Here is an 88,355-nt window from a genome sequence, read left to right as displayed (position 1 = left end):
AACATGGAACAGATGCGTTTGCGTTCGCTCCATTATTTTAAAAGTTATGTGAATCTGCGCGACACACTTTTCTCCCAGGAAAATAAAAAACAACTCGTGCAGAAGGAAATGAATTATGAATTTGATAAAAAGCAGGAGAAACAAAAAGCGGACCAGGATAAAAAAGATGCGCTCGCAAAAGAACAACTGAAACAAAAAGAAACCGAAAGAAATTATTTCATTGCAGGATTCGCGCTTGTACTCGCGCTCGCGGGATTTATTTTCCGCAGTTACCGCCAGAAACAAAAAGCAAATGAAATTATTTCGCAGCAGAAACTGATGGTCGAAGAAAAGCAAAAGGAAATCCTGGATTCCATTCATTACGCGAAACGCATTCAGCAGAGTTTGCTGCCGAATGAAAAATATATTGCAAAAAATCTTTCTGCCGGGAAATGAGATCTCTCCTCTGCATATTCATTTTCATTTTTCTTTTTTCCTGCGGTGAAGAAGGAAAGAAAAAAAATGATGCGGGTGCGAATTCATTAGTGAAAATAAAATATCCACTGACGAAGAATGTAGATTCGCTTATTGCTCTTCTTAAAATCCTTCCCGGTGATTCCAATAAAATAAATGTTCTGAATACGCTTGCTGCTAAATTGAAAAAGAACAATCCGGATACGGCAATTATACTGGAAGATGAAGCGGTGGCTATCTGCAAAAAAATAAACTGGAAAAAAGGACTCGCAAGATCGCTTACAGGTTACGGAGTTTTTTACCGCTTAAAGGGCGATTTTCCAAAAGCGCTTGATTATAATTTAAAAGCGCTGGAATTGAATGAAGCGTTGAACGATAAAAACAAAATCTCCGGAATTCTCATCAACATCGGAAATATTTACAAGGATATGGGCGAATACGCAAAGTCCATTGATTATTACCAGCGGGGACTTGCCGCTGCAAAGGAGGCCGGGAATAGACAATGGCAGTCCAATGCGCTGGGAAATATAGGAAGCGCCTATCACGCTTTAGGTGATTACCAGAAATCACTGGAATTCTACGCACAGTCACAAAAAATTTACGCGGAGATTGGAGATCGCTCCGGGACCGCGATCAATTATTCTTCCATCGGAAATGTATGGGCGGAACAAAAAAATTACCCGGTTGCATTGGATTATTTTTTAAAAGCAAAAAATATAGAGGAAGAACTTGGGGATAAAAATGAATTAGCAGCCGTGTTGGGAAATATAGGCACCCTTTATTTGCTGTCGGGAAAATACAACGATGCTTACGAATGTCTTTACAAAGGGATCGCATTCTCCCAAAACATCGGGGCCGCAGACCGCACGAGATTTCTCTACGATGCTTTGAGCCAGCTCTATGAAAATTCAACCATTCCTCTCCCCGATTCCATTGGCGGAAAAATACTCAACATGGAACAGATGCGTTTGCGGTCTCTGCATTATTTTAAAAGTTATGTGAATCTGCGCGACACACTTTTCTCCCAGGAAAATAAAAAGCAACTCGTGCAGAAGGAAATGAATTATGAATTCGATAAAAAGCAGGAGAAACAAAAAGCCGGCCAGGATAAAAAAGATGCGCTCGCAAAAGAACAATTGAAACAGAAAGAAACCGAAAGGAATTATTTCATTGCAGGATTCGCGCTTGTACTCGCGCTCGCGGGATTTATTTTCCGCAGTTACAGACAGAAACAAAAAGCAAATGAAATTATTTCGCAGCAGAAACTGATGGTCGAAGAAAAGCAAAAGGAAATTCTGGATTCCATTCATTATGCGAAAAGAATCCAGCGGAGTTTACTGCCGAATGAAAAATACATTGCCCGGAATCTTAATTCCTGAAGTTAAAAAAGGGTATCTCTAAAAACCTAATTATCAAAAAAAACATCGCCACAAAGGCACAAGGACACTAAGAAAAATTTTATTAATCTTTGTGTCCTGGTGCCTTAGTGGCAAAAAAATTAGTTATCAGAGATCCCCAAAAGTAAAGTGTCCCCATTTTTCTATCTTTGGTAATGCCCTGCGGCATGAATTTTGCCTTTTCCCCTGTGAAAGCAACCCTATGAAACAACCCTACACGAGATTGCTCCTGTTTATTTTTCTCACGAGTCCACTCGCGCTTTTGTCGCAGGGGTTCGGCCTTCCTACCGGCTTCGATCTTAAAACTTTCGAGAAGAACCAGGATCTCGCTATCTGGTTTCTGCAATATGATTCTGCAGTAGCGAATGTGGCCAGTTTCGATCACCTCTCCGGTAAAGATTTTATTGCCTATCCCGATAAAAAAGGATGGAAAGTGGTGGCGGGAACTGTGGATTCTTCCGGTTTCAAATCCGATGCCGGCTATTATCTCATCGACCCAAAAAAAACGATTACTTCTTCAAAGAAAAAATTCGATACGCTGCAGGTTTGTGCCATGGGGCGCGCGCTTTATTATTCCAAAAAAGCAATAGCTAAACTCGCATTCAAAGCACCTTCCGGATGGGATTTCCTCACCAAACTGAACGATGACAAAAGCATAACCGTATGGGCGTTTCTTCTTCCCGATCCGAACGGCTCGCTGTGGTACGGGCCCGAATGTGCGTGGTACTACATGCAGGACGGAATAAAATTAAGCACAAGTAGAATTGTGAATCGTACACCACTCATGGCCGACAAAAACGGAACTACACTTTCGCTCAGTTGTCCCACCGATAAAATGCCGAGCATTGGCGCCATCTACATCGCGAGAAAATACATGACCGCTTTCCCTGAAGTTGACATCAGTTACAAAACAGGAACAAGCACGTTGCGTTATAACACAACCGAGAAGAATTTTTCCTGGGAACACGTGGGGAACTGATTTACAATTTGAGCATGTGTTACAATACTCCGCTTATAATATCTTCCACACTCACTCCTTCTGCTTCTGCTTTATAATTCCGCACAATGCGGTGACGAAGGATCGGCGCGGCCACTGCACGCACATCTTCAATGTCGGGAGAATATTTTCCGGAGACCACCGCGTTACATTTTGCGCCGAGTACCAGATATTGCGATGCACGCGGACCTGCGCCCCACGAGAGGAGACGATTCACATCTGAAGTTGCATTCGAAGTATTCGGCCGCGTTTTTGTTGCAAGTTTCACCGCGTACTCGAGCACGTTGTCGGGCACAGGCACGCGACGCACGAGTTCCTGCAGGAATAAGATCTCTTCGGCATCCAGTACTTTATTCAGTTGAACTGATTTATCCGACGTTGTATTCTTCACCACCATTATCTCATCTTCATATTTCGGATAGTCGAGCCACACGTTGAACATGAAACGATCGAGCTGCGCTTCGGGAAGAGGATAAGTTCCCTCCTGCTCTATCGGGTTCTGCGTTGCGAGAACGAAAAAAGGTTTTGCAAGTTCATATCTTTTTCCTGCGGCGGTCACCGTACGTTCCTGCATGGCTTCAAGCAAAGCCGATTGTGTTTTCGGCGGTGTACGATTGATCTCATCGGCAAGAATGATGTTGGCGAACAAAGGCCCTTTCACAAAACGGAATTGCCGGCTCTCATCGAGAATTTCTGTACCGATTATATCGGAAGGCATGAGATCGGGTGTGAACTGAATGCGGTTGTAAGTGAGTCCGAGCGATTGCGCGATAGTGTTCACCAATAAAGTTTTTGCAAGTCCGGGAACTCCCACAAGAAGACAATGCCCGTTGCTGAAAATAGAAACCAGCACATCTTTCACCACTTCGTCCTGCCCGACGATCACCTTATGAATTTCCTGCTGAAGGATTTTATATTTCTCGCGGAAAAAATCAACCGCTTCTACATCCGATTTGAATTGCATACTATTTTTCTGTTTGTGTTTTTCGCCGCGATTAAATTACGAATGAAAACCCAAGCGGAAACATACTTTCAAACATTTTTCAATTCGGGGCAACCCTTAAGAAGATGTTGCGACTTATGAATTTCCACAATGAAAAATGCAGAATACCGGCTTCTGTTAAATTTCCAAAAAATAACTGCGAATAGAGTAACAAAGCTGCATTTGTTGCGTCTTATTGCTGAACACGCCTCCCAAGGGTTAGGTCAGGTAAAAAAACCGGGAGGTTCTGTTTCGTGCAATTGGTGTGCAGAAGGCCGGATTTCGCAGCTCCGGCCTTCACTTTTTTAAAAGATGCACGTGCCTGCGTGTCTCAGGATAATTCGTTTGCCTATTTCTGATTTCACTTCATTATTCTTAATATTGCGAAACCATTCTAACCTGACCATCATGGGAAATCACGAAAGTAACGGCCACGCCGAAAATAATGATCACGATATGACTGAGGGAAAAGCACAGTACTATCCTAAAGGATGGTGGATTCCGCTCGCCGGGCTCGTTACAGTTGCGCTTGGATTCACACTTCTCGCCGGATTTATTTTCAGTCATTCGGGAACCGACAAATGGGGAAAGTCTGATAAGGTGTGCAATGATTCCTGTTGCAAGAATGGAAACAAATGCATGGATAATGGAAAATGCAAAGACATGAACAATTCGAAATGATCTTCCGGAATATTTTTTAAAAAGGGATCTCCGGGTCCCTTTTTTTATTTTAAACCATTCTGATTAAAAAAATTGTCAAATAATAATGGCATCTCTAAAAACACAGAAATGCAAGGCGGGCGAGTCCGAAAAACCGGAGTTTACTATTCGTAAATGAGGATTTTGAGGGCGCAGCCCAACGCAGCAGTTCTAAGTTATTAGAGATGCCCATGATTCACCGCGCACTTACTGAAATGGTCACCACCTGCGGCTGAAGTTTTTTTACCAGCGGATCTGCACTGCTGAATTCTTTATCGCCAAGAAGAGATTCCATTTCCTTCTGCGAAATATTTTTTTCATGATTCGCTTCCGTCAGCATTATTCCTATTCCCGCTTTTTCCAGTTTCCCTTCGTTCCATGAAGAGATTCCGCCACCATAATCCCAACCGAAACCTGAGAATTTAAAATCTTTTCCATTGAGTTGTTCCAATTCATCACTCGTCATTCCAAGATATATTCCGCACGTGGTCGTCCATTTATTATTGAAATCGTAACCGCCATTCTCCACATACATTGCATCAAGCGTCGCCACTTCCACTCCCGCACGATGCAACGAATCTTTCCAGAGGATCTGCACTTCATCACTGGTTTTCCTGTCAATAAAAGTTCCCATCACGAATCCTCCTTCCGCTCCCCAAATCGTGTCGTAAGAAATATGTCCGGCGCCGAATTTTTTCTTCAGTTCATTTTCGTCGGCCACTTGCAGTAATTCATCGAGAATAAAGGATGCTGCTGTTTTTACTGAATCTTTTTTCAGCGTACCGGCATTTTCTTTTTTCTTATTGCCCGCGCAGGAAAATAGCGCGCACATAAGAAAACAGGCAATCGGAAGAATAAAATATTTTTTCATCCCGCAATTTATTCAGAAAATAGATATTCAACCTTGATCTCACTGGCAATAAAGAACAGAATTTCATTAATTTTACCACTCGCGGTCGCACCTATTCGCCGCGTTCATCACACCATTCATTTTCAAAATCAGGATCATGTCAAACGTAGCGGCGAAACCAGCACTGTCGAAAGAAAAGATCGAAGAGTTCCGTAAACTGGTGCTTGAAGATTATCGTGTTGCCAATGAAAGCCGCGAAGCAAGTCTCACCGGGCGGAAAGAAGTGCTTACCGGCAAAGCCAAATTCGGAATTTTCGGTGATGGAAAAGAAGTGGCGCAGGTAGCGATGGCAAAATCTTTTCGCGAAGGAGATTTCCGCTCCGGATATTACCGCGACCAGACTTTCATGTTCTCGACCGGAAATCTTTCCCTGAAAGAATGGTTCGCACAATTGTATGCACACACCGATCTCGATGCCGAACCTTCTTCTGCCGGAAGACAGATGAACGGACATTTTGCAACAAGAAGTCTTGATGAAAATGGAAACTGGAAAGATCTTACGAAAATTAAAAATTCTTCTGCCGATGTTTCTCCTACCGGTTCGCAGATGCCGCGCTTACTCGGACTTGCACTTGCTTCGAAACATTATCGCAATAATGAAGAACTGAAACAGGAAAAATTTTCGAAGTTCTCCAATAACGGAAATGAAATTGCATTCGGAACGATCGGCGATGCTTCTACTTCCGAAGGATTATTCTGGGAAACCGTGAATGCTGCGGGAGTGATGCAGGTTCCCATGCTTCTTTCGGTTTGGGATGACGGTTATGGAATTTCTGTTCCGAAAAAATTCCAGACCACCAAAGAAAGTATTTCTGATGTGCTCTCCGGAATTCAGCGCACCGCTACTCATAACGGTTACCAGATTTTCAAAACGCGCGGATGGGATTATCCGCATCTCGTGGAAACGTATGAAAAAGCTGCTCGAATTTGCCGCGAAGAACATGTGCCTGTTCTTGTTCACGTGGAAGAAGTGAATCAGCCGCAGGGACATTCCACTTCCGGATCGCACGAACGCTATAAATCTCCTGAACGTTTGCAATGGGAATTAGATTTCGATTGCATAAAAAAATTTCGCGAATGGATATTGGTAACCGGCCTCTCTACTGCAAATGAACTCGACGAGATAGAAAAAAATGCAAAGGAGCATGTGAAGAGTGAACGCCGGGCTGCGTGGGAAGCTTATCTTGCTCCGCTGAAAGCAGAATTGAAAGAAGCCGGTTCTCTTCTTGATTCACTCGCAAAAGAAAGTACCAATGGACCTTTCATTGAAAAAATAAAAAATGATCTTGCTGCTGTTACCGATGCGCAGCGCCGCGATATTTCCGGTGCGTTGCGGAATGCTTTGAAATTTTCGAGGAAAGAAAATTCCGAAGCGAAAAAAAATATTATTTCCTGGCTTAAAAATTATTCCCAACTCAATTTCAACCGATACAGTTCTACACTTTACAGCGGAACAGCAATGAGAGTAAAACCTCAAGCGCCGGAATATTCTTCAGAAGAAAATTTTTGCGACGGAAGAGAAGTGCTGCGCGATAATTTCGATTCCATTCTTGCTTCCCATCCGGAGGTTTGCATTTTCGGAGAAGATTCCGGTTACATCGGTGGCGTGAATCAAGGACTTGAAGGACTCCAGAAAAAATACGGGATCCTCCGCGTATTCGATACAGGAATACGTGAAGCAACAATTGTCGGACAGGCAATAGGAATGGCGATGCGTGGATTGCGCCCCATTGCGGAAATTCAATATCTCGATTATTTGCTTTACGCATTGCAAATCATGAGCGACGATCTTGCTACGGTGCAATGGAGAACAGTGGGCGGACAAAAAGCGCCCGTGATCGTACGCACGCGCGGGCACCGGCTCGAAGGTGTGTGGCACTCGGGCTCGCCTATGGGAATGATCGTGCACGCACTGCGCGGAATGTATGTGTGCGTGCCGCGCAACATGACGCAGGCGGCAGGATTTTACAATACACTTCTGAGTGGCGATGAACCTGCATTGGTCATTGAACCGCTGAATGGATACCGGTTGAAAGAAAAAGTTCCGGTGAATTGGGGAAATTTCAGAATTCCATTGGGGAAACCCGAAATTATCCGTGATGGAAAAGAGGTGACGCTGGTGAGTTACGGTTCTACTTTGCGGCTTGCAATGGATGCTGCGAAAAATTTACAGGAACTTAATATTTCTGTGGAGATCATAGACGTGCAAACTTTACTTCCGTTCGATGTCGGTCATTTCATTGTGAATTCTGTAAAGAAAACAAATCGGCTGATCGTGGTGGATGAAGATGTTCCGGGTGGAGCGAGTGCATTCATTATGCAACATATTCTTGAAACGCAGAATGCGTATCAGTATCTCGACAGCGCACCGAAAACACTGACGGGAAAAGAACATCGCCCTGCTTATGGCTCCGATGGAGATTATTTCAGCAAGCCATCGGCAGATGATATTTTTGAAGCCGTGTATGAAATGATGAGTGAAAGTGATCCGCAACAATGGCCGGGGATGTATTGAGAATATTTTTTTCAATACGTCATATTCCCTCTCTTCAAAAACGCGCCGCAGGATTTGCGCACGATGAGTTCCGTTTCCAATTTTATTTTTTCCGGTTTGATTTTTTTATTCTTGTTGTTCAACTGGTGCATGAGCATTTCCACGGCTTTTGTCCCGATCTCCTCGAGCGGCTGGGCAACAGCGGTGACCGGAGGATTTGAAAACCGGAAATATTCCACATCATCGAAACTGATCACTGCAATATCCTGCGGAACGCGCAATCCGGTTTCATGAATATATTCGAAAGCAAATGCAGCGAGATTACTGTTCACCACGAATAATGCTTCAATACTTTTAGGCGGCGCTATCAAACTTCTCACTTCGCGATGCGTTGAGGAGCGCATGGTTGCAAATGGAATTTCGCGGATGAGTTGCGGATCGGGACGAATGCCGTGATCTTTCAATGCATCTTCATACCCTCGTGTTCTTTCTTTGATCGTACTCAGGAAAGAAGGAGAAATTTTCAGCAACCCGATTTTTTTATATCCGAGTGACAACAAGTGCCTCGTCGCCTCATACGCACCCTGGTAATTATCGACACCCACGTAATCCAGTTCTGCATTCGGAAGATTTCTGTCAATAAGAACAACAGGGAGTCCGTTCCTGCGGAAGGCATTCAGTTTCGCCGAAGAATTCTGCGTGCTTGCGACGATGATGCCATTCACGTTCTGTTCATTCACGAGCATTTCCACGAGCCGTTGTTCTTTGATTATATTCTCTTCTGTGCTTGAAACAATGATCTGGAATCCGAGTCGTGAAGCGCTGTCTTCGATGCTCCTTGAAATTTTAGAATAAAACGGATTTGAAATATCCGCAACGATCACTGCAATCACATTCGATTTTCCATTGCGTAGTCCGCGCGCCATGAGGTTGGGCCGGTAATTCAGTTCCGCTGCTTTCCTTATCACACGTTTCTGCGTCGCTTTACTAATTCCATAAGCATCTCCTTTTTCATTCAGCACAAGCGACACCAGTGTCTTCGAAACATTCAGTTGTTTCGCCAGTTCATTCAGCGAGATCCTTTTCATCCTCCTAAGTTACTTTCTATTCCATTTGCCCATCAAACCAGGCCGTGGAGGAGGTGGATGTATCAACAACTAAACCGATTTAAATTGTTTAAATAACTATCTATCAGTATTTTAAAAAATTTATTTATCATTTATTCTACACAACCCTTGACTTGAATGAATTGAAAAACTATATTCGCCGCATTCATTTGACTTAAATACCTGAATTCTTATAGGCAAACACAGGTATTTTTTTTGAAACAGACACCTAAATCGTTTTAGATAACCCAATGAACATGAAAAAACTGCTACTCATTTTTCTTTTCGGGCTCACACTAATGATGATCGGCCTTTCCCGCCTTCATGCGCAATGCAGCGGAGGTACTGGGGCAGGCGCACTCTCGCCCGCTCCCTCGGCAGCTTTCCAGACCATGTCGGTGACCGCCGGAAACTATTACACCTTCGTTGTTCCTGCAGGATGTATTCCATCCTACGATTTTTCATTCTGCGCCGCCGACGGCGGAAGTGCTTCTTACGATACACAACTCACCCTCCTCGACAATTCAGGCGCTTATGCAGGCGGATACAACGATGATAATTGCGGCCTGCAATCCAAAATTTCAGGATGGACACCTGCCGCTGCCGGAACTTACCGGATACTCGTCAATAATTATCCCTGCGGAGGCACCGGTGGCGCAGCTACATTGGCTTACCGTTCCATCACCCCGCCCAACATGACTTTTACAAGTTGTACTACAACACAACCTAATACAGGAACTGTAGCCAAATGCGACGTGGACCAGGAAGTGATTGCCGTACAGGTTGTGACCGCCGGAACCTGCAGCGCCCTCAGCGCAACACAATTCCAGATCAATATGACCGGTTCCTCTATTCCGGGAACGAATACCAACGATGTAACACGCATTCACATTTACTACACAGGCCTCTCCTCTCTCTTCAGCGCTTCTTCTGAATTCCTCAATGGCGGAGTGGTTCCTGCTACAGGAACGATCACTATAAACGGTTCGCAAACACTCCAGGCAGGAACAAATTATTTCTGGATCGCTTACGATATCAATTCTGTTTCTGCAACAGTTACGAATGTCATCGACGCGCAATGTACACAACTGACAGTGGCTGCAGTAACGCACGTTCCCACTGCAACGAATCCCGCAGGAACACGTTCCATTGTTGCGTGTCCTGCTTATCCCGGTGCAGGTTCACCGAATATGAAATTGTGGTTGAAATCAAATTCAGGTGTTACAACAGCGGGTCCGTCGGTCACATTATGGAATGATAATTCAGGCGCCGGTGTAACTGGAAATTTCGGGGTACAACCCGGCGCTCCTGCACAATCGAGTCCTACTTACGTTGCGAATTCCATCAATTACAATCCTTACATTTCTTTCAACGGCACAACCAATAGTTTGTCGGGCGCAAATAATTTCGCCGGCAATTCGCTGTTCAACGCAAACACGAATACGATCTTCATGGTTCAGAATTTAAAAGCAGGAACCGTTTATTTCAAATGGGAAACGATAGGAACCGGTGCCTACAGAGTTGGATTTGAAAGAAACGGAAATTCTATGCGTTTTGATTTTGTAGATGATGTCAACGGAAAAAATGATGTGAGCACAACGAATGTGATCAATAAAGATGTCCTCGTCGATGTAACATCAGACGCAACAAATTCTGTTGTGAAGCTGAATGGAAATACAGACGCTACGAAAAATATTTCCGCAGCAGGAGCTTTCAATCCCGGAGTTGGAACACACCGCATTGCGATCGGCAATAATGATCTTACAACAAATAATCTTCCTGCGCAGATCGACATGGCCGAGATCATGTCTTACAATACAAAACTTGCGACATCACAAATTAAAATGGTGGAATCTTATCTCGGGATAAAATACGGCATCACGCTCGGAAATAACCAGGGAACCGGCTCCTGCATCATTTACAAAAACAGCGCGGGCACTTCCGTCTGGAATAATCAAACCGGTTTTCATAATAACGTAACGGGAATCGGGCGCGATGACGGCAGCACACTCGATCAGCGTACATCGCGCGGCATTCTCAGTTTGAATGCATCACTCGATCTTGTGACGATCGTGAATGGAACTTTTGCAGCGCCCGTTGCATTTACTTCTAATCTTTCCACTCTTCTCGTCGGCAACAACAACACAAGCGCACAATCCATTTACGGCGATCCTACCTTCACCGATTATCCTGCGTCATTGGGCGCGAACGCTGCGCGCATACAACGCGTGTGGAAAGCGCAGGCCACCAACTTCACTCAGAATGTTTCCATTGGTTTTGAATCGACCATGCTCGTTGGCTGGAGCCCCGTGAGTAACCTGAGATTGCTCGTGGACGACGACGGAAATTTTTCGAATGGAGGAACCACTATTTATTCCGGCGCAGTACTCAACGGAAGCAGGATTGAATTCAGCGGAGTAACGAATCTTGGTAACGCGGGAAATCTTTATTTCTCGCTTGCGACGATCAACTACACGGCAACTCCTCTTCCTGTTGTGATGATGAATTTCAGCGGCAATTGCGAAAATAATTTTGTGAATCTCGCGTGGACCACCGCTTCGGAAACCAACAATCATTTTTTCACATTGGAACGTTCCATTGACGGAATCAATTTCGAAAGTGTAGTGACGATCCCCGGGCATGGCACGAGCTCGCAGGTACACGCGTACGCATGGGTAGATGAGAATTCCGTTTCATCGGTCGCTTATTATCGATTGAAACAAACGGATTACAACGGATCGACGGAAGTGCTTGGAATTATTTCTGTTGAAAGTTGTGGGAATCCTACAACAGTTCTTCTCTATCCGAACCCGACGGACGGCAACGCTTATCTTTCGTTTTCACTCGGAAACGATGCAGAAGTTTACGCCGAGGTAGATGATGCGATGGGAAGAAAAGTTTTTCTTGTTACGGAACAGAAAACTTTCGCAAAAGGAAATTACCAGTTGCCGGTTTCACTCGGCGATGAAGCGAAAGGAATGTACCTGCTGCGATTTGCGATCAATGGAAATTATACCCTCTATCGCATTGTGAAAGAATAAAATTCAAAAAAAACAAAAAACAAATCCCAAACAGAGTTCTCTTTACTTCGTTTGGGATTTGCCTGCCCGCCCCAGGCAGGGAATTTGTAATCTTGTTTTTAAAAATTTATTCCTTGCGAAATTCCGCAGTGAAATTCCCATAATTCACAAAGTAAGATCCTTTCACGAGCATTTTCACATCTACAGTTTTCGCATAGCCATTCAGCATGCAGGTTCCGTTCTCATCGAATATTTCATAAAGCGTAACAGCGCTGAATTCGAGCGGCATATTTTTTCTCACACTTATCGTATTCAATTCTACCGGTGCAATCGTCGGATCTTCCACATCAGAAGGTTTGGAATAAAGCGGCGTTTCTGCAAATGAATTCACTTCCACGCGGAATTGATTTTTCCCGCTGGTAATATATTTTTCAAGATCGAATGAATAAGCAGAAAATCCCTGCGCACCTTTTGTTTCCAGCGTTCCCACCGGCACCCATCGGTTCCACCGGAATTGCTGAATGATTAGCGTGGCGACTTTCCCATCGCAATCCAGTTCGAAATTGAATTTTTTCTGACTGTCAATTATTTGATTCCTGAATGAAGTGGTGGTTTCCGTTGCAAAATCTTTATAATTAACAAAGACCGGAGCCGTGGAAGAAATACTGAAGATCGCAACATGAAAAATACTTCCATCGGCAATATTCATTTTTGAAAGTGCGATCGTGTATTGCATCGTCTTCGGAATATTGCGTAACGTATCTCCGTTGACTGTAATGTTCCGAAATGTATTTCCGCCGGAAACATTCTGCATTTTATCCAGTTTCAGATCGAGCCCGGTGTGATAAATTCCATCGAGAACTTTAGATTGTGCAAATGAATTCACTGCATACCACAACAGAAAATTTATCGCGGCTAATTTCTTCATCCTTTAAAAGTACAACGTTGCCACACATCTTCCCTCTGAATTTTGCTCAACATCAGATCGAAAAACACTTTAAGACCTACGTCCATTTTCACTACTTTTGCATCTGGAAAAACCAAAACCCGACTCAACATGAAACATGCTTTACTTTCAGTCATCGCTTTTTCTGTTGCTTCCTTCGCAGGAGCGCAGATCACATTGACACAAAATGATGTTGCGCCTTTGTATACGCAGATACTGCAGGCGAATGACACCATGCCCACTGTGTTACCCGGTTCGCCCGGCACAAGTCAGACGTACGACGTTTCTGCAACGAATAATCATTACCTGGATACGCTGCTTTTCACTTTGCCGCAGTTCACTCCTTACGGAAGTTCATTCACTTCTTCGAATCTCGCAATGTACAACAGCCAGAATGGAACACCCGGCTACATTTATCTCACGAATAATTCTTCAGTTTACCAGGTTGATGGAACTGCTGCCGATCCGCTCGGAACAGGTACGATTGCAATTCCGCTCAGTAACCCGGAAGAATTGATGGCGTGGCCTTCTACATTCAACACTTCTTTCATTGACACTGCAAAAGGAATGTTCCAGATGTATTACGGACAGGATCCGGGAATAGGATTCACTGTCGATTCTTTCCGCGTTCACATTTGGGTGAAAAAAACAAGTGACATCGACGGATGGGGCTCGTGCATTACTCCTGCTGCTACTTACAATAATGTTCTTCGCCAGAATGTTCTTCGTGTAGAATATGACACGATCGATATTTATGCTTTCGGAAACTGGGCTCCTGATTTCTATCAGCAGCTTGATTCCAATCGCATTTATTCTTATTGGGCGAATGGTGCAGGATTTCCCGTCGCACAATTAACCGACCGCCAGGATCTCGGCACCATCACAAGTGCAAACTATATCCTGAGCACTGCGCAGGTTGGAATTGCTGAACACCACAATGGCAATGTGAATGTTTATCCGAATCCTGCAAATGACGTGATCAATTTCTCATTGAGCGGAATGCACGCAGCAGGCATCACGGTCTATGATGTGAATGGGAAACTCGTTACTTCTCTTCCTGTAAATTCCGATCATACTTCGCTTGATGTTTCAGCATTTAACGCAGGAATTTATTTTTACAATGTAACGGATGCCAATGGAAATTCAATTTCCCGCTCACGCTTCACTGTTACACATTAATTCATTTTCTAATAGAAAAGATCCTCCGTCAATCGCGGAGGATTTTTTTTGCCTCTTGTTTTTCTGAAGTCGTAACTTTACGCAGTAACGCCATCATGAAAAAAATAACGGAATCTCCCTCGCATTACGATCATCTCGAAAAGATGAGCACGACTGAATTGCTGCGCGCGATGAATACGGAAGACAAAAAAGTTCCGGATGCCGTTGAAAAAATAATTCCGCAGATCGTGCAGTTCGTGGATGTGATCAGCGGGAAGATGAAAAACGGCGGGCGATTATTTTACATTGGCGCAGGCACGAGCGGTCGACTTGGAATTGTTGATGCATCGGAATGTCCTCCCACTTTCGGAGTGCCGCACGGAATGGTAGTTGGAATAATTGCCGGTGGCGATTCCGCAATAAGAAAAGCGGCAGAGTTCGCAGAAGATAATATTGAGCAGGGATGGAACGATCTATGCGAACATGAAATAAATGAAGAAGATGTGGTGATAGGAATTGCAGCATCGGGAACAACTCCTTACGTGGCAGGGGCGCTAAAAAAATGTAATGAAAAAAATATTATTACAGGATGTATAACGTGTAATCCCGATTCTCCGGTAGCACTCACGGCGAAATTCCCATTGGTAGTTGTGGTAGGCCCGGAATTCGTAACCGGAAGCACGCGGATGAAATCGGGCACGGCGCAGAAATTAGTTCTGAACATGATCTCCACTTCGGTGATGATCAAACTCGGGAGAGTGAAAGGAAATAAAATGGTGGACATGCAACTGAGCAATACTAAACTCATTGACCGCGGAACAAAAATGGTGATGGATGCTACGGGGTTTGATTATGAAAAAGCAAATGCGCTTTTAAAAAAATTCGGTAGCGTAAGAATGGCTATTGCCAATAAGTAGTTGGTTGTTTTGCATAGTACGAAATACGAAATGGTACTGAAAGTTACTAAATGCAGATCGAAACGAAATCAATTGCCGCTATGACACTTTTCGTACACTTTCGTATTTCGTAACTTTTAGTATTCTTTTCGTATTTCATACTCCCCATGCATACCCTGGAACCTTTCTTCAACTGGAGACATCTCTATACCGCAGAAGAAGATGAACGTTCTCCTTTTTTCGGAAGAGAATACAGCGAATTTGAATTCACGAATAAAGTTTACAATTACCTCCTGCATCCGCAATGGGATGATTTCGGATCACTGACACTTTACATGAAAATTCTTTTTGTGGATTATGAAAAGAATTTTGTGGTGATGGAATTCATCGGTGAATGGAATGACGCGATCAACAACGACATTATGATCCTCAAGCGCGACATCATTGATGAATTGAAATTATGCGGAATCAATAAATTCATTCTCATTGGCGAAAATGTGCTCAACTTTCATTATTCCGACGACAGTTATTACGAAGAATGGTACGAAGAGAGTGAAGACTCCAAAGGAGCAAGTGGCTGGATCGCATTCGTGAATTTTCAACCACACGTGCTCGCAGAAATGAAACGCGCGCGCATAGACTGGTACGTGCACTGGGGCGCGGAACTCGATGCGCTTCCGTGGAGAACAATGCAACCGCTTCAATTATTCGAAAAAACAGAAGAGCTCATTCGCAAACGGCTGGGATGAATAAGTCATTTATATTTACGCTAAACCTTCTTAACATTGCAGCGCTCATACTTAGAATTCATGAATAGATCTATTTCGATAACCGCTGCTTAACTTTACACATGACCACTGAAGTCAAACGCAATTTTTTATTCGCAGGCCACCGCGGTGGTGTGTATGCACTCGCGCGCGGAAAAGATCCTTCCGTTTTTTTCAGCGGCAGCAGCGACAAATTTGTTGTGGCGTGGAATGCCGAAACCGGCGAACAGGAAAAATTCGCCGCACAATTTCCTGCTCCGGTTTACGCGCTCCGTTTTCTTGAAGAAAAAAATATTCTTCTGGTTGGCGCAGCTACGGGCTCTCTTCATTTCATCGACCTTGAAAAACGCGAAGAAATAAAAGTCCTGCAATTGCATTCCGCGCAGATCTTCGACGTCGCTTATTCTCCTAAAAATGATCTCATCATAACAGCGGGCGGCGATGGGCAGATCACATTCTTGAACGGGAAGACTTTGGAATTAATCAAAGCGATAAAATTATGTTCGCAGAAAGTGCGGAATGTAGTTATCGATCCTTCCGAAGAAAAACTTGCAGTGGCGAGCGGCGACGGAAACATCACGATATTTTCTTTACCGGGAATGGAAGAGCTATTTTCTTTTCATGCGCATAATCTTTCTGCGAATGCGCTTGCCTGGAATTCTGCGGGAACTATTTTATTAAGCGGCGGGCGCGATGCGTACCTGAAAGCGTGGAATGCAGAAAAGAATTTTTCGCTCCTCACTGCTATTCCTGCGCACAACTTCGCCATCTACTCTATTGTGTTCAGTCCGGACGGAAAATTATTTGCAACCGGCAGCCGCGACAAAACCATCAAACTCTGGGATGCAGAAAATATTCGTCTCCTGCTACGCATCAACAAAGAAACTCACGATGCACATGCTAATTCTGTGAATCGTTTATTGTGGAATGAGAAAGGATTATTTTCTGCGAGTGATGATAATGTGATCATGAAGTGGATGGTGAGTTATGGATTATGAGATCGGTGCTGTAGGAAATGTTTATTTTTTTCCTCGAATTATTCCTGCAAAAAATATCACGCGAGGCTGCCAGGCCGCATCGCAAATGAAACAAGAATACTTTTTTGAAATTGGATTAAGAAACACGGAAAACTCAAAACTCAATTTCCGAACTCACTCAGGAATTTTATCCGCACTAATCTTATTTCTTCTCTCGTAAAATCTTCTTCGCCTAATTCTGCAACCGCTTCTTCCATCGAATCACTTTCTGATTCTTTGAAATATTCCACGATCTCTTCCTGCTTATCGGAATCGATCATACCATCGATATAGTAATTGATATTCACTTTCGTTCCCGAGAGAACAATCGTTTCAATTTCCGCGATCACATCATCGAGCTTCAGTCGTTTTGCCGCAGCCACATCCATCAGATCGAGTTTGCGGTCGATGCTCTGGATGATGTGCACTTTTAAACCCGATTTGTTCACGACCGATTTCACGAGCATATCCTGCGCGCGTTCGATCTCGTTTTCTTCCACATATTTTGCAATGAGATCGATGAAAGGTTTTCCGAATTTGATCGCTTTTCCCTGTCCCACGCCCGTGATGCGCGTGAGTTCATCCATAGTCACCGGGTATTGAATGGCCATTTCTTCCAATGAAGTTTCCTGGAAAACAACATAGGGCGGAAGATTTTTCTGCTTCGCTACTTTTTTGCAGAGATCTTTCAGTAATCCATAAAGTTGTTCATCCGCTCCACCTCCCCGTTGGTTTCCTGCCAATTCAATATCATCATCATCACTTTCCGCGCCGGTATAGTTGTGATCGCGCGTAATCGTGAGCGTGTAGGGTTTATTCAGGAATGCCTTTCCTTCTTTCGTGAGTTTGAGCAACCCGTAATTCTCAATATCCTTCGAAAGCAATCCTTCCATCAATGCTGTTCTGATTACCGCATTCCAGTACGCTTCATCTTTATCATCATCAAGTCCTTTTCCGAAAATTTCGAGATTATTCTGTTTGTATGATTTGATGGTGTTCGTGAGCGTTCCCTGCAAAACCTGGATGATATGTTTCGCTTTGAATTTTTCTTTCACCTCCGAAACACAATCGACCGCCAATCCTACATCATCGGTAGCATCCACTTTTGTTTTCGGGTTATTGCAGTTGTCGCAGTTCTTACAATTTTTTTCTTTGTACGATTCGCCGAAATAATGAAGCAGAACTTTTCTCCGGCACGCCGATGATTCTGCATAAGCAACTGTTTCGAGCAATAATTGTTTTCCGATCTCCTGTTCAGCGACCGGTTTTCCCTTCATGAATTTTTCTAATTTCTGAATATCGTCGTAGCTGTAGAATGCAAGACATTGTCCTTCTCCACCGTCACGTCCTGCGCGGCCTGTTTCCTGGTAATATCCTTCAAGCGATTTGGGAACGTCATGATGAATTACAAAACGAACATCCGGTTTATCGATCCCCATTCCGAAAGCGATGGTGGCGACAATCACATCAATATCTTCCATCAGGAATTTGTCCTGCGTGCGTGCGCGCGTAGATGCGTCGAGTCCCGCGTGATAAGGAAGCGCTTTGATACCGTTCACCTGCAGCGTTTGCGCGAGCTCTTCTACTTTTTTTCTGCTCAGGCAATAAATGATTCCTGATTTTCCGGAATTCTTTTTTACGAATTTGATGATCTCTTTCACCACGTTGATCTTCGGACGCACTTCGTAATAAAGATTGGAACGATTGAAAGAAGATTTGAAAATAGCTGCGCCGGTCATCCCGAGATTTTTCAGAATGTCCTGCTGAACTTTAGGAGTAGCAGTTGCGGTAAGTGCAATGATAGGAACGGTACCTATTGCTTCGATGATAGCACGAAGTCGGCGATATTCCGGTCGGAAATCATGTCCCCATTCCGAAATGCAGTGCGCTTCATCGATCGCGAAAAAAGAAATTTTTATTTCACGAAGAAAAGTAATGTTCTCTTCTTTCGTCAATGATTCGGGCGCAACATAAAGCAATTTTGTTTTTCCACTCACAATATCTTTCCGCACTTTGATGATCTCTGCTTTGGTGAGCGATGAATTCATGAAGTGTGCGATGCCATCATCAGTTCCGAAATTACGGATCGCATCCACCTGGTTTTTCATGAGTGCAATGAGTGGAGAAACAATAATGGCTGTTCCTTCACTGATGAGCGCGGGCAATTGATAGCAAAGCGACTTTCCTCCGCCGGTGGGCATGATCACAAAAGTGTCCTTGCCTTCCAGCACGCTGTTGATTATTTCCTCTTGTTGTCCTTTGAATTTGCTGAACCCGAAATATTTCTTCAGATGCTCCGACAACGTAGCGCTCTCAGTATCGATCATTTTTAGACTCGTGTATTGGTGAAACGGGAGAATCACGCTTTGAAAGGCGCTTATAGTAAAGATATAATGAATTTTTCGTTCACTAACTATTCCCCCGACAGTTTTTTTCACTTTTCAATAAAATAACTTTTCACAGTTTTCAAAAAAAATTTTGAAGTGATCGCCGATTTTCTAAATTTGATTATCCAACAAACTTCCCATGTCAAAATTCTACCTGGCTTTCTTTATGATGTTGATACCCGTTTTTGTCGGGGCACAAACATCAAGTCCTGACGTTCTCGCAACCGGTGGAGGATTTGCAACCGGCGCAGGTTTCACCAATTCATTTACTGTAGGGCAGGGATCCATTACTCCGACTTATTCTGCCGGAACTTTTATTCTCACACAGGGATTTCAGCAACCCGTGGATTTTTCAACCGGAATTGTTCCTTTATATATGAATGATCAACTCGGAACATTTCCAAATCCTAACAACGGACAATTCTTTGTTGAATATAATCTGGAAAATAATTCCGACGTTATCATAGAAGCTTTTAATAATGTCGGACAATTGGTTTACTCAAATACAAATTCACAAACAAGCGGACACCAGGTTCAACAAATAGATCTTTCCGCTCAACCAAATGAAATTTATTTTATTCGTTGTACCATCTCTTGCGGTGCAAACATTACAATTCATACTTCCACGATCACTTTATCCCACTAGCCATGAAAAAAATAATTACTCTGACCCTTCTCCTATTTGCAACTGCTGCATTCGCACAAGCACCTCAAGCGGTCAATTACCAGGGCATCGCACGTGATGGCGCAGGAAACGCGATCACCAACCAATTACTCGGCCTCGAACTAACGATACATCAGGGTTCAACTACCGGTACGATCGTTTACCAGGAAACTTTTTCTCCAACAAGTAATCAATTCGGTTTGTATTCTGTACAAATGGGAATGGGAACTCCTGTAAGCGGAATATTTTCTTCCATCAATTGGGCGAATGGTCCTTACTTTCTCGAAGTAGGAATGGATATTTCAGGTGGAAATAGTTACGTTTCCGCAGGTACCACACAACTCATTTCTGTTCCTTACGCGTTGTATGCTCAAACATCAGGAAGTTCTACTCCGGGTCCAACGGGACCAACTGGTCCTGCTGGTGCAAATGGTGCAACAGGACCGACCGGTGCCGCTGGTGCAAATGGAGCAACAGGGCCAACTGGTGCTGCCGGAGCAACTGGAACAACTGGATTAACTGGACCAACCGGTGCTGTTGGTGCAACTGGTGTTGCTGGACCAACTGGTGCCGCTGGTGCAAATGGAGCAACAGGACCGACTGGTTCTACTGGTGCAAACGGTGCAACGGGATCAACTGGAAATACAGGTGCTGCTGGTGCAACAGGACCAACTGGGGCTAATGGTGCTGCCGGTGTAACTGGACCGACTGGTGCTGTTGGTGCAACGGGTGCTGTTGGTGCGACTGGTGCAGTTGGCGCAACGGGACCAACCGGACCTGCAGGTGCCACTGGTGCAACAGGACCGCAGAGTGATCACGGAGAACTACGATTTACTGCGAATGGAACGTTCACTGTTCCGTCCGGAGTAACTACTGTTTGGGTGAGCATGTGTGGTGGAGGTGGCGGTGGTTCGAGTGGAGATGGAACTTATACCGGTGGTGGTGGTGGTGGTGGTGCCGCAGTAATTGCTGAACAATTTACAGTTGTTCCTTTATCTACTATTGCAATTACAGTTGGTGCTGGTGGGACAGGAAGTGCTCCTGGTCCTCCGAGAATGGCGGGCAACAATGGTGGAGCAAGTTCTTTTGGAATATTTCTCACCTGTAATGGAGGTGGTGGCGCAAATGCAGCTGGTGGTCCGGGTACAAGTGGTGGAGCAGGAGGAGCACAAGGATCTTACGCATTGAATTTCGGAGGATCAGGAAGTGGCGGAGGAACTATTTTCGGCGCCGGTGGAAATTCACCGAATTTCGGAGCAAGCAATGGCGCTGGATACGGAGCCGGTGGCGCCGGTGGTTACCTCGGTGGAAACGGAGGTGGATCAGGTTCACCGGGATTTGTACTTGTGCAATGGTAGAATGATTTTTTTCTGGTTGCAGAAGTTCAACGGAAAATATTTCTGCTTGAAAGTGTGAATATTATTCATCTACTTTTGAGAGGGAATACAGCATGTGTTTCCTCTTTTTGATTTATGAAAATTGCTGCGATTGTTCCTGCATACAATGAATCACATTCGATCAGGAATGTGGTGGAAGAATTATTAGCTGCTGCCATGAAAGATCATTTTCAGTTGACAGTAGTTGTAGTGAATGATTGTTCTACTGATGAAACTGGAAATATTATTGATCATCTTCCCTGTGTAGCGTTGCACCTTCCGGTTAATCTTGGAATCGGAGGCGCAGTACAGACCGGTTTTCGTTTTGCTTTTGAGAATGATTTTGATTTTGCAGTACAGATAGACGGCGACGGGCAACATCCGGCAAGTGCATTGAATGAAATGATACACGCGTCGCACAAAAATAAATGGGATGTAACTATCGGTTCCCGTTTCATTACCGGAGAAGGGTTTCAATCTTCTTCGTTGCGCAGAGCAGGCATTGGATATTTCAGCCGGTTGAACAAACTTCTTACCGGAAAAAAAATTTTTGATACTACTTCAGGCCTTCGTCTCCTCAACCGCAGAGCGCTTTCCGTCGTATATGAATATTATCCCGATGAATATCCCGAGCCGGAAGCACTCGTTCTTTACAGCAAAAACAAACTTTCCATTGGAGAAGTTCCTGTGCACATGCGCGAGCGACAGGGCGGAGTTTCTTCCATCAATTCGGTGCGCGCGCTTTATTACATGTGGAAAGTTTCGCTTGGATGTTTTTTCACCGGTATCAGAAAATGAACCTTCTTTATTACGAACGGTGAAAATCATTGATGAAATGAGCGGCAGGGATGTTTTCCTGACGTGTTAAAACCAGGATTAGAAACGCGAACTTCAATGCGTGTCAAAACATATTTTTTAACTTTACAAAAACATTATTGACGTGAAAAAATATTTTTTATTGATCGCTTTCCTCTTGGGATTACTGGCTATGATCCCGGCATGTAAACACGATCCTATTCTTCCCTCGCAGCAAGTGAGTTTCGAAAATGATATTCGTCCCATTATTCGCGGAAGTTGCCAGCACAACGGATGTCATGATACTTTATCAACAACAGCAAAACCGATCGACTCTTACAATGATATGATGACCGGCGAGCGCATTGTTGCCGGGAAACCGCACAAGAGTGATTTGTACAACAGGGTTTCGGGAGCTTCCGATGATAAAATGCCGAAGGATTCTTATCCTGCGTTGACGGATACACAAATTCGTTTTCTATATGTCTGGATCGCGCAAGGCGCACAAAATAACTAAGCATGAAAAAATATTTTGCCATTTCTTTGATCGCTGCACTTTTCATTGCAGGATGTTATTATGATAAAAAAGATGACATCTATCCTGCAGGAAGTATTTTCACTCCGTGCGATACTACTTCACATCCTTCCTATTCGCGGAACATTGCTCCTCTGATGCAGAATTATTGTTTCAGTTGTCATTCCGGATCGCAACCTTCCAGCAATTACCGGCTCGATAACTATACCGATCTTAATGTGCAGGTGCAGAATGGAAATTTGAACGGATGTGTGAATCGTCTGCATGCTTTCAATCCCATGCCTCCCAGTTTTACTTTGGATTCCTGCAGGATGAATATGTTCAACCACTGGATTGCTGACGGCGCACCTAACAATTAAACATGCTATGAAAAAATTCCTGCTTTTTATTTTTGCGATTTCTTTCACCAGAATTTTTGCGCAGGTAGATGACCTGCAGCGACTGGCTGATAGTCTTGATGCGCTGAATAAGCCAACGAAAGAATATGTTCATTCTACCTTCAAAGGAACACGCGTCATAAATTTTCCTTCAGTGGAAACGGTGGGAAGAAATGCACTTGATTTCCGGATCCAGCATCGCTTTGGTGAATTCAACTCAGGCGCATACAACGCGTTCGGCCTCGACGGGGGCGCGTGCATTCGTCTCGCGCTCGATTACGGAATACGCGATTGGCTCAGCGTGGGAATTGGCCGTACTTCTATTGACAAACTTGCCGATGCTTCAGTGAAAGTGAAGATCCTGAAACAAACAACCGATAATAAAATGCCGGTTACACTCACGTGGATGTCGGGATTCAATTATACTTTTCTCAAAGATCCGAACAAGGATGCAACCGGCGTGGATAAATATAAATACTGGGTGGACCGCATTTCTTATTCGAGCGTGATCACACTCGGAAGAAAATTCTCCACGCGTTTTTCTCTGGAGATTCATGGATTCTGGATCCATTATAATATTGTCGATAATTTTAATGACCTGAATGACATGTTCGCCGTTGGAATTTCAGGAAGATACAAAGTCACCAAGCACATGGCGATCACTTTCGAATATGCAAAACGTTTGAATCGCTACAGTGATTTATTCGATCAGTACTATGATCCGCTCGGCATCGGCATTGACCTTGAAACCGGCGGGCACGTTTTTCAAATGCATTTTACCAATCAGTTCGGCATGAACGAAGTCCAGTATATTCCTTACACTTCGAGCAACTGGTTTAAAATGGGAATCCGCCTCGGCTTCAATATTTCGCGTGTGTTCCAGTTGGGTCACAGCGGAGGAAACGGCTGGTAGGTTTTGGGTTATGAGAAAAACTCAAAACCCACAACACATTGCTCGTTATCATTTATTTTGGAGCCAACAATTTTTCTGCTACTAATTTATCTATTGGAAAAGTAAAATTCTCCGGCGAAATATTTTTCATTTCTATCCAGCGGAATAGCTGCGCACCTTCTTCTTCCTTTTCAAAATCAAAAACTTTTTTGGCCACTTTTATTTTTTCAGGATGCGGCAGTTTCACTTTGTAATAAACGCTGATGAGCTGATCATCGGAATGAAATGCTGAGGCGATAAAAAAATCTGTTGTATAAAAATGTTCGGCTGAAAGTGGTTCCTGCTGCAATTCTTCACGACATTCTCTTCGCACCGCATCCATCAATCCTTCCCCCCACTCCAAACCTCCGCCGGGAAATTTGGTCATCTTTTTTCCGAAACGGATCTCATCGGTCAAGAGAATTTTTTTTTTATGAATAATGAGTGCGTAGGCACGGAGGTTGAATCTTTTCATTTTTCAAATGGTAAAAAAGAACTGAAGAAATTGAAAATGGAAGAATATTAAATGAACTTTTTTAGGTTCTTCCTTCTTCTATACTCGCATTCTTCCATTCCGTATTATTCTACCGGTAGCTTCATTTCAGAATTGATTCTTGTCACAGGATACCGATCGTGTGTTTTTTCTTTGTAGGGCGAATTCTGGTAAATTAAATTGAGTTGCGCCCAGTGTTCGCCGGCAAATGACGGATCCTTCATTTTATCATCAAACTTCTTTTTAAGAACCGGGTCTGTTTTCAAAAGTGAATCTGCTTTTTCTTCCCACACATAATCGCTGAACCATTCTTTCTGCTGGAGAATTCCATCGAAAAAATTCCAGCAGAAATAACTGTCGTCGCATTGCGGTTCAAGTACAGTTACAAGATATGCGTTTGAATTCTGATCCGCTCGTATCACATAATCTCCTTTGTAATATTTTACCTGCTGCGTATCGAGCGCGATCTGCACACCCGAATGAAGATAATGTGATTCATACGGATTCTTTCCAGTCTTCATATCGCCGATGTAATAACAATTCACCGTGATCGTCGTATCTTTTTTCAGCTTTTTCATTTTCACTCCATTCCATTTCAAACGATCAATGACCTCTTTCCATGCCTGCGGAATTACATAGTAAACCGGAACGTCGATCATCACTAAAGGAGAAAACGATTTGTAATACTTAATATTTTTCGCGAACGGAGACTGCTCATCATAATACATCACTTGTCCGTTTGAAAAATCCGACAGACGCATCTTCGCTTCAAATCCATGAAATTCAAGGTCGGAAAATGTGTTTGTGTCGAGAACAAGATTAAGGCCGAAACTTTTTTGTTTCGAAGTTTCAAGATCGGCCTTCTGATGAGCGGCAATTATCTTTTGCGCATCAACAGAAACTTTCTTCACAAATATTTTAAGGAGATCGTAAGTAGCAATGACACGCGAATTATAATTTTTGAGCATGTGTGTTTCGGTTACGTAACCGATACAATTGAAAAGCCCGGTGTAACCTGTAGAAAAACGCGGCGTTTCCAGGAAAGCAGAAATTCCTTTTTCATCCGGAAAATTTCCGACTTCATTCACATACGGACACATGTCATTTTTCAGCGCGTGCATCTGCGCGTAAAGAAATGGGGTCATATCATTTTCCATATAGGAACCAATCGCAGGATGAAGTTTTGCCGACGTGGCGATCAGCGTCATTGTGTATTGATAATCGGCGCCGTCGGAAACGTGTGTGTCCACAAAAACATCGGGCTTCCATTGCTGAAATATTTTTTCGAGCGATCTGGTATTCTCTGCATCGCACTTAATGAAATCGCGGTTGAGATCGAGATTCTTTGCATTGCCGCGAAATCCATATTCATCGGGGCCGTTCTGGTTCGCGCGCGACGTACTCCCGCGATCCAGGCAACCATCCACGTTGTAAACAGGGATGATGAGTAAAATAATATTGGAAGGCAGACTATCGGGATGTTGAATGAAATAATCAGTGAGTTCCATTGAAGCATCAATTCCATCGGGTTCACCGGGATGAATTCCATTGTTGATCATCAGCACCGCTTTCTTTTTTTGTTTTGCAACAACAGGATCGAACGTCTGATCTTTTGAAATGATAAAAAGATGCAATGGTTTCCCTATGTCAGTTGTTCCCGCCTCCTTCAGCAAACACATATTACTTTTCAGATCGAACGTTTTGTAACGCGCAATGACCTGATCGTACGTTGCCGTAGAAGAATAATATTTTGTGAGTTGAGCGCTTGCTGCTCCACAGAAAAAAACAAGGAGAGTACTGAGAATTGTTTTCATCCTGCTAAAGTAGTTCCTTGCCGTAAATTTCCGAAACGGGTGCGAAACAATTCTTTCGATTTAAAAAAAATCTATTTACTCAAATACAAATTCCGCTCCGAATATATCTGGTGAAAATATTCATCGTGCAAATCTTCGATAAAATAGATTGACTCTCCTGTTGATTTCATTTCAGGGCCAAGTTCTTTCTGCACATCCGGGAATTTTTCATAGGAGAAAACCGGAATTTTTATTGCGTATCCTTTCTTCTTCGGATTGTATTTGAAATCTTTCACCTTCGCCCCGAGCATGATCTTCGCTGCATAATTTACGTAAGGTTCGTCGTACGCTTTTGCAATGAAAGGAACCGTACGCGATGCGCGTGGATTCGCTTCGATGATGTACACAATATCATTTTTGATCGCAAACTGAATGTTGAGCAATCCAACAGTATTCAGCGCGAGTGCAATTTTTCTGGTGTGCTCTTCGATCTGTTTCATCACACTTTCAGAAAGATCGAACGGAGGAAGAACTGCGTAAGAATCGCCGGAGTGAATTCCGGCCGGTTCTATGTGTTCCATGATACCAATGATGTAAACCTCTTTTCCATCGCAGATCGCATCAGCTTCCGCTTCAATTGCATTTTCCAGGAAATGATCGAGCAGAACTTTATTTCCCGGAATATCATTTAGCAATTTCACAACATGTTGCTCCAACTCCTGTTCATTGATCACGATCTTCATGCTTTGTCCGCCGAGTACATACGAAGGACGAACCAGCAATGGAAATCCGAGTTGACGCGCAAGATCGATCGCCTGGTCTGCATCTTCGATCACACCGAATTTCGGATAAGGAATATTGTTGTCTTTTAAAAGTGTGGAAAAACTTCCGCGGTCTTCTGCAAGATCAAGCGATTTGAAATCGGTGCCAATAATTTTTATTCCGTAACGGTCTAATTTCTCAGCGAGCTTCAGTGCAGTTTGTCCGCCGAGTTGTACGATCACTCCTTCCGGTTGCTCATGCAAAATGATCTCGTAAATATGTTCCCAGAAAACCGGTTCGAAATAAAGTTTGTCAGCAACATTGAAATCGGTAGAAACTGTTTCGGGATTGCAATTGATCATGATCGTTTCGTAACCCAATTCTTTCGCTGCAAGCACGCCGTGCACACAGGAATAATCGAATTCAATTCCCTGCCCGATGCGATTCGGCCCTGAACCGAGCACTACCACTTTTTTCTTATCGGAACGCACCGATTCATTTTCCGTTTCGAAAGTGGAATAGTAATACGGAGTTCTCGCTTCGAATTCCGCCGCACAGGTATCCACCAATTTGTAAACTCTTTTCATTCCGAATTCATCGCGGCGTTTTTTAAACACTTCGCTCTCGAGACATTTCAGCAAATGCGCGATCTGTCGGTCGGCATAACCTTTCTGTTTCGCTTCCCACATCAGGTCTTTCGGAATATCACCGATATTATATTTTTCAATTTCACGTTCCATCGCCACCATTTCTTCGATCTGGTTTAAAAACCACGGATCGATCTTCGTGAGTTTGTGAATGGTCTTCACCGAAATTCCCAGGCGAAGCGCATCATAGATCATGAACAAACGATTCCATGACGGACGTTCGAGCGCATTGAGCAATTCCTGCTGATTGGTAATTTCTTTTCCGTCGGCGCCCAAACCATTTCTTTTTATTTCCAACGATTGTGCTGCTTTCTGCAATGCTTCCTGGAAAGATCTTCCGATCGCCATCACTTCTCCCACTGATTTCATCTGGAAACCAAGTTCGCGATTCGCTCCTTTGAATTTGTCGAAATTCCAGCGCGGAATTTTCACGATCACATAATCAAGTGTCGGTTCAAAATAAGCAGAGGTACTTTGCGTGATCTGGTTCACCAGTTCATCGAGATGGTAACCGATGGCAAGTTTCGAAGCAATTTTAGCAATAGGATATCCGGTTGCTTTCGACGCGAGCGCAGAGGAGCGTGACACGCGCGGATTAATTTCGACCGCAATAATTTCTTCTTTTTCATCGGGACTCACCGCGAACTGAACGTTGCATCCGCCTGCGAAATTTCCAATGGAACGCATCATTTTTATTGCCATCGAACGCATGCGCTGAAAAGTAGTATCAGAAAGAGTCATCGCAGGCGCAACCGTGATCGAGTCGCCTGTATGCACGCCCATGGGATCGAAATTTTCGATGGAACAGATGATGCACACATTATCATTGGCGTCGCGTAATAATTCCAATTCAAATTCTTTCCATCCGAGTACCGCTTTATCGATGAGCACTTCGTGAATGGGAGAAGTCTGCAATCCGCGATTGAGTGCTTTGTCAAAATCTTCTTTGTTATACACTACAGATCCGCCGCTGCCACCGAGTGTGAAAGACGGGCGGATCACCAATGGAAAACCGAATTGCTGTGCGATCTCTTTTCCTTCGAGAAAAGATTTTGCAATGTGTGAAGGCGCCATGGCAACACCGATACTTTCCATTCTTGCGCGGAACATATCACGATCTTCCGTCACTTTGATAGCATCGATGTCAACACCGATCATCCGTACTTTATATTTTTTCCAGATGCCGAGCTCATCACATTTCAGCGCGAGATTCAATGCAGTTTGTCCGCCCATCGTTGGAAGTACCGCATCGATCTTATGTTTCTCAAGAATTTTTACAATGGATTGCGTGGTGAGCGGCAACAAATAAATATTATCGGCCGTCACTTTATCCGTCATGATCGTAGCCGGATTACTGTTGATGAGCGTTACCTCAATTCCTTCTTCGCGCAGCGCACGCGAGGACTGTGAGCCGGAGTAATCAAATTCGCAGGCCTGCCCGATGATGATGGGGCCGCTGCCGATGATGAGGACTGATTTTATGCTGTTGTCTTTTGGCATATCGATTGGAAAAACAGGATTAAAAATTTGCAGGACGAAAGTACTTTAGCATGATCGCCTTCACAATTTTCACACGATTGTGCTTTCAACATTTTGCGAACACTCCAAAAAAAATCCCCCTTAACGGAGGATATGCGGACAAAAAAAAGGCGCCAATTTAATGACACCTTTTCTTTATGAGTTGAAAAACCGCTCATTTATTATTTGTGGGTTTTTTCTGAAGACACTGTCAGTTTTTTACGGCCGCGTTTACGGCGTGATGCTACCACGCGACGCCCATTGGCAGAAGCCATGCGCTCACGGAAACCGTGTTTGTTTTTGCGTTTTCGTTTCGAAGGTTGGAACGTACGTTTCATTGTTCTTTTCTTTAATTGGTCTGCAAAGATAATGGAATATGGTAGTACACCAAATGCTTCCACAATTTTATACTTTCATTGGAATACAACCCTTTAAGAGGCATTATTTTCATTGGCGTAAAATAATCCCCTTCATTGGAACGACTCCCCGGAAGGAGCAATTTTCTATTGACTACTTTTGCCCAATAATTTCAACGCATGGCAGGACCCGGAGGCGGGCGATTCCGCTCACAAAACGGATCAAAGGACGAGTTACCCAAAGTAAAGATCTCGGGTAAAACACTTAGGCGGTTTTTCAGATTGTTCGGTTATATGACCGGACACCGCTGGAAATTCGCATTGGGAATGTTGTTCCTCGCACTCACGAGTTCGGTAGCGCTTATTTTTCCGCGACTGACCGGAAATCTTGTGCAGGCGAGTACCATTTCCATCGAAGCGATCAACCGCAACGGATATTATCTTCTTCTTCTTTTTATATGTCAGGCATTTTTCTCTTTCATGCGGGTCATGTTGTTCACCAATGTAACAGAACACATGCTCGCTAATCTCCGCAAAACAATTTACAGTCATCTCGTGCGAATGCCCATGGCTTTTTTCTCGCAGAAACGCGTTGGAGAATTAGTGAGCAGAACTACAGGGGACATTGCGCAGATCGGTGATACGTTCACGTTTGTGCTCGCAGAATTTCTACGGCAGTTCATCATCATCATCGGCGGAACAATTTCGCTGATCGTGATCTCTCCTAAACTCGCGATGTGGATGGTGGGAACACTCGCACTGATAGCCGTGGTTGCTGTTTTTTTCGGAAGACAGGTCCGGAAATTTTCGCGTCGTGCGCAGGACCAGGTGGCGGTGAGCACAACGATTCTTGATGAAACGATGATGGCGATCGCGAGTGTGAAATCGTATGTGAATGAATTTTACGAGATAGCGCGTTACGGAAAAAGTACAGAAGCGATACGCGACATCAACATAAGAGCGGGAATTTTCAGGGCCGGATTTATTTCTTTCATCATCTTCTGCATTTTCGGATCGATAGTTTTTCTCGTGTGGAAAGCGCTGCAGTTCCAGCACGCCGGAGAAATTACACCGGGGCAATTGACCACCATTCTCATTTTCGCGGTTTTCATAGGCGCTTCTATTGGTGGAATTGCAGAACAATATTCACAAGTTCAGAAAGCGGTGGGCGCAACGGAACGTGTGCTTGACATTGTGGAAGAAGAGCCGGAAAAAATAAATCAGCGAACAGGACAGGCAAAACGCCTCGATGGAAAAGTGGAATTCAACAGTGTTCGGTTTTCTTATCCGTCGAGAAAAGATGTGGAAGTGCTGCAGAAAATTTCTTTCGAAGCAAAACCCGGCCAGACGATCGCTATTGTAGGCCCGAGTGGATCAGGAAAATCTACGATTGCACAATTGCTTTTGCGATTCTACGATCCGGAAAACGGAATTATTTCTTTCGACGGAAAAGATGCGCGTGATTTCGATCTCGCTGAATTGCGCGAGAATATGGCGATCGTTCCGCAGGATGTTCTGCTTTTCGGCGGAAGCATTCGGGAGAATATTGCTTATGGAAAACCAAATGCATCACAAAGTGAAATTGAGGAGGCGGCAAGAAAAGCCAATGCACTTGAATTCATTGATGGATTTCCGGAAAAATTCGGAACGGTGGTCGGCGATCGCGGCATTCAACTCTCGGGCGGGCAACGCCAGCGCATTGCGATAGCGCGCGCGGTGCTCAAAGATCCTTCTATTCTCATTCTTGATGAAGCAACAAGTTCGCTCGATTCGGAAAGTGAGCGCGTGGTGCAGGAAGCGCTCGATAAATTAATGGTAGGAAGAACTTCATTCGTGATCGCACATCGTCTTTCCACCATTCGTAATGCCGATAAAATTATCGTGATAGAAAAAGGGCGCGTGGTAGAAGCAGGAACGCATGATGAACTGATGCAGATCGAGAATGGACTTTACCGGAGCCTGAGCAGGTTGCAGTTTGCGAGTGTGAAGTGAGAATGGGTGAATGTGTAAATGTGCTGATGAATTTGAGGAAGTGAAATACCAGGAAAAAAGTTCAGGGGAAGTCACCGGAAAAATTTTATTGCACAGCGGGAATTACGCGTAGCCCTGACCACGCGCGTGCTCTGCTGCGCACGGGCAGGAACACAAAAATTTTGAAGCTCTGCAGTTGCGCTTCAAATCCCAACATCTCAAGAACAAGTAACCAATAACTCCTACTGCATTTATCGTATTCCAATTTTCCACACATTATTTTTTTATTTCCAGCGTTTGTAAACTGTACACCATTCCGTTTACTGAATTACCATTAGCAAATTACCCTGTATCTTTTTTACAAAACGCCATTATGAATTCAAAACCACCAGCCATGAAACGTATAGCCCTCCTCCCTGCCCTGCTTTTTGCCACAGGCATAAGCGCGCAACATTATGTACGCACGAAACACAACATCGGAATTTGCGCATCGTATAGTCCATTCGACAACACGGTTCAGCAATGGTCAACGCACGACATAAAAAACGGTTCTGCTTTCACGGCCGGAATTTGCCACGAGTGGAATGAAATTTTTTATCCGGAAATATTTTTTGTACAGCACAGCAGTTCTTTTCCGCTGAGCAACGAAGAGGGAACCGTGAATTATAAATGGAATGGTGTGGGTGCAGGAATACTCATGAAGCTCGACCTGTTTTCGATTGACAATCGCAAAAAAAACGGTTACTGCTTCGGAGGCATGATCAATTACGATCTCGGTTTTGATTACGTTCATGCGCTGCAACTTTCACCTTCGGAAAATAATTTTTCTAAACACGATGAGCTCGCGGCGAAAACGGGACTTGGCATGTACAGTGTGTGGGGAGGATCGTCGAAGAATCATGAAGCGTGGACGATTTACTGGGAAGCGTATTATCGTTACGGACTTACTCCGTTCATGAAAGAAGGCGGAGAAGATTTTTCACACGGTTCCTTCAACCTCGGTTTGCGCGTGATGCATTACAAGACGTACAAATTTTCCGATATGTGATCCACCAGGCGGCGCTGGATAAAGCGAATATTAAGCGATGAGTTATCTGTGATGTGCAATAAGATTTAGTTGGTGATTGGATGATGGCGGTTGCTAGTGTTTGATGTTTTGAGAGGAGAAATGCAGAAATTGCGACTGCACTCCGATGACTTGCATTATTTACTAAAGATTACAAGGGGCTTTATTGTGATTCAGTTTTATTGCTGGTGGTGATTGGTATATGTTTGCTGCGAACAAATTACCATTATGAAATCAAAAATCGTTTTATTCATTTTAATCACAGTGCTAGGATTAGCCTGTAATCAAGCTCAGCATATTTCAGAAGGCGAAAACAAAAGATCTTCAGTTGTTGAACCTAACATGCTTCTTCCTATCCCTATTAATTGTATTGGAGTAAAAAATATTTTGCCTACTCCGGATAACACCTATGTTTTTCACTCGACAATTATTGACAAGCCATTATCCTTCCCGCCTCGCTCTATTCAAAATGTAGTTTCAACGCTTGTTCTTCCGCAAACGATTTCTCGCGATACAGTTCCGCATCACGCAACTACAACTACACATACTGCATCTTCAGGAGATCCCGGCGAGGATGATTATGACGCCGCGAGGAAGGTCAATACTCTTGCTATAGTTGCCATCATCTTATCATTCTTTCTTTTTCCGCTCGGAATTATCCTCGCTCTAATTGCATTTATTATAGCAAAAAAAATAAAAGCGCGGCACTCGGTCTCTGAGAATTACAAAGGGAAAGAAGAAGTGGAATCAACTTTGCGAATTTGCAAGGGAATCTTCATTGGATTCTCCATTTTAATACCTCTCTCTTTTATTGCATATCTATTGACCGCGCGGGCGATTAATAACGCCTGTTACATCGCTACGATGGTTTACAAAAGTTACGACGCACCGGAAGTTTTGGTCTTGCGGAAATTCCGCGATGAGAAACTGAAACCCTATTTTCTTGGAAGACTTTTCATTGCGATCTATTACTCCACTTCACCAGTCTTCGTGCGTATGTTCAGAAATAACGTGCGTGTGAATAATGCGTGCCGGTGGATGCTGGATAAATTGGTGGAGAGATTAAGGAGGAAAGATTCTGTTCTTAAATTTTCAAATAAATAATTTCACATGAAAAGCAAAATATCTATTCTGATTCTATATATGATACTGATTCACGCGGCAACTTTCGCGCAAGTCAGCAACTCAGATGATATCCAGCTAAGCCGATTCTCAGTCGGTCTTGGAATTTCTCACGGCCGCACGACAGATCAAGGTCCGGGATGGGGTGGTTGTATTGATGCCAATTATTTTCTGGGAAACAAATTCAGTATAGGAGTGAGGTCAATACTGCTTGCAGGGCGTAGCTATTCCTCCGTAGGTGATGCAAAGGACTCGGCAGGAAATGTGGCAGGGCAAGAATTTTATTCTTATAAGGGAAGCAGTATTATGAATTTCGGCGTTGTTTCTTCTTATTATGTTCTTGGTAAAAATTGCGACAGCAAAGGCGGAGCTTTTCTTTCGTTAGGAGTTGGTTATTTCAGTTACCACGATGTTTTTGCTATTGATATTACCGGAACAAGTACTTATGGAAGCGGTACGGTTTCAACAGCACATGAAACAAAGGGACTGGGGTTACTTTTTTCCGCCGGGCTTGATCATAGACTCGGAATCGGGAGAATATTTCTTGATGTGCCTCTGGAAATCGGATTTGCCGGAAAAATTTCAGAAGTGGACACTATGACTGGCAATGTTAGAAATATCGGTATTGGGAATTCTTCTTCCGAACGTTCGATCGGCATCGCAGATTTTATTTTTTTCAATGAAACAGTGGTGACATCTTTTAATCTCGGCTATAAAATATATTTTCAATGAAAACAAAACTCACACTCTTCGCGATTTTTATTTCCCTCTCCGTTTTTTCGCAAGCGCCGAATTGGGCGTGGGCGAAAAGTGCGGGAGGAAATTCTTTCGATGGAGCCAATTCTATTTATGCTGACGGAACAGGAAATATTTACGTTGCGGGCAATTTCATCAGCTCTTCAATAGTTTTTGGCTCAACGACTTTGACAAACACATGGAATGGTCAAATGTTTCTGGTTAAATATGACGTTAATGGAAATGTTATATGGGCACAAAGTGCTTCTGGAAGTAATGCCAACGGTGCACAATCAGTCAGCGGAGATCCTTCTGGCAATATTGTCGTGGCAGGATTTTTCTCGAGCTCAACTATTTCCTTTGGGTCGACAACGTTGACTAATCCCTTTCCAAATAATGCCGACATGTTCGTTGTAAAGTATGATAGTAATGGAAATCCACAATGGGCGACAAATTCTGGGGGCGATCCATACACTTATCCAAGTTCGGTTTGTGCTGACGCTTCTGGTAATGTTTTCGTGACTGGGAATTACTCCGGGGCGTACATAATATTTGATAGCGACACTTTGTTCAACAGTTATGCGGGTTCAAATGATATTTTCATAGAAAAATATAGCACTAATGGTATCCCCTCGTGGTCTCTTACCGCAGGAGGTGGTTCAGATGATAATTCCTCCGCCATTTTTACTGATGATTCTGGATATGTATACTTGACTGGAAGTTTTACGTCTTCAATTACTTTCGGTTCAATAACACTTAATACCACAGGAAATCACGATATTTTTTTGGTCAAGTTTGACGGGGCTGGAAACGTCATTTGGGCGCGGAGTGCCGGAGGACAGAATTATGATAACGATGTTTCAACTTGTGGTCAGGCAGATCAAAAAGGTAATGTTTTTATAGCTGGGTATTTTTCATCAGATACTTTAATTCTGGGGCTCGATACTTTGATTAATTCATCCATGAATATCAATGATATGTTTATAGCAAAATATTCAGCCACTGGAAATCTTGTTTGGGCAAGAAGTGCTGGAGGTATTATGACAGAAATGGCTTACGCACTGACAACTGACTCGGTGGGAAACGCTTTCGCAGGAGGTGTCTTTTCGAGTTCAAATTTGATTTTTGGATTCGATACTCTTGTATATAGTGGAGGAGTTTCAGATATATTTCTGGCTAAATACGACACCGTTGGAAATGTTATTTGGGCGAAATCCGTCGGCGGGAGTATGGCAGATTTTGTTACGGGAGCAGCAAAGGATCAATCTGAAAATATTTATTTAGCGGGGTGGTACGATAGTCCGACTTTAGCTTTTGGATCAACAACGCTGACTAATATTGATAATACTGGATCATCTCACGATATGTTTATTTCCAAAATTGATAATCTCGGGGTAGGGATTAATCAAATCAACTTCTCAAAAGAAAATCTTAATTATGCTCCCAACCCTTCCTCCGGAATCTTCACCATCAAAGCTGAAAATAATTTCTCCGGAACTATTTCCATCACCAACATCCTGGGAGAAATAATCTATCAAACACAAATTCAAAATTCCAATTCAGAGATCGACTTGAGTTCCGAGCCGGATGGAATTTATTTTGTGAATGTGAAAAACGAAAAGGAATCATTCACGCAAAAAATAATCATTCAAAAATAAATTATCATGAAAAAATATTTTACACTCTTCGCGATTCTTACTTCACTCTCCGTTTTTTCTCAAGCCCCGAATTGGGCGTGGGCGAAAAGTGCGGGAGGGTCATGGAACGGAAGAGATGATTATGGAAAAAGCATCTGCTCAGATTTAAATGGAAACGTATTCGTTACCGGATATTTTTTCTCTGCAAAGATCTATTTAGATAACGACTCATTGACAAATGTTGATAATACAGGTAACACGTGCGATATTTTTATTGCTAAATATGATTCTTCAGGAAATATCCTGTGGGTAAAAAGTATAGGCGGTACAGATTGGGACGAAAGTTTGTGTATAGCAATTGATTTGAATGGAAATGTATTATTGACTGGTCAATTTTGGAGCCCAATTATCATTTTTGACAATGACACATTAACAAATACAAATGGACCTAACAGTTCAGATGTTTTTATTGCAAAATATGATGCTTCCGGAAATGTAATATGGGCGAAAAGTGCGGGAGGAATTAGTTCGGATTTGTCGTACAGTATTAGCACGGATTCAAACGGAAATATTTTTATTACTGGCAGTTTTTATAGCTCAACTATTGCCTTTGGCGCAATCACGTTATCGAATGCTGATATTACCGGTAATACATATGATTTTTTTGTAGCAGGATATGATGCCTTCGGAAATGTAATATGGGCTACAAGTGCTGGTGGCATTTCCTCTGATGCAGGGGCAAGCATTAGCACTGATGCAAGTGGAAATATATTTGTTACAGGTTTTTTTGGAAGTTCCACAATCACGTTTGGAAATATAACTTTAACCAATCCCGGCAACCATGATTTTTTTGTTACCAAATATTCTCCGTCAGGAACTGTGATTTGGGCGAATAATGCAGGAGGAAACACAGTTAATGGAGGTAACAGCATCAGTACCGATGCAAGTGGAAATGTCTTTGTAACTGGACTTTTTGGTAGCGGGACAATTAATTTTGGCAATACTTCTCTAACCAATAGTGCAAATTGTTTTTCAGGATGTGATGACGTTTTTATTACAAAATATGATGTTTCGGGTAATGTACTTTGGTCTAAAAGTGCGTATGGAAATTTTGAGGATATCGGTTATGGCATCAGCACCGATGCATGTGCAAATGTTTTTATCACAGGATCTTTTAGTAGCCCCGTAATTTTTTTTGGAAGTGACTCCTTAACTAAAGGGCCATTGGGTTCAGATATCTTCGTTGCAAAATATAATTCTTCAGGAAATTTAGTTTGGGCAAAAGGTGAGGGAGGATCAGGAGGATCGGGAGAAGGCATCTCAATCAATGTTGGAACTAGTGGGAGTGTATACACTACTGGAAATTTTATTGGTCAACTGATTTTTTACAATGACACCCTGAATGCTTGGAGTGGTAATGATATTTTCACATCAAAAATAAATTCTTATTTAACTGCAAATATTATTTCCGTCAATATGGACTGCGGAAACGGACCTTGCAATGGGTCTGTAAATGCAAATGTTGCTTATGGAGCTCCACCTTACACTTATTTATGGAGCGACGGACAAACAACACAAACCGCCACCGGACTTTGCGCAGGAACTTATTCTGTAATTATTGTCGATGCGGTAAATGATTCTACAACGGCTTCTATAGCAATTACAAATAATCCTTTGCCTACTGTTTCCTATAATCAAATCACAACAAACATGTGTGTGAACTGGGGCGCGCAAACATTGAGTGCAGGCATACCCGCAGGAGGAATTTATTCCGGAACTGCTGTTTCGGGAAATACATTTAATCCTTCCGTTGCAGGCCCTGGAACTTTTCAGATCATCTACACTTATACTTCTTCTAACGGCTGCACAAATTCAGACACTTCTTTCGTCATTGTAAGTCTTTGTTCAGGTATTCAAACGCAGGATGAAAATTCAGAATTTGTAATTTCTCCAAATCCTTCTTCGGGAAAATTTACGGTACAATCCGAGAACAATTTTTCACCGAAAGAAATTTCCATCACCAACGTTCTCGGAGAAATAATTTACAGCAGTGCAACTGACAACCGGCAACTCACAACTGATATTGACTTGAGTTCTCAGCCAGATGGAATTTATTTTGTGAATGTGAAAAACGAAAAGGAATCATTCACGCAAAAAATAATCATTCAAAAATAAATTGTCATGAAAAAATATTTTACCCTCTTTGCAATTTTCATTTCGCTCTCCGCTTTTTCTCAATCGCCAAATTGGGCGTGGGCGAGAAGTGCGGGAGAACAAATTGTTTTGAATTAAAAAAATAATCAATTAAAAAAAATACAATGAAAACAAAAAAATATTCATTCGCCATCCTCCTTCCTTTGTGCATTTCTTGTTTTGGATTTAAGAACGAATTGCAGTCCCAGAACACCTGGATACAAAAAGCGACTTACGGCGGCACGGGAAGATACACCGCAGTTGGTTTTTCCATCGGAACAAAAGGATACATTGGAACAGGATCGCCTGATGGAGGATTTGCTTATGTTGATTTCTGGGAGTACGACCCGGTATCAGATACATGGATGCAAAAAGCGAACTATGGAGGAGGCGGAAGATTTGATGCCGTCGGATTTTCTATCGGAACAAAAGGATATGTAGGAACCGGAACAACTAATGCAGGAAATGCATTGCAGGATTTTTGGTCATGGAACCAACTTACGAATACCTGGTCTCCTGTTGCAAGTTTGATCGGAGCAGGACGCAGACTCGGCGTTGGTTTTTCAATCGGAAACAAAGGATATGTTTCAATGGGAACAAATGCCGGCCTTAATTCATTTTACAATGATCTCTGGGAATATGATCCTACAGCAGATACCATTGGAGGGCTTCCATGGAATCAAAAGGCAAGTTTTCCAGGAGCAGGAAGAGCGGGTGCAATTTGTTTTACAATCGGAACAAAAGCTTACGTTGGAACTGGTACTACATGGAGTACAACGTTCAGTGACTTTAAAGAATATAATCAGGTCACTGATACCTGGACTGCAAAAGCAAATTATGCCGGTGGTCCTATTTACGCAGCTGTTGGATTTTCAATTAATAATAGAGGATATGTTGCAACAGGTTTCCCCGGCCCCTCGCAGGATTTGCGCGAATATGATCCTGCGACTGATGTCTGGAATCAAAGAACAAATTTCGGAGGAGTGGCGCGCGTTTACCCGGTTGCTTTTACGATCAATGGAAATGGATACGTAGGAACCGGTTTTAATCCGAGCACTGCATACCGGGACTTCTGGGAATATATACCACTCGATGTAAGCGTTGAAGAACAAAATGCAATTTCAGAAGCAAGCATTTACCCATCAGTTTCTGACGGACACATTTTTATTAAAACGAAGATCAGAAGATCTGCACTACGTATTTACAACATGAACGGAGACCTTCTTTTTGAAACAAACATTGAATCCTGTTCAGAAGATGCTGACCTTACATTTCTGAGTAACGGAATTTATCTGGCAAGATTAAATTCAATGGAAAATGAAAGTGAATTCACAACACAAAAATTAATTATTGCACATTGATCGAACACGAATAAATTTTCTGAAAAAAACAAGTCATGAAAAAAACAATTCTTCTCGTGGGTACAGTTCTTCTGTTCACATTATCCATGCGATCACAATCTCCGGTATGGCAGTGGGCAAACACATTCAACGGAATTGATTACAACGGTAGCATGGGATCTGCTGTTGTCTCAGATTCGATCGGGAACACTTATGTTACTGGAACGCTTAGCAGCGATTCGGTAATCATGAACAGTACTATTCTGCCCGATGCCGGAGTTTTCATTGCGAAATATGATTCTTCAGGTGCCATCCTCTGGGGAAAAGGAGCAAGAAAAGGTTTCGCATCAGGACAGGGAATTGCAATTGATGCATCAGGAAATAGTTTTATATCCGGGTATTTCAATTCTGACACATTAATACTTGGCGCCGATACCATGATCCGCCAGCAGGGTTCCGGCGCGGAATTATTCATCGCGAAATTCGATAATTCCGGAAATGAAATATGGGCAAAACATTTTGGAGGGGATGGAAACGATCAGGCCAATAGAATAACCTGCACACGAACCGGAAATATTTTTATTACGGGATTTTTCAGCAGCAGAAAACTCATTATTGGAGCAGACACGCTGATTAATCGCGACACTACCGGATCGTCACTCGATTGCTTAATTGCAGGGTTCAGTCAAACTGGAAATTCTTTATGGGCAAGATCCGCAGGTGGAACCAATATTGACGAAGCTATTTCTATCTGTACAGATGCGAACAACTTCATCTGGATAACCGGAGCATTTTACAGTTCATCCGTTTCTTTCGATACTATTTCTATATCTAACTATTCTTCAACATTCGGCGGAGATATTTTTGTAGCGAAATACAACACCAATGGAAATTTATTATTGGTAAAGAATTTTTCAAGCGATAATTACTCCAATGATGCAAGTATTGCCATCGCTTCAGATGCAATGGGAAATGTTTTCATTACAGGAGAATTTTCCGGCGATACGCTCCGGTTAGGAAGTTTAATCGCTCTGAATTCTGCACCCTGCTCCGGCACTTTTGACCTTTTCTTTTGTAAAATTGATTCTGCGGGAAATCCATTGTGGGTTCGAACCGGTATCGGTACTTCGGCTCCTTGCGCCGGAAGTGATGAATTCGGATCCGGAATAAGTGTTGACTTAACTGGCGCAGTTTACACAACCGGAGAATACGAAGGGTATAATATTACATTCGGTTCTACAGTTTTACCGAATACCAATCCCGGCAGCAGCGATCTTTTTGTCGTAAAGTATGACAGCTCCGGAAATTTTATTTACGGAATGAGCGCTGTTTCTTCTAATAACGAATACCCGGCTGCAATTGCGGCACGCACCGCGAACGAATGTTTCGTTACCGGTTATTTTGGCGGGGCTACCATCTCATTCGGAAATAATACTCTCATTAATTCATGCGTTTTTCCCAATAGCGCAGATTTTTTTCTTACCAAACTCCGTAGCGATACCACTACGCTCGGAATAGAAACAATACCGGAGTTTTCTTTTCATATTTCTCCAAATCCTTCTTCAGGAAAATTTTCTTTACAATTCGAAAATAATTTTTCCGGAATAATTTGCATCACCAACATCCTCGGAGAAATAATTTATCAAACTGAAATAAATAATTCGAACCAGGAAATTGACTTAAGTTCTCAACCCGATGGAATTTATTTTGTGAATGTGAAAGCGAAAGTAGAATCGTTCACACAGAAAATAATCATTCAAAAATAAATTGCAATGAGTAAATATTCCGCCTCACTTCTTTTTTTGTTTTTTATTTCCATCATACTCTCAGCTCAGGGAACATGGGTGCAAAAAGCAACATTTACAGGCAACGGAAAAACTTCCGCAACCGGATTCTCCATAGGAAATAAAGGATATGTCGGCACGGGACAGGACATGACGAATTCCGGAACAAATGATTTCTGGGAATATGATTCTGATAGCGATACATGGATGCAAAAAGCAAATTTTGGTGGTGGTGCAAGAACTCAAGCTGTTGGATTTTCTATTGGTGGAAATGGTTATATCGGAACAGGAGAAGATCCGACAAGTGCTATTTTTTATCAGGATTTCTGGGAGTATGATCCGATTACCAATGTATGGACGCCTAAGGCATACTTCGGAGGAATAGCCAGGTGCCAGGCTGTTGGTTTTTCTATTGGTAATAAAGGGTACATCGGAACGGGCTCAGGCATGATCTTTCCTTTAAGTGATTTCTGGGAATATGATCCATTGACGGATGCATGGACTCAAAAAGCAAATTACGGTGGAGGAGGAATTTCTTCCGCTTGTGGATTTTCCGTCCTTGATAAAGGATATATCGGAACAGGACAAAACGGTCCCGGTTTTTTTGTGCAGGATTTTTGGCAATATGATCCAGCAACCAATGTGTGGACTCAAAAAACAAATTTTCCCGGTGTCGCAAGAGTTCTGGCAACCGGATTTTCACTCGGAAATAAGGGCTATTTGGGTTGTGGTGGAGATTACGCCGGTATTAACCGTAGTGATTTCTGGCAATATGATCCAGTTTTAAATAACTGGACTCAAAGAGCAAATTTCGGAGGCAATGGACGTGTAGCTGCGGTTGGGTTTTCAATCGATTGCAGTGGATACATTACAACAGGATTGAACGGTTCGAATCAATTTGCAAATAGTCAATGGGAATTTTCTTTCCCTATAATTTCAATAAGCATAACTGGTGATACACTCATTTATTCAGGAGACACCACTCAACTCACTGCGACAGGTTCCGGAACTTTCCAATGGAATCCTTCCACGGGATTGAGTTGCGACACCTGCATGAATCCGATCGCCGGCCCAACACAAACGACCACTTACACACTTACGGTAACAAATCCAACTGGTTGTTCCTTTTCAGATTCAATTACTATAACGGTTTTGCCGATCCTTGTAACGCCAACTGCATTTTTTATTCCTACAGTTTTATTTGGAGATGGTTCATTTGAAATTTCCGGACTTGAACCTAATTCAGCTCTTGAAATTTTTGATGAAAGAGGAAGATTGATTTTCAAAACATCAGACTACCAGAATGATTTTTATTCAGCAGGTGTTGCGATGGAAATTTATTTCATTAGGTTCACAAGGCCCAATGGAGAAACGATCAAACAGAAATTGTGCATTGTAAAATGAAACTGTAATTCAAAAATAAATTCGAATGAAAGCAAAACTACTTAGTTTCCTATCTGGATTTTTATTTTCCTCAAGCATTCTAAATGCACAATGGCAACAATCCAATGGCCCATATGACGGAACGATCAGTTCTATTGCAGCAAGCGGAACAAATATTTTTGCGGGAACTTATTATGGTGGCGTGTTTTTGTCAAGGGATTCAGGAAGCAGTTGGGCGTGCGTGAATAATAATGCTTTTAACTACTTCACAAGGGTAAAAGCATTGGCAGTAAGCGGAACAAATACTTTCGCAGGAACGCAAGCTGGAGTTCTTTTATCAACTGATACTGGAAATAGTTGGACGCCCGTCAACACTGGATTGACCTATAACGATATCAATTCATTGATGATTATCGACACAAATATTTTTGCAGGAACAAATAGCGGCGGAGTATTTTTATCCACCAACAATGGAAACTCATGGACTGCGGTCAACAATGGGCTTGGTTATATTACTGTAACATCATTGGACACAATCGGAACAACAATTTTTGCAGGAACGCAGAATGGTGTTTTTAAGTCAACCAATAATGGAAACAATTGGATAGCAGTCAATAATGGTCTCACCTTCACGTTTGTTAATTCATTAACGATAAGCGGAACAAATATTTTTGCTGGAACTGCAGGTGGAGGCATCTTTTTATCTACCAACAACGGAGGATTGTGGACGGCGATCAATAATGGTGTGACAGATTTAAATATCTCATCATTTACAACAATCGGAACAAATATTTTTGCAGGCACTTGGACTGGCGGAATATTTTTATCAAGTGATACCGGAAGCAATTGGAGTTCCATCAATAATGGTTTGAGTGATACGACCATATTGTCATTGGCTACTTGTGGAACAAATCTTTTTGCGGGAACATTTGGAGATGGCATTTTTTTATCAAGTGACACTGGCAGCAATTGGACGGCCTCTAACAATGGTTTGGCAAATACGTTGATTTCCGCATTGGCAGTATACGGAACAAATATTTTTGCTGGCGATTATGGTCCAGCTGGTGTTTTTTTATCTGGCAACAATGGAGGAAGTTGGAATGCGACAAATAACGGAATGACAAATGGAGGTATTTATTCATTTGCCTCGGATGGAACAAATCTTTTTGCGGGTACTGGAGGTGGCGTATATTTATCCACTAACAATGGAGGCAATTGGACAGCAATCAATAATGGCTTAACGTATACTGACGTTCATGCACTTGCTATAAGCGGATCAAATATTTTTGCCGGAACTTGGGCTGGCGGCGTATTTTTATCAACCAACAATGGCAATAGCTGGACAGCTGTCAATAATGGTTTGGGGTCTTATATTCCCATAAGTGCCTTGGCAATAATTGGACAAAATATTTTTGCCGCTAAAGATGGAACGGGTGAAGGCGTGTATCGTTCAACAAACAACGGAGGATCATGGACACAAGTATTTGTTTCACAAAACAATCCAGTTACTTCATTTGCTGTAATCGGTACAACTATTTTTGCCGGAATGGCATACGGAAATGGTGGAGTAGTTATGTCAACGAATAATGGTGTTAGTTGGACAGCAGTTAATAATGGTTTGACAAATACTTATGTTATGACTTTAGTGACAGACGGAACAAATCTTTATGCTGGTACTTGGGGCGGTGGAGTGTTTGTGTCAACTAATAATGGAAACAGTTGGGCTCCCATGAATAATGGTTTGGCGAATACTTATGTTTGGTCATTGGCATTAAGCGCAACTGATATTTATGCAGGAACTGAAAGTAATGGTGTGTGGAAACAATCATTATTTACTGCAAATATTATTCCTGCAAATATGAATTGCGGAAATGGTCCTTGCAATGGAACCGCAACAGTAAATGCATCTTATGGAACTCCACCATATTCTTACTTGTGGAGCGATGGTCAAACGGCCCAAACTGCATCAGGGCTTTGCGCAGGAACTTATTCAGTTACAGTAATAGATTCTCTAAATGATTCAACAACTGCAACAGTAACAATTACAAATAATCCTCTTCCAACTGTTTCTTATAATCAAGTCACCACAAACATGTGCGTGAACTGGGGTGCGCAAACATTAAGTGCGGGCACACCCGCTGGAGGAATTTATTCGGGTATTGCTGTAACTGGAAATACTTTCAATCCATCAGCAGCCGGCGCAGGAATTTTTCCGATCGTTTATACTTACACCGATGCGAATGGTTGTTCAAATTCAGATACTTCAATAATCAATGTCAGTCTTTGCTCGGGAATTCAAACGCAGGATGAAAATTTAGAATTTGTAATTTCTCCAAATCCTTCTCCAGGAAAATTTACTTTTCAACCCGAAAATAATTTCTCAGGAATAATTTCCATCACCAACATTCTCGGAGAAATAATTTATCAAACTGAAATTCTTAATCCAACCCAGGAAATAGATTTATCTGCTCAAGCCAATGGAATTTATTTTGTGACGGTGAAGAATGAGAAAGAATCATTAACGCAAAAAATTATTATTCAAAAATAATTCTTATGAAAAAATATTTTACGCTCTTCGCCATTTTTATTTCGCTCGCACGGATCTCACCCGCGCAGAAATTGGCGGTTGGCGGCAACGGTTCCGCTTTTATCTGCCCCGATAGTGTCTTGTGGACATTCGGATACAATGCTGAAGGAGAACTTGGGAATGGATCAAACAGCAGTAGTAATATTCCTTATCCTGCAATCGGGCTGACGCATTTGAAAGCCATCTCTGTGGGTGGAGGACATTCCATTGCGTTGAAAAATGACAGTACGGTATGGACATGGGGGTATAACGGAGAAGGTCAACTTGGACTGGGAAATAATTCAGACACAAACACGCCCGTGCAAGTGGCTTCTCTCACACAGATTGTCAGCATTGCGGCAGGTACAAATCATTGCTTTGCCATACAAAGTAATGGTACAGTGTGGTGTTGGGGATGGGGCGCATTCGGCCAACTTGGAAACGGGAATAATGTTGATTTAAATTTTCCATCGACAGCTAACACACTTACAAATGTGACCGCTATTGCAGCAGGCAGATTTCATGGTCTCGCATTGAAAAGTGACAGTACATTACTATCATGGGGAGTAAATTCTGATGGTGCATTAGGAAATGGAAATAATAATGATTCTTATTATCCTGTACCGGTTGCGATCACAGGTGTGACAGCAATTTCTGCCGGATGGCGTCATTCACTCGCATTAAAAAGCGACAGCACAGTTTGGGCATGGGGCTATAACAGCACAGGACAATTAGGAGATAGCACTAACATTGATTCAAATATTCCCATTCAGGTGCCCGCTCTCACTGGAATAATTGCGATAGCCGCTGGATTCGGACATTCGCTTGCCTTGAAAAGTGATGGCACAGTTTGGGCATGGGGATACGATGGCTATGGACAACTTGGCAATGGTTACTTCTTCGTTGATAGTTATTTTCCTATACAGGTAACAGGGCTGGCGGGCATAATAGCTATCGCTACAGGATCAAGTTCTAATCATTCCCTTGCTTTGAAAAATGATGGAACGGTTTGGGGTTGGGGAAACGGTGTGGAGGGTGAACTTGTAAACGGTTCCAATGTAAATAATAACATTCCAATTCAAATCACTTATTTGTGTTCATCCGTTTCCGTGTACGAAAATTTACATCCACTTGCAACATCTATTTTCCCAAACCCCTCATCCGGAAAATTTGTTTTTCAATCAAAAAATATTTTTTCTCCGACAGAAATTTCCATCACCAATATTCTCGGAGAAATAATTTATCAAACCGTAATTTCAAACTCAAACCAGGAAATTGATTTATCTGATCAAGCAAATGGAATTTATTTTGTGAATGCGAGAAACGAAAAAGGATCGTTCACTCAAAAAATTATTATTCAAAAATAATTTCCCATGAAAAAATATTTTACTCTTTTCTCACTTCTTATTTCGCTCTCCGTTTTTTCGCAAGCCCATTTGTGACTTCGGATGCAGGTGACAGATTCGCAAGAATAAGGTTTCCATTACCATCAGCACATTTCCCATTAGCAATATTACTTTCTCACACCGCCGGTACATACACAACTTTTTTCGCTTTAAAATAATCTTCTTTAAAAAAATCGCTGATCGTATATTCTTCCTTTCTCTTTTTCACATGACTGAATTCATCGGCAAGATCACCGCCTTTGAGCAGGAACCATCCGTTGGGCATGGCATTCATTTGTTTTTTCCTGATGAGTTTCATTGTCCATAGCTGCAATTCGGTCCAACGCGCCACCGCACGCGAAACAACAAAATCATATTTCGAACCGAGTTCTTCCGCACGCACCTGTTGCGCAGAAATGTTTTCGAGTTGTAACGCATTCGCCACTTCATTCACCACTTTTATTTTTTTACCAACGGAATCCACGAGATGAAATTTTGTTTCCGGGAATAATATCGCCAGCGGAATTCCGGGAAATCCACCGCCTGTTCCTATATCGAGAATTTCTGTTCCGGGTTTGAAGGAAAGAATTTTTGCAATCGAGAGCGAATGCAAAACATGATGCACATAAAAATCATCCATATCTTTCCTGGAAATGACATTGATCTGCGCATTCCAGAAATCATACAACTCTTTGAGCATGGAAAATTTTGCCGATTGATTCGAAGAAAGGTCCGGAAAATATTTTTTTATCTGATTCACGGAACGAAGTTCATTGGCAAATCAGCACATTTACACATTAAAATTTTCCCTGCGTATTCTTGAGCACGTTGTAGAGAAATTCTCTTGCGCGGAAGAGTTGTGCTTTCACCGTTCCCAATGGCAATTCGAGTTGTTCCGCAATTTCTTCATAGGATAATTCCTGGAAGTAGCGCATCTCGATGAGTGTGCGGTAACGCGGTTTGAGCTTATCCACTAATTCACGCAGCATCATCACTTTTTGTTTTTTCATGATGTGCTCTTCCGGGTCGAGTGTCTCGGATTTCAGATCCATTACCATTTCTCCGCCTTCATCATCCTGAATGGTCTGATCGATGGAAAAAGTATTTTTTCTGCGCCGGCGGATGAAGTCGATGCAGTTGTTGGTAGCAATTCTGAACAGCCACGTACTGAAAGCGAAATTCGGAGTGTACTGGTTGAGTCGTTTAAAAGCTTTTCCGAACGCTTCTACTGTAAGATCTTCCGCATCATCTTTATTGTTCACCATTTTCAGCAGCATGTAATAAACCGAATCGCGATAACGGCCCATGAGTTCTGCATACGCTTTCTGTTCGCCCTGCTCAAGCGCGCGTCGTACAAGCCCATAATCGTAGAGCGCTTTGTCGGAGAGATTTTCGTTCTGTGCTTCGTTCAATTCCATTTTCTGTTTCGCTGAAAAATGCGGGAAACGGTAATTACCGGGTAAAAGAATAATAAAATTATTTCCATCAGCGGCGCGAGGAAAACAAGATCGCGTTCCCCAAGGCGTTTCATCGCAAAACTAAAGATAAGCATTTGTACCAATAAGCGAAAAATGAAGATCCCGAGTACGACATACCACTGGAATTGCAGGATGAGTGCGGCAATAAAGCCACCAAAAAATATCCATTGGCCGATCACATTCAATGCCAGCAGAAATTTGTCTTTGAACCGGTAACGGCTTCCCGTTTCGAGATGCCTCCTTTTCTGAAACCACCATTCGTGGAACGTCTTTTTCGCAGGAGAATAACAGAAAGTCGAAGCGCTCAATTCCACGCCGCAGTTTTTTCCATTGGAAGCTTCATTCACAAAAAGATCATCGTCGCCTGAAGGAATATGGTAATGCGAGGCGAATCCTTTCACTTTATAAAAAAGTTTTTTCCGGTAAGCGAGATTTCTTCCAACGCCCATGTACGGCGCACCCGCGAGCGCAAAAGAAAGATACTGCAGTCCGATCATGAATGAATCGAAACGAATGAGTTTATTCAAAAATCCTTTCGCGCGTTCATACGGGCCATAACCAAGAACGATCTCTTTCTGCTCAGAAAAATTTCCGGTCATCGTTCGCAGCCACTGATCACTTCCCGGGCGACAATCTGCATCGGTAAAAAGTAAAACTTCATGCTTCGATCCTTTGATGCCCATCATCACCGCCACTTTTTTTCCGTGCTGGTAATATTCATCTTCTTTTATCGTAACAATTTTCAGCCGCGTTTGTTTTTTTGCAAATTCTTCCAGTACATCACCTGTATTGTCATACGAACAATCGTTCACCACCACCACTTCAAAATCGGGATATTCCTGCGAGAAAATAAGCGGAAGATTTTTCACCAGGTTGTCATCTTCATTCCGCGCACAGATGATGAGCGAAACCGGAGGACAATCTTCACTTTTTTTATTTGCTTTCCAGTTTGCAACGCGGAGAAAAAAATAAAAATGATAGAATAGCTGAATGAAAAATCCAGCGACCAGCAGCCAGAAACAGATCATGCCCGGCGAAACAGTTTTTACCTGTGAAAGAAATTCCTGTACCACGCAACAAAAATAGGTGCGCTCCATTGGCAGATTCTGGAATGGAATTTTTGCTATCAACAAAGTAATTAACAGAATCGTTATAGAGATGCGTTACGAGCGATGAATTTGGAGTATGATTAATTGGTAAATAGACCTCCGTGATTTTACATTCCAACGAATAACCAATACCTATCTTTACACCATTGAAATTCGAATTACAACAGAGCGATCCTCACTCGAAAGCCCGTGCGGGAAAGATCACCACCGATCATGGCGTGATCCATACTCCCATCTTTATGCCGGTGGGAACTGCAGGAACGGTGAAAGCGGTTCACCAGCGTGAATTGAAAGAGGACATCAGCGCAGAAATTATTCTCGGTAACACTTACCACCTTTACCTGCGGCCGGGAACAGAAATAATTTCAGCGGCCGGCGGACTTCATCATTTTAATTCATGGGACAAACCTATTCTCACTGACAGCGGCGGTTACCAGGTTTATTCGCTGAGTCATAAAAGAAAACTTGATGAGGAAGGAGTTGAATTTTCTTCGCACATCGATGGATCGAAACATTTGTTCACGCCTGAAAATGTGATGGACATTCAGCGGAAGATAGGCGCCGATATTATTATGGCTTTTGATGAATGCACGGCGTGGCCCTGTTCGTATGAAGATGCAAAAACGTCAATGGAAATGACGCATCGCTGGCTGAAACGCTGCATCGCACAATTCGATTCCACCGATCCGCTCTATAATTATTCACAGTCCTTTTTTCCAATTGTACAGGGAAGTACTTATCGTGACCTTCGAAAAATTTCTGCTGAATTTATTGCGGAACAGGACCGCGAAGGAAATGCGATCGGTGGATTATCGGTGGGGGAACCGGTGGAAGAAATGTATGCACTCACCGATCTCGTTACTTCTATACTTCCTGAAAAAAAACCGCGCTACCTTATGGGCGTGGGCACACCGGCGAATATACTCGAGTGCATTGCGCTGGGCGTGGATATGTTCGACTGCGTGATGCCCACACGTAATGCGCGTCACGGGCTGCTCTTCACCCGCAATGGGATCATTAACATAAAAAATGAAAAATGGAAGAACGATCACTCTGCACTCGATGAATCGGGCACATCTTTTGCCGATGCGCAGTATTCCAAAGCTTATGTACGCCATCTTTTTCACAGTGAAGAAATGCTCGGCGCTATGATCGCTTCTGTTCACAATCTTTCCTTTTATCTTTCGCTCGTGCGCGAAGCAAGAAAACATATCATCGACGGCGATTTTTCTCCGTGGAAAAAAACAATGACGGGCACGCTCGAAAATCGTCTCTGAAAAAAAAATGGATAGACCGCTACAGATACTCGACCGCTACATCCTGAAAAAATTCCTGGGAACTTTTTTTCTTTCCATCATCCTCATCATGTTCATCGTTATTGTTTTCGATGTGTCGGAGAAGATCGAAGATTTCCTGCAACCGGGGATCACACTGCACGCCATTGTTTTTGATTACTACGTGAATTTCGTTCCCTACTTCGTCAACCTGTTCAGCCCACTTTTCACTTTCATTTCCGTCATTTATTTTACCAGTCGTCTTGCATCACGAACGGAGATCGTTGCCATTCTTTCTTCCGGAGTAAGTTTCAATCGTTTTCTGCGGCCCTATCTTATTGGCGCCAGTGTGATCGCTGCAATTTCACTCGTGCTGAATAATTTCATCATTCCGATGTCGAACAAAATACGGATCGATTTTATGGATAAATACATTGACAAGAATTATGTTTTTGCCGGAAAAAATATTCACCGCAAAATTTCCGATGGCGTTTTCGTTTACATGAGCACGTACGATGCGCAGGATAATTCCGGTTCGCTTTTCACGATGGAAAAATTCAGGGACCGTTCGCTTATCTCGAAAATGTATGCGCGCGAAATACAGTGGGACAGTATTCACAATCGTTGGTCTATTCTCGATTCCTACACACGTTTCATCAATGGAAAAAAAGAACTACTTACGCCTGTGCGGCCGAAATTCGACACGTCATTCGATCTCAGCCCGAAAGATTTTGGCCGGGCGGAAAATGAAAAAGAATGCATGACCACGCCGGAGCTTAGAAAATTCATTGAGAATGAACGGCTAAAAGGATCCGATTCCATTGGCACGTACGAGATCGAATTGCAGAACAGGTTTGCATCGCCGTTCGCCACTTTCATTCTTACGCTCATTGGAGTTTCTGTATCGAGCAGGAAAGTGCGTGGTGGAATAGGGCGTCATCTTGGATTCGGGCTGGCGCTGAGTTTTATTTTTATTTTTCTCAACCAGCTTTTTGTTTCCTATGCGCAGAACGGTTCCATGCCTTCCATGCTGGCCGTGTGGCTGCCGAATATTATTTTTCTTTTTGTTTGCTTTTATTTATTGAGAAAAGCGCCAAAGTGATATTCCCATGATACAATTCTCTTGTGATTTAAACTTTGCCGATTTAACTCAGTTGGTGACGAATGAACGAAAATATTTTCACGAAATTCTTGACACGGATTGCCCGATACACTACATTGCGTCATGAATTGATTTTTTAAAGAATTGATTCTCCAAAGATTGATAAAGAGTAGGCCAAAAGATAATCTAACATGAAAACTACAACTTCAAGAAAAATGTTATCAGCAATTTTATCGGTGATAATTATGGGTTTTATTTCTCATTTAACTGCGCAATTCCAAACCTCTACCAATGAAGTTGATGTTGATATTTCCGATCAACCAAAAGGAATTTATTTTGTTCGATGCAATATAAATGGAGAAATAAAAGTTCTGAAGTACATTAACCAATAGTATGTATCCCCCGACCAAGTGCCTCTTGCTAAGTTCATTTGACCAATGGTTACTTTAGAAGTTTGACGGAAAAGTCATCAACGCCCCACATTCCATTATACCTTACAAAAAACACCTTGAGTTGTTCATTCCTGCTCTTTCGTTCAGGAAGTTCTACTTCTGTTGCAATCTCATACCAATTTCTTAAACCTGAAAAAGCAGGTAGCGGAATGGCCTTATTAAAGAAAATACTATCCTGTCCAGTTTCCGTGATGATCAGATCGCCTTTCGCTTCAGAATTATCTTTCATTACCCATGCAGAAATCTTGATATGCGAAGGAGTATCAAAAAAATCTTCATTCATTATTTTGCAATAGCCGGCAGAGTAGGGAGAATGAGAATCTATCTTTGAATAATGCGTTCCTGAATGAGCGTTGCCTTGAACAATTGTCTCCATTCCCGGCCAATCAACATATCCTTCCATATCATTAAAGTCCCCTTCAGATTCCATGACAAAATTATCGTGGAAAAGAGTGTCCTCGAATTCTTTGCCGGTCTTCAAAAAAATGAGCCAGTACCTCTCTTTATTCATGAAGCCCGGATGTAATATTTTGTTTTGGTACTGATAAACCTGAATTAGATTTAAGAAAATAAGAAAACCGCAAACAAGAAATAAAATCGGCAGAACTATTTTTTTCTCAAAGAACCATTGCGTTAAGAATGCAAACGGCAGAGCAACCAAAGAATAGTACCCAATATAAGCGCGAAGGCCGAATCCCCATCCATATCGCCAGTCGTGCCATGATGAAATAATGAAAACAATTAATAGCATCGGCGGAAGGATGCAAGCGAAAATAAATCTTGAGCGAAAGAACATCACCAATAAACCAAGAACTCCGATAAATATCATTGGCGCATAAACAAATAGTCCCTTGTCGTAACTGAAAAGTGTTCCCCATATATGCGGATTCTTAAAATTAAATCCTTCATTTTGATAACTCCATTGAAAAAAATGTCTCGTTTGCCAATAATAAATCCAAAGTTGAATGGAGCAAATAATAATAAATACCGAAATCCCAACCAAAAGGGGAAGCCACTTTGCAATTAGCCATTTCCGGAAAATAATTAACTGGTTTGCGTTACCGGCCGTCATCGGAATTGCAAGAATAATAATAGAATCAACAGGCCTTATTAAGGTGACTATTGCTAATGAAGCCGCAGTGAATGTCACTTTGCGGAGAGTCGGCGATAAAATCATCGAGCGGGAGAAATAAAGAAAAATGCTCGTAACGGCAAAGGAATAAGTATGCGACATCGCGGGTTCATAGATTGCGTAATTGAAAAGATTTGTTCCAAAAACAAAACATGAAAGGACGAATAAGATGATAAGATCACTGAAATTAAAAAGTCTCAGGAAGTTCCACAGAAAATATAAACCAAGCAGTAAATAGAAAATCGCCGCGAAAGCAACACCATACATATAAGGTTCCGAAAACCCATTGGTTTTATAATGAAATAATTTTGCATAAACTCCAGAGATAATAAAGAATGGCAATTGACAAAGAGCTTCGCCTACGAAATACTTGTTTACGTAGTTCCCATTAATAATATTAAGAAAATTAGCCGTGTCATTTGGAGCTTCTGACTGCCCTTTATAAAATGAACAGGAAGGATCATGATAAATAAGAAATGAAGGCAAATAACTATAATATCCTCTTCCGTCCATACCGAGAACACATTTCCAACGTTCATCACTAAGATTAGTAATCGATTTATTGAGAAATAAACCTCCTACCAGAATAAGGAAAAGGAAAATTATTTTCTTCCGAAGGAAAAGGCCTATTACTCTTAAGACTTTCACAAGGTGTTTCAGATGGTTTTTTTAACAAGCTGTATTCAAATATACTGTTAAATTTTTTTTGAAAATTTCCAATGGTTCCGAGGGGGGGGATATAATACAACGCTGAAGAATTTTTATCAGCCCTTCCCACTAAAAAAATTCCACAGCGATTCATCCGGCGGCGGCGCAATTATTTTTACACTTTCTTTTTTCACCGGGTGAATAAATTCTAATTTTCCTGCGTGAAGATGAATGGATGCATCGGGATTAGATCTTCTTGCCCCGTATTTCAGATCGCCTTTGATGATGCAGCCGATCGTTGCGAGCTGCACGCGTATCTGGTGATGGCGGCCCGTATGCGGATCGATCTCGAGTAAAAAATATTTATCTGACTTAGCGAGCAATTTGTAATCGAGTTCGCATTTCAGGGAATTTTTTACTTCGTGAAGCGATGCGAAAGATTTATTCATTTTTTCATTCTTCTTCAGCCAGTGTACCAGGTGATCTTCATTCTTCGGCGGAGGCGATGAAACAACTGCCCAGTAAACTTTCTTCACTTCGCGCGTACGGAACATTTCATTCATTCTTGCTAATGCTTTGCTCGTCTTTGCAAATAAAACCACACCGCTCACAGGCCGGTCAAGGCGATGAATGACGCCGAGAAAAACTTCTCCCGGCTTATCGTATTTTTTCTTCAGGTATTCTTTGATCGCATCGCCCATTGGCGCATCACCCGTTTTATCGGCCTGCACGATCTCCGATGGTTTTTTATTTATAGCGAGAAGATGATTGTCCTCGAAAAGAATCTGATCCGTGAACTGCATAATGATTTATATAGGACAATCTGGATTTATAATTTTTACTTCATTTAATTCGGATTCCTATCACGCACACATCATCTGTTTGAATATTATCGCCCATCCACGATTTCATCAGTTCATCCAGCATTCTTTTCTGCACCGACATTTCTTCTGTGTGAATGCTCAGTAAAGTTTCGCGCAAACGTTTCAGTGAGAATTTTCTTTCTTCCTCACCGCCGAACTGGTCGGAAAATCCATCTGTGAAAAGATAAATAATATCTCCGCTCTGCAAGTCAGTTTCCTGGTTCGTGAATGGCCGCATCTTATTATCGAAATAACTTCCAATTGAAAAACGATTTCCTCTCGACTGGATAAGCATTCCGTCGCGGATGATGTACATCGGGTTCACTGCTCCGGCAAATTGCATTTTCTTTGTTTCGTTTTCAAAAACACAAAGAGAAATATCCATTCCATCGCGCAACTCGCCCACTTTTTTATATTGATTCAATGTGTGCTGAATTCCTGCATTAAGATAATCGAGAATAGCGGCGGGACGAGTGAAATGGCGTTCGTGCACGGCCTGGTTCAATAAATTCTGTCCCATGAGTGAAAGCAACGCGCCCGGAACTCCGTGACCTGTGGAATCGACAACAGCGAGAAAAGTATGTTTTCCTTTTTGTTCTCCCCAATAAAAATCTCCGCTCAGGATATCTTTCGGTTTGAAAAGAACAAAAAGATCACCGATCTGGTCGCGCAGCATTTCTTCGGGAGGAAGGATCGCATCCTGAATTCTTCTTGCATAAAGAATACTCGCCGAAATATCTTTATTCTTCTGTTCGATGATGCCGAGATATCTCAATTGCAAAAGTGCACCTGCCATCGCATCGGCCACTTCGCGGATCATTTCAATATCATCTTCAGAAATTGCGTATGCAACTGATGAACCGATATTCACCGTGCCGAGCAATTGTCCCTGCGCGTACAATGGCGTAACAAGATAAGAACGCACACCCGCATCGAGATTTTCAAGATCGGAAATGGAATGATCCGTTTCTACATCAAGATCATTCACGAGATAATGTTGATTCGCACGAAGCATTTCCATATTGCGGAAACTCTCGAGTGGCAAAATCATTTTCCCCGGCTTGCGGTCACCGTCGCGGATCACAAAAACAAGATCGATGAGTTGTGCGCTTTCATCAAACAGTGCGATGGAAGTTCTTCGCAGATAATTTATTCTTTCAGCAAGACTGCCCAGCACATTTTCTGCAATGGATTCCAGCGAATGCGAATTCAGCAACTGCTCTTTCGCCATATTCAGCGTTTCTAATTTGCGTGAGTAACGCGCCAGTTCAATTTCGTAACGCTTCTTCTCCGTGATGTCGTTGAAAATTTCGATCTGGTTGAGTACACGCCCGTGCTCATCCACGATGGGCGTATTGGAAACTGCGAGCCATATTTCATTTCCATTCTTGTGATAAACGAGAAATTCTTTGTTGAATCCTTCGGCAAGTTTCGCCTGCTCGCGCACCATGGTGATCGCGAGCCGATCCGTGCGATGGCCCGCGAGTACATCGCCCGGCATTTTTCCTTTCACTTCATTCAACTGGTAACCGGTAATGCGTGTGAATCCTTCATTCACCCACTCGATCAAACCATCGGGATCACAAATAAGAACTCCATTGATCGTTTCACTCGCAACGAGCGATAATTTTTCAAGTTCCTGCTCGTATCTTTTTTTCTCCGTGATGTCGCGCGCTATCGCCTGAAATCCGCTGATGACCGCCGGCCTTGCTTCATCAAAAAGAATGCGCACCGTTTGCCCGATCCAAACCACTTTTCCATCGCGCGTAATTCCCGGGAACTCAAGATAAGAACTCAGTGTTTTTTTCCGGAATTGATTGGCATAAAAATTCCGCACTTCATCAATGTAATCGGGGCGAACCACATGCGTGAAATGTTTTCCAAGAAGATCTTCTGAACTATAACCGGTGATCTTACTCGCCACATCATTTACAAATGTGAATCGCCCGCGATAATCGGCAGTGAAAATAATATCGGTAGCGGACTCTACGATGTGGCGATAACGTTCTTCGATTTCTTTTCGGTCTGTAACATCAACGCCGATCCCGACTTTTATTCCATTCTCCAAAACGGTGTCGGACCATTGGATCCAGCGGACTGTTCCATTCTTTGCCTTGAGTGCAGCAACATAAACCGGAACATTTCCTTCCTGCGAAATAATAATTTTTTTCATCCGCTCATTTTCTTCCGGATCATCGGTACGCACTTTCCACCAGTTATCCCCCATCACTTCACTTTCGGTGTAACCGAGAATGGAACGAATGCTGCGGCTTACAAAAATTATTTTTCCCGATTCCTCAGCCGCGATCACGAGACTTTTTGAATTGTTGATCGCGGTGTCTGCAAAGATCAGGCGATTGAAAAGATTGAGCCGCGAAAGAACACTGATGTACATGATGACAATGCTGACCACCACACCCAGCAATAATAACCAGCGATTGAAAAGTGCATCTCCCGGTGAACCCGCCATTAGCAGTGCAACAGAAAATAAAAGCATTCCGGAAAAAACAGAAACAGATCTTACATTATCGAACACTACTCCTCCTCCACCAAGTGCAACGGCAAGAATGATCACCGTAACGGGATCAAGCTGATTGAGATGATTGATGTACAAAACATCAGCGATGAGCAATCCATACGCCACCTGCGAAAAAAGTGAAGGAAGTTTGCGAACAACAGGAACATAAAAAGTAGAAGCGAAAAATGCGATCAACACCACCGAGACAATGCTTCCTGTAGAAATACTGAAATTGATATCGGGACGGAAAAGTCCGCAGAGGATCAATGAAACAGGATAGATCAATCCAGAAAACAACAAAACCATTCTCGCCGTGTTCAGCTGGTAATCGCTGAATGAACGGTGGCGCCGGATGAAATCGACACGGAACCGCCGATAGAGAAACACGAGTAATATTCCAACGGTGCATAAAAATCCGAGTACAGAAAGATAGAACCAGATGGTGGCGTAGAAAGGCGGTGAAATAGAAAAAGAAAAAACATACGGGTTGCTCCACGTGTTATTGCTGTTGCCGGCCTTCACAAACAAATGATAATTTCCAGGCGGAAGATTGGTGAAAGAAATAATATTTCCCTGCTCGAGCGTGATCCAGTTCTGCTCTATCGGTTCGAGTTTGTACTGGAAACGGATATTCACACCCGCACCGAACTGTATTCCCGCCAATTTAAATGTGACCTGGTTTTGCTCATACGAAAGAACAGGATCGAAAGGAATTCCTCCCGGAAGAATGCTGTCGGTGAATTTGCTCCAGTCTGTTTCATGATTGAAGAGCAACACTTCTTTTATTTCCACCTGCGGAGGATTCGCACGCGCACGCTCTCCCGATGGTGTGTAAATGATAACGCCATCTGATGAACCCATCCACACGCGTCCGTCTTTCGAATGAAAAATCACTCCGGCAGAAAAATTATCGGTTCCAATTCCATCTTTGTACCAGAAGTGGCGGATGAATTGTGAATCGGGGGTGAACGTGATGCGATCCATTCCCATCGAGTGCGTCACGTACATCGAGTTCGATTCCACTGGTGAAATGGCGCGGATAAAATCGCTTCCTATTCCTTCAATTTTTTTATCGAGCGACTGGTAAAAATGCGTTTTGCGGTTGTAGCGCCAGACCCCATTGCGCAGCGTGCTGAAATAAATAAAGCTGTTATCGCCATTCACGGAATAAACCGGGAGAAACGGTGGCTGTTTTTTTCCGGTCATTTCCGGGCGCACAGCATTTCCATTCATCAATTCAAATAATCCTTTCGAAGTTCCGAGCCAGATCATTCCGTCATCTGATTCATAAATGTTCCAGATCGTGTTGTGCAGCAAAGTATTTCCAGTGCTTACATTCTCGAATTTTCCATCGGAAATAATTCCACTATTATTTTTCGTAAAAGAAAAACGGAACAACCCGTTCTCAGCGGTACCGATCCAAACCGATCCATCGCTGGTGTAAAGCATACTGATGATCTCTCCTGTATTTATTCCCGGGGGTGAATGAAATACAGCGCATTTTCTATTCTGCACAACGCCCACATTCCCATCTTCACTTCCGCAGAAAATAATATTTCCGTCGTTGGTCACTGCTCTCACATTGCGGAACAATCCATTCTGCTCATCATACTTCGTCACATCCAATCCGTCGTACATCGCAAGTCCGCCAGAAGTTGCAAACCACATATTGCTTTCGTTGTCCTGCACAATTCCGTGCACATCATTATCCGGCAAACCTTCTTTCACATTCACCGTCGTGAATTGATTCCCGTAAAAAAATATCAGTCCTTCTGTTTCTGTTCCGAACCACGTATTTCCCTGCCGGTCGGAAGTGATGCAGGTGATCTCATCATCGCCGAGCCCGTTCTGCCGGTCATAAATTTTGAAAGCAGAACGCGTGTAGTGAATGACTCCTTTTCCCGCTGTTCCCAGCCAGATATCGCCGAACATATCTTTATGCACGCAGGTAAAATAATCTGTCTTCGCTTTTTCGGGAAGTAATAACGGGGTGAGAATATTTCCATCATAAGAAAATAATCCCTCGCCCGCAGTTGCGATCCAGATCACATTATTCTCCGTCTCCACGATCCCGCGTACGTGCGCGTAATCAATTTTTTCCTGGTCGGTGAACGAGAAATTCGTGTACATGAAATTCTGTTCGTGAAAACAAAAAAGTCCATTGGCGCTTGTTCCTACCCATAGATTGCCGCGGGCATCCGCAAGGCCGCATTCAACGGGAAGCGCATCGACCGGCGTTGAAGTTTTTATTTTCTGGTATTTGCCATGAGAAAAAGAAAATATCCCTGCATCTGTTCCGAGTAAAGTTTCATTATTGATCCCGCTGAAAAAACATTTTACAGAATGAAAACCAGCTTTGAATGATTTATAAAGAATGAATTTCCCTTCTGAAAAAACAACAACACCGCTATCGGTAGCAAGCAGCACACCCGATTCATTTTCAGCAATGGCAGTGACTTCATTTCCCGGAAAACCATTCTCATCGGAATAATTATCGAATTCGGTTCCGTCGAATCGCGAGACTCCTGCTTCCGTTCCTATCCACAGGTAACCATCATGATCCTGGAATTCGCAAAGCACTTTCGACTGTGGCAATCCATCGCGGACAGAATAGTTGAGAAAATTATATTGTTGTGAAAAAACAAAAACCGAAAAAAACAAAAACACCTGCAACAACAGGAGGCGACGGAAATTGCGGTCAGTGAGTCGAGGAAAAAACATACACGAGGTGCTGTCTTAAAGATACGGAGAAGTTGGGAGTTCGCAGAGTGGGGTTCGGAGTAATCACTTCAGAACTTTTTTCACGATAAAATAAAAGAGTCCGATACTTGCAATGCTGATCAGGAGCAGCCAGAATTGTTGCGTGTACGAAGGATGAAGCAATTCATGATGCTGCTGGTCCTGTACATTCATCACGTTGAATTTCTGCACGCCGAATTTTTTTTCCAGAAAAGAAAGTTCATCTATGAAATTCATTCCGTGAGAAGCGCTCACATAATCGTCTTTTTCATTTTCAAATTTCCTGCGGCTCAGCCCGCAGAATTTCACCTCGGGTTTGCCATACGACTTGTAATCGGCGTAAATGATCCATTCCTCGCCGGGAGTAAAACTCATCTGGCAATCGCTTGTGCAATCGAATTCAATTTCTGTGCTCTCGTAACTTTTACCGTGAAAAAGTTTTTCAATAAGAAATTTCGCTTTCGAACTTTTATCACATCCCGAAACAGCCACCACTTTCCCAACGAAGATCACATCGTATTGCGAAACCGATGCATCAGAAACTTTTACAGCATCACAATCGCAGGCATCGGCGACAGAAAAAAGAAAAAAGAAAAAAATGAGAAATGGAACCCGCATTACAAAGAAGAAAAATCAAAATCGTGAATGAACTTTTCTGCAGAAGAAATATCGGTGTACAATTCACGGTCGGTGTCGAGATAAGCAACAGATTTCCGGAAATGCGAATGCAGCTTTTTCATTTGCGGAGAAGTTTTTAATCCTTCTTCCTTCACGCGCATGTCGAGCGCCTGCGCGGCCGTCATGAGCTCGATCGCGAGTACGCGCTCCGTGTTACGCACAACGCGCCCGCACTTGGTGGCTGCATTCGCGCCCATGCTCACATGATCTTCCTGCCCGTTCGAAGAAACAATACTATCGACTGAAGCCGGCGTGCACAATTGTTTATTCTGGCTGACAATGGAAGCGGCCGTGTACTGAGGGATCATCAAACCGGAATTCAATCCGGCTTTCGATACAAGCATTGGCGGAAGTCCGCGTTTGCCGGAGATCAGTAAATATGTTCTTCGCTCCGAAATACTTCCTATTTCAGCAATGGCGATCGCGAGAAAATCGAGTGCAAGCGCCAAAGGTTGCCCGTGAAAATTTCCTCCCGAAAGAATTTCATCATGCTGCGGAAATAAAGTGGGATTATCAGTGACAGAATTTATTTCAGTGATAAAAACACGTTCCGCATAGGCGAACGCATCGCGCGAAGCACCATGCACCTGCGGCATGCAACGGAAAGAATACGGATCCTGCACATCTGCTTTTTTCTCCTTCGGTTTATTTGCGATCTCACTTTTCTCAATGAGTTGAAGAATACGAGAAGCAGAATGAATTTGTCCCGGGTGCGGACGAATGTCATGAAGGCGCGGATCGAATGGCTCACGGAGTCCGTCGTATCCTTCAAGCGAAAGTGCGCCGATCGCATCCGCCGCTTCGAGAATATTTTTTGAGCGCAACAAAATCCACACGCCCCACGCGCTCATGAATTGAGTTCCGTTGAGGATCGCGAGTCCTTCTTTCACCTCGAGCGTAAGTGGTTTTATTTTTTTTTCCGCGAGAACTTCTGCTGCCGGGCGAATAGTGCCGAGTTCATTCACTTCTCCTTTGCCAATGAACGGAAGAGCAAGATGTGCCAATGGAGCGAGATCGCCGGAAGCGCCGAGTGAACCGTTCTCATACACGACAGGAAAAATGCGGTTGTTCCAGAACACAACCATCATCTGCACGGTTTCCAATTGCACACCGGAATTTCCGTGAATGAGTCCCTGTATTTTGAGGAGGAGCATCAATCGTACGATTTCAACAGGAACCCTGTCGCCGGTACCGCACGCGTGCGACATCACGAGATTTGCCTGGAGTTGCGAAAGTTGTTCGTTGGAAATTTTTTCATTCTTCAGATCGCCGAAACCGGTATTGATGCCGTAGATCGGATGTTTTGCATCGGCGATTATTTTATGCAAGCGATCGTGTGAAAATTTTACGCGGCGTTCCGCTTCGGCAGAAAGTTTGAGTTCGGGCAATTCACGAAGCAACTTCGAAATTATTTCGAGAGAGAGAGGTTTAGTAGGACAGAGTTCGTAGTTCATACGAGAGATATGTTTTTACCGCTAAGGCGCCCTTCGACAAGCTCAGGGCGAACTCCGGCGCCGAGTTTACGTGGAGATTCTTTTTATCAATTCATCTATTGTCAAACTCAACGCATTCCATTTTCCATTCTCCTGGAATTTCAATGCGATCTTCTGATCATGTTCAAAAGTATTTTCATCAACTGTTGCAGTGAATGGAATTTTTTTCGCTTCCACATATTTCGCCTGCTTTTCCCATTTCACATTGTCGGGATAAATTTCAGCGGCAATATTTTTTTCGCGGATCTGTTTGAGCAATTGCAGAGAAATCGTTTCGCTCTTTCCGCCTTTGTTGATGAACATCAAACGTGTTCCCACAGCGCTCATATCCACAGGATAACCAACTTCATTCAACACATCAAAGATCCTGTCAATGCCGAATGAAATTCCAACTCCGGAAACATTCGGCAGACCGAAAATTCCGGTGAGATCATCGTAGCGGCCGCCACCGCAGATGGAAGAAGTAAGTGTTCCGGCATTTGCTTTTACTTCGAAGATGGCGCCGGTGTAGTAATTCAGTCCGCGAGCCAAAGAAATATCAATTTCAATTTTAGAGTTTGACAATCCTAATTGTATAGCATTTTCAAAAACAAAATTCACTTCCTCAATTCCCTTTAATGCAACATCATTATTAGGGAAGTATCTCTTCAGTACATCAATTCTATCTTCTCCGTCAGGCACTGCCCAAAGACTATTGAGAAAAGAAATTAGTTTGTTTATTGAATCTGTTCCGATTCCCTTTTCGTTCAACTCCTTCCTTACTCCGTCCTCACCAATTTTATCGTACTTGTCAATGGCAACGGTGATATCCACAATCTTTTCTTTTTCTCCAATGACTTCTGCAATTCCCGCGAGGATTTTTCTGTTGTTGATTTTTATTGTCACCGGAACTTTGAAAACAGAAAACACTTCATCGATCATCTGCACCAACTCCACTTCATTGATCAGTGAATTACTTCCGATCACATCGGCATCACATTGGTAAAATTCACGATACCGACCTTTCTGCGGACGATCGGCTCTCCACACTGGTTGAATCTGGTAACGCTTGAACGGAAACGAAATTTCATTCTGGTGTTGAACGACGTAACGTGCGAATGGAACGGTGAGATCGTATCGCAACGCCTTATCCGAAACTTGTGGAAGCCAATGTGGATAAATTTCATCAAGCACTTCAGACTTTTCAATTCCAATCTGGTCACGAAGACTTTTATTACTTCTGATTTTAAAAATTAATTTGTCTCCCTCTTCACCATATTTTCCCAATAGAGTTTCCAAATTCTCCATCGCCGGCGTCTCTATCTGCTGGTACCCGTACTTTTTAAAAACGGAACGAATTGTATCGAAAATATAATTTCTCCTCACCATTTCGTCGGGAGAAAAATCACGTGTGCCTTTTGGGATGGATGGCTTCGAAGACATTTTATTTTTTCATTTCCTTTCATAGCCACTAATCGGTGGGCTATGATGAGAATGCAAATGAATTTAGGGTTTAATCAATCCGATCAGTTCCGTATAGCTCATCAACTTATCGTCTTTGTAAGATTCACTGCGAACCATTCCTGCAACCGGAGAATACCATTCTACTGATTTATTTGCTTTTCCTCCTGGCAAAGTCATGTTTCCCATTTTGGTGGTCACAGAACTCATGCTGCTGATCTTGAAGCAATGAAATGTTCCTGCAGAAGTGGTGTGATCTTCCACGGCATCCACTACGCGGTTATTGATGAGAATATCTGAAGTAGAAAATAAACTTCCGTTGCTGAACATCTGCATCGTCATGTGTATGTCATCGAGTTTTTCTCCTGCAGTGTATGAAGTTTTGTAAGGAACAAGACTTCCCAGCATCACTACTTTAATATTACTTCCGGATGCCTGCGGAGATGCCGAACCCATCATGTTGCCGAGATCCATCACCAGTTTATCCTTGAGACAGATCATGCGCACCGTTACATCGCGCGGTGGATCTTTTTTCTTCGCGTCCTGATAAGACGAAGTCATGGTAGCAATAGTGGAATCTCCACTCGTGGTAATGTCAGTTACTGTTGAAGTTCCTGTTCCTGTTTGTGTGCCGTCGGCTTTGTAATAACCGTTAGTTGCAACAGTTCCTTTTGTAAAAAAATCGTTGCCATCGCAGGCGTTCGATCCGGTGAATGCGAAACTCGTAAAGAGCGCTCCGCAAATTGCTAATGGTAGAATGATCTTTTTCATGGTTTGGTTCTTTAGGAATTTTGGTTTTAGATTTCTGCTCCTATCTCACCGGCTAACCGGTTGGATAATTTACACCGCGAGTTTTTTATAACGGAATCTTTTCGGCTCCGTTTCACCGAGGCGTTTTTTCTTATTCTCCTCGTATTCGGAATAAGTTCCTTCGAAAAAGTACGTGGAAGAATTTCCTTCGAACGCAAGTATGTGCGTACACACGCGATCGAGGAACCAACGGTCGTGCGAAATGATCACTGCACATCCCGCAAAATTATCGAGCGCTTCTTCCAGTGCGCGCATCGTATTCACATCAATGTCGTTCGTCGGCTCGTCGAGCAATAACACATTCGATCCACCGCGCAATGTGAGCGCGAGATGCAAACGGTTTCTCTCTCCGCCTGAAAGTATTTTCACTTTTTTACCCTGATCCTGTCCGTTGAAATTGAATTTTGAAACATACGCACGCGAAATAATTTTATGTCCGGCGAGTTCCACATATTCTGTTCCGCCGGTTATGGCTTCGAAAACGGTATGCTCCGGATTTATTTCTGCATGCGCCTGGTCAACGTAAGCGACTTTCACCGTTGGGCCGACTTTAAATTCTCCACCATCAGGTTTTTCTTCGCCCATGATCATTCGGAACAAAGTTGTTTTACCTGCGCCGTTCGGGCCAATGATGCCGACAATTCCTGCCGGCGGTAATTTGAAATTCATATTCTCATACAAAACTTTTTCTCCGAAAGCTTTTCCCACATTCACCGCTTCTATCACTTCATTTCCGAGGCGAGGCCCGTTCGGAATAAAAAGTTCGAGGTTGGCTTCTTTCGTTTTCACATCTTCGCCCAGCATTTTTTCATAATTCGCCAAACGCGCTTTCGATTTCGATTGTCTTCCCTTCGGACCTTTTCTCACCCACTCCAATTCGCGCTCGAGATTTTTTCTGCGCTTGCTTTCTGTTTTTTCTTCCTGCGCCAATCGTTTTGATTTCTGATCGAGCCACTCGGAATAATTTCCTTTCCACGGAATTCCTTCGCCACGATCCAATTCTAAAATCCATCCCGCAACATTATCGAGAAAATACCTATCGTGTGTAACTGAAATAATTGTTCCGGGATAAGATTGCAAATGATTTTCCAGCCACTGCACCGATTCAGCATCGAGATGGTTCGTCGGCTCATCGAGCAAAAGAATATCGGGTTGCTGCAATAGCAATCGGCACAAGGCAACGCGTCTTCTTTCACCACCGGAGCAAACATTGACCGGCGTATCGCCTTCGGGACATTGCAACGCATCCATTGCGCGTTCGAGTTTGCTTTCGATATTCCACGCGTCGAGCTGATCAATTTTTTCCTGGAGAACCGCTTGTCGCGCCATGAGTTTATCCATGTTGGCATCGGGCTCGGCGAATTTATTATTCACTTCTTCGAATTCGCGCAGCACATCCATGATCGGCTTCACACCTTCTTTCACAATGTCCATCACCGTTTTTGTTTCATCGAGTTTCGGTTCCTGCTCGAGAAAACCGATCGTGTATCCCGGAGAAAAATGAACTTCTCCGATGTAATCTTTGTCGACGCCCGCAATAATTCTGAGCAGTGAAGATTTTCCGGAACCATTCAAACCGATGACACCGATCTTTGCGCCATAATAAAATGAGAGATAAATATCTTTCAGAACTTGTTTTTGCGGAGGATGAATTTTTGAAACATTCACCATCGAAAAAATGATCTGTCTTCCTTCTGTTGACATAGGTGTGTGTTCTTTTTTTGGGAGGAGCAAATGTACGAATTAGTCAGCGGTAGGTGGTCGGCGGCAGGCCGCATGGACCGGTGAGGTTTTTCCCAATGAGAATCGGTGAAAATCAGTTTAATCCGTGGCAAAATTACTTACGGAAGTATGTTTTTCTACCAATAGGAAAGTTGCCACAGATCTCACAGATTCACCAGCCACCACCAAACATCAATCGAATCCTGAATTCAAATCCGACATAAAGACCATTTTCAGCCCACAGAAATCCCTGCGGGCGGGCAGGCAAAATCCAAAATCTCCTTTCGCCATTCTCATTTCTTAAAATACAAGGGATGCGCATCATTATATTTCCGCAAATAATAAAACATCATTTTCCTTCTCTTCGCTTTTCCCATAGTCATGAATTCTTTGTACAACACAGGATCGCGCTGGTAAAGTGGCTCCACATTCACGAGAATAAAATCATAAACATATCCGTTCTGCATATCCAGAACATATTGCTGCATGCTTTGCACCGGCGTGCTGTAAGTGGGTCCACCCATGGTTGGCCCTGTAGTCATGTAAGTCGTGTAGGTAGCCGTGAAATGACATAAACTTCCAATGACAACGATCCTGAAAAAATCGTTGTTGTAATGAATGTAAATGGAATTGTTCTCGCAGAATCCCCAGAGTTTCGCAGGATATAATTCCGTAAGATTTCCTGCCGAATCGAGATAGGTCAGCATTTTTCCACTGGTCACCTGCCGGATGAAATCAATTCGCGTACTGTCGATGTCAGAAACAATTTTCGCTCTCGGAACAGGAGCATTATTACGGAACTGGTAAAAATTCAGATACAGTCCGGGTTTGAATTTAAAATCGGAATTGTAAATAGCAGAATCTTTCTGCGCCAAAAGAATTTCTGATGCAGCGACGAAAAACAATAGCCACGAAAACCGGATCATCATTTCAAATATCGCAAGTTATTTTACCGCATAGGCGCAAAGGCGCAAAGATTTTTCCGTATTTTTAATAAGATAATTTCCTTCTCATGAAAAAAATATTTATTCTTTCCACTCTCCTTCTCCCCTTATTCAGCATTGCACAGGAAATGAAAATTCCATTGGCGCTTTACGAAAAAGCTTCCCATTATGCTGCGAATGAAAACATCCGCATTCTTGTACAGGGAAATCCGCTGGAGATTGCTGATGCAGCTAAAAAACACAATGGTTATCTCGTGTACAACGAAGGAATGATCTGCTCCGTATGCATTCCTGCACATGAACTCGTGAATTTCTCGAAGGAGAATGGCATTGTGCGCATTGGGAATTCCGTCGGGAAAATGCAGTTGATGAATGATACGATCAAGCAACAAACCGGTTTGAACAATGTGCACAATGGAATGGCGCCACTCACGCAACCCTACAAAGGCGACAATGTAATTATGGGAATGATAGATTCCGGCATCGATTTCAATCATCCTGATTTTAAAGATTCCAATGGAAAAACAAGAATTCTCTACATCTGGGATCAGCGCGACACGAGCGGAACTGGTCCAACGCCGTGGCTCTACGGAACTTTGTGGGACAGCGCGCAGATCAATAACGGATCATGTACGCATAATGATCTGCAGTATTTCGGTCACGGTACGCACACAAGCGGGATCGCGGGAGGAAATGGTTCATCCACTGTTGCGCGCGATTACAGCGGCGCTGCTCCCAATGTAAATTTTGTTGTTGTTGCACTCGATTTCAATTATGTGTATTCCAATTCCGCTGTGGCCGATGCAGCAGAATATATTTACAGCGTTGCTATGTCGCTCGGGCGCCCGTGCGTGATCAACGCGAGCGTGGGCGATTACTACGGTTCGCACGACGGACAGGATCCGGAAGCAATGATGATTGATACGATGCTCAACACGCCGGGACGCGCGTTTGTGTGCGCGGCGGGCAACGCAGGAAATCTTCCCATTCATCTTTCTTACACCCTTTCATCCGATACGAATCTTACGTGGTTCAACTCTTCGCAGAATATTTATTTACAACTCTGGGCCGACACCACTAATTTCAACAGCGCAAAATTCGCGATCGGTTGCACGCAGGATGTAAGTTTCATTGACAAAGGAAGAACACTGTTCACAAACATTCAGAGTAATCTTCCCGGCATCAGCGTGGACACACTGAAAAATTCAGCAGGGCAACGGCTTGCAATTATTTCACGAGTGGCCACTATACAAGGAAGCGCTTACAGTATGGAATTTCTCATTGTGCAGGATTCATCCACCACTTACGATTACAGTTTACTCACAACCGGCAGCGGTCTTTTTCATCTCTGGAGTTTTGATATTTACACCAATCCTCTTCCGAATTCCACAACTTATCCTAACATCGCTTATTACAAACAAACCGATACCACTTACACACTATGCAGCAGCTTCCAATGTTCGAACCGCACGATCACTGTTGCGAATTATGTGAATCGCGATGTGTGGATGGATGTGAACAATACCTGGGAACACGATACGACTGTAACTGCAGGAACCATCATGTGGAATTCCAGCGTGGGGCCAACGCGTGATGGAAGATACAAGCCGGATATTTCTGCTCCCGGCGCCAATGATATTTCGTGTGGTGTGATCAGCGAATTGCCGGCCATCATTGCAGGCGCACCACAGTATGTAGGTGTCGGTGGATTTCATGTTGTGGACGGAGGAACGAGCGCTGCATCTCCTGTGGTTGCCGGATCGGTCGCGTTGTATTTACAACTTCATCCGAATGCAACCTGGCAGGATTGTAAAAATGCAGTGATCTATTGTGCGAAACAGGATGTGTTCACCGGCAGCAGTCTTCCTGATTACACATGGGGTTATGGAAAAATTGATGCATTCAGCATGATGACGAATTGCGCGCTCACCACTTCCTCAACCATCGTTGACGGCAATGAAATTTCATTTTATCCCGATCCGCTCAATGGCGAAACAGAAATGGAAATTCATTTTAATGCAGTGAATGCTCCAATGAAATTCGAGATCTGGTCCACTACAGGCGCACTGGTTTATTCCGAAAATATTTCTCCCGGAACTTCATCCGTTCATCTTGCTGCGAATTCACTCGCCGGTGGAATTTATCTCGTGAAAATGTCAGGCGAAAATTATTTTACGGCGAAGAAGATCGTTGTGGAATGATTTTTATGGAGCGGCACTTCATCACTTCTTTACACAATGAGAAATGAGAACTCAGAAATGAGAAATGAGAACCTGTAACGCCACATTTACTAATTTCGCTCACGATGAATGTGCTCCGTCTTCTGGCATGGCCTTTTTCTATACTCTACGGACTGATCGTTGTGATCCGGAATAAATTATTTGATGCGGGCATTCTTCCTTCCACAGAAATAAAATCGGTTTCAACAATTGGCGTTGGAAATCTTACCGTAGGCGGCACGGGAAAAACTCCGCACGTGGAATATCTCGTCAAACTTTTGCGGGGAAAATACAAAGTGGCAACACTGAGTCGCGGTTACGGAAGAAAAACATCAGGATTCATTCTTGCAAAAGCAGATTCGCTCACCGACGAGATTGGCGATGAACCCATGCAGTTCCGCCACCGTTTCCCGGAAGAAGTTCCTGTTGCAGTAGATGGAAATCGTGTTCATGGTGTAAAAAAGTTACTCGTCAATTTTCCCGATCGCCAGGTGATTATTCTGGATGATGTTTTTCAGCACCGGAGAATAAAACCCGGCTTGCAGATCCTGCTTACGGATTATGCTCTTTTGTATTATGAAGATCGTATGCTGCCCACCGGGAATCTGCGCGAGCCGCGATCGGGCGACAAACGTGCGGACATCATTGTTGTGACAAAAACTCCGCAGATGTTCTCTCCGCTCGAACGCAAACGCATTATCAAAGAAATAAAACCCCAGCCGTGGCAGAAAGTTTATTTTTCCTGGATTCGCTATGGAGAATTCATTCCTTTCGGCAACGTGGGCGAGCTCGAAATAAAACCGAAAGAACACTTTTTTGAAAATAAATTCACCATTGTCCTGCTCACCGGCATTGCCAATTCTCATTCGCTGGAATATTTTCTCAAGGACAAAGTGACCGAACTCATTCCCTATCGTTTCCCCGATCACCATGAATTTTCTCCGGCAGACTTATTACGTTTGCAGGAAATTTTCAAATCGGCCAAATCAGAAAAAAAGATTGTTCTTACTACGGAAAAAGATGCGATGCGCTTACGCAAGCCCGGCCTTGCAGAATACATCGGCGATCTTCCTCTCTATTACATTCCAATCGAGATCGCATTTCACGACCGCGATGAAGAATCTTTCAATCAACAAATAAATGATTATGTACGATCGAATCCTGTCAACAGCAAATTACATTAAAGAAAAAACAAAGAATTTTCTCCCGGAGACGGGCATCATTCTCGGCACCGGACTCGGCGGACTCGTGAATGAGATCGCAGCAGAATTCATTCTTGACTACAGCAGCATTCCTGATTTTCCTGTTTCAACAGTAGAAGGACATTCGGGAAAACTCATCTTCGGAAAACTTTCCGGAAAAAATGTAGTGGCCATGCAGGGACGTTTTCATTTTTACGAAGGATACACCATGCAGCAAGTAACATTTCCTGTGCGCGTAATGAAACTGCTGGGTATAAAACGGCTTTTTGTTTCCAATGCAAGCGGCGGAGTGAATCCCGCTTTTTCCATTGGAGAATTGATGATCATCAACGATCACATCAATTTATTCCCGACGAATCCGCTCATTGGTCCCAATGAAAAAAAATTCGGCGCACGTTTTCCCGACATGAGCGAACCTTATGACAGAAAATTAATTGCGCTTGCAAAAAATATTGCTGCAGAAAAAAACATCCGTGTGCAGGAAGGAATTTATGCCGGAATGAGCGGGCCTACTTTTGAAACTCCGGCCGAATACGCGTATGTGCGCAACATAGGCGCAGACGCCGTGGGCATGAGTACAGTTCCGGAAGTGATCGTTGCGCGCCACATGGAAATTCCTGTCTTCGCGATGTCGGTAATCACTGATCTTGGTGTTCCCGGAAAAATTGTAGAAGTCACACACGCAGATGTTCAGAAAGCGGCACAGGCAACAGAAAAAAAAATGACGTTGCTGATGAAAGAGCTGATCGCCAGACTCTAATTACAAATTACGGGATTACAAATTACGGATTGAGAAGTCCGACTTGCTTTGACCTAACGCGCCAAAACCATTCTCCATTATCAATTATCCATTAGTTACTCCTTCACAAATTTCTTCGTCACCACTTTATCTCCGCTCTTCATCTCGAGGAAATAAATTCCGGCGTCGAGAGCAGAAACATCAATCCGTTTGTTGTAATTCATCACGGAGTTTTCTTTCCACGACATCACGGATTGTCCTAGAGAATTGATCATGGTGAAAGAAACAGATCCTGCATTCGAAGCAGAAATGGTGATCGCATCCTGCGCAGGATTAGGGAAAAGAGAGACAGAGGCATCGAGTGGAGAATGATCTTTTATCCCGAGCGACATATCCACAAAGTTGAATCCTCCATTCGGATTCATTCCCCAGTTTCCGACGAAATTGAAAATAACATTGAACGCCCCATTCGAAAGATCGAAACTGAAGGCCGTTCCTGCACCACTGAATCCTCCACCGGTGGCTGTACCGAACAATAAACCAGCGGCAGATAAAGTAAGATCTCCATTCGGATTCTTTCCGTCAGCAAGTGTGAGGTCATGAATATCGGTGTAAGTATTGTTGGCGGGATCGAAAGAAAAAACTACTCCATTGGAATCAAGCCCGCCTTCTGAAGTAGTTCCATACATCATTCCATTCGGTGCCTGAACAAGTGCTGCTTTCGGTTGACAGCCACTTGCTGTTGTTAAATTATACAACGTGCTGAACGCAGATGTGCTTTCATCAAAGCTGAATATAGTTCCCACCGTATTTGTTCCTCCTGTCATTGTAAGTCCATAGAATTTTCCATCGGCAGCATGCAACAGACTTCCGTAAGGAGTTGTACCATCACCCACGCTGCTATTCAAACTATACAGCAAACTATAATTTGACGTAGCAGGATCATAACAAAAAAGTCCACCCTGGTTATTTGCTCCACCTGACATCGCCATTCCATATAATTTCCCGTTTGCAACAGTGAGCGCACTCCACGGATAACTACCATACGTGGAATTAAAATCATAGAGGTCGGTATAAACTCCATTCGATAAATTGTAACTATAGAGAACTCCGTTTGAATAAACTCCTCCATCCCACGTAACGCCATAGAGAACACCGTTCAACTCTGTGAGTCCCGACCACGGAATATATCCGTCTGCAAAATAAAAATCATGAACATCAGCATAAATATTATTGACAAGATCGTATCGGAAAATAACGCAACTACCGGATGGCCCGCCATTTTCTGATGTGCCATAAAGATATCCGTCACTCGCCTGAATCATGTTGCCGTAAGGATTGCATCCAGTGGCATAGAGAAAATCATAAACGTGAGCGAAGCCAACACCAGTTGGTGACATCTTACTGATAGTTCCACCGCCGGGGCTGCCACCAAAAGTGGTTGTCAGCCAATAAGACTGAGATTGTCCAATTGAAATTGTTGCCGCAGCGACAACAACGGAAAGAGTGAGTAGAAGTTTTTTCATGAGAACGACTTATTTGCTTTCAGAAAAGTAAATCATTCCTCCCGCAAAATCAAGTTGTAATTAAATTAATTATCACCGGATAATAAATAGCAATGCCATTTCACTGCTTCACATAGGAATAATTGGATAATTTGAACAGCACAGAATCTTTCGCGGCATTTTTAAGATAATAACCGGAGATCTCATCCTCATCGATAAACTTACCACGGAAAGTTCCCATGATAGTTCTCGCAGAATCGAGTTCGTAAAGAAAAAAATTGCTATCCTCAACAATTCCACTCACCGTGTACCAAATCGTTTTAGTCGTATCTGAAAAAGTTCCCGACACGCTGTTTCCGTCACCTGATGTTATTTTGATAACTCCGTTCGTATCCACAAAATAATAATTTCCGTAAGCGCGATTCGAATCCACATAAAGAAGCATTCCGATATCCCGGCCATCTATATTACCCGAAAGTTCTTTAGTTTTCGATTTCCAGTAATTCTCCATTGCCGAACTTTTTGTGGATGAAGACGAAGATGAATTATACCAGTGGTCATTACCCGTCACAAATCTTCCAATGTAATAAGCAGCCAGCAATACAATCATGATGACAGAAAGAATTGAACGTGGCGTTAAGTTGAATCTGTTCATGGTTGTTATTGCAACTATAGAATTTAAATAGCAATGAATTAGTGTTGATTCCAAAATGGAAATGTACATCAACTTTCCCGCCTGATTAGCAACAACAATTTAATTTATTGTACAACCAACTCCATTCCGCCAATTATCATTAGGGCATCTCTAAAAACACAGAAATGCAAGGCGGGAATTTACTATTCGTAAATGAGGATTTTGAGGACGTAGTCCAACGCAGCAGTTCGAAGTTATTAGAGATGCCCTTAAGAAATTCCATTTGATTGCCATTTACTTCCACTTACAGTTTCGTCATTTTTCACTGCATCACTATTTGTATCTTGTAGCTCTGTAAATTCGCCTGAATCCGTAATCGTAGTTACCGTAGAAAATTCGTAATCCGCCCGCAACGCCATGAAAAAAATTTTACTCTTTTCCATTCTCTTCTCTCCATTCTCTGTTCTCACAGCGCAAACTGAAAACTACAACGCGGTGAATGTTTCCAAACTCGGCCATTGGTGGAATCCTGCTCAGCCCGCCGAACCTACTTATGGAATAAAATACCAGGCCGTGTGGGGATGGTACCAGGCATCAACCGGAAAAGAATATGCGATCATCGGAACTTCTACCGGAACAGAATTCATTGACGTAACAAATCCTGCGACTCCTGTTGTGTGCGATTACGTTCCGGCTGTTCATGGAAATCTTATCTGGCACGAAATAAAAACATACCAGAATTATTGTTACATCGTGAGTGATGATGCCGCGCCGAATTCTTTTATCATCGCCGATCTTTCTTATCTCCCCGATTCTGTACACGTGGTGCGCGACGACAATTCAATTTTTGAACGTTGCCACACGATCTATGTTGACGGAGATAAATTGTATGGCGGATATGTGAATGGCGTGTCGAGTAGTTTTTATTATCCGATGGCCGTGTACGATCTTGCTGCCGATCCGACTACACCAACATTTATCCGCTCACTCGACCAGGATTATCCAGCGATCGGGCAGGTGCACGACATGTTTGTGCGAAATGATACGGTGTATGCGTCGTGTGCATACGACGGACTTTACATTTACAAATTCAACAATGGAACAACAAATGATTTTACAGAACTCGCCGCATTGCAGAATTATCCCGAGCAGGGATACAATCACAGCAGTTTTCTCACGCAGGACGGACGCACTGTAATTTTCATGGATGAAGTTCCTGCCGGTAAAGGAATAAAATCGCTCGACGTTTCCAATCTCGGAAATCTTACCGTGAACCAGGTTTTCCGTTCTCATGTCGGGAATACGCCACACAATCCATACATCATCGGGAATGATATTCTTGTTGCGGCGAATTACACAGACGGATTGCAGATCTTCGATATTTCCAATCCTGCAAATTGTGTGAGCACCGGATATTTTGATACCGACACGCTCATCAATTATCCAAACTATACGCAGGCATATCACGGTGTGTGGGGCGCGTACACGGATCTCCCGAGCGGGCACGTGCTCGCGAGCGATATGCAGAACGGGCTTTACATTTTCGATATTACACAGGCCACTTTACTTTCTGCAAATAATATTTCTGCGCCGCAACTTTCGCTGAGTGCGTTTCCGAATCCGTTCAGCGATAATTTTTTCATCAATTTAAAACTGGAAAAACCACAACCGATCACTTATGCTGTTTATGACAATGAAGGAAGAATGGTTTTGACAGAAACACAGGTAATGCCGGCAGGAAATTCTTTGCTCGATGTGGCGGGAGAAAAATTGGATGAGGGAACGTACACGGTGAAAGTTAACGGGGATAATTTTTCGGGAACGTCGAGATTAGTGAAGGCGAAATAAGTTGTGAGTTATGGGTTATTGGCAATTTATTAAGAAAAAAACTCATAACCCAGTACTCAATACTCAATACTATACGTATTCAACAATCCCTATTTATTGCATATTTTTATTGTGTGAAAACCCTGTTCACTTTTTCACTTTTTTTTCTTTTCGTTTTTAACGCGCTTCATTCGCAGACGCTGGAACTTTACCGCCACGATGTTTTGCTCGATACGGTTCCGTTTAAATTCGAGCGCTCTTCAAAAACCTATGATTATTCAAAATTCCGCGAGATCAGGATCGGCTGCCTGAACACCGGAAAAAAAGATCTCGTTTTTACCACGGCGCAGCAAGCGGTGATACATGATACGGCCTGGTTGCCCGCTACACCGAATGTGCATTATCCCAATTCTCTCAAGCCCGGACAGTACGGGGAAATTTCAATTATCTATACAGGGAATACAATTTCAGTGGAACGCATAAAAATAATTTCAAATTCAAGAACGGGTGCAGAGATCATTGCCCTGCATTGCACTTACAAAGATCCTGTGACGATAAATTATGACAACAAACTCTACAATTTCAAAGTGAAAGAAGGAGATCTTGCACATTTCAATTGCGTGATCATGAACAACGGAACAAAAACGATCACTGTTGATTCTGTTTCTTTTGCAGAACCAACGCTGAGCGTCGCCATGAAACTTCCGGTGAAAGTCGATCCCGGAAAAGCGGTAGAAGTAAAACTAAATGGGAATTCGAAAGGAAAAATGAATTTTTATTATGGTGGAAATCCTGCTTTCTTTTTTCATGCCGATAAAGGGCGGGAAGATTTTGTGACGCAGGAGTTCTCCTGTGTGATCATCCCCAATCTTGTCTTCCAGGGGCCCGATACATTTTTTGTCCGTCATGAAAAACGCGGAACAACTGTAACCGGCGAATTCAAATTCGTCAACAAAGGAAGCGTTACGCTCGACGCATCGAAATCCGGCAATCCCTGCATTGTGTTCGATAAAACCAGCATTGCGCCGGGAGAAAATTTTTCTGTGAAAGTTTCTTACAATACTTTGCTTGCAGATTCCGGGCATTTCACAAAAGAATTTCCGATCCTCTTCTCGCCGTTCTTTTATAGTTTCAGTGTGTACATGGCTGGCGAAGTGGATGGAAAATGGGAAGGAAAAAATTCTCTCGTAAGTGGTGTCGATGCAACTATCGACTACGGAACTATTTCAAACGACTCGGTGAAAGTGGTCAAGCGCGTGATCACGATGAAAAATAATTCAGGGGTGGCGATCACAGTTACCGGTGCAACTACATCCGACGGCGCACATGCAGGATGCTCGAAAAAAGATGCGATACAGCCGGGTGAAAATTTCCAGGTGATTTTTATTTACGATGCAACGCATGTCGGAATTTTTGAAAGAGCAATCAGCATCACTTATACTTCTGCGGATTGTACCAATGGACTTTTTACGAAAGTGATCCGGGTAAAAGGAGAAGTGAAAGGGAAGTGATTTTACATTTTTGATCTTAGAATTAATCCGTGCAAATCTGTGGCAAAATTCTTCAATATGAAATAATCTTTTCCTGAATAGAAATAAAATTGCCACAGATTTCGCAGATTATTCACAGATTGGTTTTGCTAAGTGATTTAGCTTTATTTGTAACACACAATTTTCCGGATTACTTTTCGAAGAATTTATTTTTGAATGAGCGAAGAAAAAAAATCCGGTGATCATTTCCGCGGCCGCGGCGCACAGATCAATCCACAGAATCGTTTTCTGAAACAGGAACGTGTGATGGAACATTACGAGCAGATCGATGAACCGCTTTTGCTCGACGAAAAAACAGAAATTATTTTCACGCATCCGAAAACCATCATCAACAAGGTGAACAGTCCCGATCTCATGGGGCTCTCGATGAATCCTTACCAGGGTTGCGAGCACGGGTGCGTGTACTGTTATGCGCGCAACACGCATACGTACTGGGGCTACAGCGCGGGACTTGATTTCGAACGGAAAATAATTGTGAAAGAAAATGCGGCAGAAATTCTTGCCAAAGAACTTTCTAATCCAAAAAGAATTCCGGAACCCATCATGTTCGCAGGCAACACCGATATTTATCAGCCGGTGGAAAGAAAGTTAGGCATCACGCGGAAGATGCTGGAAGTGCTTTTGAAATTCCGTCACCCGGTTGGAATGATTACAAAAAATGCACTCATTCGCCGGGATCTTGATCTTCTTTCAGAAATGGCAAAATTGAAACTCGTTCACGTCATGATCAGCATCACCGGCGTCGATGAAGAATTCAGAATGAAAACGGAACCGCGCACTGCTTCTTACAAACAACGATTTGAAACCGTGCAACAACTTTCCCAGGCGGGAATTCCTGTTGGTGTGATGGTTGCACCCATCATTTACGGATTGAACAGTCACGAAATTCCGGAGGTACTGAAAGCTGCTTCTGAAGCAGGAGCGATCACTGCGAGCTATACGATCGTGCGGTTGAATGGTGATGTAAGGATTATTTTCAAAGACTGGCTGAAAAAAAATTATCCCGACCGCGAACAGAAAGTGCTGCACGGAATTGAAGATACGCACGGAGGACAGATCAACGACAGCCGTTTCGGAACGCGCATGCGCGGAGAAGGAGAAATTGCAAAAAGCATCAATCGTCTTTTTAAAATTTCGAAAGCAAAGTATTTCCCTGAGAAAAGTAAATTCGAATACGATCTTTCGCTTTTCGATCCTCGCGCGGGCGATGCGCAGATGAAATTATTTTGAAATGGTCCGATCGTTGCAGCAACCCTAACAAAACATCTTCGTCTCTCACAAAACGTATCTTTGCATCGTGAAAAAAATATTTCTCGTTTTCCTTCTTTTCAGTACAACATTCATTCACGCACAATTCAGCGCATTCGACGGGTTCGACGACAACAGCAGCGGTTGGCTCACGAGGAATGATGATTCGGCAAAAGTTTATATTGATTCGGGGCAACTGGATGCGGAAATAAAATATGACGGAGATTTTCTCGATGCAAAAGGAGCGGTGATCGATTCCATGAAACCATTCCGCGCCGAGATCAGCACAGGTTATATTTCAGGTGCGGCGAATATTCCGTACGGTTTGTGCTGGGGAGCCGGCGACGTGAATAATTATTTTGCATTTTACATTACCGGCGACGGGCGATACGGATTTAAAATGCAAACGAACAATGTTTGGAAAGAGATCATTGCTCCTACTCCTAATTCATTTATCAATGTGAAAGGCGTGAACTGGCTTCGTGTGAATGCAGTGAATGTGAACGGGAAAATGAAACTGAATCTCTGCATCAATGAACTTGTAGTAAAAACAATTGACTTCATGGCTCCTTACGGAACTTTTTTCGGAATTTATATCGGAGGAAGGCAACATCTTCTTTTCGACAACTTCATTGTTTACCAGAGAGGAAAAACGCAGGAAGAATTCGAACCCTGCGATCTTTCTGTTTCATTGAATTGTAAAATGGGAGAGCTTGGTTACAGCAATGAAATATATAAATGGAAATGCTGTATGACGAACGGCATGCGAGTCGATGAAGATTCTGCTGTTGTGCGTTTCTGGTATTCCGATGCGCGCGCGGGAGATTATTCGGTGATCATTGCAGAATTGCCATCGACAGGAAGCGTGGAATTTTCGAAAGCCGCCGACCAGGACATGCGCGACTATCTTGCGGAAGGAGACAGCATCATCACGATCTCGAATGAACCCATTGCAAAAATTTCTGTTGGCAATGAACAGAATATTTATCGCATCGGTGCTGTTTATACGGCGCACGATCTCGATCACAACCTTTATATCAGGCGGTATTACCTGCAACGTACGTGGGGAAATTCGAAAGGAATGGTTTTCCAGTTCATTGTGCCGGAACACAGTCCTTCCATTGATGTGCTCGATCAATTGGTGAAGGAGATTATTTCCACTTCCGAATTCAATTGAAATTTCAAAAAATGAAACGTCTTTCCATTCACGTAACGGGAAAAGTACAGGGCGTTTTTTTCCGCGCGTCCACAGCAACAAAAGCGAAACAGATCGGCCTTACCGGGTTTGTGCGCAATGAGAAAGATGGAAGTGTTTACCTGGAAGCACAGGGAAATGAAAAGCAGTTGGAAGAATTTCTCGTGTGGTGCAGGCGCGGGCCTGAGCGCGCGGTAGTGAAAGAAATTGTGGTGGATGAAATTTCATTCACAGCACAGGATGATTTTTTCATTCTGAAATAATTTCCAGAACTTTTTCAAATCCGAATCTCATTTCGTGCGCTGCTTGCGCTCCTTCATCAATAAAAAAATCCGAAAAGCCACAGTGGTATTCTGTCACCCGAACCGTATTCGATGTTATCGAGTGCTAAAAAAGAATTTTTTATTCCTTTCACCTGCTTCCGGTCTTTGTTCTTCCCTCCTACTTCAAATGTAAAATGCCCGTCAACGATAAAATCTCCATCCTGTGGCGCTTCCACTTTATGATGCGATGATACCTGGTTAATGAAAAATGTTTCCCTTAGATTTCCTGCGTTCGCACCTTCCTTCGAAATGCAATAGGAGAGATTGGTGTTTTGTAAATATATCTTTTCGGGTTTGGTCATGGTGCCGTAACCTTTTTTTGATTCACGCAGCAACGAAAAAAGTTTCGCATCAGCAAGGTGATCGAAGTATTGCAAAATGGTTTGCCTCGAAACTTCAATGGTACTACTCAGTTTTAAAAGATTCGGTTGCATCGGTGGCGCAAGTGCTACCATGTACAGTAATCGTTTTAGTTTTATGATGTAGGATGGATCCACGTGCCTGCACAGCACAATATCTGTTTCAAGTGAAGTGTTGATCACATTGTTCAATCGTGTGTAATAGGCATCCGTTCCTTCCATAAAAAAAGGATAATATCCGTGCTTCAGGTAATCGTTGAAAAATTCCAGTGGCCTGATCTTAGCGCATATCTTCCGGGAGATCGCAACATGATTCCTGATCAGGTCCTTCAATGATATGGCATCGAATTTTTCACCGGTTTTCAATTGAAGAAATTCACGGAATGAAAGCCCGTGCATATCATAGACCACAGCTCTTCTGCTCAGGTCTGCATTACCTTTCAGTAATTCGAGGATGGAAGAACCAGTCGCTACCACATGCAGTTTCGGATAAGAATCGTAAATATTTTTCAGGTGCTGCGACCAATTGGGGTATTTGTGCACTTCATCCACAAAAAGATGCGTGCCTCCTTTTTTATAAAGATCATCAGCAAGATCCACGAGACGATTTTCGGAAAACCAGAGATTGTCGAGTGAAACGTATAATCCTTTGCGGCTTTCCCCGAACTGGCGATGGAGTTGCCGAAGCAGTAAAGTGGTCTTCCCCACACCACGCGACCCTTTGACAAGGATCAGCCGGTGCTTCCAGTTGATACTTCCGGCAATGTAACGATCCGGCACGCCAGGCAGATCTTCTATGAGGCGCGCCTGGATTTCAAAAAGCTCCTGCATTGTATGTGTTATTTATACAAAACAAATATACTACTTTTTGATATATATAAATATCATTTTTTTATTTTTTTGTTATCTATATTTAACAATTATTTTTACCCGCTCCAGCAACCAATCAGGACATACCGGCTGAATGCCTCATAACATTTTTAAACAACTTTTACCCCCCTTTTTATGTAATTTCGCCTGTCAACTTCGCGTTATTTCCAGAAAGAAACATGGCCGATTCCATTTACGACAAATATGAGCCGGTGATCGGGCTTGAAGTGCATACGCAACTGCTTACAAAAAGTAAAGCGTATGCATCCGATGCTGTCGAATATGGCGCCATGCCCAATACACTGGTCAGTCCGCTTACACTTGGTTTGCCGGGAACACTCCCGATGAGTAATCATCGCGTGATCGAATTTGCTATCCGCCTTGGCCTCGCTACGCATTGCACTATACGCGAGCGCAACGAGTACGCGCGGAAAAATTATTTCTACGCCGACCTTCCGAAAGGATACCAGGTCACGCAGGATAAAACTCCGATCTGCACGAATGGATTCATTCACATAAAAAATTCTGACGGAAGTGAAAAACAGATAGGCATTCACCGGATTCACATGGAAGAAGATGCCGGAAAAAGTATGCACGATACTGATCCAACAGATACACTTGTTGATCTTAATCGTGCAGGAACACCTTTGCTGGAAGTTGTGAGTGAACCGGAATTACGTTCTGCCGACGAAGCTTACAAATATCTCACAGAGGTCCGGCGCCTGGTTCGCTATCTCGACATCTGCGATGGAAATATGGAAGAAGGAAGTCTGCGTTGTGATGCGAATGTTTCCGTGCGCATAAAAGGTGCGGAAAAATTCGGAAGGAAAGTGGAAGTGAAAAATATGAATTCGATCAGCAATGTGAAACGCGCGATTGAACATGAAATAAAAAGACAGATCGATATCATCGAATCGGGAGGAATTGTTGCGCAGGACACGCGCGCATTCGACGCAACAACCGGAACAACGTCTTCTCTCCGGAGCAAGGAAGATGCGAATGACTACCGTTATTTTCCGGAACCGGATCTTCAGCCGGTGATCGTTTCGCAGGAGGAAATTGCAAAAGCTAAAAAAAATCTCCCCCCGCTTCCCGGCGAACTTTTTAAAAAATATACAAAGGATCTTCACCTGTCGGATTATGATGCGGGCGTACTCACGGATGCAAAAGAGATCGCACTTTTTTTCGAAGAGATCCTGAAGCACACCTCGAATGCAAAAGCTGCTGCTAATTGGGTAATGGGCCCGGTGAAATCTTTTCTCAATGAAAATGCGCTGCACATTTCAGAATTTCCTGTGAGTACTGAACGTCTCGCATCGCTTATTACACTCGTCGATTCCGGGAAAGTGAGTCACGCCATGGCGAGCCAGCGCATATTTCCACTCATGACAAAGGAAATTTCGAAAACACCGCTCCAGCTTGCAGAAGAAAATAATCTCGTCCAGGAAAGTGACAGTGATGCGTTGCTCGGGATCATCAAAGAAGCCGTCGCAAAATATCCGGCGAAAGCAGCGGAATACCGGAACGGAAAAACAAATCTTCTCGGGTTGTTCATGGGTGAAGTGATGAAACTTTCCAAAGGAAAAGCAGATCCGAAAGCAACAAACGAATTACTCAGAAAAATCCTGGAGGAACAGCTATGAAAAAAAATTCAGCTCCCGTTTTTGTTTTTTTCCTGTTCCTTATCGCTTCATGCAGCGAAGAACAGAAAAAAGGAAATCTTTTTGTCAATGGAAATTTTTCAAATTGCAAGAATGATACACTTTATTTTGTTGACGTTTCCCAGAGTGAAATGAAAGTGATCGATTCCGTTGTAACAGATGATCAGGGCGCTTTTGAATTTCATATCACTGTCCCTTACGAAGGGTTTTTCAATATTGATGTTGGAAAGAATACACATCAATTCGCAACCGTCGTTGCAGGGCCCGGCGATTCTGTTCATCTCACCGGCGATGCGAAAAATCTCGGCTACACCTGGAAAACTTCCGGCTCAAAAGAATCGCAGCGGTTCAATGAATTCAGCACTTACGTTTCCAGACTTTCGAAAAAAAGAGAAGTGCTCCAGAACAGGAATGATTCTGTACTTTCCGATTTTCAGTTCCAGGTGAGTGTGCTGAAAGATTCAACTAAAATTCCTGATCTCGATAAAAAATACGGTGACCAGATCATGACCATACAGGCAGAACTCGATTCGGTGGAAGAAGAAGGCGCCGGCGAAATACGAACATTCATTGACAAAGATGTTTCTTCCTTCACCAATATTCCCGCACTTCGATTACTGGATCCGTATGATAATTTTCCGTATTACGAAAAAGTAACAACCGCTCTCGAAGCCAAATACAAGAATACTCCCAATGTGGAATTGTTGCGGAAAATGATGGAGCATTATCGCCCGCTCTGTAAAGGACAAGTTGCTCCCGATATTGAACTCAATGATCCGGATGGACATCCTTACAAACTTTCTTCACTCCGCGGAAAATATGTGCTCATCGATTTCTGGGCGTCTTGGTGCGGGCCTTGCCGCGCCGAACTTCCGAATGTGGTCGCGAATTATAAAAAATATCATGACAAAGGTTTTGAAGTTTTCAGCGTTTCACTCGACGACAATAAAAAAGACTGGACCGATGCAATAAAAAAAGAAGGACTCACCTGGCCGTATCATGTGAGCGATCTCATGCGCTGGCAATCATCCGTGGTCACACTTTATAATTTTCAGGGAATTCCGAAAACTGTCCTGCTCGATAAAGAAGGACGCAACATTGACCGTGACCTTCGCGGGCAGGCGCTCACTGACGCGCTCGCGAAAATTTTTCCTGACCCGATAACCTCTGCAGTAAAATAATTGTAACAAATGATATTCCCAAAGCGTCTTACCCGCGCTAAATTCCATCCACACATGAAAACAAAATTACTTCTCTCTTCTCTTTTTCTTCCGGCAATTTTTTCTGCACAATCATCCGCGAAAGCTTATTTCCAGCAAGACGTTGCTTACGAAATTCATGTTTCTCTCGATGATACCAAAGATGAATTGCACGCGAAGGAAACAATCATGTATAAAAATAATTCTCCCGATCAGCTCACTTTTATTTACATGCATCTTTGGCCGAATGGTTACAAAGATGACAACACTCCCCTCGGCCGACAGTTGCTGCAGGACGGCGATCTTTTTATGCATTATGCGAGTGAAAAAGATCATGGCTGGATTGACTCGCTCGATTTTAAAGTGGATGGACAATCTGTTAAGCTCGAATATGAAACAAATTCACCCGACATTGGAAAAATTTTCCTGAACACTCCTCTTCAACCCGGAGGACAAATTGAAATTTCTACTCCGTTCCATGTTCATATTCCGAGTGGAAAAATTTCACGTCTCGGCCACATCGGCCAGCAGTACCAGATCACGCAATGGTATCCGAAACCGGCAGTGTACGACAAAGACGGATGGGAACAGATTCCTTATCTCAACCAGGGAGAATTTTATTCTGAGTTCGGAATTTTTGATGTGTACATTTCTCTTCCGAAAAATTATGTGCTTGGCGCGACCGGCGATATTCAGGACAACCAGCCGGAAAAAGATTTTCTCGACAGCATTGCAAAAGCTTCGAAAGACATTGCGCTCTACAACAAGAAGGATGATCAATTTCCCGAATCATCCAAAGAATGGAAAACCGTTCACTATCACCAGGAACACGTTCATGATTTTGCATGGTTCTGCGACAAACGTTATCACGTTCTCAAAGGAGAAGTGGAACTTCCGCACACGCACGCGAAGGTGACCACGTGGGTGATGTACACGAACCAGTATGCCGACATCTGGAAAGATGCGATTCCCTATGTGAATGATGCGTTGTTTTATTATTCTAAATGGAATGGCGATTACACGTATGATGTTTGCACTGCCGTGGATGGTGCATTAAGTGCGGGAGGCGGAATGGAATATCCGAACATCACAGTGATAGGCGCAGCATCGAACGCGATGATGCTCGACATCGTGATCACGCATGAAGTGGGACACAACTGGTTTTACGGAATGCTCGGCAGCAACGAACGCAAGCATGCGTGGATGGATGAAGGAATTAATTCTGCGAATGAAGAACGTTACGTTGCAACAAAATATCCGAACGCAGCTTTGGTCGGAGGAAAAGCAGGGCCAAGCAAAGTTTCTCACATATTCGATCTCGATCAATATTCTCATGCAGCAGAATATTACGAAGGATATGCTTTCTGCGCGCGCACTGCATCCGATCAGCCGATAGAAACGCATTCGAAAGATTTTACAACAATCAATTACGGAACGATCGTGTACATGAAGAGCGCGGTGGTCTTCACTTACCTGCGCGCGTACCTCGGCGATTCTCTTTACGACAAATGCTTTCAGAATTATTTTGACAAATGGCACTGGCATCATCCCATGCCGGAAGATATCCGCGCGGTGTTTGAACAAACTACCGGAAAAAATCTTTCCTGGTTTTTTGATGATCTCATTGATACGGATAAAAAAATCGATTTTAAATTAAAAGCCTGGGATAAGTTTCCCGCAACAGATGCTAAATATCCGAACGCTTATGGTGTTGAGGTAAAAAATGTAGGAGAAGTTGCAGGCCCCGTTTGTGTAAATGCGATCAAAGACGGAAGAGTCGTAGCAACAAAATGGTTCGATCCTCTTCCGGTGAGTGACACCGTCGGATTCTGCATTTTTCCCGCCGGCGATTACGATGCATTCGAAATAGATCAGCCGGGAAATATTCCGGAGATCAACCGGAAAAATAATACCGCGTACACGCACGGAGTGTTGAGAAAAGTTGAACCGCTCAAATTACAATTCGGCGGAAGTCTCGACGATGCGCACCGCACACAATTATTTTACGTGCCGGCACTGGGATTCAACATGTATGATAAATTCATGTTCGGTGCTGCAGTTTACAATCATGTTATTCCCGGAAAAACTTTTGAATGGACGGCAGTTCCGATGTATTCCTTCGGTGATCATTCCATCGTTGGACATGCGGACGCATTTTTAAATTTCAAACCAAATGGATTTATTCATGACTGGAGGATCGGTGCGAATGCAAATATGTATCATTATTACACGGTGCAACCGTACGATTATCCTGAAGGAACCCAAACACCTGACCGGAGGTTTGTTTTTAAAAAGGTAGCTCCGGAAATGAAATTCAATTTTAAAAAATGTTATCCGCGTAGTCCGATCTCTCAGAGTCTTCGTTTGCGCGGGATATGGTTGCAGACAAACCAGTTTCAATACACGGTGAATGTGGGGCCCGTTTCGAATATTGAAACGATCACGGAGATCAAGGCGCCGGTAAAAGAATATTATGAAGCGATGTATTCGATCTCCAGCTCAAGAAAAATAAACGGATGGGATGCGAATCTTGTTTTCCAGGGCGGCGATTACATGAACAAATTACAAGTGACCGGAAATTATCATCTCACGATAATGAAAAATAAAAATATTGATTTCCGTTTTTTCACAGGAACTTTCTTAAAAACACTTCCTGAAGATGCCGGCCGCTACAGTTTCAAAACCAGCAGTTGGGGCCCGCTCGGGATAGGAAATCAGGATTATCTTTTCGACAATATTTTCTTCGGAAGAAGTGAACAGAACGGATTGTTTGCACAGCAGATGGCCATTGCCGACGGAGGATTTAAAATTCCAACAGCAGTGGGAAGAAGTGATCAATGGTTGTCGGCGCTTGATGTGACGATCCCGATGCCGGTGCAGAATAAATATTTAAGCCACATCAAATTTTTTGCCGATGGCGCTATTTGTTCTACGCAAGCAAGCGGTATTCGTCCGTTCCAGTATGAAGCGGGAATTCAGCTCAGCATCATACGCGGAGGATTCTGCGATGTATTTTTCCCGCTTGTTTATTCGAAGGACATCAAAGATGAGATCCAGGCGAACGATCTTAAATTCGGAAACCTCATCCGCTTTACTTTCAACATCGGTTCCTTCAATCCTTCTGAAATCGCAAAAAGCATTCAATTGTAATGAGCGAAAATCTCAAAGGAAAAATTTATTTCGCTTCCGACTTTCATCTCGGCGCACCCGATCATGCATCGAGTCTTGTGCGTGAAAAGAAAATCGTGGCGTGGATGAATTCGATCAAAGCAGATTGTTCTGAACTTTTTCTTGTCGGCGATATTTTCGATGCATGGTTCGAATACAAGCGTGTAGTGCCGAAAGGATTTGTTCGTTTGATGGGAAAAATTGCAGAGTTTACCGACGCAGGAATTCCCGTTCATGTTTTTTCCGGCAATCATGATATGTGGATGTTCGGTTACCTCGTGGATGAGTGCGGCGTTAAATTATATCACGCGCCGATGCAGCGCGAGTGGAACGGAAAAAAATTCTTCATCGGTCATGGCGATGGCCTTGGACCCGGCGATGGCGGTTACAAATTCATGAAAGGCGGATTCCGGAATAAATTTCTCCAGTGGTGTTATGCGCGGCTGCATCCGAATTTCGCTGTACGATTAGCGCAGAAAATTTCGATGAGAGGATTTGAAAAAAAAGAAAAACAATTGAAATATCACGGCGATGATAAAGAACTGCTGATGCTTTTCTGCAGACAGAAATTAAAAACAGAACATTTCGATTATTTTATTTTCGGCCACCGCCACATTCCGCTCGATCTTGAATGCGGAAAAAATTCACGTTACATTAATCTTGGTGATTGGATAAGATCAGAAAGTTACGCGGCGTTTGATGGAGAAAAAGTGGAGTTGAAGAAATTTTCAGTTTAACGAAACTCTTCTCAATTTCAAGAAGAAACTTCCCGTTAATTCTGCGGCATATTATTCTTTTCCCCTACCTGTGTGAAATGGCCGCTTCTTAAACTAAAACTTCCCCACACTTCGTAACATTTCCCGTTTCCGTCCATGTAAACGAGATACTTGTAGACTATTTCATTTTTTAACGGATCAAAGATTAACACCGGAAAATCATCTTTGAGGTGGTGAACGCTTACGAAATCATCACACACATTTTCAGTAGTGACGCCAAACCAATTCGCATTCTGTTTTGGATTAAGCATCCTGATCGTATCTGCATAGACTGAGTCGGTAGCCAGCATGTAACAAAAATCCTTTTCATCTCCGCCGGCCGGACCCATCACATACCAGGTCGAAGCCATGACAATGAATTCGTGTACACCATCTTCGTCACTATTCAATTCAGTTATACTGGTGACCGGGTTCATACCCAATTCTTTTATGTGCAATCCCTTTTCATTTTCATAAAAAACAAAAGATTCATCCAGCGGATTACACTGCATCCCGCATTTCTGCCCGGAAAGGCTGAGTATCTTGAAATAATTTCCGGGAGCATAATCAAATCTTCCGTCTGTGTAAGCAGCTTTGTCGTCAGGCGCAAAAGTTTCATTCAACGAATCGATGTAATAGCGGATGATGAGTGAATCCTTCACATGGTTACAGTTCGCCGGGGAGAGTGGAATCACTTTTCCACAGAGTAAAGCTGGTACAGCAAGAAAGATGATCAGGATTTTCCGCATGTGATTCGGATTTTAGCTTACGCCAAATTACGAAACACTTCTCAATGCAGCGGCGTTCCGTTCTTGCTGTGATGACCGTAATCCGGAATTGGA

Annotated in this window: 67 protein-coding genes and 1 pseudogene (1 of these 68 only partly in view); 42 read left to right on the top strand and 26 right to left on the bottom strand. The window is 43.0% G+C overall.

The window, feature by feature from the left end; all coding sequences use genetic code 11:
* The 3 genes from HY064_13100 to HY064_13090 all read left to right on the top strand — a co-directional run.
* On the top strand, positions 1-435 hold a 435-nt coding region (locus HY064_13100; GenBank protein MBI3511592.1), incomplete at its 5' end, for a hypothetical protein.
* A complete protein-coding gene (locus HY064_13095; protein ID MBI3511591.1) occupies positions 432-1,832 on the top strand; it encodes a tetratricopeptide repeat protein in 1,401 nt (466 codons plus the stop codon). The genes HY064_13100 and HY064_13095, both read left to right, overlap by 4 nt.
* Positions 1,833-2,052: 220 nt before the next feature.
* Positions 2,053-2,829 (top strand): hypothetical protein, encoded by a 777-nt coding sequence (locus HY064_13090; GenBank protein MBI3511590.1) that lies wholly within the window; start codon positions 2,053-2,055, stop codon positions 2,827-2,829.
* Positions 2,830-2,848: 19 nt separating this feature from the next.
* On the opposite strand, the gene HY064_13085 is transcribed toward HY064_13090, so the two are convergent.
* Entirely contained in the window at positions 2,849-3,811 is a 963-nt protein-coding gene (locus HY064_13085; GenBank protein MBI3511589.1) for an AAA family ATPase, read from the bottom strand.
* A 426-nt stretch (positions 3,812-4,237) separates the two neighbouring features.
* On the opposite strand from HY064_13085, the gene HY064_13080 reads away from it, so the two are divergent.
* Positions 4,238-4,510, top strand: a complete 273-nt coding sequence (locus HY064_13080) for a hypothetical protein (protein MBI3511588.1) — start codon at positions 4,238-4,240, stop codon at positions 4,508-4,510.
* A gap of 214 nt (positions 4,511-4,724) precedes the next feature.
* Here the strand turns inward: HY064_13080 and HY064_13075 are convergent, their stop codons facing one another.
* Positions 4,725-5,399, bottom strand: coding sequence for a hypothetical protein (locus HY064_13075; protein ID MBI3511587.1), 675 nt, complete (start codon positions 5,397-5,399; stop codon positions 4,725-4,727).
* 136 nt (positions 5,400-5,535) lie between these two features.
* Between HY064_13075 and HY064_13070 the strand changes: the two genes are divergently transcribed.
* Positions 5,536-7,953, top strand: coding sequence for a transketolase (locus HY064_13070; protein ID MBI3511586.1), 2,418 nt, complete (start codon positions 5,536-5,538; stop codon positions 7,951-7,953).
* A gap of 11 nt (positions 7,954-7,964) precedes the next feature.
* On the opposite strand, the gene HY064_13065 is transcribed toward HY064_13070, so the two are convergent.
* Positions 7,965-9,020 (bottom strand): LacI family DNA-binding transcriptional regulator, encoded by a 1,056-nt coding sequence (locus HY064_13065; protein MBI3511585.1) that lies wholly within the window; start codon positions 9,018-9,020, stop codon positions 7,965-7,967.
* Between the two features lie 275 nt (positions 9,021-9,295).
* Here HY064_13065 and HY064_13060 point away from each other — a divergent pair, with 275 nt between their 5' ends.
* The gene (locus HY064_13060; protein MBI3511584.1) at positions 9,296-12,079 is read left to right on the top strand and encodes a T9SS type A sorting domain-containing protein; all 2,784 of its coding nucleotides are present in this window, start codon (positions 9,296-9,298) and stop codon (positions 12,077-12,079) included.
* A gap of 106 nt (positions 12,080-12,185) precedes the next feature.
* On the opposite strand, the gene HY064_13055 is transcribed toward HY064_13060, so the two are convergent.
* Positions 12,186-12,986: a hypothetical protein gene (locus HY064_13055; protein ID MBI3511583.1), complete on the bottom strand. Its 801-nt coding sequence runs from the start codon at positions 12,984-12,986 to the stop codon at positions 12,186-12,188.
* Positions 12,987-13,115: 129 nt separating this feature from the next.
* Here HY064_13055 and HY064_13050 point away from each other — a divergent pair, with 129 nt between their 5' ends.
* From HY064_13050 to HY064_13035, 4 genes are all read left to right on the top strand, one after another.
* Positions 13,116-14,183 (top strand): T9SS type A sorting domain-containing protein, encoded by a 1,068-nt coding sequence (locus HY064_13050; protein MBI3511582.1) that lies wholly within the window; start codon positions 13,116-13,118, stop codon positions 14,181-14,183.
* Between the two features lie 95 nt (positions 14,184-14,278).
* Positions 14,279-15,079 (top strand): N-acetylmuramic acid 6-phosphate etherase, encoded by an 801-nt coding sequence (gene murQ / locus HY064_13045; GenBank protein MBI3511581.1) that lies wholly within the window; start codon positions 14,279-14,281, stop codon positions 15,077-15,079.
* A gap of 146 nt (positions 15,080-15,225) precedes the next feature.
* Entirely contained in the window at positions 15,226-15,807 is a 582-nt protein-coding gene (locus tag HY064_13040; GenBank protein MBI3511580.1) for a hypothetical protein, read from the top strand.
* A 101-nt stretch (positions 15,808-15,908) separates the two neighbouring features.
* On the top strand, positions 15,909-16,823 hold the full coding sequence (locus HY064_13035; protein ID MBI3511579.1) for a WD40 repeat domain-containing protein: 915 nt from the start codon (positions 15,909-15,911) through the stop codon (positions 16,821-16,823).
* Between the two features lie 140 nt (positions 16,824-16,963).
* On the opposite strand, the gene recQ is transcribed toward HY064_13035, so the two are convergent.
* Positions 16,964-19,168, bottom strand: a complete 2,205-nt coding sequence (gene recQ, locus HY064_13030) for a DNA helicase RecQ (GenBank protein ID MBI3511578.1) — start codon at positions 19,166-19,168, stop codon at positions 16,964-16,966.
* 199 nt (positions 19,169-19,367) lie between these two features.
* On the opposite strand from recQ, the gene HY064_13025 reads away from it, so the two are divergent.
* The 6 genes and pseudogenes from HY064_13025 (at position 19,368) to HY064_13000 (ending at position 23,888) form a co-directional block, all read left to right on the top strand.
* Entirely contained in the window at positions 19,368-19,874 is a 507-nt protein-coding gene (locus HY064_13025) for a T9SS type A sorting domain-containing protein (GenBank protein MBI3511577.1), read from the top strand.
* 2 nt (positions 19,875-19,876) lie between these two features.
* A pseudogene (locus HY064_13020) lies at positions 19,877-20,695 on the top strand (collagen-like protein).
* A 669-nt stretch (positions 20,696-21,364) separates the two neighbouring features.
* A complete protein-coding gene (locus tag HY064_13015) occupies positions 21,365-22,066 on the top strand; it encodes a glycosyltransferase family 2 protein (GenBank protein ID MBI3511576.1) in 702 nt (233 codons plus the stop codon).
* 142 nt (positions 22,067-22,208) lie between these two features.
* Positions 22,209-22,580 (top strand): hypothetical protein, encoded by a 372-nt coding sequence (locus tag HY064_13010; protein MBI3511575.1) that lies wholly within the window; start codon positions 22,209-22,211, stop codon positions 22,578-22,580.
* 2 nt (positions 22,581-22,582) lie between these two features.
* Entirely contained in the window at positions 22,583-22,957 is a 375-nt protein-coding gene (locus tag HY064_13005) for a hypothetical protein (protein MBI3511574.1), read from the top strand.
* Between the two features lie 7 nt (positions 22,958-22,964).
* Positions 22,965-23,888 (top strand): hypothetical protein, encoded by a 924-nt coding sequence (locus HY064_13000; protein MBI3511573.1) that lies wholly within the window; start codon positions 22,965-22,967, stop codon positions 23,886-23,888.
* A 52-nt stretch (positions 23,889-23,940) separates the two neighbouring features.
* Here the strand turns inward: HY064_13000 and HY064_12995 are convergent, their stop codons facing one another.
* From HY064_12995 to rpmH, 4 genes are all read right to left on the bottom strand, one after another.
* A complete protein-coding gene (locus HY064_12995) occupies positions 23,941-24,381 on the bottom strand; it encodes an NUDIX domain-containing protein (GenBank protein ID MBI3511572.1) in 441 nt (146 codons plus the stop codon).
* Between the two features lie 104 nt (positions 24,382-24,485).
* Positions 24,486-26,213, bottom strand: a complete 1,728-nt coding sequence (locus HY064_12990) for a hypothetical protein (GenBank protein MBI3511571.1) — start codon at positions 26,211-26,213, stop codon at positions 24,486-24,488.
* Between the two features lie 71 nt (positions 26,214-26,284).
* Positions 26,285-29,101 (bottom strand): carbamoyl-phosphate synthase large subunit, encoded by a 2,817-nt coding sequence (gene carB, locus HY064_12985; GenBank protein MBI3511570.1) that lies wholly within the window; start codon positions 29,099-29,101, stop codon positions 26,285-26,287.
* Between the two features lie 200 nt (positions 29,102-29,301).
* Positions 29,302-29,457, bottom strand: a complete 156-nt coding sequence (rpmH, locus tag HY064_12980) for a 50S ribosomal protein L34 (GenBank protein MBI3511569.1) — start codon at positions 29,455-29,457, stop codon at positions 29,302-29,304.
* A 198-nt stretch (positions 29,458-29,655) separates the two neighbouring features.
* Between rpmH and HY064_12975 the strand changes: the two genes are divergently transcribed.
* From HY064_12975 to HY064_12925, 11 genes are all read left to right on the top strand, one after another.
* Complete coding sequence (locus HY064_12975) at positions 29,656-31,467, top strand: ATP-binding cassette domain-containing protein (GenBank protein MBI3511568.1); 1,812 nt, start codon at positions 29,656-29,658, stop codon at positions 31,465-31,467.
* 373 nt (positions 31,468-31,840) lie between these two features.
* A complete protein-coding gene (locus tag HY064_12970; protein ID MBI3511567.1) occupies positions 31,841-32,494 on the top strand; it encodes a hypothetical protein in 654 nt (217 codons plus the stop codon).
* Positions 32,495-32,740: 246 nt separating this feature from the next.
* Positions 32,741-33,616, top strand: coding sequence for a hypothetical protein (locus HY064_12965; GenBank protein MBI3511566.1), 876 nt, complete (start codon positions 32,741-32,743; stop codon positions 33,614-33,616).
* Positions 33,617-33,622: 6 nt separating this feature from the next.
* A complete protein-coding gene (locus tag HY064_12960; GenBank protein ID MBI3511565.1) occupies positions 33,623-34,366 on the top strand; it encodes a hypothetical protein in 744 nt (247 codons plus the stop codon).
* Positions 34,363-36,027 carry a T9SS type A sorting domain-containing protein gene (locus HY064_12955; GenBank protein ID MBI3511564.1) on the top strand — a complete coding sequence of 555 codons (1,665 nt, stop codon included), beginning with the start codon at positions 34,363-34,365 and terminating at the stop codon, positions 36,025-36,027. Before HY064_12960 ends, HY064_12955 begins: the two co-directional genes overlap by 4 nt.
* A 6-nt stretch (positions 36,028-36,033) precedes the next feature.
* On the top strand, positions 36,034-38,181 hold the full coding sequence (locus HY064_12950; GenBank protein ID MBI3511563.1) for a T9SS type A sorting domain-containing protein: 2,148 nt from the start codon (positions 36,034-36,036) through the stop codon (positions 38,179-38,181).
* 143 nt (positions 38,182-38,324) lie between these two features.
* The gene (locus HY064_12945) at positions 38,325-39,560 is read left to right on the top strand and encodes a galactose oxidase (GenBank protein MBI3511562.1); all 1,236 of its coding nucleotides are present in this window, start codon (positions 38,325-38,327) and stop codon (positions 39,558-39,560) included.
* A gap of 35 nt (positions 39,561-39,595) precedes the next feature.
* Positions 39,596-41,305, top strand: a complete 1,710-nt coding sequence (locus HY064_12940; GenBank protein MBI3511561.1) for a T9SS type A sorting domain-containing protein — start codon at positions 39,596-39,598, stop codon at positions 41,303-41,305.
* 6 nt (positions 41,306-41,311) lie between these two features.
* Complete coding sequence (locus HY064_12935) at positions 41,312-42,727, top strand: hypothetical protein (GenBank protein ID MBI3511560.1); 1,416 nt, start codon at positions 41,312-41,314, stop codon at positions 42,725-42,727.
* 25 nt (positions 42,728-42,752) lie between these two features.
* On the top strand, positions 42,753-45,254 hold the full coding sequence (locus HY064_12930) for a T9SS type A sorting domain-containing protein (protein MBI3511559.1): 2,502 nt from the start codon (positions 42,753-42,755) through the stop codon (positions 45,252-45,254).
* 5 nt (positions 45,255-45,259) lie between these two features.
* Positions 45,260-46,639, top strand: coding sequence for a T9SS type A sorting domain-containing protein (locus HY064_12925; GenBank protein ID MBI3511558.1), 1,380 nt, complete (start codon positions 45,260-45,262; stop codon positions 46,637-46,639).
* Between the two features lie 154 nt (positions 46,640-46,793).
* Here HY064_12925 and rsmG read toward each other — a convergent pair whose 3' ends face one another.
* From rsmG to HY064_12910, 3 genes are read right to left on the bottom strand one after another with little or no spacing between them, the layout of a single operon-like run.
* Positions 46,794-47,417 (bottom strand): 16S rRNA (guanine(527)-N(7))-methyltransferase RsmG, encoded by a 624-nt coding sequence (gene rsmG / locus HY064_12920; GenBank protein ID MBI3511557.1) that lies wholly within the window; start codon positions 47,415-47,417, stop codon positions 46,794-46,796.
* Positions 47,418-47,454: 37 nt separating this feature from the next.
* The gene (locus tag HY064_12915; GenBank protein ID MBI3511556.1) at positions 47,455-48,075 is read right to left on the bottom strand and encodes a sigma-70 family RNA polymerase sigma factor; all 621 of its coding nucleotides are present in this window, start codon (positions 48,073-48,075) and stop codon (positions 47,455-47,457) included.
* Complete coding sequence (locus HY064_12910; protein MBI3511555.1) at positions 48,066-49,232, bottom strand: glycosyltransferase; 1,167 nt, start codon at positions 49,230-49,232, stop codon at positions 48,066-48,068. Before HY064_12910 ends, HY064_12915 begins: the two co-directional genes overlap by 10 nt.
* A gap of 158 nt (positions 49,233-49,390) precedes the next feature.
* On the opposite strand from HY064_12910, the gene tgt reads away from it, so the two are divergent.
* The 3 genes from tgt to HY064_12895 all read left to right on the top strand — a co-directional run bounded on the left by tgt (position 49,391) and on the right by HY064_12895 (position 52,012).
* The gene (gene tgt / locus HY064_12905) at positions 49,391-50,521 is read left to right on the top strand and encodes a tRNA guanosine(34) transglycosylase Tgt (GenBank protein MBI3511554.1); all 1,131 of its coding nucleotides are present in this window, start codon (positions 49,391-49,393) and stop codon (positions 50,519-50,521) included.
* Positions 50,522-50,528: 7 nt separating this feature from the next.
* Positions 50,529-51,620 carry an LptF/LptG family permease gene (locus HY064_12900; GenBank protein ID MBI3511553.1) on the top strand — a complete coding sequence of 364 codons (1,092 nt, stop codon included), beginning with the start codon at positions 50,529-50,531 and terminating at the stop codon, positions 51,618-51,620.
* Between the two features lie 191 nt (positions 51,621-51,811).
* Entirely contained in the window at positions 51,812-52,012 is a 201-nt protein-coding gene (locus HY064_12895; GenBank protein ID MBI3511552.1) for a hypothetical protein, read from the top strand.
* A 49-nt stretch (positions 52,013-52,061) separates the two neighbouring features.
* Here the strand turns inward: HY064_12895 and HY064_12890 are convergent, their stop codons facing one another.
* The 9 genes from HY064_12890 to HY064_12850 all read right to left on the bottom strand — a co-directional run bounded on the left by HY064_12890 (position 52,062) and on the right by HY064_12850 (position 67,044).
* Complete coding sequence (locus HY064_12890) at positions 52,062-53,852, bottom strand: hypothetical protein (GenBank protein MBI3511551.1); 1,791 nt, start codon at positions 53,850-53,852, stop codon at positions 52,062-52,064.
* A gap of 116 nt (positions 53,853-53,968) precedes the next feature.
* Positions 53,969-54,655 (bottom strand): RNA pseudouridine synthase, encoded by a 687-nt coding sequence (locus HY064_12885; protein MBI3511550.1) that lies wholly within the window; start codon positions 54,653-54,655, stop codon positions 53,969-53,971.
* A 40-nt stretch (positions 54,656-54,695) separates the two neighbouring features.
* Positions 54,696-59,954 carry a PAS domain S-box protein gene (locus HY064_12880; GenBank protein MBI3511549.1) on the bottom strand — a complete coding sequence of 1,753 codons (5,259 nt, stop codon included), beginning with the start codon at positions 59,952-59,954 and terminating at the stop codon, positions 54,696-54,698.
* Positions 59,955-60,017: 63 nt separating this feature from the next.
* The gene (locus tag HY064_12875) at positions 60,018-60,590 is read right to left on the bottom strand and encodes a hypothetical protein (protein ID MBI3511548.1); all 573 of its coding nucleotides are present in this window, start codon (positions 60,588-60,590) and stop codon (positions 60,018-60,020) included.
* Entirely contained in the window at positions 60,590-62,104 is a 1,515-nt protein-coding gene (gene hutH, locus HY064_12870; protein ID MBI3511547.1) for a histidine ammonia-lyase, read from the bottom strand. The genes HY064_12875 and hutH overlap by 1 nt, the downstream gene beginning before the upstream one ends.
* 66 nt (positions 62,105-62,170) lie before the next feature.
* Positions 62,171-63,565: a histidine--tRNA ligase gene (locus HY064_12865; protein ID MBI3511546.1), complete on the bottom strand. Its 1,395-nt coding sequence runs from the start codon at positions 63,563-63,565 to the stop codon at positions 62,171-62,173.
* A gap of 63 nt (positions 63,566-63,628) precedes the next feature.
* Positions 63,629-64,354, bottom strand: a complete 726-nt coding sequence (locus tag HY064_12860; GenBank protein MBI3511545.1) for a hypothetical protein — start codon at positions 64,352-64,354, stop codon at positions 63,629-63,631.
* A gap of 69 nt (positions 64,355-64,423) precedes the next feature.
* Complete coding sequence (gene ettA / locus HY064_12855; protein MBI3511544.1) at positions 64,424-66,097, bottom strand: energy-dependent translational throttle protein EttA; 1,674 nt, start codon at positions 66,095-66,097, stop codon at positions 64,424-64,426.
* Between the two features lie 311 nt (positions 66,098-66,408).
* Positions 66,409-67,044, bottom strand: coding sequence for a hypothetical protein (locus HY064_12850; protein MBI3511543.1), 636 nt, complete (start codon positions 67,042-67,044; stop codon positions 66,409-66,411).
* Positions 67,045-67,127: 83 nt separating this feature from the next.
* Between HY064_12850 and HY064_12845 the strand changes: the two genes are divergently transcribed.
* From HY064_12845 to HY064_12835, 3 genes are all read left to right on the top strand, one after another.
* Positions 67,128-69,260, top strand: a complete 2,133-nt coding sequence (locus HY064_12845) for a S8 family peptidase (protein MBI3511542.1) — start codon at positions 67,128-67,130, stop codon at positions 69,258-69,260.
* 110 nt (positions 69,261-69,370) lie between these two features.
* Complete coding sequence (gene lpxK, locus HY064_12840; GenBank protein MBI3511541.1) at positions 69,371-70,462, top strand: tetraacyldisaccharide 4'-kinase; 1,092 nt, start codon at positions 69,371-69,373, stop codon at positions 70,460-70,462.
* Entirely contained in the window at positions 70,425-71,240 is an 816-nt protein-coding gene (locus HY064_12835) for a purine-nucleoside phosphorylase (GenBank protein ID MBI3511540.1), read from the top strand. Before lpxK ends, HY064_12835 begins: the two co-directional genes overlap by 38 nt.
* Positions 71,241-71,335: 95 nt before the next feature.
* On the opposite strand, the gene HY064_12830 is transcribed toward HY064_12835, so the two are convergent.
* Together HY064_12830 and HY064_12825 are read right to left on the bottom strand one after the other, a co-directional pair.
* Entirely contained in the window at positions 71,336-72,745 is a 1,410-nt protein-coding gene (locus HY064_12830) for a T9SS type A sorting domain-containing protein (protein MBI3511539.1), read from the bottom strand.
* Between the two features lie 100 nt (positions 72,746-72,845).
* Positions 72,846-73,379 (bottom strand): hypothetical protein, encoded by a 534-nt coding sequence (locus HY064_12825; GenBank protein ID MBI3511538.1) that lies wholly within the window; start codon positions 73,377-73,379, stop codon positions 72,846-72,848.
* Between the two features lie 396 nt (positions 73,380-73,775).
* Between HY064_12825 and HY064_12820 the strand changes: the two genes are divergently transcribed.
* From HY064_12820 to HY064_12800, 5 genes are all read left to right on the top strand, one after another.
* On the top strand, positions 73,776-75,206 hold the full coding sequence (locus HY064_12820; protein MBI3511537.1) for a choice-of-anchor B family protein: 1,431 nt from the start codon (positions 73,776-73,778) through the stop codon (positions 75,204-75,206).
* Between the two features lie 113 nt (positions 75,207-75,319).
* Entirely contained in the window at positions 75,320-76,696 is a 1,377-nt protein-coding gene (locus HY064_12815; GenBank protein ID MBI3511536.1) for a DUF1573 domain-containing protein, read from the top strand.
* Between the two features lie 195 nt (positions 76,697-76,891).
* Positions 76,892-77,965, top strand: a complete 1,074-nt coding sequence (locus HY064_12810) for a PA0069 family radical SAM protein (protein ID MBI3511535.1) — start codon at positions 76,892-76,894, stop codon at positions 77,963-77,965.
* 67 nt (positions 77,966-78,032) lie between these two features.
* Positions 78,033-79,160 carry a hypothetical protein gene (locus tag HY064_12805; GenBank protein ID MBI3511534.1) on the top strand — a complete coding sequence of 376 codons (1,128 nt, stop codon included), beginning with the start codon at positions 78,033-78,035 and terminating at the stop codon, positions 79,158-79,160.
* An 11-nt stretch (positions 79,161-79,171) separates the two neighbouring features.
* A complete protein-coding gene (locus HY064_12800) occupies positions 79,172-79,441 on the top strand; it encodes an acylphosphatase (GenBank protein ID MBI3511533.1) in 270 nt (89 codons plus the stop codon).
* Positions 79,442-79,497: 56 nt separating this feature from the next.
* Here HY064_12800 and HY064_12795 read toward each other — a convergent pair whose 3' ends face one another.
* Positions 79,498-80,691 (bottom strand): AAA family ATPase, encoded by a 1,194-nt coding sequence (locus tag HY064_12795; protein MBI3511532.1) that lies wholly within the window; start codon positions 80,689-80,691, stop codon positions 79,498-79,500.
* 218 nt (positions 80,692-80,909) lie between these two features.
* Here HY064_12795 and gatB point away from each other — a divergent pair, with 218 nt between their 5' ends.
* Genes gatB through HY064_12775 form a run of 4 tightly spaced genes read left to right on the top strand, consistent with a single transcriptional unit; the run spans position 80,910 to position 87,495 of the window.
* Positions 80,910-82,373, top strand: coding sequence for an Asp-tRNA(Asn)/Glu-tRNA(Gln) amidotransferase subunit GatB (gatB, locus tag HY064_12790; GenBank protein MBI3511531.1), 1,464 nt, complete (start codon positions 80,910-80,912; stop codon positions 82,371-82,373).
* Positions 82,370-83,572 (top strand): TlpA family protein disulfide reductase, encoded by a 1,203-nt coding sequence (locus tag HY064_12785; GenBank protein ID MBI3511530.1) that lies wholly within the window; start codon positions 82,370-82,372, stop codon positions 83,570-83,572. The genes gatB and HY064_12785 overlap by 4 nt, the downstream gene beginning before the upstream one ends.
* Positions 83,573-83,626: 54 nt before the next feature.
* The gene (locus HY064_12780) at positions 83,627-86,740 is read left to right on the top strand and encodes a M1 family metallopeptidase (GenBank protein ID MBI3511529.1); all 3,114 of its coding nucleotides are present in this window, start codon (positions 83,627-83,629) and stop codon (positions 86,738-86,740) included.
* A complete protein-coding gene (locus HY064_12775) occupies positions 86,740-87,495 on the top strand; it encodes a UDP-2,3-diacylglucosamine diphosphatase (GenBank protein ID MBI3511528.1) in 756 nt (251 codons plus the stop codon). The genes HY064_12780 and HY064_12775 overlap by 1 nt, the downstream gene beginning before the upstream one ends.
* 35 nt (positions 87,496-87,530) lie before the next feature.
* On the opposite strand, the gene HY064_12770 is transcribed toward HY064_12775, so the two are convergent.
* Both HY064_12770 and HY064_12765 read right to left on the bottom strand, forming a co-directional pair.
* Positions 87,531-88,262 (bottom strand): hypothetical protein, encoded by a 732-nt coding sequence (locus tag HY064_12770; protein ID MBI3511527.1) that lies wholly within the window; start codon positions 88,260-88,262, stop codon positions 87,531-87,533.
* 41 nt (positions 88,263-88,303) lie between these two features.
* On the bottom strand, positions 88,304-88,355 hold the end of the coding sequence (locus HY064_12765; protein MBI3511526.1) for a bifunctional GNAT family N-acetyltransferase/carbon-nitrogen hydrolase family protein. The gene runs 1,610 nt beyond the window's last position; only the last 52 of its 1,662 coding nucleotides appear in the window; the start codon falls outside the window, past its right edge; the stop codon is at positions 88,304-88,306.

It is taken from the genome of Bacteroidota bacterium (assembly GCA_016194975.1).
In the GTDB taxonomy this organism is placed as follows: Bacteria; Bacteroidota; Bacteroidia; order Palsa-965; family Palsa-965.
This window is presented reverse-complemented; position numbering and strand designations above follow the sequence as displayed.

Coding starts and splice junctions, on each gene's coding strand:
- HY064_12775 (MBI3511528.1), top strand. CDS start 86,740: ATGAGCGAAAATCTCAAAGGAAAAATTTATTTCGCTTCCGACTTTCAT.
- HY064_12820 (MBI3511537.1), top strand. CDS start 73,776: ATGAAAAAAATTTTACTCTTTTCCATTCTCTTCTCTCCATTCTCTGTT.
- HY064_12935 (MBI3511560.1), top strand. CDS start 41,312: ATGAGTAAATATTCCGCCTCACTTCTTTTTTTGTTTTTTATTTCCATC.
- rpmH (MBI3511569.1), bottom strand. CDS start 29,457: ATGAAACGTACGTTCCAACCTTCGAAACGAAAACGCAAAAACAAACAC.
- HY064_12795 (MBI3511532.1), bottom strand. CDS start 80,691: ATGCAGGAGCTTTTTGAAATCCAGGCGCGCCTCATAGAAGATCTGCCT.
- HY064_13040 (MBI3511580.1), top strand. CDS start 15,226: ATGCATACCCTGGAACCTTTCTTCAACTGGAGACATCTCTATACCGCA.
- HY064_13035 (MBI3511579.1), top strand. CDS start 15,909: ATGACCACTGAAGTCAAACGCAATTTTTTATTCGCAGGCCACCGCGGT.
- HY064_12885 (MBI3511550.1), bottom strand. CDS start 54,655: ATGCAGTTCACGGATCAGATTCTTTTCGAGGACAATCATCTTCTCGCT.
- HY064_12810 (MBI3511535.1), top strand. CDS start 76,892: ATGAGCGAAGAAAAAAAATCCGGTGATCATTTCCGCGGCCGCGGCGCA.
- HY064_13065 (MBI3511585.1), bottom strand. CDS start 9,020: ATGAAAAGGATCTCGCTGAATGAACTGGCGAAACAACTGAATGTTTCG.
- HY064_12955 (MBI3511564.1), top strand. CDS start 34,363: ATGAAAACAAAACTCACACTCTTCGCGATTTTTATTTCCCTCTCCGTT.
- HY064_12925 (MBI3511558.1), top strand. CDS start 45,260: ATGAAAAAATATTTTACGCTCTTCGCCATTTTTATTTCGCTCGCACGG.
- HY064_13075 (MBI3511587.1), bottom strand. CDS start 5,399: ATGAAAAAATATTTTATTCTTCCGATTGCCTGTTTTCTTATGTGCGCG.
- HY064_13055 (MBI3511583.1), bottom strand. CDS start 12,986: ATGAAGAAATTAGCCGCGATAAATTTTCTGTTGTGGTATGCAGTGAAT.
- HY064_12780 (MBI3511529.1), top strand. CDS start 83,627: ATGAAAACAAAATTACTTCTCTCTTCTCTTTTTCTTCCGGCAATTTTT.
- HY064_12995 (MBI3511572.1), bottom strand. CDS start 24,381: ATGAAAAGATTCAACCTCCGTGCCTACGCACTCATTATTCATAAAAAA.
- HY064_12930 (MBI3511559.1), top strand. CDS start 42,753: ATGAAAGCAAAACTACTTAGTTTCCTATCTGGATTTTTATTTTCCTCA.
- HY064_13050 (MBI3511582.1), top strand. CDS start 13,116: ATGAAACATGCTTTACTTTCAGTCATCGCTTTTTCTGTTGCTTCCTTC.
- HY064_12770 (MBI3511527.1), bottom strand. CDS start 88,262: ATGCGGAAAATCCTGATCATCTTTCTTGCTGTACCAGCTTTACTCTGT.
- HY064_12950 (MBI3511563.1), top strand. CDS start 36,034: ATGAAAAAATATTTTACACTCTTCGCGATTCTTACTTCACTCTCCGTT.
- HY064_13025 (MBI3511577.1), top strand. CDS start 19,368: ATGTCAAAATTCTACCTGGCTTTCTTTATGATGTTGATACCCGTTTTT.
- HY064_12975 (MBI3511568.1), top strand. CDS start 29,656: ATGGCAGGACCCGGAGGCGGGCGATTCCGCTCACAAAACGGATCAAAG.
- HY064_12960 (MBI3511565.1), top strand. CDS start 33,623: ATGAAAAGCAAAATATCTATTCTGATTCTATATATGATACTGATTCAC.
- HY064_13090 (MBI3511590.1), top strand. CDS start 2,053: ATGAAACAACCCTACACGAGATTGCTCCTGTTTATTTTTCTCACGAGT.
- HY064_13000 (MBI3511573.1), top strand. CDS start 22,965: ATGAAAAAATTCCTGCTTTTTATTTTTGCGATTTCTTTCACCAGAATT.
- HY064_12895 (MBI3511552.1), top strand. CDS start 51,812: ATGAAAACTACAACTTCAAGAAAAATGTTATCAGCAATTTTATCGGTG.
- HY064_13070 (MBI3511586.1), top strand. CDS start 5,536: ATGTCAAACGTAGCGGCGAAACCAGCACTGTCGAAAGAAAAGATCGAA.
- HY064_12875 (MBI3511548.1), bottom strand. CDS start 60,590: ATGCGGGTTCCATTTCTCATTTTTTTCTTTTTTCTTTTTTCTGTCGCC.
- HY064_12835 (MBI3511540.1), top strand. CDS start 70,425: ATGTACGATCGAATCCTGTCAACAGCAAATTACATTAAAGAAAAAACA.
- carB (MBI3511570.1), bottom strand. CDS start 29,101: ATGCCAAAAGACAACAGCATAAAATCAGTCCTCATCATCGGCAGCGGC.
- HY064_13005 (MBI3511574.1), top strand. CDS start 22,583: ATGAAAAAATATTTTGCCATTTCTTTGATCGCTGCACTTTTCATTGCA.
- HY064_12940 (MBI3511561.1), top strand. CDS start 39,596: ATGAAAAAAACAATTCTTCTCGTGGGTACAGTTCTTCTGTTCACATTA.
- HY064_13015 (MBI3511576.1), top strand. CDS start 21,365: ATGAAAATTGCTGCGATTGTTCCTGCATACAATGAATCACATTCGATC.
- gatB (MBI3511531.1), top strand. CDS start 80,910: ATGGCCGATTCCATTTACGACAAATATGAGCCGGTGATCGGGCTTGAA.
- HY064_13060 (MBI3511584.1), top strand. CDS start 9,296: ATGAAAAAACTGCTACTCATTTTTCTTTTCGGGCTCACACTAATGATG.
- HY064_12865 (MBI3511546.1), bottom strand. CDS start 63,565: ATGTCTTCGAAGCCATCCATCCCAAAAGGCACACGTGATTTTTCTCCC.
- HY064_12990 (MBI3511571.1), bottom strand. CDS start 26,213: ATGAAAACAATTCTCAGTACTCTCCTTGTTTTTTTCTGTGGAGCAGCA.
- HY064_12800 (MBI3511533.1), top strand. CDS start 79,172: ATGAAACGTCTTTCCATTCACGTAACGGGAAAAGTACAGGGCGTTTTT.
- HY064_12880 (MBI3511549.1), bottom strand. CDS start 59,954: ATGTTTTTTCCTCGACTCACTGACCGCAATTTCCGTCGCCTCCTGTTG.
- HY064_13095 (MBI3511591.1), top strand. CDS start 432: ATGAGATCTCTCCTCTGCATATTCATTTTCATTTTTCTTTTTTCCTGC.
- HY064_13080 (MBI3511588.1), top strand. CDS start 4,238: ATGGGAAATCACGAAAGTAACGGCCACGCCGAAAATAATGATCACGAT.
- HY064_13085 (MBI3511589.1), bottom strand. CDS start 3,811: ATGCAATTCAAATCGGATGTAGAAGCGGTTGATTTTTTCCGCGAGAAA.
- HY064_12845 (MBI3511542.1), top strand. CDS start 67,128: ATGAAAAAAATATTTATTCTTTCCACTCTCCTTCTCCCCTTATTCAGC.
- HY064_12915 (MBI3511556.1), bottom strand. CDS start 48,075: ATGGAATTGAACGAAGCACAGAACGAAAATCTCTCCGACAAAGCGCTC.
- HY064_12850 (MBI3511543.1), bottom strand. CDS start 67,044: ATGATGATCCGGTTTTCGTGGCTATTGTTTTTCGTCGCTGCATCAGAA.
- HY064_12900 (MBI3511553.1), top strand. CDS start 50,529: ATGGATAGACCGCTACAGATACTCGACCGCTACATCCTGAAAAAATTC.
- HY064_12965 (MBI3511566.1), top strand. CDS start 32,741: ATGAAATCAAAAATCGTTTTATTCATTTTAATCACAGTGCTAGGATTA.
- HY064_12910 (MBI3511555.1), bottom strand. CDS start 49,232: ATGGAGCGCACCTATTTTTGTTGCGTGGTACAGGAATTTCTTTCACAG.
- murQ (MBI3511581.1), top strand. CDS start 14,279: ATGAAAAAAATAACGGAATCTCCCTCGCATTACGATCATCTCGAAAAG.
- ettA (MBI3511544.1), bottom strand. CDS start 66,097: ATGTCAACAGAAGGAAGACAGATCATTTTTTCGATGGTGAATGTTTCA.
- HY064_12825 (MBI3511538.1), bottom strand. CDS start 73,379: ATGAACAGATTCAACTTAACGCCACGTTCAATTCTTTCTGTCATCATG.
- HY064_12970 (MBI3511567.1), top strand. CDS start 31,841: ATGAAACGTATAGCCCTCCTCCCTGCCCTGCTTTTTGCCACAGGCATA.
- hutH (MBI3511547.1), bottom strand. CDS start 62,104: ATGAACTACGAACTCTGTCCTACTAAACCTCTCTCTCTCGAAATAATT.
- HY064_12785 (MBI3511530.1), top strand. CDS start 82,370: ATGAAAAAAAATTCAGCTCCCGTTTTTGTTTTTTTCCTGTTCCTTATC.
- HY064_12860 (MBI3511545.1), bottom strand. CDS start 64,354: ATGAAAAAGATCATTCTACCATTAGCAATTTGCGGAGCGCTCTTTACG.
- HY064_12945 (MBI3511562.1), top strand. CDS start 38,325: ATGAAAACAAAAAAATATTCATTCGCCATCCTCCTTCCTTTGTGCATT.
- recQ (MBI3511578.1), bottom strand. CDS start 19,168: ATGATCGATACTGAGAGCGCTACGTTGTCGGAGCATCTGAAGAAATAT.
- HY064_12830 (MBI3511539.1), bottom strand. CDS start 72,745: ATGAAAAAACTTCTACTCACTCTTTCCGTTGTTGTCGCTGCGGCAACA.